Below are 115,343 nucleotides of genomic sequence, written 5' to 3' on the forward strand. Positions count from 1 at the left end.
TGCTTTAGAGATCCGGTCAGGATTATCGGTTTCTCCTGATTGAAAACGCCTCGGCGTTAAGCCGAAGTGGGCAGCAACCGTTCGCGAACTCCTGAACCGCGCTGGATCATCCACCGCAGCGACAAATGCGAGTGCGGTCATTGGGCCAACGCCGGGGATTTCCATTAGTCGCAAGCACACTGCATTGGTGCTTGCCGCGTGTTTAACGCGTTTGTCCAGCTCTTGATACGTGTGTAATAAAGCGAGCCGCGCGTCCAGAAGCGGAACCAGTGCCAGGCTCAAATCTGGGTGGACTTCGATAAACGGTTGCACTGTTGCATCAAAGCGTGTGTGTTTAATCCGTTCCGGCAGACGCAGGCCGTAAACCTTCAAGAGCCCGCGTACCTCGTTTGTCAAGTCTATGCATTTACGCAAGCATGCCTTGCGACTGCTCAGGAGCGTACGCATTGCATGCGAACGGCGGCTTTTCATATGCACTGGGCTATACCAGCCGGAGCGCAGGACTTGCGCTATGCCGCGTGCATCATTCTTATCGGTCTTGTTACGCATGGCCGACAGAGCCGCATTCACTTGCCTTGCCTCCATACAGACAACGTCAAAACCATGTTGTTCTTTCAAACCGTAAAACAGAGGCTGGCTCATTGTTCCAGCTTCAAAGCCAATGCGGGTAATGGGCAACGACGCCTTTGTTAAGGTACTGGCGATAACGTCTACCTCGCAGGCAACCGAGTGTTCAAACACAATCTTGCCTTCGCCGTTGATCACGCAAATTGGAACAGACCGTAAAGAAACATCCAAACCAGCATAGTATTCCATGGTGCTGTCCCATCCTCGCAGCAATATGCTGCGATATTAACAGGAGCTGACCTCTCATGAAGGACGAGCCCAATTACGCATGCTTGTGGCCCGTCGCAGCCAAGATAGATCTAATTTTGGGAGAGCTTTTCGCACATGCAGCAAAGTGTATGTGATCCGACATTACAAATTTTTTTATTCCATACGTGGTTAAGATTACAAACTCTACCGCATCATTACAAACTTTATTATGCCGTCATATCTAAACAAACTGCCCGGCCGCATGGCCGGAAGACCAGGCCCATTGGAAGTTGAAGCCGCCGAGGTGGCCGGTGACGTCGACGACTTCGCCGATGAAGAAGAGGCCGGGGACGGAGCTGGTTTCCATTGTTTTGGAGGAGAGGGTCTTTGTGCTTACGCCGCCTAAGGTGACCTCAGCAGTGCGGTAGCCTTCGGTGCCGACGGGCTTGAGGGTCCACTCGTTGATTGCCAGAGCGGCCTTGCGCAGCACCTTGTCGGAGGTGTCGGCCAACCGTCCGCTCAGCTTATGCTCCTCAGCAATGTGTGTGGCCAGCTTTTTAGGCAGCAAACTTGCCACCGCAGTCTTAATGTCCTGCTTTGGCTGGCTTTGCTTGGCGGACTTCAGGGCCTCAAGAACATCTGTGTCTGGAAGCAAGTTGACGCGAATGTCTTTACCTTCTTCCCAGTAAGAGGAGATCTGCAGAATGGATGGCCCGGAAAGACCACGATGGGTGAAGAGCAATCCTTCACGAAAACTGGTCTTTTTGAAAGACACAACAGCATCCACTGAAACGCCTGCCAGATGTTTGGTCCGTTCCCGCATCGCATCATCAAAGACGAACGGTACGAGAGCAGCGCGAGGGGAGACGAGCGGCAGATCAAACTGCTTGGCAATCTCATAGCCAAAGCCGGTAGCTCCCATCTTGGGAATGGAAGGTCCGCCACAGGCCACAACCACAGACTGCGCTCTCACTGTGTCTCTGGAAGTGCCAACGGTGAAGCGATCATCAGGCTTGGTAAGAGAAGTGACACTGGTGCCCAGCTGAATGCGAACGCCAGATTGCTGGCAGAGCTGGAGCAGCATGTCGATGATCTGCTGAGCACTGTCATCGCAAAACAGTTGGCCCAGTGTTTTTTCGTGCCAACTGATGCGGTGCTTGTCCACCAGCGCGATAAAATCATGCTGGGTGAAACGCTTCAAAGCAGAAACAGCAAAACGCGGGTTCTCAGAAAGATAGTTCGCGGGAGAGGCGTGCAGGTTTGTGAAGTTGCACCGCCCACCGCCGGAGATGCGGATTTTGTCCGCTGGGCGCTTGGCATGGTCAATCACCAGCACAGAGCGTCCGCGCTTTCCAGCCTCAATGGCACACATCAGGCCGGCGGCGCCTGCACCTATTATAAGAACGTCAATGTTTTGCATGGCGCTCTTATATGGGCTTTCCAGCCAAGGTCAACTCGGGATCAAACAAAAGAGGAGGGCCAGAGCCCTCCTCATGCATTTCAGCAATGTTTAACGCTTAAGCCGCAACAACATCTCTCAGGAAGTTGGAAATGGTCTGGCGCAGCTCCGTTGCCTGTTTGGAAACAGAAGAAGAAGCCTCAAGCACGTCATTGGCAGAGTGGTTGGTTTCCTGAACCGAGCTCGTGACAACGCTCATGCTGTCCGCCACATCCTGAGTGCCCTGTGCAGCCTGCTGAATGTTCTGGCTGATGGATGATGTCGCCGCATTCTGCTGAGCAATCGCAGTGGCAATGGAGCTGGTGTACTCATTCACCTGATGCATTGTACCAGCAATCTGCTCAATAGCGGTCACAGCTTCCTTCGTAGAACCCTGAATACCGGAGATCTGAGAGGAAATCTCTTCTGTCGCCTTGGAGGTCTGGGTTGCCAGCTCCTTCACCTCGGATGCAACAACCGCAAAGCCCTTACCCATTTCGCCAGCACGCGCTGCTTCAATGGTTGCGTTCAGAGCCAGCAGGTTGGTCTGCTCGGCGATGTCACGAATGAGATTGACCACTTCGCCAATCTTCTGAGCCGCAACATCCAGATCCGCCACATGATCGTTGGTGGCAGTTGCAACACTGGTTGCATCATCAACAGTCTGCTTGGTCTGGGAGATCTGGCGCCCGATCTCTTCGATGGATGCAGAGAGCTCTTCAGCAGCAGAAGCCACGGTCTGCACGTTTTGCGAAGCCTGCTCAGAGGAACCAGCAGCGCTGTTGGCACGGTCAGATGTGGTTGTCGCGATGTGAGTCAGAGAGTCAGCGGTTTGCTGCATCTTACCGGTGTTGTCATCAACCCGGTCAAGAACGCTGGAAACCTGGTCATTAAACACACTGATCAGCTGATCCACGTGCATCTGGCGGTCACGCTCCTGTTCATGCTCTTTCTCAGAAAGGCTCTGCAGTCGCTTTTGCTCAGCAACCGTATCGCGGAAAGACATAACAGCGTTCGCCACCTGGCCAACTTCATCAACGCCAGTCGCACCAGCGAACGTCACAGTGGTGTCGCCTTCAGCCAGTTTGCGAGCATCGCTAAGTAGGGCTGTTACCGGAATAGATACACTGCGAATGATCGTGTAAGCCGCGCCAATACCCAGCACCGTCACAATGCCGGAGATGATGAGGGCCAGCATAAACTCCCACTGTGCATTCGCAGTCAGTTTTTGCGCATGCATCACCAGTTCGTCCGCAAGGTAGTCTTCAAAATCCTTCAGCGAGTCGATACGTTCGGTCGCCAGGTCAAACCACTCAGTACCGGAGATGGAGGAGATATCGCCACCAAACGCAGCGGCATACCCCAGCTTACGGGCAGCATCAACCTGGCTCATGATAGGCCGGTTGAAGATCTTCTCCAGAAACTTCACCTGAGGCCCGGTCATCAATGATTGCGCAGTTTTGAAGTGCGTATCCTGACTGGCGCCAAGACGAACGAAGCGATGGTAGATAGTCGGGTTAAATTCCTGCGCACTAAAGCCGTTTGCGCCAATTGCGCGCTCAATGCCTGCGTTCTCTTTTCCAAGCAGCACTTCTTCATACATGCTCAGCTTGCGAACAAGGCTTGCATCGCGGCTTACGGCAATTGTGCTTGGCAAAAACTTGAAGGCCTCGTTGATGGTGCCACTGTAGTAAGCAACAGTTTCGCCAACGGTTGTGTTCAGGCTTTTGACGTTATTGCGGATCCGGGCAATGTTTGCCAGACGGCTGTTCACCATGTCCACCTGAGCCGCAAGGCCCTTATCAATGGAAGCAAGGTGGATGTTGTCCAGCGCAGTCTTATAGATGCGGATTTTGCTGTCGGTCAGCTTGTGCTGGTCAGCAAGGCCCTCAGCAAAGGCTTTGCCCTTTGCGCCAAGATATCCGGCGGAGCGGCCACGTTCTTTTTGCAGTTCGTGAACAACAGCACTCAATACAGGAACAAACTCTGCAACCTGACCAATAGAGGATGCTTCCACCTTTTTGTTATAGGCGGTGGTGGTTTGTGAGCCAGCAAAATAGAGCATGGGCACAAACGCAAGCATGAATATCGCGATGATACGATACTTTAAAAGAATACGACGCATGAGAGCACCTAAAAGGGGAACTCGAGTTCCAAATTTGAGCGGGGCACTGCTGCCCGTTACACTGTTTCGTTATTACACGCACAAATTGAGTCAGTAATTCTTTATAGAGCGTTTATTCTATAGCTTGGATTTGTACTAACTACCTACTTATTCTCACCTAAGTAATATAAGTAGGTGAAATACTTAGTTCCTAAGTATATGTGTAGATTGCAATTGATTACTATTTCGGAAATATACTTGAGTTTTCAGCGAGTACAAGAGCATCGACGATAATTAGTGAGCTTTTGATGATTCGTTTAAGCAGTCTATGGAAAGGGAAGCAAAACTCCCCATTCCAAAATCTCGGTCAAGTGATGCTTACGTAGACCACACCTGCGCACGGTCCTGATAAAGCTGTCCCTCCATGCGCGCACCGTACAGAGAACAAGCTTTCACGTAGCCCATGTAGGAACCGTGGATCTTCTCGCTCATTGCATCGCCAGCAGGATAAGCCGCAATCACTTCACGCGCAGCCGCGCCAATCGCTTCAATCACATCCGGTGGGAAGGAGGAGAGAATAGCACCGCGTTCCACCAGTGTGGAAAGAGCGATGGTGTTGTTGTAGCGGAATTCCGCCGTGCTCTCTTCAGCCTGTGCTGTCGCCGCCTGCGCCAGAACTTCCTTCAGCCAAGGCCTCAGGTTCTCATAGGTGTTCTGGTTTACGATCATTTCCAGACCCGGACCCGGCTCATGGAACGCTGGCAAGTGGTAGTACGGCGCAATCTTGTAAAGGCCGAGAGCAAGATCGTTCCACGGGCCAACAAACTCAGCCGCATCAACCACACCGGACTGCAGGGCAGGGTAGATTTCTGGCGGAGGTGTGACAACAGTCGTCGCACCCACTTTGCGCAGAATGTCGCCGCCAAGGCCAGCAATACGCATCTTCAGCCCGACAAGATCATCCAGAGACTTGATTGGCTTCTTGAACCAGCCACCTGCCTGAGCGCCCGAGCTGCCCGCATAAAATGGTTTCACACCATGCGGTGCATACGCTTCGTCCCAAAGAGCCTGTCCGCCACCATGACGCAACCAGCCGGAAAGTTCAGTCGCATCCAGGCCAAACGGGAGAGTGGTGAAGTACATGGTCGAGCGGATCTTGCCCACCTGATAATAAGGCGCGTTGTGACCGATATCAGCAGTGCCAGAGGAAACGGCAGAGAACGTTTCGAACGGAGGAACCAGCTCGCCACCGCCAAAATACTTGATGGAGATCTTGCCGTCAGAAAGCGCCTCAATGCGTTTGCCCAGCTGTTCAGCTGAGGTGCCCACGCCCGGGAAGCCCTTTGGGAAAGAGCCAACGAGTTTCAGGTTCAATGTGGCGTTTGCAAGTGCTGGCGCAGCAAGGACAGAAGCGCTGCCCGCAGCACCAGTTGCCATTGCTGTTTTCAGAAAGTCACGGCGTTTCATCTGCCCGTCTCCGCTAATTCATAAAATACGTAGGTATTAATGCTAGCAGAAGGCAGGTGGGTCTGGCGATATATTTCAGCGGTCAGGGCTGAGAAGAAATCAAGTCAGAGAGAGCTTTACTTGAGTATCTCGAACATGCGCTCGAGTTGCTCTTCCACATTCAGCTGGTCCTCATCAAGAACCTGAAACATCCCGTTGCTGTGAATGCCTTCAACAGCCAGATAGACAAGGGTTGCCAGTTCTGGGTCTTCTGACTCGTCCTGAATGCGCGCATACATGTCTTTATGGAAGACGCGGACAGGGTCAAGCAGGCTCGGGTCGTCTGCAATGGCGGCCAGCATACCGGAGGCTGCCTTGTTGTCTTCTTTGAACTTGCTGCAAAGCCCCTTCAGGAATGCCCGCATCAGTTTATGGCGATAGGGATCATCAGCAAGCTTCTGCTCTTCTGTGGCAATGTTATCGCGCGTGCCATCTACATGGTATTGAACCATGGAGCGGATGAGAGCTTGTTTGCTTGGGAAGTTATAGAGCAGCCCACCTTTGGAAACACCTGCATGCTTGGCGATTGCATCCAACGAAAACTGCCCACCGCCTTGTGCTTGCACATAGTCGATGGCCGCTTCAAGAATGCGATGCTGCGTTCTGCTGGCTTTGGTCGTGCCCTTCACAATGAGTCCCTTGCCCAATTCTGCGAGAGGTCGCAGAGAAAAAAGTTGTTCTTATAAGCGCAGATCTGCGACTTTTGTCAGTATAGGCCATCAGTGGCAACTTTGCGAGGCCAAGTCGTCATGTGAACCACGAAATTTATGAAGTGAAAACAACGATGTTCGTTGAACCAGATAAAATAGCCGTGATTGCGGCTCTTTTAAGAAGTTCTCAGCTGAAAGATGGGGGAGAGAGAGCATTAGGCAAGCTCTGATCAGAACAAGGAGACGGCTGGTCTGATGTAAAAAATAAAAGGCCTGACGGCGCCTGGCAATTGCCGGCGCGCATCAGGCCAATTATGTGGCGGTCACAAAGTTCATTCAGCTTGCGCTGAAACAAACTCTGGAGCCTCGCAAATCGTACAGATTAAGCAAGCTCAATCTGGGAAGCCTGCAAACCGCGGCCACGACGATCTTCTTCAGCAACAAAAGTGATCGCTGCACCTTCAGCAGGAACTGCGATGCCAGAGCGTTCGAAAGCTGTGATATGAACAAAGATGTCTTTGGAACCGTCAGCTGGAGTAACGAAGCCGTAGCCTTTGTCGTGGTTGAAGAATTTGAGGGTACCGTCTTGTCGCATGGAAACGTCCTTTAAGCCAAAAAAGTCAACTCGCCTGGTTAAGGCGGGTCAGTCGTGACGAGCAATGTAATCAAAGGCAGAAAAGGACATTGTTCCGATACATGCACCGCAACATTGCCAGCCGTGTCTCTAATAACAGCCCGCAGTCATAAGGTCTGAGCTCTCATTCTTTCTAAAAGAAATCAGTCCTAATGGTTCATATAGGGAGGCGGGTCATATGTCGCCCCTCTAATACTACGGGATAAGCAAATCTCTTAGCTTGCTCGTCCCTACCGATGTAGTTGCTCCTTAAGAAATCCACAAGGTGCAATTTAAAAAAAGAGCCCAATTGAGGCATTATGTTCCTCTTAAACGGCCTACGATGCCCATAGGGAACCAGTAAATACTGCAGATAAATAACATTCCCAACCAAAGCAGCCAGCGTTCCGGTGAAACCACCTCTGACACTATAGGCAGACTACCCAGCGATTCCTGAAGGAGGCCCAAGAGGTTCTGCAAATAAGACTGAGTGAGAAGGAACAGGACAGCCCCGATAACGGCGCCGTACATGCTCCCCATTCCGCCAATCACAACCATCAACAAAATGTCCACCATTATATCCATAGAGAGCGTCGTCGCTGGCCCGGTGTAGCGCAGCCAGAGGGCCATCAGCGAACCCGCAAGTGCAGCCATAACTGCAGACAGAATTGTCGCCACACTGCGATATCGCACCACCTTGTAGCCAATCGCTTCCGCACGGAATGCATTCTCTCGGATAGCTTGCAGAACACGGCCAAACGGAGAGTTCACCATGCGTAGCAAAACAAGGAACAGACACAAGCTGCTGAAGAAGACCACATAGTACGTGATCAGTTTGCCATTGAGGCGAACCCCGAGCACCTTCTCCTTCACCAACTTGAACGCAGGCGTCATCTCCCGCGGGATACGATAGCTCAGCCCGTCCTCACCGCCAGTGAAGCCGGAAAGTTGCGAGACCAGCACCAGAAACGCACTCGCCACAGCCAGCGTCATCATGGCAAAGAAGATTGCTTTGACCCGCAGCGAAAACAGCGCAATCACAAACGCAAAGGCCCCGGCCACCAACGCACCACACACAGTGCCAAGCGCAATCGCGCTGTAAGAGGCGCCCATGTTCACCAGTGCAATGGCCGTCCCATAAGCCCCGATACCAAAGAACATGGTGTGCGCGAACGACACCACGCCGGTGTACCCCAACAGTAAATCATAACTGGCCACCAGCACAATGAAGATGCAGATGCGAGCAGCGGTATCCAAGGAACGCGTGCCGGGAAACAGAAAGGGTGCAAACAGCAGCCCAACCAGAATGAACAGCAGGACAGCACTGAGCATTTTGCTGCGTGGACGATCACCAGAAAGGAGTTTCACAATCATCTGACAAACTCCTCAATGCGCTTTGACAACGGGGTAAAGCCCCTGAGGTCGCCACATCAGCACAGCCCCCATCAGCAAAATGGTCGAGACCAACGCCAGTTTGGGGATCAGGAAGCCAGTGTAGTTGGTCAGCAAACCCACCAGCATCGCGCCGATGAAACAGCCCTCAATGGAGCCAAGCCCGCCGATGATCACCACTATGAAGACGGAGATCATCACCTCAGCCCCCATATGAGCACTAATGGTTTCCTGATACATGCCCCACATCACACCGCCGAGTCCCGCCAAAGCACAGCCCACCATGAACACTGCCAGAAACAGCTTCTCTATCGGATACCCCAGAGCTTCCACCATTTCGCCATTTTGAACCCCAGCCCGCACCAGCAGCCCAATGCGTGTCCGGTTCAAAACCAGCCGCATGGCAACAAACAATGCCAGCCCGATTACAATGGCCAACACACGGTATTTCTCAATGGCAGCGCCCAGCACCACAAAAGAACCCTGAAACGCAGCAGGCCGCGCCAGCACAATCTCATCCGGGCCCCAGATCACATAGATCAGCTGCTGCGTCACAACCAGCCCGCCCATGGTCACGAGGATCTGCTTCAGGTGTTGCCCGTACACCGGCTTAACAATCAGCCGCTCAAAGCCATAGCCCGCAAGACCCGTCACCAGCATGGCAAACGCCACAGCAAGCAGAACAGCGCCCAGATTAAGCGCAATGCTGGGGCTCTCAATCCACCCACCCAGCAGGCCCAAAATGGTAAACCCTGCAAAGGCTCCAAGCGAAATAAACGCCCCATGCCCGAAGTTGATCACGTCCATCAGGCCGAAGATTACAGTAAGGCCAGACGCCATGATGAAAATCATCATCCCCATCGCCAGCCCCGCCGCCGTCAGCGTCAACCAGGTGGAGCCGGAACCAATCGCGAGCAAGCCGATCACCATCAGCACAGGCACAAGCAGCAGCGGTGCCTTTGCCTCGATAGTCTGAGAGAGAGAAGGGCGCTCGATGCGCGGTTTAATCAGGCTGTCACTCATTGGTGTGCCTCCAGTGAAAGTCCCATCAGCCTCTCCTGCAATTCGGCATCAGCTGCCAGCTCTGCCATGGCGCCGGAATAAACAATCCGCCCGTCATCCATCACGGCAACGGTGTCTCCCACTGCGCGCGCCATGGAAAAGTTCTGCTCCACCAGTAAAATCGTGGTCTGCATCTCTTTCAGTTCTTTCAGGGCTGCAATCATGGCGTTGATGATTGCAGGAGCCAGCCCCTTGGTCGGCTCATCAATCAGGATCAACTTTCTGGGCTCAATGATTGCGCGAGCCACCGCCAGCATCTGCTTTTGCCCGCCGGAAAGATTACCCGCAGCACTCTGCCAAAATGTTTTGAGGGGAGGGAACAGGCCAAAAATCCATCCCAGCCGTTCCTCATCAATCGCACTGTTCCGTGCGGCTAGAAGCATGTTTTCATGCACGGTCAAATCGGTGAAGATGCCCATATCCTCCGGCACAAAAGCAATCTCGCGCTGGGCAATGGCAGGTGTGGTCTCTTTCTGGATCTCTGTTCCATCAAACTGGATCGTCCCTTTTGAGGCCTGCCACAGCCCCATGATGGTCCGCAGCGTCGTGGTCTTGCCAGCGCCATTCCGCCCTAGCAGAACCGTGACACCACCGCGTGGAACTTCCAGATCAACCCCCTGCAAAATGTGGTAGGGGCCAATATGCGTGTGAACGCTGTTTAGACTGAGAAGAGCATCAGACATGCGCACCCTCTGTTTTCTCTTCAGGTGCAACACCTAGATAAGCCTGCTGAACCACCGGAGAGGCGATCACTTCAGTAGGATCCCCATCTGCCACCAGCTCTCCGTTGTGCAGCACAATAATCCGGTCAGCCAGTGAGCGGATCACATCCATCTTGTGTTCAACCAGCAAAATTGTGCGGTCCTTGTCCTGCTTCAACTCACGGATCAGGTCCAGCACAACCGGCACCTCATCAACGCTCATGCCTGCTGTCGGCTCATCAAACATCAGCACTTGCGGACCAATGGCAATCATCAGAGCTACCTCCAGCTTGCGCTGATCTCCATGTGACAGCTCGGATGTGATCTGCTCGGCCTTATCCAGCAAATGCACCTCTGCCAGAATGTGCTCTGCGCGTTGGATCAGCTCCACATGGCTGTCCGCCATAGAAAACAAATCCATGCCCATCCGCTGATGAGCCTGCACCGCCAGCCGTGCATTCTCCCGAACGCTCAGGCCGGGAAACAGATTGGTCATCTGAAACGCCCGCCCGATGCCCCGCAGGGTCCTGTCGGCAACTGAAAGGCGCGTGATGTCTTCGCCATTAAACCAGACATGACCAGCGCTGGCAGAGAGCTGACCGGAAATCAGGTTGAAGTAAGTGGTCTTGCCAGCACCATTCGGCCCCACAATGGCAGTCAGTGTCCCGCGATGAAAATCACAGGACACTGCATCCACAGCCACATGCCCACCAAAACGAATGGTCAGATCATGCGTACTCAGAACCGGCTTTTCGTCTTTCTGTAATTCCAAAGACCTGCCCTTTATGAGAGTTCATTTTGGGCGCGAAGGCTCGGGTTTGCCCGCGCTTTCCGCCGTGCCCAGAGGATGAAGAGGAAGGCACAGCCATACATGGTGATGCCGTAAATACCGGAGGCCAGACTGTATGGCGGCAATGCTTCGCCGTTCATTGCGATCAAAGCCCCAACGGTGATCCCAAGCGTGGCGTTTTGGACGCCCACCTCCATAGCAATCGCAACACTGTCAGGATGCGAGAGCTTCATAAGCTTGGCGCCGCCATACCCAACCAGCAGCATCACAACATTCAGCAAAATAAGGACTGGCCCTAGCTCCAGAATGTTGGCCGTCAGCACAGACCAATTAGTGGCAATGGCTCCAAGCACGATCACCACAAACAGCACGGAGGCCAACAGCGACACCACTTTGGAGATCGCCGCGGTAAACGATGGCGCCATATGATTTACGAGAACCCCAATCGCAACGGGAACAGCCGTAATCAGTGCCATGGAAATGCCAATAGACGTCACATCAATCTTGGGCATGGCCGCACCAAGAAAGTAGTTTGCGGATGCCGCTGCAAAAACCGGCACCGTCAACACGCACAGCACACTGGTCACGGCTGTGAGCGACACCGCCAGCGCGACAGAGCCGCCGCTGAACCGTGTCAGCATGTTGGAGGTGACACCACCCGGGGCGAAGGCAAGCAGCATCACGCCAAACGCCATGGCCGGCTCCAACTCCACCACTTGTAAAATGAGAAAGGCAACAACGGGCAACAAAAGCAACTGCCCCAGCATGCCAATGCTGAACGCACGCGGCATCTGCACCACGCGCTTAAAGTCTTGCAGTGTGAGGGAGATGCCGAGAGAAAACATGATGAACGCCAGCGAAAGCGGCAAAAACAGCTTTAAGAGAATGTCCATGGTCTTGTACTTCGCTCTTTGAGGCTCTGATATTCCGTAAGCGGGACAATCTGCAACTGAGGATGAGGTCAGTAAACCTGCAGAAACCTCTCATGGTTCCAGAGCGTTATCTTTTGTGATTAAGGAGAGCGAGCGAGTGGCCCGCTCCCTCTCTGAGCTATGTAAAGCGGGGACCTACTGGTTCTGAACTGGGATATCCATGTCCTCAATCTTGAGTTCGCGCACCAGTTCAGGAATGCCCCATTCAACCTCTGGATCCATACGGATCTTGAAGTGATACATGGACTGCAATGCCTGATGATCCTCAGCGCGGAATTTCATCAGTCCCTTCGGGCCTTCAAACTCCATGCCTTCCATTGCGGAGATCAGCTCTTCCGTATCCGTGGAGCCAGCTTTACGGATCGCCTCGACAGCAGCGATGCCTGCCGCCATACCACCCGCCGTAAAGAAATCAGGCGGCGAGCTGTAACGAGCCTCATGTTCTTTCACCAGCCAGTCATTCACTGGGTTCTGAGGGATCTCGTAGTAATAGTAGGTCGCGCCTTCCATGCCCGGCATGGCCTTATAGGCTTTCAGAGCCGCCAAAATGTTGCCACCTGTTGCGATCTCAATCCCATGGCGTTCAGGGTTCATCGCGTTGATCTTCGCCAGCGGGTTTCCGCCACCAGCCCAGATCACAAACAGGAACTTGCGTCCTTCCTGACCCTTCAGAGCCTCAAAGATGCGCTGGGCACTCGCGGTGAAATCCTTGGTGTCCGTCGGTGCGTACTCCTCAAACACCAGCTTGGCATTAGTCTTTTCAATCGCATTGCGGAAAGCAGCCACGCCATCACGCCCAAACGCATAATCCTGCGCCAGCGTGGCAATAGACGCACCGTCCTGCCCAAGGGCAACAGCATTCGCAATCGCATCCTGAGAGGAGTTCCGTGACGTGCGGAAGATGTAGCGGTTGAAGTTGGCGCCCGTGATGCTGTCAGCGACAGCAGGCTCCACGATCAGCAGCTTCTCGTATTCCTCAGCAATTGAGAGCATCGCCAACGCAACACCAGAGGAGACTGGCCCAATTGCCAGATCAACCTCATCATCGCCGTAAGCCTCGGCCAGCATGGCACGTCCTATATCGGGCTTGAGCTGACTGTCTTTTTCGATGACCTCAATTTTTCGGCCATCAATCTCCATGGTCCCGCCAGTGGCGTATTCCAGCCCCATCATCAAACCCACATGAGATTGCTTGGCATAGGCCTCAAAAGGACCGGTTTTACCATAGACGTGGGCAATCTTGATCGGCTCTGCCGCAGAGGAAATATTTGATGAAACAGAAAGCGCAAACGCGCTGGCCGCTAGGCTAACCGCCGCGGCCCTAAGTAATTTATGCATAATGAAACCCCTCCCACGTTGCCCAGGGGCCTCCGTAAACGCAAACACCGTCTCAAAAGACTTCGTAAGCCTGCCCTCAAACAACGTAAATAGAGTTGACGCATGTATTCAGGAAGGAGTCAATGATTCCAGATTGAGCCAAATTGTTAAAATTTGAACGGATCACTTGTATTTGCTTATCCGGAAAATAAATTTCAGCTGTCCAGAATTTTATATCAAAAAATCGATTTTCATGATCGAGGCATCAGTCCAATATTTGCAATTACTCTTTGCAGCTTCAGTTTAAAGAGATGCTTCTTGCGACTTACTGTAAGTCGTTGTGACTACTCCTGCTTTCACTGCGACAAGCTGACGGCCATACGCCATGGAAAAGCCGTATTTCGCCCTGTTTACACCTCAATTAGCCGTTAGGCCGCGTCTCTCTGCAGGTGTGTCAGATAAGTGTTTGTTCACCATCTCTGAAAACCTGATGATAACAAGACCCTGATACCTTCAATAGCAATAAGAACACTGGTTTAACAGGGCGTCATTAAGTACTGAGTGCGTAGCAGTCAGTATTACCAAAATAACAATAAGTCCTGAAAAGGGATTATCTGCATATCACTATGCGGACAACTGAAGGGTGACCCGTTTCCATTGCTTGGTGGGTCCTCCTTGTTTCAAGGCAGGTTGTCTTGCCCCGACGATTTTAAAGGCCGTACCTCCCCCTCCCAATCGGCCTTTTTATGCCTGCTTTGTTTGGCACCGAGGTATCCTCCCACCTCGGTGCCTTTTTTATGAGTGGGTGCTCGGCTTAAGCAACTTCTTCAGCTGGTGACGCAACCAGCTCAAAGCCTTCGTCAATCCAGCCAGTCATACCGCCCAGCATAATCTTCACCGGACGTCCCAAGCGGGAGAGGTTATAGGCGGCCTTGTCTGCCCCGTTGCAATGCGGCCCAGCGCAATAGACGACAAACACTGTGTCCATTGGCCACTTGGCAAGGTTCTGTTCGGTCAGATCGCGGTGATGCAAACAGATCGCACCATCCACGTGTCCTTTTGCAAAGCGGGTAGCACCGCGAACATCAAGCAAAACGAATTCTGCAGTACCATCGGCCAAATCTGCCTGCACATCAGAGCAATCTGTCTCGAACTGCAGGATTGAACGGAAATGTGAGAGCGCCAGCTTTGGGTCGGCTGGGGAATATTCGAGCGCGCGTGAGGACATGTACGTCTCCAAATCTATGAGGATGCTCCTGATTAGCGGGAGGAGCACCAAAAACACTTATTTTAAAGCAGTTTGCAGGAGAGATGCCTCCGCAAACAGCCTTGGGTGATGACAGGAATTTCGCCTGCTCCCATAATCTGGAGAATTTCCCGGTTGCGAAAAACTGGCTCAAATGACTATATTCGTAAAAAATACGCCAATCTTGTTTGAGTTGAATTTTCCGATGGTCCAGCCCACACCCCGCAGCCCCAAGGGCCCGCTTGTCGCAACGCTCATCTATGACGGTTTGTGTACCTTTGAGTTTGGACAGGCCTACGAGCTGTTCGGCCTGCCAAGACCAGAGCTCGGCGCGAACTGGTACAGGTATGAGACGGTCGCCATCGAGGACGGCCCTATCCGTGCCGCGGGTGGTCTGGAGATCAAAGCCGAAAAACAGCTGGATGCGCTGGATCACGCCGACATCATCCTCATCCCCGGCTGGCGTGGCATTGATACCCCGGTGCCGGAGGACCTGATTGAGGCGCTCTGTAAGGCCTACAATCGCGGAGCCCGTGTTGCCTCCATCTGCTCCGGTGCTTTCGTACTGGCACGCTCTGGCCTGCTCAATGGCCGCACAGCCACGACGCACTGGCGCTATGCCGAAGCGCTGCAAACCGGATTCCCGTCCATCAATGTAAAAGAAGACCGGCTCTATTCAGAGACCGACAGGGTATTCACCTCCGCAGGCAGCGCAGCAGGCATTGACCTTGCGCTTCACATCATCCGGCAGGATTACGGCTCACAGATCGCCAATAGCGTTGCCAAACGACTGGTTGCACCTCCGTTCAGAGAAGGAACGCAAACCCAGTTTGCAGAACAGCCTGTACCCGAAGAACGAGAAAGCAAACGCTTCGCAGCGCTTTTTGAGGAACTGGAGAAAAAACGTGCCTACACCATGTCCGTGCCGGAAATGGCGGATCTGATGGGTATGAGCCAACGCACCTTCATCCGCAAATTCTCAAAGGTAACCGGACTTGCACCCGCAGAGTGGCGGCGCACCAAGCAACTGGAAACAGCCAAGCACCTATTGGAAGCGGAAGAGGCGATGGACATGGAGAACCTTTCCCACCTTTGCGGGTTTGGCTCAGCAGCAACCTTGCGTCATCACTTCAGAAGCAAATATGGCACCACGCCAACAGCTTACAGGCGCCAGTTTCAAACCCGTCACGCCTGAAGGTACGCATTCATGCCATGCGCAGCAGAGCGACCTGTCGCAAACACCGCCTGCAGCAGATAGCCACCCGTTGGCGCTTCCCAGTCCAGCATCTCGCCCGCCACAAACACACCCGGCAGTTTGGTGAGCATGTAGTGCTCGTCGATTTCGTCAAACGAAATCCCGCCCGCGCTGGAGATCGCACGGTCAATGGGGCGCGGAGCAGTCAACTGCAACGGCAGAGCTTTGATACGCGCTGCTAGCTCATCAGCCTCAACCGGCAGCGGTCCTGCTTCCCGCATCAAAGCGATGGCGGCAGCAGGCAAACCGGTTGCTTTGCGCAGGAAGTTGCTCATGGATTGCTTACCACGTGGCCGCGCCAGCTTGGCCGTGAGCTTGTCAGCAGAGACATCCGGCTTCAGATCAATCTCAATCTGTGCCGTCCCTGTTGTAAGGATTGTATCCCGCAGATCAGCTGAGAGCGCATAGATCACGCCGCCTTCAATCCCACAGGCATCCAGCATGGCATCACCAACAACACGGCGATCTCCGTGGGAGATAGCTATCTTCTTCAGAGGAGTACCTTTGTGGCGGTCCTTGAAGTGATCCGAGAACGCAATCTCAAACCCGCAATTGGCAGGGAGCAGCGCGTTCACGTCAATCTGCTTGTCACGCAAAGTCGAAACCCACGCTCCATCAGAGCCAAGCTTCGCCCAGGAACCGCCACCAAGTGCCAGCAAAACAGCGTCAAACGCCTGCGCTTCAATGGGTTCATTGCCTTTTTGAAGCAGTAAACTTCCGGCTTCATCAAATCCGTGCCATCGGGTGTTCGCATGCAATGTTACGCCTTGCTGATCAAGCAATTTCAGCCAGTTACGCAGCAGCGGAGAGGCTTTGAAGCTTTTAGGAAACACCTTGCCGCTGGAACCTTCAAACGTCGGCTGCCCCAACTCTGCGCTCCATTCCCGCAGAGCAGAAGGAGGAAAATCCCGCACTGACTGCAACAGTTGCGCATGTGCAGGACGGTAGCGGCTCAGAAAAACCTCCAGATCCTCACTGTGAGTTAGATTGAGACCACCAAGCCCAGCCATCAAAAACTTGCGGGCAGGGGACGGGCGTTGATCAAAGAGGCTCACACGCACTCCGGCTTCTGCCAGATGTTGAGCAGCAAACAGCCCGGCAGGGCCTGCTCCGATGATTGCAACATGCTTTGTCAAAGATCCATCCAGTCCGCTTATGGTCATTGAGGCTCCAGCCAATGACATTTACAGCTCTAATGCCTTTGTTTTCCGCCAATTACAAGTCGGGAGAGCGCCTCACCCCACAGATGGAGCGCAGAGAACATCAGGGATTTTCACCTCCTTAAAGAAGCACCCCTGATATTAGAAGGAAGACTTCTAAGGAATGTACAGTCCCCGCACTTCAAGCTTTGCTGAATGCAAACAGTAAAGTGGGGGCCGCATTGAGAACTGCAATCGTAATGCCGCGTAATATGCATTTTTGCCAGTCTCGAGCCACATCAATAGATCTGTGCGCTCATGATCTTGCGCTTCATAGCCAGAACAAAGGCAACCTGCGTATTTTTGCAGGAGGCGAGGAGGATCTGTTTGAAGATGTTGATGTTTTTGCAGTGACAGAACCGGGTAAAAAGCCAACGCCCGCAAAGTTCTATGATCCGCTGTCAGAGTTTGGACCGCAACTGATCGTCGTGCATCAGCATTTGGAAACGGCGTTTCAGATCATCACGGACTTTCCCGGTACCCCTGTAATCTTGCACAGGCATGGCAGGTTCGAGCGCAACAGCGCGTTCAAACGCTGGAAGTACACCCGCAAAATGAACCGCCTTGCCGGCATCATCTGGGTTGGCGAAGATGCCCGCAATAACTTCTGCGAAAATTTCACGGGTGTAAAAGCCCGCAGTGTGGTGGTGCCCAACGGCATAGATTGCGAGCTCTGGTCCCCAGCCCCCAAAGAAAACTCTGTGATCTATGTGGGGCGGGCAAGGGAAGACAAAGGCGTGTTCGACCTGGCGCAGGCGTGGCTTGCCTGTGCAGATCGTTTGGATCGGACGGGGTGGAAGCTGAACCTGGTACTGGCCGTTACCGACGAGGGAGAGCAATCAACGGCAAACTCTCTCCGGCAGATGCTTTCAAGCCACGCAGACAGTGTCTCGATCGAGACCAACCTCAATGCCTCAGATGTCCAAAAACGCCTCGCAAGATCATCCATCGCGGTGGTGCCCTCCATCGTGGCAGAAGGGTTTGGCCGCACTGCGATTGAAGCTATGAGCTGCGGCGCTGCGGTGATCACCACGCACTCTGGCGGCTTATGGGAGGCGGTGGGAGAAACCGGTAAGGTGATCAACCCAAGATCCCCCAAAGAGATTGCATCAGCGCTGCTCGATCTGGCCGACAACCGCCCTTTGCGTGAGGAGATGGCAGAAGCAGGACGGGAGAGAGTGCTTCGTCTCTTTAACATCCACCAGATCGCAGAAAACTACGATGACATGCTCATGAGCCTGTGGGATGACTTTGTCAGCGGCTCCGATAAAACACAGGGCCTCATTGACCACATGCTCGTGTCAGAGTGAGGTGAATGAAGACCGGGACTGGTACAGCAGGGCGAAGATCAGATCGCCCGCAACCCAGGAGACCAGCAAAATGCACCCTGATCATGTGACGGTAGCTGTCCGCAATCTGGAGGAGGCGCGTGCTTTCTTCAACCTGCTTGACTTTGAAGAAGCAAAATCCCTCGTTATCTCCGGTCCAGTGTTTTCAAAGTACATGGGCATTTCGGACCTGGAAGCAGAGCACGTCACTTTGGTTCTGAAAGGTCATAGCCCCAGGTTCGAAATCCAACTGCTGCACTACAGCAATCCAGAGCCACGCAGCGAGCCTTACCCTGAAGACCTCTGCCGAACAGGCTACAATCACTTGTGTTTCGCGGTCGATGATCTGGAAGACAGACTATCAAAGCTTCAAGCCGCCGGGTTCAAGACCCGTTCCGAAGTCATGGAGTTCAACGACAGAAAACTGGTGTTTCTATTCGGGCCAGAAAAGATCACGATAGAATTAGCGCAGTGGACCAAGCCCACCTAAAGCGCAGCCCCGAAGAAGAGCCTTCTCGGTTCCAAACAGGCTATGCTGCAGGCACTAAACTGCGCAAGCACCGTGAGCGCAACGTCCCACCAGCAACGTCTTAACCGAACAAGAGATTTGATTAGTAAGGTGCAATCTTTGGTAGTTAAAGTCAGTGGTAAGGGAAGTTATGTTTCACAACAAATTACTATTCTTGCTTTCTCTGTTTTCTTTTATTGGCTGGAATACAGCAGTAAGTTCGCAAACTCTTGAAGAATGTCGACGTTATCCTGTGGGGGGGATAGAGAAAATCTATCATCCTGCATCAAACTGGCGAATGCAACTGTTGATGGTCGTCTTCAATTTCGTCTTGGAGTAATATTTGCCAATGGTGAAGGGGTGCAGCAGGATTATGTTAAAGCACTTGAATGGTATCGCCAACCAGCAGCACAGGGCTCTTCTGGTGCACAATACAATATAGGTGTCATGTATCACAACGGTCAAGGAGTGCAGCAGGACTACGCAAAAGCGCTTGAGTGGTTTCGCGCAGCAGCTACGCAGGGGCATTCGAAAGCGCAGTATCACATAGGTTTTATGCATTACTATGGCCAAGGGATGCCTCAGGATTACGCTAAAGCCTTTGAATGGTATCGCAAAGCATCAGTTGATGGCCTAAGTCGGGCACAGAATTATTTAGGTTTTATGTACTCTAACGGCCAAGGTGTCCCGCAAGATTATGCCAAAGCCCGTGAATGGTATCGCAAGGCTGCCACCAATGGTCATCCGAAAGCGCAAAATAGCTTAGGCTTAATGTACGTGAGGGGTGAAGGAGGCCAGCAAGATTACGCCGAAGCGTTTGATTGGTTTCGAAAAGCTGTACTAAATGGGTCTCATTTGGCGCAGAATAGCTTAGGTTTAATGTATGTAAACGGTGCCTGAGTGTATAAAGACTATGCAACAGCGTTTAGTTGGTTTCGCAAGGGCGCAGAGCTTGGTGATAGTGAAGCCCAGAGCAATTTAGGTGTCATGTATCAATTAGGTGATGGGATACCAAGAGATTATGTAATGGCTTATATGTGGCATAGTCTTGCTGCAAAGCAGGGTAATAAATTAGCGATAAGAAATCGCACTGAAATCGTGAAGCATCTTACCCCTGAACAAATCACTGAAGGACAGCGCATGGTTCGTGACTGGATTAATGCCCACAGTGATTAAAAACTAAACCGCCTAGAGTTCACATAAGCACAACTCGCCCAAATATCGTGAGCGCAGCCTCACACCAACAACGCCTTGGCCGCTTCCTTGTAATTCCGTGCCTTTGCGTTCTCAACAAACAACAATCCCTTCAGGTACTCCAACCGCGCCTTTGCTTTTTTGACACGCTGTACCATGTGCCGTGCCACCTTTGGCGAGATATGCAGGAAGCCGCGCTCCCGTAGTTCATCACGCAGTGCTTGGCCCACATCATTCGCCAGCGTGTCCTTGCTGAAACTCGGCTCCTCTTCATCGTACAACCGCGCAACAGCACAGAGCAAAGCCATATCCGCTACCATCCGGTAAGGACGACCGTTACGTGCTGTCACCTGACCGGGATGCAGCCGATACCGGACAAGCCGCTCGTTGAGGGCGCCAATTTTCCCATACTCCAGCAAGCGCAGATAAAGGTCGTAATCCTCCGCTCCATCAAAATGCGGTCGATAACCGTCAAGGGCCAACACAGCATCACGGCGAAACATAATGGTCGGGTGGTACAAACAGCACTTCTCAAAAAGGCGCTTGCGGATCTCAACCGAGCTTTTCGGGCATTCCATCTGGTCAATGATCTGCCCGGCCTCATCAATCACGGAAACTTCTGTTCCGCACAATTGCCAGTCAGGGTTCCGGTTCATTATCCGAACCTGCCGCTCCAGCCGAAGCGACTCTGACAAATCATCCGCATCAAGGCGGGCAACCAATGGGCTCTCAATCACCGCAAGCCCGGTATTAAGCGCATTTGAGATTCCCTGACCTAGCCCTTCAAGAATCTGAAACCTGCCCTTCGGAAAATGGCTTGCAAAATGCTCCGCAATTTCCCGGGTTTCATCGGTGGAGGCATCATCCACCAACACAACAGCAAAGTCTGTGAAGCTTTGTGCCAACAGGCTGCTCAGCGTCTCTCCAAGCGTGTTTGCGGCATTGCGTGCAGGGATCAACACGCTGACAAGAGGGGCGGGGTCCTGCTGTTGCTTTTCAGCCATTGAATAAGCCACCTATCTGCTTAAGCTTTTTGTCTTCCAGCTGAGGCTGCGAAGGTAGCTAAGCGTTTGTTGTGTTGCGTCGTTTCTTTGAAAAATCAGGGATATCGGGCGGAAGCTGGGTCAGGTCTTATCCTGCCGTGCAGCAGTCGCCCCCTTCTGAGATGAATGGGTCTGTTCCAGTAGATCTGCTTCAATGGATTTCGCGACCCGCAGATATCGCCCAACTGCATAGTTGGTGGAGGCAATCAAACCCCACCAGCCATATCGGCAGTATCCGCGCACCAGATAGCCCTTCAGAAAGGCTGCGGGAAACTCATAGAGCAGCCGTGACTTCGGCATCCTGCGGCCCCGTCCACGCATCTCATGCACTTGCATGGTGGAATAGCGGTTCATCTTCTCGAAGTGGAAGGCAACGCTGGGAATACTGCGGTGGTCCATATGCCCCTTCAGCATGCCTATCTTGGCATCGCTGGGCGGACGAACCGTGTCATGCACCGAGCTGGCAGAAAAACGGCCTACACTCCTTCGGTAAAGCCGGATTTGCTTATGAGAGTAGGCGTGTTTTGCAGCGGTCGTTTCGTGAGGCCACACATCGCAGATGTCCACCTCCCAAAAATCGTTCTGCGCAAGAACAGAGGTTTGGAACAAGCCCACTATCTCATCGCGCAGTGCAGGTGTGACCACCTCATCGGCATCAATGTTCAGGATCCAGTCATTCCGGCACTGGTCCTCACCAAACCGCTTTTGCAAGCCATAGCCATTCCAGTCATTGTGCAGCACACGGGCGCCCATGCGCTGGGCAACGGTGACGGTCTGGTCCGTCGACCCACTGTCAATCACAATGACCTCATCAGCCCAGTGAATGCAGCTGGCAATCGTCTGCCCGATCCGGTCTTCCTCATTCTTCGCGATGATGAAAACAGACATCGGAATGCGGGCCTCATCAGATCGCTCGTCAGCGGTTGGCTTTCCTTGCTGGGCCCGCTTTGCTGCAATGTCGATGATTTTGCTCTGGGTGGAGATATCGGGCCTCAAACTCTTGGATTATCCGCAATAATCTAGAGTTTACTCCCCCCTACACATTCCGAAATTCGTCCAATATGAAGGACTGTTTTCACCCAATAGAAACCCATCAATATCAAATAAGGGAGATGACTGAGAAAGTCGTCGCGCACCGCCAGTCAAACCCTGCTCATACGGAGAGAGCAAACCAGAAACCATCGCTTGGCTTGGGTGAAAAGGACTGTCAGATCGACAAAACCTAGCATAAAGTCCCTCGGATAGCCCCGTTCACTACAACTTCCGTATGATTGCATCTGGCGCGCAGGGGTGAAACGATTTGCGCGCATTTGAGAGCCGGGTTTGAGGCGAGACTTTCGGCACCCACTTTAATTTCTTTGGGAGAAGAAAATGGCCGCAATTATTGGTTGGGCACATACACCGTTTGGCAAACTGGCAGATGAAACCGTAGAGACACTCGTCACAAAGGTTGCCAAGCAAGCGATTGCCGATGCCGGTCTCGCCGCTGAAGACATTGATGAGATCGTTCTGGGTCACTTCAATGCAGGTTTTTCCAAGCAGGATTTTACAGCAAGCCTCGTGCTTCAGGCAGATGACAAGCTGCGCTTCAAGCCAACCACCCGCGTAGAAAACGCATGTGCGACGGGCTCAGCTGCCGTGCATCAGGGCGTCAAATCCATCAAGGCAGGCGACGCCAAGTTCGTGCTCGTCGTTGGTGTTGAGCAGATGACCACCACGCCGGGCCGTGAAATCGGAGCAAACCTGCTCAAAGCTTCTTACCTGCCAGAAGATGGCGATACCCCGGCTGGTTTCGCTGGTGTCTTCGGCAAAATCGCAGGCATGTATTTCCAAAAGCACGGCGACCAGAGCGAAGCGCTGGCCCACATCGCTGCGAAGAACCACAAGAACGGCGTGGAGAACCCATACGCACAGATGCGCAAGGATCTTGGCGTCGAGTTCTGCCTCAACGAGAGCGAGAAGAACCCGTTCGTAGCTGGCCCGCTGAAGCGGACAGACTGCTCACTTGTGTCTGACGGCGCAGCAGCCATCGTCCTCACCGACACCACCACAGCCCTCTCTGCCAAAAAGGCCGTCGCCTTCCGCGGCATGGGGCACGCGCAGGACTTCCTGCCAATGTCCAAGCGCGACATCCTCAAGTTTGAAGGCTGTACAGAAGCTTGGAAGCGTGCGCTCTCCATGGCCAACATCACCGTTGAAGACCTGTCCTTTGTTGAAACCCACGACTGCTTCACCATCGCTGAGCTGATCGAATATGAAGCCATGGGGCTGGTGCCAGAAGGTCAGGGCGCGAAAGCGATCCTGGAAGGCTGGACCCAGAAGGACGGCAAACTGCCGGTCAACCCATCTGGCGGTCTGAAGGCAAAAGGCCACCCGATTGGCGCAACCGGCGTTTCCATGCACGTCCTCACATCCATGCAGCTGGTAGGCGAAGCTGGCGGCATTCAGGTTGACGGCGCAGAGCTCGGCGGTATCTTCAACATGGGCGGCGCAGCCGTTGCCAACTATGTGTCTGTGATGCAGCGCCTCAAGTAAACCCGGCAAAACCAGACAAATGAGTATCAGAGCCCCGGTCCGCCGGGGCTTTTCTTTTGCATTGTGGCCTTGCAGCTCACCAATCGCTAACTAAGCCCTCAAACCAGCATCATTACACCAATGTGATCGTGGTAAACCTTTTGTCTGACGCAAGGTTAGGAGAGGTGTGTCGATGCCAGGACAAGAGTCAGCCCCCAAGTACGATGATTGGCTGAAAAAAGTCTATTCAGAGATGAACTGGAAGTTCCATGATCTCGTTGGCGGTGGCCGAAAGAAACGCTCCGCAAGCGTCACCAGCAAAACCTCTGAGGCAAGCGCGGCGATTGGCTCGCAAGTGGACGAAGACACACCAGAGTGGACCACAGAACCTGATATCGCAGATTACATCGTTGAAGGCACACCGGCTGCGGAGCGTAAGAAACGCCCTCTCTCAGCAGCTTTGAAAGACGCCGGCATCAAATCCACCGAAGGCTTCACCCAGCGCCTCAACTCCTACCAGTCCCAAAAATCCCATTATGATGAAGACCCGTTGGGTGCAGCCTATGCGGACCCGGAGGCCGTCAAATGGGATCGACTGGTCAAAGGCACTCTGGGGGAGAGCGATAATAAAGCCCGGCAAATGGTGCTGATGCAGCACGAAATCGAGCTGAAAAAACAATCCCGTCAATTGACCCGCGAAGTGTTTCAGGATCAGTCAACCGCGCCCGAGTTCAGAGCCTATCTCCGTCAGGCCAGCGATACTCCCTCCAACCAGATGGACACAGCACAGCGTGAAACCATCATGTTCTTCAGCCAGAACATGAAGGTGTTGGGCAATGAGCTGGTGGCCTCAACCAAAGAGCTGATGCACGAAAAAGCCTTTGGCGACACCATGATGAAGACCCTGCATGAAGCCAAAGCTAATGCGGTGTCAGAGCGTGAAAAGAAACGACTGGCCGAGCTGGAAGAAGAAGCCATCGCTTATGGCACCGCCACCTCCAAGCAAATGGCCTTCGCGCTCAATTGCACCAACTGTGTGGAAGCTGCAATCAATCGGGGAGCTGAAGTCGAAGCAGCCGTCCTGCAATTGTCAGATGAGCGGCCCAAAGCCGTTTTCGCCACCTCTGGTTTACAGCGCACGGCAGAAGAAATGGTGCTGACTCATCTGGACAAAAGCAACAACATGAAGAAGAGCCTGGCCTGGGCGGAAACGCAGCCATGGGCCCAGATGGTGAAGGTCAATATTAAAAAAGAAGGCCGCAACTTTTCCATCACATCAGAAACACGAAAAGCACCGGAAACACCGGCAAGTACCGGTGACCCGATGGTCGATAACCATGTGGACATGCCCCACAAAGCTGTAACCAAAACCGAGCTCGCAACCACGCCGGAGCTGGTCTTCAACGGCCTGCGCTCAGGACAGATGATGGCCTCCATGTCTCACCGCGAGACTGGAGAAACAGGACCGGACGGCAAACCATTTGTGGGCATTCCCAGTGAGGCCTCCATGGCATGGGCCAAAACTTTGCTGACAGCTCAAAAAGAAGGACAGGACATATCGGATCAACTGCCAGACTATATGGAAGTGAAGGAAGTCTGGTACCGCGAAAACCGCTCTGGCCTCAAAGGAAAACTCAAACGCGGCAAGCCTGAAAAGAAAGTCCATGTGGTGGCGTGTAAGGAGACCTCGGAGTCTGTTCAGGCGGCCCAAAAGCTTCGCGCAGCACCCAAAAACATGGCTGGAGATCTGGCAGAGCTTGCAGATAACATTGCTGACCTGAAGGCAGATCAGGCCCGCAAAGCTGAAAAGCTGAAAGCACATAAAGAGGAGCTGGAAAAATTCCTCAGCTCCAAAGGTGAGGGCATGCTGGAAAGCTTCGGCGAAGCCCATGAAGCCTTCAACGCCCTGCAGGAAAACATTCTCCAGCAGGTGATCGCAAAAATGAGCAAGGGCACCAGTCTCAAGAACATCAAGAAATGGGCCAGCAAACAGCCTTGGGCAATGATGTTCGAGATCGAGTTCAAGCCTGACGAAAGTGGCAAGAAGAACCATTACAACGTCGTCGTTAAAGAAAAAGAGGAGGAAGTAGAAGAGACTGATGGAGCACCGGAAGGGGGCCGGACAGAAGCAGACGGTAGAACAAAAGACCAGGAAGCCTCACTGACAGGTGCGTTAGCAGCCCTCTCAAAGCCTGCAGTTCAAAAAGAACTGATCCTCAAATACACTGGCGAAAAGCACAACGGCGTACCTATCGTCGAAAAACCAAGCGACCTGGCAAAAAAATGGGCAGATATGATTATGAAGGTCTATGGTTCCAACGCCAAACTACCAGCCTATCTGGTGCTCAAGGATGTCGTCTACAAATCAGCTTCCCGAAATCTGATCCGGCGCGGTAAATACATCCCTTGCAAGGCCGTGGAGTTTATTCCTTCCGCCTTCAAGTAAAAGAAGCAAGCCAGTCTCACGACAACATCATTTGGATTTTCACCGCCCTCTGCTAGGTTCTGCGGGCGGTTTTATAGTTTGCATGTCTTCGGTTCGTTCGAAGCTCCCGAAGGCACGTGCAAGAAAGGTATTTCATGGTCAAGCGTTTAGTGCTCCCGCACGAGTTTCAATCCGTTTCAGAACAGCTCAACATGTCACCAGCTATCTTCTCGGGAAACCACATCTTCCTGAGTGGCATGACAGGCGCGGATATGAGCGGCCAGATGCCGGAAGACCCCGAAGCCCAGTTCCGCAACACCTTCAAAAAGATCGAATGCATCCTGCGTGAAGCCAACGTCGATATGGATGCCGTTGTTGAGATGACCAGCTACCACATCGGCCTGCGCGATCACTTCGAGCTGTTCGACACCATCCGCCTCGAGTTCTTCTCCAAACCCTACCCAGCCTGGACCGCCATTGAGGCCGCCGGCCTCCGCCGTGAAGGCGCCCTGGTAGAAGTCCGCGTCATCGTCAGCGCACACTATGGTGGGTGAGGTGGACTCCTTTACCAATTCTAGAATGGAACGTTGAGACGTAAGTCACCTCCATAATTGTAGAAGTTAGCGATACCAAAGCCGTCATAGTAGCCTTTGACGCCAAGGCTCACCCCACGACGGAACACACCAGTTAAGCCACCATCAACACGTGCTCTTATATCTCCAGACTCCAAAACAGGGCTGGCTATGGAACTTGGATTTTCAACGCCGAAGTTCCACCGTCCGGTAATCCCGATACTGGGCAGGAGGAAAGTGTCTTCATCCAAACGATAGGTGTATCTGACATAAGGGCCAAACAGGACTTCGCCTTGTGCTGCTGTTTGGCCAGCGATATGAGTGCCCGCACTATCAAAGAATCCATCTGCTTCTTCACGAAAGTAGCTGACACCTACTTCTGGAGTGAAACGCCAATTCTGATAATCTATAGGCCCGGATAGCTTGCCTGCGATCAGCCAACGATAACTATCAAAGTTGCTTTCTTCATTCGTTCCAATCGCACCAACATCATTACTTCCCCGCCCCCATGAGGCGTTGAAGTCCAGATAGAGGCGCTGGTCAAAGAAACGGGCAGCAGCATACGGGCCGATCATCCACCCGCCGCCACGTCCTTGTTGACCAATTGAACTATCGCTGGTGCTCACCCAATCCAGTTGTAGAAGGCCACCTACAATAAAGTCTGGATTTAAAAATACATGGCCACCTACATGCCCAATCCAGAAGTTGGATGAGGCATCTCCGTTCTTTCCTCGGTTTCCTGAAAGGCGGATCCAGACATCATAATCAGCACCATAAGGCACTGCAGTGAATGGTTCAGGTTCAGGCTGTATCTGTCCTGAAGGGCTGGGACTATCCGATTCGCCTATCGCATTCTCAATAGCGGCTTGTTTGGTATCTTGTGCTCTGGGAGCCATTGTCAGAAGTGGGGCAAATGCACCTGTGCTGAGTGATTTCTGAGAAAGAGGAGCAAAAGCAAGTGATGGATTAGCTTGGTTGGACCTCTGGTGATCAGCTGGTTTTCGCTCTCCTGCCGCCATGCCAATGCGTATCCGATTCAAACTGGTCATGAAGAAAACATTTTGCCCAGTCTCCGATCCATTAAGCGCAAGATACCCCATCGGGTTGGCTGACCTTGAGGGAGGCTGCTGCATTAGGCTGGAAAAACTGGGTTGATTACCAAGAATGAGCGTCGTGCGAGCAACAGAAAGATTGGCCGCAGCAGTTGCGGAAGGAGAAGCATTTCCTTGAACACTCGCACGGGTGATTATGACACTCGAGTTTACAGCAATGAATGATCCAACGGGTAGGCTCGCAGAGAAAGTGTATCGATCTCCATTCTCTGTTTCATCCGAAAATGAAAAATTACAATCACTGGTGGAGTTGTTACATGTCTTGGAGTGTCCACTGCCATAGTTAGTCCAATTCCCAGAGCTAATAGTAAAAGCGGAATCTGCTGCTAAAGCACCGTTTTTCCGTAGTTGAATTATGAATGTTCCCGGGCCTGAGTACTCCAATACAAACCCATTTTGAGAATTGGAATACGTGGAGTAGACATCGTTGCATACCTCGGTTTCCAAACTAAAAGTAATACGGCCATCATCTGGGCAGGTAACCGTTTGAGCATGGCTCACAGTTAAAAAGCCTCCAGTGAGTTGAAGGCCCGTAATTATGAGTAGATTAAAGAAAAGTGCCTTGATGACTTTGAACATGCCAATGTGGTTTGGAAGGGCAACTTGCATGCAATCACCTGCTCTATGAAATCTGATAAGAAGGCTAAGTGCTAAATGAGCGAATGGTCCGTAAAGTCGTCTGTTAGTCAATCATAAGCTCAACTGACTTTAACCTGACGAAAGCCCGGGAAATAATTCCCAAATATCAGAGTTCCCACCACTAACTATTGGAAACTAAAGGATAATATGCGGGGCGTATACATTTTCAGATGATTGAGCAAAGCTCTTGGCCACAGAAGTTGGGGACCTCTCTCACGTGACCCGGAGATGTAGTGAGATTGGCCTTTTCTCAGTTGAGAACATCCCGGCCGCTACTGAAGCAAAACGTACTAAACTTGGTCAGTATCTGTGATGTAAGTGAAGATAGAATCGAATTACCGAGAGTTTTTGTAGAATAATTTTCTCATGGGGAATGGCATGTTTCCCGCATTTATGCGCTCGCACTTTTCTGCATTTTCTGTTTGAGAAAAAATCTTTTCTACGCAGTCATCCAGCTTTGGAATGCCATACCGAGCTTAGAGGAACTCTACTCTGTAAACTCGCTCCCAATGATCCCAAAACGCTTGGAGAGCGCAATGGCTTTGGTAGAGAGCTTCAACACACAGCAGGACGAGAGCAATAAACTCGCTGTCTTTCCAACCTTTCACAAGGTTGAAGGCAAAATGGTTGTTGTTGTTGGCTGTGGTGATGAAGCTGCTGCAAAGGTAAGACTTCTGGCGCAAACCAAAGCGCACATCCGCGTTGTCAGCCATGAGCGCCCTAGTGCAGCTTTGGCCGAAGCGGTGGCAGACGCGGACGGCGTCTTCATGCTTAGCGTGTTCAACCCGGCTTATCTGGATGGCGCAGCCCTGGTGTTTGCTGCCACTGATGAAGAAGAGCTGGACCGTGAGATCGTAGAAGCTGCTCGTGAGAAAGGCATCCCGGTCAACGCAGTGGACCGTCCTGAGCTTTGTGATTTTTACACCGGTGCGATGGTCAATCGTGCACCTGTTGCCGTGGCGATCACCTCAACAGGCGTTGGCCCTGTTTATGCCCGCCACATCCGCGCACAGGTTGAAGCTCTGTTACCACGTGAAGCCGGTCAACTCGCAAGGTTGGCAGACAGCTTCCGTGCTACAGTTGGTAAGCTGATGCCTTCGGGAAGTGCGCGTCGTCGCTTTTGGGCTGAATTTTTTTCAGGGACTATAGCTGCGAACATTTTTGCTGGTGAGACACAAAAGGCTCTGACCGAAGCGCATCGCTTGCTGAACAGTGAGCAGGATCAGCGGGGATATGTCTGGCTTGTGGGTGCTGGCCCAGGAGCAGAAGACCTGCTGACCCTGCGCGCACAGCGTGTCCTGCAGGAAGCAGATGTTATTTTCTATGATGCATTGGTACCGGATGCCGTGGTTTCCATGGGCCGCCGCGACGCAACACGCATCAGCGTAGGAAAACGCAAAGGAACGCACAGTTCAACGCAAACGCAAATCAACCAGTTATTGGTCTCCGCTGCCAAGTCCGGCAAACGGGTTGTCCGCCTGAAAGCAGGGGACCCAATGGTGTTTGGCCGCGCTGGAGAAGAGATCGCCGCGCTGCGTGAGCATGATGTGGACTTTGAGATTGTACCCGGTGTCACCGCAGCGTTTGCTGCCGCCGCCAGTGCGCAAATTCCTTTGACATTACGGGGTGTTGCCTCCTCACTGGTGTTTGCTACAGGGCATAACCAGCATGGTGATGTCCTCCCGGACTGGGCGGACCTTGCTCTGAATGGAGCGACAACCGCTGTCTACATGGGGCGCACCGTTGCAGGAAAAGTTGCCAACTTGCTGGCAAAATCCGGGTTGGACTTATCCACGCCCGTCATGGCGATTGAGAACGCAGCCCAGACAAAAGAACGCAATTTTGCAGGCACCCTGCAAGACCTTTGTAATTTTGAGCAGCACGACAGTGTCACCGGACCCACACTTATCATCATTGGTAAGGCAGTGGCCCACGCAGATCAGTCGCGCTCGCTCCCTCTAAGTCCAATTAAATTCGAGAAGTTACCGGCTGTTGTCGCAGCCTAGGGAGAGACCCGATGAAAACTATTACCGCCAACAGACTGGTCGATGGTGATGTCGTCTGGCTCGGCCACAACGGAGAGTGGGTCGAGTTTGTTGAGGCCGCCTGGATCCTTAACACCGACGAAGACATGGCCTCAGCTCTGGATTTCGCGAAAGCCGGTGAAGATAAACAGTACGTTCTCGGCACCTACGCGATTGATCTGGAACTGAAAGACGGCCATTTGCAGCCAAAGAGCCTGAAAGAGCGCATTCGCGCACAAGGGCCAACCACTCGTCTCGACCTCGGCAAACAAGCCGAACGCCATCTGCGTTCGGCCTAAGTCCTTTTAGATTCAGGAGTTTCCATGTACCGCTACGATGAATTTGATCGCGACTTTGTTAATCAGCGCGTGAGCCAGTTCGAAGATCAGGTCCGCCGCCGTATGTCTGGCGAGCTGACCGAAGACGAGTTTAAGCCGCTCCGCCTGATGAATGGTCTTTACCTGCAGCTGCACGCTTACATGCTGCGTGTCGCAATTCCATACGGCACGCTCAATGCAAACCAGATGCGTAAACTTGCCCATATCGCAAGGACTTACGACAGAGGTTACGGCCACTTCACAACGCGCCAGAACATCCAGTTTAACTGGCCAAAGCTCTCTGATACACCGCAGATTCTACATGAACTTGCCGACGTCGAGATGCACGCCATCCAGACCTCCGGCAACTGTATCCGCAATGTCACCTCAGACCAGTTCGCAGGCGCAGCCGCGGACGAGTTCGCAGACCCACGCGTTTACGCCGAAATCCTGCGTCAATGGTCCTCTCTGCATCCGGAATTCCTGTTCCTGCCACGCAAGTTCAAGATTGCGATCACAGGTGCTGAACATGACCGTGCAGCCGTACAGGTCCATGACATCGGCCTGCAGCTGACCCGTAACGAAAACGGGGAAATCGGCTTTGTGGTCTTCGTGGGTGGTGGCTTGGGTCGTACGCCGATGGTTGGCCGTAAGGTACGGGATTTCCTACCAGAAAATGACTTGCTGGCATACAGCGAGGCGATCCTGCGTGTCTACAATCGCTATGGTCGCCGCGATAATAAGTACAAGGCTCGCATCAAGATCCTGGTTCACGAAACCGGTCTGGAAGAGCTGAAGCAGGACATTGAGACTGAGTTCGAGGCAACCAAAAACGGTATCCTCGATCTGCCAAATGAAGAAGTCGTTCGCATCAACGAATACTTCGCCCCACCATCTTTTGAAGCCCTGCCGAAGATCAGCACAGAGCTGGAAGCAGCCAAGCGCGAAGACCGCGATCTGGCCTTGTTCTCCAGCCGCAACCTGCATGCGCACAAAGCTGAGGGTTACACATCTGTCACCATCTCACTCAAGCCAATTGGTGGTGCGCCGGGGGATGCAACAGCCGATCAGATGGACGTAATTGCTGATGTAGCACAACGGTTTGGGCATGATGAATTGCGCGTTACACATGAACAGAACCTCGTTCTGCCACACGTAAAGCTGCAAGATGTCCCCACTGTCTACAAGATCCTGAAGGCAAACGAGCTCGCAGATTCAAACGCTGGCCTGATCACCGACATGATCGCTTGCCCAGGCCTGGACTATTGTGCTCTGGCAAATGCTCGCTCTATCCCAATCGCTCAGGAAATTTCCAAGCGGTTTGAAGAGGTTAAGCGTCAGAACGAAATTGGTGACTTGAAACTGAAAATCTCCGGCTGCATCAACGCCTGTGGTCACCACCACGTCGGCCACATCGGCATTTTGGGCGTAGACCGCAAAGGCGAAGAGCTCTATCAGATTACACTGGGTGGTTCTGCGGATCAGAACACATCTATCGGCAAAATCATCGGTCGCGGCTTCCCGGAAGCAGAGATCACCGATGCCGTTGAGACTGTTGTCGATACCTATTTGGCGAACCGCCTGGATGAGGAAGAAAGCTTCATCGACGCCTATCGCCGCCTGGGTGATCAACCCTTCAAAGAGGCACTTTATGGTTCGTGATCAAACATATAAGTCTTTACTTGAAGCGCAGGCGAAACTGCTGAATCGGATGTATGCCGAGCATTATGCCCGGGGGGTTCTGGAGCACTCGCTCAAAGGCCAATTTGCCGGTAAGATTGCTATAGTGTCGTCTTTCGGCGCGGACAGCTCCGTGCTGCTGCACATGGTCTCTCAGATCGACGTGCGTACGCCAGTCCTGTTTGTCGACACCGGCAAACTGTTTGGCGAAACAAAGCGCTATCGTGACGAACTGGTTGAGCAACTTGGACTTTTGGACGTACGTGTCATCACGCCTGAACCAGAAGATCTTGCTGAGAAAGATCCAAAAGGTGCTCTCTGGGCGTCTGATACTGATGCGTGCTGTCACATCCGCAAAGTGGTTCCACTCGCAAAAGCGCTTGGTGGCTTCGAAGCTTGGATCTCTGGTCGCAAACGCCATCAGGCTGACACTCGAGCCAGTCTGGAGCATTTTGAGGTCGAAGAAGGACGCATCAAAGTGAACCCGCTGGCCAACTGGACCGCTGCCGAAGTCCTTCAATACGCAAAGGATAATGGCCTGCCACCACATCCGCTGGTCGCAGAAGGGTATCCTTCCATCGGGTGTATGCCTTGCACAGACAAGGTTGCTCCGGGTGAAGACCCACGCTCAGGCCGTTGGCGCGGTCAGGACAAAACTGAATGTGGAATTCATTTCTCAAGTGCGTCCAAGGGCGGCGCAGCCCAAAGCATCTGAGGTTCAAATGACAACAGAACTCAAAAAGACCACTGAGATCTTCAAGAACGACGAGATCGTTGCTGATGACTGGGCCTATATTGCAGAGGATGAAGCCCTGCCAGCCGAGGGGAAGTTTATCTTCTCTCTGGAGCGTTTTCTGGCAGAAGAACAACAGCTTAAGCAGACAAATCTGACTTTGGGTGTTGTACTTCGTGCAGGTGAAAAAGCGGAAAAGCTGGCTGATCACCTTGAGGCGCTGGAACTCATCGCAGTGGACTTCCCAAGCTTTGCAGATGGCCGAGGTTTCTCTGCTGCCCGCATTCTGAGGGATGGACTGCGCTACGGTGGCGAGATCCGTGCGGTTGGTCCGTTCATTCTCGATCAGATCGGCTTCATGCTCCGCGTCGGCATCAACAGTTTCGCGCTGGACAACCCACGTCTACGAGCTGATCTGGAGTCCGGCAACCTCAATGAAGTTACTGCCTACACGCAGCCAGTCTTTGCGCGAAAAGAAGCGCCCGCTGGTACGAGACCATGGGCACGACGTCCGATTTGATTTTAGAGCAAGATACTCAAATTTAATGAGAAAAGGCGGGTCAAACGCCCGCCTTTTTCTTATTCTGCTGGTTGAGCCTGTAGCTGGTTGGACGCTGAAAGCATCTTTCCGTTGAGCTTCAGGAACAGCCAGACTGTTGCGATCTGGATTACAATCAGTGGGGCGTACAGCGCGAAGTAGGCGATGGACATGGAGCCAAGAACACCGAGTTTCACAAGACCCGCATTGATCACGAAATTACCGAAGACGAACAGTGCAACACCAGGGCAGACCAGCGCGTAAGAACCTGGAGATTTGTCCGGACCCGCGATCCAGCGGTCATAGTAGCCAACCCGCTTCATGACTGCCCAGCCGATCAGGCCAAACAGGATCTGGATTGCGAACAGGCTGATCAGGAAAACATAGATACCACCAGCAGTTACCGGTGCATCGAAGTTATGCGCAAGGCTCATTTTGATGCGGTAGATTGCAATGCCAACAACGGTCAGGAATGGGATGATGATCCAGAGTGTTGGTGTGGTTTCACCAGCTGCCTTGTGCTCCATCATGGAACGGAAGCCAAGGATCAGTTTGATTGTCCCCATCACAATCGCTGCGCCGATGAACAGAGCGCTACCAGCAATGCCGATTGCCGCAATCACCTTGGTTTGACTCATAGCTGCCGGAGCAGAGAAGCCAACGCCAATCATGGCAAATGCGAACACGGAGATCATCTGACCGAGGCTGTTGTTCTTTGCGCACTCATATCCACCCTCTGTCAGGACACGGGAGATGAAGTCCAGATAGATGCGGAAGCCCAACACTCCGATAGCTGCAAATGCCAGCAGGGAGAAGGGGAACAGGATTTCGCGGATGCTCCAAAGGCCTGGCACAAACACCGCACCCGCGATGAAGCTGACATTGACTGTCATGGCAAAAGCCAGCGGAATAGTCATCAGCTGACTTTCCGCATTGGAGTTTTTAAAGCCTTCAAAAACTTTGGTTTGTTTCCACTTTCCGTATTCGGAGAAATTCCAGAACAGCAAGCGAAAGTGCAAAACTGAGAAGAAGATAATACCAACCGCGGCCACAACAATCAGCGCCTGCATAGCGATGGAACCGTTGTTGAAGGCCTCAGTCAAAGAGGCAAAGTTGGCGATAGGAGATCCCTTATGTGGTGTCATCCACATCAGGTACATAAAGAAGCTAATTGCCAAGCCACCTGCACCAACGGCGGACAAAAAGTACAGAGGAGAATACCGCTCACCTAAATTAGAAAGATAACGCATTGGGCTAATCCTTTTTTGAAGTTGAAATTAATATATTAGAAAATACTAAAATAACAATACATAAAATTAGAAAAATCTAATATAGAGATAATGCATTGAATTTAATAAGGTAAAATAAGCACTGTGTTCGAACTTGCGCAAAATGACACAGTCTCGAGTTCAAATTTGAGTAGATGAATTCTTCTGGGTTTTCACAAGCCGAGTCGCGCGATAGTCTAAGTGTTCTCTTTTTGTCTCCCGGAGCAGATCGTGCTGAATGCGCTTTATCAGTGGGCAACCAATCATGTTGACCCATTTGCCAAAAATCATATGGAATGGGAGAGCAAAACGCATTTGCAACAACTGCGTTCTCTCGTGTTTATCTTTCCAAAGCACACTCTGGTTCTATTGCTGGTAGTGCTGGTCGAAACCATTCTGACTGTCTTCCTGCTGTCATTTGTTGGCTTCCTGATTGATCAGATGGAAGCGAGTGGACCAGAGCTGTTCTGGCAGCAGAACATGTGGCTGATTGTGACTGCTGCGGTCGCATTTCTTATTGCAAAGCCAGTATTTTCAATTGCTTATGAAGTTCTGATTTCACTGACACTTCACGTTAATATTCTCACTTCATCGCGTGTCACGTTCTTTGATCGACTGCTCAATCAGGACATGACGTTCTTTCAAAAGGAGTTTGCGGGAAACCTCGCCAGCAAAACCTTTGGAGGTGGGCGAGAAGTTGCAGAACTGTTCTGGGCGGGGATTGGGATTGTCATCCCAAACTTTTTCTTTGCAGGGTCGCTCCTGATCGCATTGTCATGGCTGCATTGGTATCTTGGGGCAGTCATGCTCGTCTGGATTGGATTGTTTGCTGTCCTCGCGTATATCCGCGTGCCAATCATTCGTGATGCTTCAAAAGAAGGAGCAGATATCGCGCATGCAGTGAATGGTTCTGTTGTTGACGTTTACTCCAACATTCAGACTGTGAAGCTCTTTCAGGGTAATGATCGTGCGCTTGGCCATTTCACAAATCAGCTCAGAGGTTTCAAAGAGGCAATAGTTAGGTTCCGCTCCACAGTGGTTACATCGCGGATGCTTGTTGCACTCGTCGGAGCATGTGGTCTTGCTGCATTTACAGGCCTAAGTCTTGCGTTGTGGCATCAACAGGCAATCACAACAGGTGAAGTTGCAATTGTCCTTGGTTTTGCCATTCGCCTGGAAGGCAAACTGCTGGAAATATTTGCTCAGTTAACCGGTCTTTTCCGCTCTTATGGCTCGTTTAAATCCACGGCCAGAACCATGGAACACTCGCTTGGCCTTGTTGAGGATTCTGAGGCCAAGAACTTTCACTATGAGAAGGGCCTCATTGAGTTCAACAATGTCGACTTTGCCTACGGCCAGCAAACCGCGATTGTGAAAGATCTGAATTTCATCATCCAACCCGGTGAGAAGGTAGGTATCGTTGGTCACTCAGGTGCTGGCAAATCAACCGTCGTGAATCTGCTGCTGCGCATGTACGACGTTGAAGGTGGAGCGATCACCATTGATCATCAGGATCTGCGAAGCGTCACGCAGGAATCTCTGCGTGTAGAAATTGGGTTGGTGACACAGGACACCTCGTTGTTTCATAGGTCTATTTTCGACAACATCTCGCTTGGAAAAGATGATGTCGAGATGAAAGATGTTCGCGAAGCTGCCCGCCGAGCGCATGCGTTGGAGTTCATCGAGGCACTGGAAGACAACAAAGGCCGAAAAGGCTTTGAGGCATTCGTAGGTGAGCGTGGCATCAAACTTTCCGGTGGGCAGCGTCAACGGATTGCATTGGCCCGTGTGTTCCTGAAAAATCCGCCAATCCTGATCCTGGATGAAGCAACCTCGGCGCTAGACACCAAGCTGGATGCGGACATTCAGGAGATCCTGAACGATGTGATGAAGGACAAAACCACCCTCGCTATTGCCCATCGCCTGACGACTGTTGCCAGAATGGACCGTCTGATTGTGATGGACAAAGGGCAGATTGTTGAAGCAGGAACGCATGCGGAATTACTGGCGAAAGACGGGATATATGCAGAGCTGTGGCACAATCAGTTTTATGGAGTAAAGAGCTCGGCAACAGATTTGACACCAATAGAAACCCAGTAAAACTCCCCCAAGAAGAGAATTGCGCCGCCCTCTTACATGAACTAGCGTTTGGATGACCAGCACAAAGCTTATCATCCGAGGGGGGCGGTATGACAGAGTTTAGCGCGACACTTAATTCTCAGAATTTGAAAAAATACAGATCAATTATCAATGGCTTACAGTGTGATGCATCCTCTGGAGAAACCATTGATATGATCTGTCCAAGTACGGGCTTGCCATATGCAACGATTCCTCGGTGTACTGCATCTGATGTCGGGAAAGCGGTTTCTTCTGCAAGAACAGCGCTCATCTCAAAGGAATGGGCCTCACTATCTGCTGGGCAACGCGGAGAGCGTTTATTAAGGCTCGCGGAGTTGATTTCGCAAAACCGGGATCATCTGGCAGAGCTTGAGGCACGTGACACCGGTAAACCCTTAAGCCAGGGCTACGGGGACATCGATGCTGCCGCCCAGTACTTCCAATTTTATGGTGGGGCGGCTGACAAAATTACGGGTGAGACGCTACCGATTGCGGTTGATTACCTCGCAATGACAGTTCGCGAGCCGCATGGCGTCGTTGCCTCCATCGTGCCATGGAATTACCCCATGCAAATTTTCGCGCGCGTTGCAGGAGCAGCGTTAGCCATGGGCAATACACTGGTCGTCAAACCCTCTGAAGATGCCTGCTTATCCATTATTGAAACAGCCAATCTTGCAGTTGAAGCTGGTTTCCCAGCTGGAACACTCAACGTTTTGACGGGTTTAGGAGAAGAGGCTGGAGCTGCGCTCTCCTACAATCCTGAAGTGGATTTCATCACCTTTACAGGATCGCCGGATGTGGGGACTCTGATCCAATCCGCAGCCGCGCGCAATCATATCGGGTGTACATTGGAACTTGGCGGTAAATCTCCGCAAATTATCTTCGAAGATGCTGATCTGAACAAAGCGCTACCTGTCATTCAGGACTGCATTTTGAAGAATGGTGGTCAAACCTGTTCTGCTGGATCGCGTGTTCTGGTGCATCAAAGTCGTTGGGAAGAGACAGTTGATACACTCAGAACCGCCTTTAGAAACACTGTCTCAGGCCAATACAAAGATAATCTAGATCTCGGACCATTGATTAACGCCAGCCAACTCCGCCGTGTAAACGCTTTCTGTGAGCAGGCGGAAACAGACGGCATTCCGCTGATTGGGGAGGGTACAATCGCTCCGGATGCGCCGACAGAAGGCTATTACACCACAGCAAAAGTCTATGGTCCGGTTCCAACAGATCACTCACTTGCTCTGGATGAAGTTTTTGGCCCGGTTCTTTCACTCATTCCGTTTCGGACGGAAGAAGAAGCAATTCGCATTGCCAATGGAACTCCCTACGGGCTCGTAGCTGGCATTTGGACCAAGGACATCGCAAGAGCAACGCGTGTTGCCAAAGCCATCCGGTCCGGCCAGGTCTTCGTAAACACCTACGGCGCAGGTGGAGGGGTTGAACTGCCATTTGGTGGGGTCAAGAAATCTGGTCACGGTAGGGAAAAAGGCTTTGAAGCACTTAAAGAGTTCTCTGTTCTGAAGACCATTGTTGTCAGTCACGCTTAAGGCGGACTTTCACACGCGGGGAGGAAAAGCGTGTCAGGACGATTGGAAGGAAAAACCGCGATAATCACGGGTGGTGCTGCTGGTTTTGGGGAAGGCATCGCTCAAAAATATGCGCAAGAAGGGGCAGCGGTCATCATCGCTGATCTCGATGGAGTTGCAGCAAGAAATCTTGCAGACGTAATCGGTGACACAGCGTATGCCATCGAGACAGACGTGACCGTGCGCTCCGATGTGAAAGCGATGGTTGCTTATGCAATTGAGAAAACTGGGCGGCTGGATGTCGTCGTTAACAACGCTGGCTACACCCACCGTAACTGCCCTTTAGCACAGGTAGATGAAAACAACTTTGACCGTATTCTCGAGGTGAATGCCAAAGCCATCTATCTGACAACGCTTGAAGCTTTGCCTGAGCTGGAAAGACAGGGCGGTGGTGTCATCATCAACACCGCGTCCACGGCGGGCATCCGTCCCCGTCCCGGGCTCACCTGGTACAACGCCTCCAAGGGCTGGGTCATCACAGCGACCAAATCCATGGCGGTAGAGCTTGCTCCTCAAAACATTCGCGTCAATGCCTTATGTCCAGTGGCCGGAGAAACCGGCATGCTGGAACTCTTCATGGGAGAAGACACCCCAGAAAAGCGCCAGCAGTTTCGTGACAGCATCCCTCTGGGGCGCTTCTCCAAACCAGAAGACATTGCAAACGCAGCACTCTGGCTTGCTTCAGATGAAGCTCAGTTTATCACCGGTGTAGCTTTGGAAGTCGACGGAGGTAGGACAATCTGACGGCAGGGTGCCGTCAGACTACATGGCATCAAGAGTGGTTGCAGAAGACGTTACAATGCGGTTACGGCCGGATTTCTTGGCTCTGTACAGGCAACGGTCAGCAACCCTGAGAGCGCTCGCCAGTGAGTTCTCAGTGCCCGCTGAAAGGCCGACGCTGATCGTCGGCGCAAATGTATGTTCGTCATTACCGGGATCTGTGACTGGCATGGAACTTCTGAGCTCAGAGAGAAACTGCTTGGATGTCGGTTCATCGATATCAGGCAGTGCAACGCAAAACTCGTCTCCGCCAATTCGAATGGCGACGCTTCGTGGCGGCAGGAGATCCGAAATGCGATGCGCGACAGAGATAATCAGGTTGTCTCCGGTTTCATGGCCAAACTTGTCATTGATCTGCTTAAAGCGATCAATGTCGATCATGGCATATCGCATCTCCTTGCCAGCAAGCATCTGGTCTTTATGAAGCTTATCGACGACGTTGTAGAGGTGGCGACGGTTAAACAGGCCTGTCATCGGATCACGATGAGCCATCTCGGTCAGTTCACTTATGCGGTCCAACTGATTGAGGTTCTGCGAAACGCGTAGCATCAGCTCCTCAGGTGTGCACGCCTTGTTCAGGAAGTCGTTAGCACCGGATTTCAGAAACTTCGCAGTAAGGGCTGGGTCATCTGTTGCTGAGATTCCGATGACTGCCAAAGTACTGAAGCTATGCCTCCGCCGGATCTGCGTCATGACTTCAAAACCAGTCGCTCCCGGCAGTAAATGATCAATGATCAGCAGCTTGATATCAGGGTTTTGCTTGAGTGTTTCCAACGCTTCTTCGCCGGAAGTAGCCGTGATCACCTGAAGGCAATAGAGCTGAAGCCGCTTCTTTAACAACGCCAGTGCATGCGAGGAATCGTCCACGATCAATACTTTGGTGCTGAGGTTCCTATCGACGCGATTGACCAACTCACCAAGGTAACCAAGGCTCGCAGGAGAATCCTTGAGGACGTAATCTACAATCCCCTTCTTCAGAATTGATCGTCGGGTACCCTGATCAAAACGCCCCGAGAACACGATTGTCGGTAGTCCGGCGTCGATAGTGAGATCTACAACCTCACCATCCGGCGCATCTGGAAGCGTCAGATCAACAAGAGCAAGGAATGGCTTTACCTTACCTTCTTCTAAAATAGTTTTTGCCTGAGCATACGTTTTCGCTGTCGTGACATGATAATGCCCCGCACGCTCAATCTCGCTTTCAGTTACGCGAGCAAAGAAATTGGCATCTTCAACGAGAAGAATGCTCTTTTTCTGATCTGGCATGTGATGTCCTCAAAAACCAGCAAATGCGATTTAAATTGCGTTTGCAACCTATTAACCGCCATCAATAGCCTCGAATATGGTTTGTAATAAACAACATTTGAAATGTATTTAAAATTAGACATAAAGTTGTGATAAAATTAAATAAAATCAAAAATTGCATGATAGATTAGGAATTCTGAAATTAAATACCCAGTGAATTCAAAAATATGTAAGTATAATTTCGTATAATCTCACATTTTTGTGATGTTTTGACGAAAATTCGATCCGCATATGTATTTGTAATTAGTTAAATTCGAAATATAAATCGGTTTAAATTAAGTTTCCTGGAAGTATCTCTTAAGAACTATGCTGTGACTGGCTCTAGTGAATATTATGAAAGTTAAAATTGCTGGACATAATACACTCAACTAAGGGGTGTGGTATCCACAATTTCGCGTGAAAGTCACACCCCATCCAGTGGGAATCAGACGTTCATCAGCAGGTATTCTCGTTCCCAGGCGCTGATAACGGACATAAAGGTCTCGTACTCTTCAAGTTTGATGGCCCGATATGTGGCAACAAACTGTTCGCCGAAAATCTCCAGCAAATCATCGTCTGCTTCAAACTCATCAACGGCATGAAGTAATGTACGCGGAAGTTTGCTCATAACCTCACTGTTGTCGGTATCTCTCGGCTTATCAGGCTCAATCCTTTTCTTGATACCCAGGTATCCGGCGGCTAGGCTGGAAGCGATAACGAGATACGGATTGGCATCAGACCCCGGCACCCGATTTTCTAACCGTCGCGCATCCGGAGATGAACTAGGAACACGAAGCCCCACAGTGCGGTTGTCATAGCCCCAGAATAGGTTGGTTGGAGACCCGCTATCACGCGCGAAACGGCGGTAGGAGTTCACATAAGGCGCCATAATCGGCATCAAAGCGGGCATGTAACGCTGATGCCCACCAATAAAATGATAGAAGGCAGGCGTTGCCTCGTTCTCTGCACTGTTGAAGATGTTCTGTCCTGTCTCCCGGTCAAGGATAGACTGATGAATATGCATAGATGACCCTGGCTGAGAGGACATCGCCTTGGCCATGAAGGTGGCGTAAATGTTATGGCGTAGTGCTGCCTCGCGAATGGTGCGTTTGAACATAAACGCCTGATCCGCTAGCTCCAGAGGGTGGCCGTGTCTTAAGTTGATTTCCATCTGAGCAGCACCCTCTTCATGAATAAGGGTGTCGATCTCCAGACCCTGAGCCTCAGAAAGATCATAGATGTCGTCAATCAACTCGTCGAACTCATTGAGAGCGGAGATTGAATAAGATTGCCTGCCAACTTCAGGACGACCAGAGCGGCCAACTGGAGGCTCCAGTGGATAATCGGGATCGGTATTGGGCTTAACCAGATAGAATTCCACCTCAGGGGCGATAATTGGTTGCCAGCCCTCAGCATCATAAAGCTCAAGAACGCGCTTTAGGACATTGCGCGGAGCAATCGGGAAGGGCTTCCCATCCTTGGTGAATGCATCATGCAGGAGCTGAGCTGTTGGGTCAGTCTCCCAAGGGACAATGGTCAGCGTTGAATAATCGGGCTTGAAATAAAGATCGCCATCCGTCGGATTATATTGAAACCGATCATCATCCTCAGGGTAATCGCCAGAAATAGTCTGGGCGAAAATAGAAGAGGGCATTGTCAGCGTGTTGCTGCTGAAAAACTTGTTTGTCGGCATCATCTTGCCGCGTGGTACCCCGGCAACATCAGGTACAACACACTCAATATCTCCAATGTTCCGGGCTTGCAGCCAGGTGCGGGCTTCTTCAAGGTCGCTCACACCGCGCATATTAAGCGCCGCTTCATCATCCGGATTAATTTCAGAACTCATAGGACTTCCAATTGGGTTTGCTACCAAATGTTCGTGGCAGCGTTTCACTCATGAAAAGTAATTCAGCTCTTTGCGGCTGCTATAAGATCCAGCTTGCTTCTGGTTGGGGTAGTAGTCTAGCAGAGGTCAGCTCAAGTCGGAAACTATGTTGTTTTGTGGAAGTTTAATTGTACCTTCTCTTTAATCATTCCGAGTGTGTAATTACGCCTCATTCTAACAAAATTACAATACTTACTTAAGGTGATAGTGTGGTCATCTAAGTCAGTCTACAGCATTGAGAACTGGTTGTTTTCTTGAATTTTGGATGATGAACAAGAGCCAACAATGTCTGATGACACTCTGTGGCTTCTTTCAGGTTCCCAGGACAGTTGAAGACACTTCAGATAACGGACCGTTGACCAGACGGCAGTGATGAAGAAGTTTCTAGTGCTTCTGAGATTAAAGTCGGAATCATTGTTCTCAATAAAACCTTTGACTCTAGCCAACAGCTTCTGGACACGGGTTAAGGCTGCACACTAGAAACCCTGATAGTGTTGAGAGAACCTGAGAGCTGGGTGCCTGAGACACCCAACGAACCTACGGCATTCCTGTAAAATATTGGGTTGGAATGTAGGCCGAAATTAATCTGCCATCAGAAGGATATACCATGGCGGCTATATGCAGAGGCTCGCTTCGCCAAGGTGCTTTGAGCCCCTGTGTTTGAGATTGGAGTATTTGAGAATGAAAACCGTAATTTTGCTATCGGGAGCAGCAGCGCTGGCTCTCTCTTTGTCTGCCGCCAATGCTAAGGATCGTATTGTAAATGTCTACAATTGGTCCGACTACGTTGATGCGCAGGTTCTCAAAGACTTCGAGAACGAGACCGGTATCACTGTGAACTACGATACCTTTGATTCCAATGAGGTTTTGGAAACGAAGCTGCTGACTGGCAAGACTGGCTATGACGTGGTTGTCCCAAGTGCAACCTTCCTTCAGCGTCAGATTCAGGCAGGCGTCTATCAGAAGCTCGACAAGGACAAACTTCCAAATCTCAAGCACATGGATCCACTTCTGCAAGAGCGTACTGAAGTGTTCGATCCAGGCAATGAGTTCTCCGTCAACTACATGTGGGGCACCTCTGGCTATGGGGTAAATAAGGAAAAGGTGCGTGCACTCAATCCTGACGCTCCGATCGGCAGTTGGGATTTGTTGTTTGACGTTGAAGAGCTCTCAAAAATCGCAGGGTGTGGTGTATATGTGATGGATGAGCCGGATGAAATGTTCCCTGCTGCGCTGCATTACCTGGGTCTAAACCCAGATTCCAACAATCCGAAAGACATTCGAGCGGCTGGCGAACTTCTGGAAACGATCCGTCCTTACATTCGCAAATTCCACAATTCTGAATTCGTAAACGGCCTTGCCAACGGCGACATCTGCTTGGCTTATGGCTGGTCTGGTGATGTATTGCAGGCTGCAGATCGCGCTGCAGAGGCTGACAAGGGTGTTGAGGTTACCTACATCCTGCCGAACGAAGGCGCTCAGATGTGGTTTGACCAGATCGCAGTTCCCGCTGATGCAGAGCACGTTGAAGAAGCGCATGAGTTCATCAACTACCTGATGCGCCCGGAAGTGATCGCCAAAATGTCGGACTATGTCTACTACGCCAACGGCAACAAAGATGCGACAGTTCTGGTGGATGAAGAAGTGACGTCAAATCCGAACATCTACCCGACAGATGAGGTGAAGCAACGCCTCTACACCATCGGTGCCAAGCCGCTCAAAGCACAGCGCTTGATGAACCGCACCTTCACAACTGTCAAAACCGGTCACTAAAAACTATAGGCCTGCAAGCGTAGGGTTGCACCGTGAGATGCAATCCTACCTTGAACCACTGACCAGGCAGGCCATTGAAAAGGATTGGAGTATTGGCGAAGAAACCGCTTGGCCCCGTACGTCGTGCATTTTCACCTTGGGACGACCCGAGCGAGCAGCCTTTTATTGAATTTCGGAATATCACCAAGCGTTTTGGCAATTTTGTTGCCGTTGATAATCTTTCTCTCAAAATCTACAAGCGTGAGTTCCATGCCCTGCTGGGCGGGTCTGGGTGCGGTAAAACCACTTTGATGAGAATGCTTGCAGGGTTTGAAGCTCCATCTGAAGGTCAGATCTTTCTGGAAGGGCGAGACCTCGCCGGTGTGCCGCCGTATAAGCGCCCGGTCAATATGATGTTCCAGTCCTACGCACTCTTCCCGCACATGAACGTCGAAAAGAACATCGCCTTTGGCTTGGAAATGGACGGATTGCCTTCCAGGGAGATCAAAAGCAGGGTCATGGGGATGCTTAGTCTGGTCAAGCTGGAAGGATTTGCCAAACGCAAGCCGCATCAGTTGTCCGGTGGTCAGCGCCAACGTGTTGCACTCGCGAGATCTCTCGCCAAACGCCCGAAAGTGCTCCTCCTCGATGAACCTCTTGCTGCACTCGATAAGAAGCTTCGTGAAGAAACCCAACTGGAACTGATCAACCTGCAAGAGCAACTGCGGATGACGTTCCTGATCGTGACACATGATCAGGAAGAAGCGATGACCGTGGCAGATCGCATCTCGGTTATGGATAAGGGCAAGATCCTTCAGAATGCGACACCGGGAGAAATCTACGAGCAACCCAATTCCCGATTTGTGGCGGAGTTCATTGGTGACATCAATGTTCTGGACGGGCAAGTCACCAATAAGGAACTTGAGGACGTCAAGATGTTCTCATCCGTTCTGGGTAGCCATTTGGATGTTTGCTATCCAACCTCTGCAAACGTGGGCGATCATGCTGCGCTAGCCATCCGTCCGGAAAAGATGCGTATCTCCTTCGATAAACCAGAACGCTTGGGTACCAATGCCATACAAGGAGAAGTCTGGGATATCGCCTACATGGGCGACGTGTCCATCTATCATATCAAAGTGGCTGAGACAGAGACGCTGCGGGCGATTGTCGCCAACACAGCACGGCTGGTTGAAAGACCGATCACTTGGGAAGATCAGGTCTGGCTGTCATGGGACAGCGACGCCGGCGTGATCTTGACACGATGAGAGGTGCCAAATGACTGACCCCAACCTCTCATCAACCGACCTCATGAGATCAGAAACGATCCCACCGCCACGTCATGAACTTCAGGCACCGGAAAACTCACCGACCAATCCAACCGGAAAATGGGGCCGCTTCGCACTCATCTGTGTGCCATACGTCTGGCTACTGCTCTTCTTTCTTGTTCCGTTTGTGATTGTTGCAAAGATCTCGTTGTCTGAAGCCGCCGTTTCAATTCCGCCTTACTTGCCGGTAATCGATTGGGGAAGGGGGCTGCTTGGACTTTGGGAAGCTGCGCAGCGCTGGTCGCTAGATAATTACATCTGGCTAACAGAGGATGACCTCTACTGGCGCGCGTATGTCTCCAGCTTGCAAATAGCTTTCATATCCACATTACTGACCTTGCTTGTTGGCTTCCCGCTTGCTTACGGCATGGCACGGGCACCAAGAAATTGGCAACCAACGTTGGTTATGATGGTCATCCTGCCGTTTTGGACCAGTTTTTTGATACGGGTCTATGCGTGGATCGGCATCTTGAAAACCGATGGCCTGCTCAATCAGGCACTGATCACAATCGGTGTCATTAATGAGCCTCTGGTTATCCTCAACACCGGCATCGCCGTCTACATTGGCATTATCTATTCTTACCTGCCTTTCATGGTCCTCCCGCTCTATTCTTCCTTAGAGAAACTGGACACGACCCTGATAGAAGCTGCAGAGGATCTGGGTTGTCCACCCTGGAAGACCTTCTGGCGGGTAACAGTCCCTCTTGCCATGCCCGGCGTGATTGCAGGGTGTTTCCTCGTCTTCATTCCAGCCGTAGGAGAGTTCGTTATTCCTGACTTGTTGGGGGGCTCATCAACACTGATGATCGGGAAAACTCTATGGGTTGAGTTCTTCTCCAACAGAGACTGGCCAGTTGCCTCTGCGGTGGCAATTGTTCTTCTGGTATTGCTCGTGATCCCAATCTTGCTGTTTCAGCGGCACGAGACCCGACGCAATGAAGGGGACATGTAATGCCGTCAAAACCGAGCTGGTTTAATCTTACATCACTGGTTTTGGGGTTCAGCTTCCTCTACTTGCCCATCGTCATTCTGATTGTTTTTTCTTTCAATGAATCTCGATTAGTCACGGTTTGGGCCGGTTTCTCCACCAAGTGGTATGCAGCTCTGCTACAGAACGAACAGCTGTTGGAAGCTGCATGGGTTACATTCCGCATTGGTCTCACATCTGCAACGCTAGCGACGGTTCTTGGTACGTTAGCTGCGCTGGTCTTAGCCCGGCAAGGGCGCTTTTTCGGGCGTACTCTGTTCTCGGGGATGATCTACGCACCACTCGTGATGCCAGAAGTCATCCTCGGGTTGTCATTGCTGCTTTTGTTCGTGGCTATTGATCAAAATCGCGGTTTCTGGACAATCATGATTGCCCACACTACATTCTCCATGTGTTACGTCGCGATCGTTGTGCAATCCCGCCTTTCTGGATTTGACCGCTCCTTAGAGGAGGCTGCAATGGATCTGGGTTGTCCTCCTGTCAGAACATTCTTCCGCATCACCCTCCCTCAGATCCTGCCAGGTGTGCTCGCAGGTTGGATGCTGGCATTCACATTGTCACTGGATGACTTGGTGATCGCGAGCTTTAATTCCGGACCCGGATCAACCACTTTGCCTATGAAGATTTATTCTCAGGTGAGGTTAGGTGTGACGCCAGAAATCAATGCTATTTGCACGATACTGGTCGTAATCGTGACGATTGGCGTCATCTTGGCATCTCTCCTCACCAAAAGGCAGAGGTTCAAACGCATGGAAGAAGAGCGACTCGCAGCAGCTCATCTTTAAGAATTTTCATGGGTCTGAGTGTTACATTCTAAAAAATTGTGCACCGCAAACACCCATTCCTCCCAGCTTTGTGGTTTTCACCTCAATAAATAGTCGCTCTCTGTACAAAGAGCACTTGGCGAGGACATAAAACACAGCTATCAACATTGCTGTCGCTATACCTATTTTCCCTAGGAGGGAACGGCAGGATGCTGATCCGGATGGAGGGTCAGGTCCCATTGCCAGCATGAAAAGGCGGTATTGCTTGCGTTCTGGAGAATGAGAAGCGTGAGTTCTACCAACTCATGTATTGGGAGTTTATAATGAATAAAGTTTATCCAAGTGCTGCCGCTGCTCTGGAAGGACTTACCTTTGATGGCATGACCGTCATGGCAGGTGGGTTTGGTCTCTGTGGCATTCCTGAAAACCTGATTATTGCGCTGCGAGATTCTGGTGCGAAAGACCTGACCGCCATCTCTAACAACGCAGGCGTTGATGACTTCGGTCTGGGCCTGCTGTTGCAGACGCGCCAGATCAAGAAGATGGTGTCGTCTTACGTTGGCGAAAACGCAACTTTCGAGCGTCAGTATCTGGATGGTGATCTTGAGCTGGAATTCAACCCTCAAGGTACCCTTGCTGAACGCATCCGTGCTGGTGGTGCAGGCATCCCAGGCTTCTACACCAAAACCGGTGTTGGCACCCTGATTGCTGAAGGCAAAGAGCACAAAGACTTTAACGGTGAAACCTACATCATGGAAACAGGTCTGATTTCAGACGTGTCTCTCGTGAAAGCATGGAAAGCCGATAAAGAAGGCAACCTGATCTTCCGCAAGACAGCACGTAACTTCAACCCAATGATGGCAACCGCTGGTAAAACCACTGTTGTTGAAGTTGAAGAGCTCGTGGAGATCGGTGAGTTGGATGCAGATCATATCCATACTCCAGGTATCTTTGTTGACCGCATCGTTGTTGGCACATTCGAAAAGCGCATCGAGCAGCGCACCACACGCGAAGCTTAAGGGAGGGCAGTAATCATGGCTTGGAATCGTGACGAAATGGCCGCCCGTGCGGCAAAAGAACTGCAAGATGGTTTCTACGTTAACCTCGGCATCGGCATCCCGACACTGGTTGCAAACTACATTCCAGACGGAATGAATGTAGCGCTGCAGTCAGAAAATGGCATGCTTGGCATGGGCCCGTTCCCGACTGAAGGCGAAGTAGATGCAGACCTGATCAATGCAGGTAAGCAGACCATCACTGAACTGGATCGTACCAGTTACTTCTCTTCATCCGACAGCTTTGCGATGATCCGTGGCGGTCACATTGACCTCTCCATCCTCGGTGCGATGGAAGTCTCCGAAGATGGAGATCTCGCAAACTGGATGATCCCTGGCAAAATGGTCAAGGGCATGGGCGGTGCAATGGATCTGGTGGCAGGCGTTAAACGCGTTGTGGTCATTATGGATCACACCAACAAACGCGGCGACAAAAAACTCCTCCATAAGTGCGCCCTACCGCTCACCGGTGTAAAATGCGTCGACCGCATCATCACCAACCTCGGCGTCTTCGACGTAGTAGACGGCGGCCTGAAAGTCGCAGAAATGGCTGAGGGTGTAACGTTGGAAGAGATCAAAGAGAAAACTGAAGCGAATTTGGTAGAGTAACCAAACTTCACTTTGACAAGACAAGAGAGGGCAATTTGTCCTCTCTTTTTATTTGTATGTAATAAGAGTAGTTATCAAATACTTTTCTTCTCGACGATAGTCTCTGCGACCAATACCATCTTAAACTAGTTCGCCCATAACGTCGGTCCTGCTGATAGCAAAAGCCCGTTACCAAAATGCGAGCCGACCTTTTAACTAGGCACCTCAATCCTCTTGCTGCACAAACTCGCAGCGGGCTTCAGAGAACATATGTTTAGCAATAGCGCATAGCCAGTTAACCTGACAGTTGCGTGTTTTAAAGTTCTCTTCAACCTGGCCGACACCGGTGTCACTCATAAAAAAACCTTGCTCTGTAAAAGCACCCTGAAGATCTTCGAGAGAGTACTTTACCCGGAGCAAGCTTGAAGAAATGTCTGCCAGAGAGTTGGCGTTTTGCTCAGTATTCAAGCCACCAAAGCCAGCCTTGTCAAATGGTTCTTGCAGATCTTTATAGAGTTGTTGCTGAAAAGCTTTCAGCTCAACGCCTTGGTCCCATAAACAGACGTCTTTCAGACCTCGGAAGTCTGCGTCGAGCCGCTGCCAAGTGCCATCAAGAAAACTCTCCAAAATAACAGCGCAGTTTTTGTCTTCTGAAGCAACATCATCGTCAGTACAGACAAAGGGACCGATATGATCCGGATCTTCTGGATAAAACAGCACCAGTTGATCCCTGAAGTCCCGTTGCAACGTCACATAATCCTCTATCTGGCTCTGCATTTCCAACATGCAGCTATCTGTCCCCCTTTCATCATTTCGACAGGTCTTAAGAACCACCTCTTCATCAGGCTCCCTCATTCGAAAAGCGGTTGTGAAGTTGCCTTCTTCCAAAAACGTAGCTTGCTCAAGCACAAGGGATTGATTTTTACCATCCAGCCCAATCAGCCAGTCATACAGATTGGAGTCTTGAGCAAGAGTGTTACCGGCAATCAGACTCAGAAGCATGAGGCTTCCAAACATGAGTTTCTTCATGATGCTTTCCATAGCAGTTAAGAACTACCAAGCCTGACGTGCAATCAGGGGAAAGGTGATGCTGCTTGTTTCCTTTGCCTTAATGAACTATGAAAATAGAGGTTTTTGGTAAAGTATTGGAGCACCGCGTGATCCCAATAGATGTACTGGCTGGTTTTTTCACTGTCACTGTTTTGCTGGCATTGGCACCAGGCCCTGATAATATTTTCGTGCTGACACAATCTGCAGTGTGTGGTCGTATGGCGGGTATTGCGGTGACGCTTGGTCTTTGCACTGGTCTGATTTTTCACACGACGGCTGTGGCGCTCGGTGTATCTGCGATTTTTCAGGCGTCCGAGTTGGCGTTTACCTTCGTCAAGGTGCTAGGTGTAGGGTATCTGCTTTATCTCGCATGGGGAGCCTTCAAAGCGAAGCCTGAGCCGGTACAACAGAATAAAGTCGATCATTCTGCTTTGATCCCTCTGTATCGTCGCGGTGTGATCATGAACATCACCAATCCAAAAGTCGCGATCTTCTTCCTTTCGTTCTTTCCGCAGTTTGTTGATCCTGCCTACGGTCCTGTTATGCCGCAGTTCTTGCAATTGGGGGCGGTATTTATGCTCTCTGCAATTCTGGTCTTTGGTTCAGTCGCCTTCGCAGCAGGTGCCATCGGCGATCGTTTGAGCAAGTCTATAACAGCTCAGAAAGTTATGAACCGGATTGCTTCTGTCGTCTTTGTCGGAATGGCGCTGAAACTGGCAGCTGCGACCAGATAACATCGGATACAGATGCATTAGATACCAAAAAAGCCGCTGAACATTTTCAGCGGCTTTTTTATTGCAAATTCTTTCTGTTCTTATTCGGCAGGCACCATTGAGGTGTCTCTGGAAAAGCGCTTATTGCCGCGTTTCTCGCGGAATGTATCGGCACTTGTCTTTGCCAGCATAATCACCGGAATGATGCCCACCAGCACGATGCAGAGGGCTGGCAGAGCAGCATCTTCAAACGCTTCACGAGAAGCTGCGTTGTAAACCGTTGTTGCGAGTGTCTCGAAATTAAACGGACGCAGAAGCAACGTTGCAGGCAGCTCTTTCATGCACTCCACAAAGGAAAGCAGTGTCGCGGAGAGAATGACTGGCTTCATCAACGGCATGTGAACGCGGCCAAGGGTGCCCCACGCAGTCTGTCCCAGGCTACGAGACGCCATATCATAGTGCGGGGTAATCTTGCCAAATCCGCCATCTATCTGTCCGTATGACATAGCCAGAAAACGGACGACATAAGCGTAGATGAGCGCTGTACCTGATCCAATCAGAAGCAACCCAGTGCCAAACCCAAACAGGGCTTCAAAACCCTCTGAGATCATGTTGTCCAATGCTGCAACTGGGAACAGAATGCCTACGGCTAGAATGGTGCCAGGTACGGCATAACCAATCGAGGCTACCCGGCCCAGTGTCGTGGTAACTCTGCTTGGAAACAGGCGGCGGCGATAGGCAAGGGTCAGGCTGATGCCGATAGAAACAGCAGCGGCCAAAGCAGCCAGCCAAAGAGTGTTGCCGGCAGCAGCCCAAAGGGCTGGTTCAAACAGATCTTCCACACGGCGACTTGCACGGCTCAGGAGCAACAATGACGGAAAGACAAAGCCCAGAATGATAGGCAGCGCACAGACAGCCACAGCAACCCAGCCACGCCAGCCCTTCAGCTCGTAGCTCGGCAAAGCACGATAAGTACCCGTTGTCTGATGAAAACGCTGTTTACGGCGGCCATAATATTCAATGAACATCAGCGCCAGCACAAACACCAGCATGATTGTTGCGATCTGAGCTGCACCCGTCAGATTAGAGCGATTGAGCCATGTGTCATAAACAGAGAATGTAAGCGTCTGCACGCCGAAAAAGGACACTGCACCAATGTCGTTCAGGCACTCCATCAGAGCAAGGGTTACACCAACCACAATAGCAGGACGTGCAAGCGGCAACGCGACCTTCCAGAACAAGCGAAATGGACCTGCGCCTAGGGTACGGGACACATCCAGCGCGCAAGCTGACTGAATAAGGAACGAGGCGCGTGCACTCAGATAAACATAAGGGTAGAGCACAAACCCCATAACAAACATAGCACCACCAAGAGAGCGGATCTCAGGGAACCAGTAGTCACGAGAGGTCTTGAAACCAAAGATATCGCGTATCAGTCCTTGCACCGGACCAGTGTAATCCAGCAGTTCAACATACGAAAACGCGATAATGTAGGTCGGGACTGCAAAGGGCAACAGCAGCGCCAGATCAAACCAGCGCCGCCCGGGAAAACGGCACATGGTGACTAACCATGCTGTGCTGACCCCGACAACAAACACGATCACACCAACACCGACCATCAGCTGGAATGTGGTGGCAATCGAACGCGGTAGAATTGTTGAGACAAGGTGCGGCCATAGATTGCCCGAAGAGCCCATAGCCATAATAACAATTGCAAGAACCGGCATCACAACGAGGCCGGTTAGAAAGTAGGTCCCAAACGCAAGAAGCCGCTCCCCTCGAGAAGAGGGGGCGGCGGTTCTGTATTGTGGCGATCCACTATGTCCGTGTCTGGATGTCATGGAATGGCTTCAACTCAATTTACCTGTTGGAACTTAGCTGGATGGACCGTTATCAAAGCCAACGATATCAACTAGCTCACTCGCTTTTGCGCGTTGAGCAGCAATCTCGTTGAGAGAAACTTCATCAGCTTTGAAGGAACCCCAGGAGGCAACCAGTTCAGATGGTGCGATGCCTGGCTCTACTGGATACTCGAAGTTCTGTGCAGCATAGATAGCCTGCGCTTCATCGGAAGCAAGGAATTCCATCAGCTTTACAGCGTTGTCTTTGTTCGGAGCATTTTTCGCCAGAACCATGCCGGAGATGTTCACGTGAGTGCCACGACCTTCGGTGTTCGGGAAGAGAATGCGAACTGACGCTGCCCAATCCTTCTGCTCAGGATCTTTCTCGTTGGTTTGCATTTTGCCCATGTAATAGGTGTTGCCCAATGAGATGTCGCATTCACCTGCGAAGATGGACTTAACCTGCGCACGGTCATTGCCGGTTGGCTTACGTGCCAGGTTGTCACGAACAGCTTCCAGCCACTTCTGTGTCTCAGCTTCGCCCTTGTGAGCAATCATGGAAGCAATCAGACCGATGGAATAAACGTGTTGACCAGAACGGGTGCAAAGGCGGCCTTTCCATTTTGGATCAGCAAGCTCTTCATAGGTGATGCTGTCTTGGGCAACACGGTCTTTGGAAGCATAGATGACACGAGCGCGCGTTGTCAGACCAAACCAGTGGCCTTCAGAGTCACGCAAGTTGGCTGGGATGTTGCCGTTGATTGCATTGCTAACAACTGGCTGAGTAACACCGAGGTCTTTTGCACCCTGTAGGCGGCCAATGTCTACGGAAAGAAGAACGTCAGCTGGAGAGTTCTTACCCTCAGCCTTCATACGTTCGCCAAGACCTTTCTTAGCGAAAACAACGTTTGCTTTGACGCCGGTCTCAGCAGTGAATGCATCGAGAAGCGGTTTGATCAATTCTGGCTGGCGGTAAGAATAGATATTCACTTCGCCTTCTGCCTGAGCTGATGCGACCATACCGGTTGTACCAAGTGCAAAACCAGCTGCTGTCAGCCCAATTCCCTTAAACAACGACTTCATCGGAACATCTCCTGAGTGATCTTGTACGCGTCTGCAAACGCTTATCATTTGCCGTTATATCGGAAACTTGACTTTCTCTGTCAACTAATAAACTTCGTGAAAACAATGAGATAGAACTATTCTAAACTGTGAAATTCAGCTTTTAAGGTGCTATCCATCTGCAATTGCGAATGATTTTCAATTGCGGCTCATGTCAGCCTCAAGGAAAAGTTTACTGAAAAACTCAGAGTTGTTGAAAACAAACGGGTCTGGGGAGAGTGCAGTACCGGTGTTCATACGCAGAAACGATTCCAATTTTAAGGAGTCGGAGTGTCTCCTTGCAGCACTCGTGCCATCCAGATGCGGTTCATGTTTTGCCCGCAAAGGATGAAAGAAGCCTTTTTGTCTTGCAGGTTGGCACGCTCTTTTGAAAGACCTGCCAGACCAGCAGCAGCAGCACCTTCGCACGCATTGTGTGTTGTGCGATAAAGCAGACGGATTGCTTCTGCAATCTCATCCTCGCTGACACGGATAATGCGCTCAGCACCTGATCTGATTAAGGCAAAAGCTTCCCGGGCAGGCCCTCGCACACAAATCCCTTCAGCAAAGGTATTGGCTGAAGACGTGAGTGTATATTCACCAACTTCAATGGAGCGCGCGCACCCATCCGCCTTTTCTGCGACCACGCCGATGATCTTTGTCTTCAGGCCAAAGAGGTCGCGCACAGAAATTAGTCCGCATATGCCAGTGCCCAAACCAACAGGCACATAGATGGCATCCAGGTCCTTAATCGCGCGGAAGATCTCAAGCGCGTAAGTCGCGGCTCCAAGAACAAGATCATAATCAAAGCCGGGGGAGAGCACCTGCTTAGAATCCTCGGCCATTTGGCAGGCGAATGTATGGGCTTCCTCAAAGTCTTTGCCGTGCTCAATCAAAAATGCGCCGTAGCTTTGGATAGCCGCTGTCGTTTCTTTGGAAGTGCCTTGAGGAACAACAATTGCTGCACGCTGGTGCAGCATTTTGGCTGCCCACGCCATGCCCAGTCCAAAGTTACCGCGTGTGGCGGCAACAAAGCTTGTAGAGCTGACATGCCGTTGTGATTGGCGTAGGAGATAAAGCAAAGCGCACCGGGCCTTAAACGATCCGGTGGGCGCATGGTTCTCGTGCTTGATGAAGACCTCGCAGCCCAAGGCGTCATTGAGCAAGGGCCAGCTGTAAAGCACTGTCGGGGCCATATGGCGCCGCAGTTCCTGCGAAGCATCTTCCAAAGCAGCCAGTGTGAGCATGCGAATCTCCTGCGATGGTCAGGCCACCACAGGAGCGCGTTATTCGGCGAGAACTCGCTGAGGTGGGAAAGTGACTTCAGCCAGCGTACCTTCATCCTCTTCAGAATTTATTGAAAACGAAGCACGGTTCGCTTCCACAAGGGCTTTGGTTAATGGAAGACCAAGACCAGACCCTTCTGTTGAAGAAGAGGCATTAAGGCGACGGAACGGTTGAAGCGCAGCTTCCAGATCAGCCTTCGACATGCCGTGGCCAGTATCCCGAACGCGCAAGTGCACTTCACCACTCGGATCAAGTACAAGCGAGATGATCACCTGACCGCCGGACCGATTGAACTTGATGGCGTTAGACAGCAGGTTCAATGTGATCTGGCGCAGTGTTTTTGGATCCGCCACAATCTTAGGAACAGACAGAGGTGTACTGGCGCGAATAATAACGCGTTGATCATTCGCCTGAGGCTGCAGCAGTGCAACGCACTCATTGATTACATCGGCTGCAGAAACAGCTTCAAACGCCAGATCCATCTTGCCAGCCTCAATCCTGGCCAGATCAAGCAGGTCGTTGATCAACGTCAGCATATGGGAGCAGGAGCGATGGATATCGCGGGCATACTCTTTGTAACGCACATTCCCAAGCTCACCAAAGCGCTCTTCCTGCATCACTTCTGAGAACCCGATCACCGCATTGAGCGGCGTGCGGATTTCATGGCTGATTTTAGTCAGATACTCAGACTTGTGAGTGTTGGCTTTCTCCGCCTTGTACCGGGCACTCACCAACTCTTCTTCGGCTCGCTTGAACTGGGTAATATCGCGCAACACAGCACAGAAAAGCTGCTCGTTTGCGTGGCTGACACGTCCCATGCTTAGGAACGTTGGGAAGATGTCACCATCCAGTGTTTGGCAAATGACCTCACGTCCGTCATTGAGCACACTGGAAACGCCATTAGCGACCAATCCATCCAGATAATCCAGCGCTGCAATGTGGCTCTCATCCGCAAGGAATGTCGTAAATGGAGCACCTAGAAGGTCATCTTCGCCGGCATTAAACAGGGCTTCTGCAGAGTGATTTGCAATGCGGATGATGCCGCGCTGATCCATCACCAGCACGCCGTCTGTCGCAGTTGCGAGAACGGATTCCAGCTCTTCAATGCGCGTGTGCAGATGTTTGATTTGAGTTTCGGAGCCAGTTGCAGCCTGAACGTGAGCCGAAGCTGCAGGGGCATCTGCTTCACCCTGTATCTTCTCCACCACAGAGATCATGAGCGCTTGCGCACCATTCCAAGGCACAGCATGCATACGCGCATCAACGGAAAGCACACCACCTTCTGCGAGCCGTACGTGTACGATACGGTCTACAGTTTGAGAGCTTGGAGTAGGGCACTCTTCAGGTTCTGCGAAGATTGCCTCAAGGCCTCCTGCTTCATTCAATCCTTCAAAGCGCTCGTAACCAAGCAGCTCAAGCAGAGTGTCGTTTGCATAAACAACATCGCGGTCGCGAACAACGGCGACCCCAATCGGAAGGCGATCCAGTAAGCGGGGATCGATTGGCGCTACAATCGGCTTGTCTGGAATACGTCCAGTCTTTTCGCGAGCGCGTTCTGCAGCTTCTTCAATATCCGGTGGAACGCGTGGCAGAACTACATGGGTTACATTATCCTGCTTTGGCTCAGCCGCAACGGTTTCATCACGTGCCGCTGGTTCTGCAGGCAACGGAATAATGTTGTCAGTTTTCGTCGCTGTTGCAGGCTTTGGTTCTTCGTGGAACTCAGTCTCCACCACATCAGTTTCAGCTACGGCGAGAGCTGCTGTCTCTTCGGGTGTAGCAGGAACTGTTTTTGCGGTTTCAGCTTGTGCCGGAACAGCAGCTTGCTCATCTTTCTTCTCAGCACCCAATGCCCGCGCAATCTTGTCGAAGGCATCTCGCTCCGGTTTGGAAAGTCCAACATTCTCTCTTGGAACAGGATGTTTATCTACCAGCCGAACAATGCTGTTGGTCAATTCCGCAAGGCTGCGTGGACCAGTTCTGACTTTCTTTTGCGGCGCGTCCGGCAAGTTTGCGATAGCACGCTCAAAGTCGTCTTTACTGGTTGGCTCGGGAACTGACGGAGCAGCGCTCACCTGTTCTGCAGTCTCTGGAGGAGCTTCCTCAGCCTCAGTAAGATCCTCTTCAAAAGCCTGCAAATCAGTTTCAGCCGTCACTTGCTCAGGAGCTTCCGAAGCAGAAACAGTCTGATCAGCTATTTCAGGCTCAGAAACTTCCTCAGGTTGCGCTTCGACCTCAACGGGAGCTGCAATTTCAAGAGGGTCTGTCGGATCGCGAAGGACGTCAGCATCCGTCAGCTGAAGGAACCCCTCATTCTCCTCAACAGCAATTGCTTCTTCGTCATGAAGAAAGTGCAATCCATTTTCATCTGGCTGTGTGTCTGATGCAGGTAGATCAGGTTCTGGTGGGAGGTTGATTTCAGCATCAGCAGCGTCGTCTGCTTCAGGCTCAAGAGCCACCGCGACTGTCACCTCTTCAACCGGAGCAGCCTCAGGAGAGGTTTCCGGCTCAGGATGTTCGGCACTCTCAACTACTTCCTGCTCTTCTTCCTCTGCATCCTCGCTGAAATCAACGATCAACTCTGGAATCTCAGGTTCACTCTGTAAGAAACCTGGCGCCGTAATGCCATCAACCAGTGGTGTCTCAACAATTTCCGTTACCTGATGTGTCTCAGTCTCGGAAAGTGCTTCGATTGGTGCGACGTCTCCCTGCACAAATCGTTCTGGCTGATCGTGCTCAAGTGTCAGTCCAACATCAGGCTCACTGACAGGAGTTTCTGTCTTTGCCGGCTCAAAGGTAGCTTCAGTGTCTTCGCTTTCCTCTTTTAGCGCGGCACGCAACTTGGTCAGAACTGTAAGCGGATCAACAGGTTCATCGGATTTCTTTGCATCGACGCTGCGGATAACCCCAAATCCGCGCAAGCCGTCATACTCGCCTGATTTTGTTTCTACCGGTTGAGCAGATAAATCGAGAGGAACAACCTTGTTGGAATTGCAGGCAGGCCAAAGCAGTGTCGCACCGCTGACGGCACGCTGTTTTTTGATCGCCTTTGAAATCGCCGGGACCTTACCAATCCTCAGCTTTTTGCGGACAGCATCGAAGGGGAGGCCGATCAAAGCGGCATCCTGTGGGCCTAATAGCTCGGCGAACTCCTTCGAGAAGCTACGAAAGCAGCCGTTTCGGTCCAGCTCCCAAGTGAAGCGGATCGGCCGTTGTCGGCGTTTGAAGACAAAGTCAGCCACGAGCTCGGTCCCTACTCTGAAGGTTTCCCAAGAAGGGGTTGGTTGAGAAACGCAATCTACTCTCTTTCACAGGCACCAAGACGCAAAATTTGCGGTGCTATCAAATGATATCCGGTTTGAAACGGGCATGTAAGCGACTTCAGCGGTTTTGCTGTAAGCTTACTAAAGAAACCTGCCTCAATTTATCAGGGGTACATTTTTCCAATTATAGCCCCACCCTACTTTATCTGTAAGCTTTGAAAAACCAGAGCCTGCCATTTATGGCAACCCACCCACCGGCAATTTCAAAAGCTAAATCCTGATAAAGGCTTAGAGTTTAACAAATGAGCGCCGAACTTCGCATCTGTCAATTCCAATAGATACAAGCCGCCCAATTATTCACCCCACAATTCCTGTATACTTAAAGTACCGTAAACTGCAGTGCTCGTCTAAGCTCCTATTTTCTTTCCCTATGGTTAAGTATAGCATTGCCACATCAGAGTAAACGAGTTGCAAATAGGGGAGGGAATAGGCCCTTTCCACAATGCGAATGAAACCTTAATCAACAATGGTGGAGGCTTGAGCATGGCAGATACAAAAGTTCCTTTTGAAGTTTCGGATCAAATGCGTGAATTTGCTGATCGAAGCATTGATCAGGCACGCAAGGCTTTTGATAATTTCATGGATGCAACCGAAAATGCGGTGAGCAGCATGGAAGATGCATCAAGCACAATGCATGTCGATTCCTCAGACATGCACCGTCAGGCCCTTTCATTTGCCGAGCAAAATGTGAATTCCGCTTTTGAATTAGCGCAGCGCATGTTTCAGGCGCGCGACATGGAAGAGCTTGTGGGCTTGCAGCAAGAGTACTTGCACAAGCAGATGGAGCAAAGTGGAGCGCAAATGCGAGAGATGGGTGAGAAAGCCTCCCGCGCTGTAAAGGACGCAGCAAAAAAAGCAGGAGACTTCTGAGGAGCCTTGGTTTTAAGGGGGCTGATTCCTGCCCAAACAATGGCGGAATGAGGCGTATCAGCGCCTCGTTCGAGGTATGCCATTAAAACCCACCGCTGCAAACTCGCGATTTGCACCACTAGAATAAAAAAGTTTTCTTCTTCGTTTCAGCAGCTTAAGCGCAATCGATATTGTTGCGCTGCAAAATAATGTTGCAATGCACAAAATAGCTCCTATATTAATCTCAAGTTGACCTAAGGGGAGACGGTTCTCTCCCCCTTGATCCTTTATGTTTCTCCCAAGACGATAAGGAGCAATCCAAATGACTACTGCGAAAATTGATACTGCTAAATCCGAGAAGAAAACTGAACAGGCTGCTCCAAAAGCTGCCAAATCTGTAGAGAATGAGGTGTTTGCAATGAACAAGATGGAAGTGCCTGCATTTATCCAGGAAATGACCGAAAAGAGCGTTGATCAGGCGCGTGAAGGTTATGCCAAAGTGAAGTCTGCTTCTGAAGAAGCATCTGCAATGCTTGAAGAGACCATGGAAGTGACACGTGACAGCTTCATGGAAATCAATCTGAAAGCTGTCGATGCAGCGAAAGACAATTCCGAAGCTGCGTTCTCTCACATTCGCGACATGTTCGGTGTGAAGAGCTTGTCTGAAGCAATCGAGCTTCAGTCTTCTTACAGCCGCAAACAGTATGATGCGATGAGCCAACAGGTGAGAGAGATGCAGGAAACTGCAACGAAACTTGCGACCACGATGTCTCAGCCTGCAAAAGAAGCTTTCGACAAATCTATGAAAGATATGAAGCTGGCATAATTCCGGCTAAATTTTTTCAAGAACGTACATATCCTCCCGATTGGATTGCATAGCAATTTGCAACTCATGCGGGAGGATTTTGCGTTTAAGCCTCTGAAAAACAGAGTGAAACCACCTAGTTGCAGTGTGTAACTGGCGATTTTTTATCAGTGTTGTGGACTTTTTTCATTTTGATGTTTCAAGGGACTTGCCAACCTTAAAAATTCTACCTATGTTCCGCGCCACTGGCAAGCAGACGTAGCTCAGTTGGTTAGAGCGTCGGATTGTGGCTCCGAAGGTCGGTGGTTCGAATCCACTCGTCTGTACCATCTCTTCTTAAGGCTCCTTAGTGAGATAGTTGAGATCATCTGCTTCGCCAGTTCTTTTCCTTATTTCCTTGAAAAGACGGGATTATTCCTCAGGTATCTGCTTGGGAATAAGAATGGCGTTTGCATTCCTTTCAATAACTTCCCCAAGCCAGAATGCGCAATCGGATTGCTCAAAGAGATCCTCATAGGTTGCCTCGATGTTCGCACCCTGCAGGACATTGAAGTTTGATGGGTTGCCGATTTTCGGCCAGCTCCACAATTTCCAGTCTTTGGATGGTCCCTCTGTGGGTGTCTTTGCAAATTGCGCCCAAAGCGCGTTCATCTTCACAGCAAGGTCTTTGTCTTCTTGTGTCGCATCCGGCGGCATAGTGTTGAACACGAATGGCAATTCCGAAGCGTGACAGGCGTTGTCCCACTGGTTGTGTGGGCCGCAAGCATTATTCACCTTCGGGTTTGTAGGTGGCTTTTCCATGTTCTCGACAGATGTCTGCGCAAAGAAATAAAGCCACGTGTTATCGCTCGGCTTTTCCCGCTCGATGTTGGCGGACATAGTAGGGCAGGTGAGCACTGAATTCCCAATCAGGTTGGAAAGAGCCGTGGCCGGTGTCTTCGGGCGCAAGCCATATGCAGCAGGAGTTTGTGCGCCATACCCAGCGCGGCCCACAATCAGCATCGGGTTTTCGTAATCCCGACCCAAAATCCCGTTGAAAGTTACAGCGTTTAGCTTCCCGGTCGCGTCAATAAAGTTCGCGAACAGAACGCCTTCGTTCTTGTTAAACCCCAACATCAGAGGCTTTTCATTACCCTTTTCCATCTGCACATTGGGCTGCTCTTTTAGGAAACTGCCATCAATGATGGGAGAAAAGGCTATGCTGCCAGGCAGGGCACTCAGGAACACGCCTTTTTTGAAGAGCGTATCCTGCAGCAAAGCCTGAGCCAGAAGAATTTGTCGCGTATTCGCTTTTTCCAGATCATCAAGCTGTGCTGTTAACGCACATTCATCCGAGTCTGGATTGCGAATGACAGCTCTCAGGCATTTTAGATAGAAGTAGAAGAGGTCACGCCCTTCCTCTTTATTGCGATACTTATAGGCAGATGCGCTGCTTTGCATGATGCCAGCGCGGAACAGATCCTTAGAGCTATCAGCGCTGAACATATGCAGGCCAACAGCCATCGCTCCGGAACTCACACCAAAGATCGTGACCTGCTCAGGATCTCCGCCAAATGATGAAATATGCTTCTGTACCCATTTCAGTGCAGTCTGCTGATCCTGCAAGCCGTAATTGCCACCGTTGGAAGGCTCTTGTCCGGTGATCCCGTCAGTCGCCAGCGTACCGAGAATGCCAAGGCGGAAGTTAACTGTCACGAGCACAATGTTCTGATCAGCAGCAAACGACTTGCCGGAATAAAGCTCAATGATCTCTTTATTGGCAGCGTGATAGGCCTTGTCTGCTCCTCCAGCCATAAAACCACCACCATGGAAAAACACCATGACAGGCAGTTTGCTGAGGTTCTTGATAGCATCAGCTGGTGCCCAGATATTCATATAGAGGCAGTCTTCTTCACCGCGTAGCTGATCTTTTGGATTCCAGATCGGCTGCGGGCAACGCGCGCTGTATTGCAATGCCTCGTAGCCGTTGGGCTCATACTTATCAAACACACTGGAGGGTTGCCACCGCGTCGCTTGCCCATACTGCACGCCCTTGAACACGCTGAGAAGCTGGCTTCCAGCATCATCAGCCTTCCCGCAAAGAATCTTCTTGTTGCTGAGAGTGATGCAGGGCTGCTCAGGCGGTGCTGGCTGGTCAGGGGCAAAAAGCAGCTGGTCATCTGCATTTGGGCTTTGAGCAAATGACCACGTCATGCTGAGAATGCTGAATGCAAGGACAAGCACCGTTTTCATGGAACCCCACCTTCTTGTTTGTTTTTGGACTTCCCTTAGTCTTCATCTTTTAGGAAAAAACGGCGTTAAACAGCATGCTTTAAATTGCCTTGCGGAAATTGTGGCAAATTTTTGTGTGTCAAAAGGCTTTGTTTAATTCAGTGATGATTTGTGTGACTGCTATCACAAACCGATAAAAATGGCTGTTTTCAGCGACAAATCCGGTGGAATTCAAGGACACTGTCTCATTGGGCACTTGTATTAGGCGCCCAGTGGCTTTTGATAGGGTTAATGTTCGATAGGGGGCAGATTCATTGTGATTCATCTGACCCTCAAAAATTACGATGTGAGAATTTTAAATGAAAAAACTGATGCACGCCGCGTTTGCTATTGTTCTCGGCCTTTCCGTTGCAGCATGTACAACAACCAATCCATACACGGGTGAGTCCCGCGTTTCCAAAACTGCAGGCGGTGCAGGCCTTGGTGCAGCCACTGGCGCAATCATCGGCGCAATCGCTGGCGGTAAAAGCGCTCGCGTTGAAGGCGCGCTCGTTGGTGCTGCTGCTGGTGGCCTGATCGGTGGTGGTATCGGTAACTACATGGACCGTCAGGAAGCACAGCTTCGTCAGCAGCTCCAGTCCTCTGGCGTTTCCGTAACTCGTAACGGCAACCAGATCGTACTGAACATGCCAAACGATGTGACCTTCGCTGTTGGTCAGGCAACTCTGTCCTCCCGCGCAATGCAGGTCCTCAACAGTGTTTCTCTTGTTGCGAAAGAATTCCCGCAGACACGTCTGAACGTTTACGGCCACACCGACAACACTGGGTCCGCTCAGTTCAACCTGCAGCTTTCTCAGCGCCGCGCAGACTCCGTCAGCAACTACCTGTATAATCAGGGTGTAAACGGTGCACGCATCTCCGCAGCAGGTTACGGCCTGACCAGCCCGATCGCGTCCAACGCAACCGAAGCTGGCCGCGCGCAGAACCGCCGTGTAGAGATCATCCTGTCTCCTCTGAACTAATCTTTCAGACAGGCAAAAGTTTTAGAACGCGGTCCCTTACTGGGGCCGCGTTTTTTGTTAGTCTCCCTCCGGCAATAGGGGGGGGCTTGCACATGACACAGGAAAATCTGGCTGCATCACATTTCCAGACTGCTGGAGAGAGCTACGCAAAGTATCGTCCAACCTATCCTACCGAGCTTGTTGAGTTTCTGGCCTCACAATGCCAGCAGCACAATCTGGCTTTGGATGTTGGCTGCGGGAATGGTCAACTCAGTGGCATGATCGCCAAACATTTCAGGAAGGTGCTTGCCACAGATGTCAGCGCCTCTCAAATCGAAAACGCAGCACCCGTTCCAAACATTCGCTTTGCAGTAGAGTCAGCTGAACACTGCTCAGCTGAAGAGGCGACCCTTAATCTGATTGTCGCTGCACAGGCTGCACATTGGTTTGATCTGACAAGTTTTTATGAGGAAGTCAGGCGTGTTGCAGCACCGGAGTGTGTGCTCGCACTCGTCAGTTATGGCGTTCTCTCCATCAATCATAATGAATGCAACGCCCGTTTTCGCCAGTTCTATTACGATGAAATCGGCTCTTATTGGCCACCAGAGCGCCAGCACGTCGATAGCGGATACGCCAGTTTTGATTTTCCGTTTCAGGAGCTGGAGTATCCGGAGATGTCTATTGAGCGGGAATGGGCGCTGGAGCAGTTCCTCGGTTACGTGCGCACGTGGTCCTCTGTCAAAGCAGCGGCAAAGGCTGGCAAGCAAAGCCTGATGGAAAGCTTCGCAAAAGAGCTCACCAGCCTTTGGGGAGATCCTCAGCAACCCCGCAAGATCAGTTGGCCCATCGTAATGCGACTGGGCCGTCTTTGTGCAACAGCTGCTTTATAGGCTGCTAGGCCATCGTGTGTGTAGGTCGTCAATCTTGAACTCGTGCACGTGGCTCTTGCCTACTTTGTCGACGCCCTTTGACCAATGTGGATCATTGTCTGGCAGGTCCTCGTGGGAATGTCGCAACTTCTTTGCATCCTTGCTCGGCCACAGCAGCATTGCTGCGAAAACACTGATCCACGCCAATACTGCCATGAAGAGAAAACTGACCGGAATGCCCAAACGAGCACCAACCCAGCCAGCCATTGGATAACCAATCAGCCAGCATACATGGCTGAGCGCAAACTGGCTTGCAAACACTGACGGAAGATCTCCACCGCTTGCAGAGCGTCGTAAAACCCGGCCTGAGGGTGTTTGTGCAGCAGAATAGCCAAGGCCCATCAGGAACCAGAGAGGTAATAACTGGGTAAAGCTGCTCAACATAAACCCGAAGCTGAGGCAAACGGCCATGATACTGGCGCCAAGGATCATCACGCTTCTGTCTTTAAAACGCTCCAGAACTTTAGGAAGGCTGAGCGCTGTAATCATGGAGCCTGCGCCAAAACAAGCTAGAGCAATGGCAACATCATCAGCTTGCAGGCCAAACGTGCCTTGTACAATCACCACCGTATTCACGATCACCATGGACCCGCCAGCTGCGACAGCCAGATAAACAGCAAGCATTCCGCGCAGGCGAGGGGTGCTGAGATAAATACGAGTGCCTTGCGTCATGCGTTTGACTGTGCGCTGGTTCTCAACAGGTTTGAGCTTTGGCAAAGTCACAGAGACGACAAGTGCTGCAGAGGCGAGGAAACCGATCACCGTGCCACCAAATAACCCATGGAAATTGATCACCAGCAGCAAGCCAGCCGCAATCGTCGGGCTGAGCAGGTTTTCAAGGTCATAAGCAAGGCGGCTCAATGACAAAGCGTTGGTGTAGTCTTTCTCTTCTGGCAACACGTCAGGAATAACCGCTTGAAATGCGGGCGTGAAAGCTGCGGAAGCGGACTGCAGCACAAAGATAAGCAGATAGATTTGCCAGATCTCAGTCACAAACGGCAGTGCAAGTGCAACCGCTGCACGGATGAGATCCAGCCCCACCAGCACAGCACGTCGCGGCAACCGTTCAACAAACGCTGCTGCAATCGGGGCCAGCCCAACATAGGCAATCATCTTGATCGCAAAGGCAGTTCCAAGCACTGAACCAGCGTCTTCTCCGGCGATGTTAAACGCCAGAAGACTCAGGGCGACAGTGGCAAGACCAGTACCAAACAAGGCAATGACTTGAGCAAGAAACAGGTGGCGATAGGTTCGGTTCGCGAGTACGGACAGCACGCGGAAACTCCTCTGGCTTCTTGTTTTCTTGAGTTGACTATATCCCCCTAGAGGTAACGGGAGATTGCTTTGAACTCTTCAATCGTTTGCTCGGAATTTGCATCCGGATTGTTGACAGTGTCATCAAGGCAATGATCGAGATGATCGTAGATCAGGGTCTTCTTTGCCTGCATGACAGCTTTCTCAACCGCATGAAGTTGCTGAGCTATTTCTACACATGGGCGACCATCTTCAATCATCCCAATTATGGATTTGAGGTGCCCGTCAGCGCGTTTTAGGCGATTAACAATTCCCGGATGGGACTGGTGTGTGTGCTTTTCAGTCATGTCTCACTATTATCCCCCCTAGGGGGATATTGCAAGCCGACTGAGTTTAACAAATGTGCAGTTAAATCATTTGAATAACCCTTCGTGGTATCGTCCGCGACAAACGGATGACAGCAGGGTGGCCTGAAGACCTGAGGAAACGAGGGCTTGCTCACCAACGCAGAATGCTGAAACTGAGCTTGATTGATGGATATGCACTGCCAACAAGGCGTGCCAGGAGAATGACGTGCCGGATAATTTTGTTTTTGCAGTGGACACGGATGGCGGTGTTGACGACGCCATCGCACTCATGATGCTCATCGGCTCGGGCAAGAAGATAGACTTCATCACGACTACATTCGGCAATGTCGATCTGGAGCAGGCAACAAAGAACATTCTGGACACGCTCGCCATCTGCAATGCAGACATTCCCGTCCATAAAGGCGCTTCTGATCCAATTTCCGGCGAGCGTATTGATGCTGTTTATGTTCATGGACCAGACGGGTTAGGCGGTGTGGAACGCCCTCAGCACCTCCTGAGGCATTCAGGTGAGACAGCACACAATGCTCTCCGGGATGTTCTGCGCAAAGCTGCGCTGGGTGGGCCAAAGCTTCAGATCTTGACCATTGGACCACTCACAAATCTGGCAGAAGTCTTGCGCGAGGAGCCGGATCTGGTCGAAGGAGTTGATCGCATCTGGTCTATGGGTGGAACCTGCCACGGACGCGGCAACGTTACGCCCGCAGCTGAGTTCAACATCCTTTGCGATCCGGAAGCGGCAAAGGCAGTGTTTTCACAGGCGATCAACACAACGCTCATTCCATGGGAACCAAGCCTCCATGATGCCCTTCCGGGGGATGTGGTTGATGGTATATTTGAACGTTTGGGGGACACGATACCAGCCAAGTTTGCAGAGCATATGTGTACGTTTATGCGAGAGCGTGGCAAGACGTGGTACCACGAAGACCTTCTCATCCTGCCTGATCCATTGGCCGCTGCTGCCCTGTTGGACTCTGAGGTCATAGCCCGAACCATTGTTTGCGGCGTACTCGTTGAAACAGGTGGAGAGTTTGCCCGCGGTGCGACTATTCTGGATCACGAGGGTAAAACGCAGGCACCTATTATCGGCATCATGGAGCGGGCAGACCGCCCTAAAGTGGAACGTATATTGGAAGGAACACTGGCAGCGCTTGCCTCGCGCCACCAGTGAAAACAATTAGAGAAGCAAGGACCATGCAGTTGCTGCAAGCATCGCGATAGCCATAGCTATTGTAATGCCGCGCATCAAAACGCCTTCGCCAATCACCTTAAGAATTGAAACCCCAACCATTGCCCACACACTGTGAGAGATCATTCCGCCGATCAAGAAACCAGCTGTCAGGATGGCAGCATTCTCATAAAGCCCCATACCATTGGCCGCGAAGAAGCTGGTAAATGCCACCAGGCTCATTGCCCAAGTTTTGGGGCTAAGTGGGTGAATGAGCAAACCTTCCCAAAATGTCGGCAAGCTAACTTCGCCTTTTGGCTTGATGTTCAACTGCACAATGCGCCAGGCCAGATAGGTCATGTAGGCCATGGAGGCAAACTTGAATGCGTTGACCATCAGTCCCCCACGAGCCATCAACTGTCCCAGTCCGAAAGCCACACAGAGGTTGAGCAGAAGGCTGCCCAGCTCTGCCGCAATGATAACCGGAAAAGCAGTGCGATAACCCGCGCTGGCACCAATCGCCATGAAGGTGAGGTTTCCCGGCCCCGGAGTGCCGGTCATAATGGCTACAAAAATCGCGAATGCGCTGAGTGTTGCCCAATCCATATTGTTATTCCAGTCAATTGATACAATCTACACGATGTGCTAAATTATTGTATCGATCGTATCTATCAACCTCTTTATTGTTATGAATACAATGTGGAAGCCTGACCCAAACAAACTCACAAGTCCAAAATACCTAAGTATTGCAATGGCTTTGGAGCAAGACATTCAAACTGGCCGCCTTGTGGAAGGTGACAAGCTTCCGCCTCAACGCGAGCTTGCCTATCAGCTCGGCGTAACGCTTGGTACAATCACGCGGGCTTATGCCGAGGCTGAGCGCAGAAAGCTGGTGCGGGGAGAAACGGGCAGGGGTACATTCGTTGCCAAGACCGCCAATGTGCATTCACCGCTGATGCTGATGCCCAACACCGAAGGCATTCAGAGCTATGATTTAGCTCGCAATTTAGGCCTCGCTCACCTGAACCCAGATCTGGGGCAAATGCTCAGGGAATTGAGCGATGATCCTCTGGTCAACTCCCTGAACGAATATGGCCCGTCTGAGGGAACGTTCTATCATAGGGAGATAGGCGCTCAGTTTCTCTCAGAGTTTTATGGCGCTCCGGCAAATGCCAGCCAGACACTGGTTACATGCGGGGCGCAACACGGCATTCAGATCGCCATGTTGGCTATGTTCAACCGAGGCGATGCCATTGCAGTAGACGAGATGATCTATCCGCCCATTCTGTCTGTTCTCCCGGCTCTGGGCCTGCAAATTGTACCTATCGAAGCTGAACGGGATGAGAACGGGCATATGGGGTCTATGTCTGGTGAGGCGCTGGAGGATGCTTGCACCAAACATGATATCCGCGGCGTCTTTCTGATACCGAACGCACAAAATCCGACAACTCATACATTGAGTAACGGCGAGCGCCAGCGACTGGCAACTGTGATTGAAAAGCACAACCTCACTGTCATTGAGGACGATCCCTATACGCCCTTCATTTCCAGCAAGCAGAAGAGCTTTCTGGAGCTGGTGCCCGAGAACACTGTCCTGGTTGGCTCCCCGTCCAAAGTCATGTCAGCCGGGTTGCGCACCGGCTATATTCATGTTCCGGGCAATGTCAAAACGGCTTTTGCCAACGCCATCGGCGAAAGCACATGGATGGCGGCTCCGCTCAATGTAGAGATCGTGTCCAGATGGATTGCAGGTGGGGAACTGCAAGAAACTCTGCAAAGAAAACGAGAAGTTCTCAGACAACGCTATCAGTACATAAAAGAGGTGTTTCCGGAGAACGCACTGCAAGGCGGCGAGGAGAAACTCTTCACATGGCTGCAACTCCCCCAGCAGCAAAGTGCGGAGCTGGTGGCGCAAGCGGCTCTTTTGAGAGGCGTGGAAGTGCTGTCACATCGCAATTTTCAGGCTATGCCGCGCACGGACATCAACGCATTGCGGGTCAGCCTGTCAACGATTGCGCATCATAAGCACTTTGAAGAAGCGATATCTCTTCTGAAAGCATCAATCGAACATCTGGAAGAGATACAAGCCCCAAGACCAATGGTGGGATAGAGCATAAAAAAGCCCCTGCCTGTGTTCAGGCAGGGGCTAATATCTGACCTAAGCCAGCATACTAAGCAAATCTTAGTATGGGCAAGCCATGTCGCTCATGTAGTCATGAACGGTGATTTTGCCGGAAATGATGTCTGCGCGAGCTGCTTCAACAGCTGCTTTCATTTCTTCGCTAACCAGTGGAGCGTTGTTTTCGTCCATTGCATAGCCAACACCGTCTTCAGCAAGGCCAAGAGACTGGATGCCGGTTGTGAAGTTGCCTTCTTTTGCATCCATGAATGCATTTGCAACAGCTACGTCAACGCGCTTAACCATGGAGGTCAGCACTTTGCCTGGAGCCAAGTGGTTCTGGTTGGAGTCAACGCCGATGAACTTCTTGTCTTCATCAACAGCTGCCTGAAGAACACCAAGGCCGGTACCGCCAGCAGCAGCAAAGATTACGTCTGCGCCACGTGCGAAGTGAGACTTAGCAAGCTCACCGCCTTTAACCGGATCGTTCCATGCAGCTGGAGTAGTACCAGTCATGTTTGCGAAGACTTCCCCGTCTTTGTTGGTGGTCAGTGCGCCCTGCTTGTAACCACAGGAGAACTTGGAGATCAGCGGAATGTCCATGCCGCCCACAAAGCCAACCTTGCCGGTCTCGGATGCGAGCATTGCCATCATACCAACAAGGTAAGAACCTTCCTGCTCTTTAAAGACAACAGAACGTACGTTTGGCAGATCTACAACAGAGTCGATGATAGCAAAGCTGACATCTGGGAATTCTTTAGCAACTTTTTCAACTGGAGCAGCCTGCGCAAAGCCCATCGCTACGATTGGGTTCATGCCACGACGAGCGAAGTTGCGAAGAGCCTGCTCACGCTGGGAAGCGTTGGAGATCTCAAATTCGCGATACTCGATACCGGTCTCAGCCTTGAAAGCCTCAGCACCATTATAGGCAGCTTCGTTGAATGACTTGTCGAACTTGCCGCCCATGTCAAAGATAACTGCAGGCTTAAAGTCCGCTGCCATAGCAGTTGTGCTCATTGCTGCTGCCAATACTGCAGTTGCAGCGATGGTTTTGATGGATTTCATACCCATTCCTCCGTTATATCCCAATGGGAAACCTTTACGTTGCCCTGTCCCCAAGTCCGTCTTCACCACTAAATCCCAACCTGGAGACTCACCTCATTGAGGTGAACGTCTAAATGCATAACTTCCCCTGCGTAAGTCCAGCTAAGTGTTAGCTTGTCCTTAATTATGCGCCTATAGGTTGTCCAAAACGATCAGGCATGTTGAAAACAGTTATGTGTACGGCCTTTAGTTGGGCACATGCCGGTGTTAGGATCAAGGTTAAAATGCGAATAAATATATTAGGACTGCAAAAATTTTCAGTTATCCGCCAATTTGGCTACTTTTATTCGTTAGAACGATCAAAATTGCTTAGTGAACATGCAGGAGTTTGGGGTGTTCGAATCATTTATTGACAAGGTTAAGTTCAAAACCAGAAAAGCCGGGCTATTACTTGGCGCTGGTCTGGTGTTGCTAGGCGTGTCTTCTGCTCAAGCTGCAACCTGTGGCGATACAGGGGCAGGCTTTGACCGCTGGTTGGCGTCCTATAAAAAGACCCTCCAGTCTCAGGGCATTTCAAAGGCAACTTTGAACAGATCCTTGAATGGCATAACCTATAACCGCAAGGTGATTGGGTATGACCGGAACCAGAAATCTTTCAAACTCAGCTTCGACGAGTTTTACAAGCTCCGCGTCAACAATGCGCTCATTAATAAGGGCCGCAAGTTGATGAAAAAGCACGACCGGCTTTTCAATCGCATCGAGAACGAATTTGGCGTTCCGCGTGAGATCATCACCGCCATCTGGGGGCTTGAGACCGGTTATGGTCGCGGCATAGGCAACATGAGCACCATACGCTCTTTGGCAACGTTGGCTTATGATTGCCGCCGTGCTGATTTCTTCCGCAACGAGCTCTATCATGCGCTGCTCATCGTCCAGAAGGGCGACTTGAAGCCGAGCGAAATGAAGGGCGCTTGGGCAGGCGAGTTGGGCCAGACCCAGTTCCTTGCTTCCTCCTACATCAAGTTCGCGATTGATTACAGCGGCGATGGCAAACGGGATCTGCTGTACAACACCTCAGATACTTTGGCTTCCACCGCGCACTTCCTCATGTCTTACGGCTGGCGGCCGGGTCAACCTTGGGGACCGGGCACACCTAACTATGAGGTGATCCGCTCCTGGAACCGCGCTGGCGTATATGTCAAAACAATCCAGATCATGGCTGAAAAACTAAGCAAGTAATCCAGCCAGAGAAATAGAAAAAAGGCCGCTGAGTTCTCCTCTCAGCGGCCTTTTTTGCTTAATCGTTTTTCGGTATACGTAAATAGTAATCGTCAGGCAGCTCGCATTCAACCAACGCAGCAAAGAATTTGTTTCCAACCTCAATGAGACCAATTTGCTCCATAGGGGCTAAGCTATCATCTTTTACGACATTAGGGCCAAATACGATGGAAAGGTTTGAGGGTTGCATTTTGTTAACATCTGCTTTGTTCGCGATCATCGCAGAAAACTTTACTGTGTCTTGCACCATTTCTGGTAACTCATTCAGCGCAGGCAGATTTTCGAGGACTGGATCATAACTTTTCACGAAGTCCAACACCTTCGCTAACTCAGTGTCACTCATGTTATCTCTGAGGTTCTGCTTAAACGCACCCGCCAGCTCGTACTCTACTTTGCCATGCACGTTGTTATCAAAGTCCTGGGACGTCCTGTTCGCAATCAGCTTGTTGATCTCGTTTTTGCTGCCATTTACGCGGGTTAGACCAACGGTCAACAACTGCTCTGGGTTCTGTTCAAAATATTCAATAATACTCTTGTTCTGTGCTTCGGCTTCATGCTTATGCCTTACAGCGAAATCAATGCCAGTTGTAATCTGCTCGGCCGTTAGGCTGTGGGCTTTGCCATCGGTGTAACCGCAAGCTGTGCAGGCGTGTTTGTAAGCCTGCTCACCAAGCTCCTTGCCAAACTTATCTTGCAAAGCAGTGCGGAATGCGCCCTGATCCTGAGCTTTGGCAGTGCCTTCAGAAGAGCTCAGCTTGTGCCAGGAAACCAGCTTCCCAGCAAGTGTGGAGCTGGCCCCACGGGTTTGCAGATCGCCGCCGTCTGTAACAGTCAGCTTCTGGTTCAGGTTACCGCTAATAGCAGCGCTTTCGGCTGCGCTTTGAAAATGTGAAAGGCTAATATTGGTCATACTCTCATACCCAAAGTTTCAAAAGAAGACTCGGCTGCAACACTGGCAGAATGTTGCCAGTCCATTTGAAGAGGGGCAGTGCTGTTCAATCGCTCATGCCAGGCAGCAGAGGTGCTAATGAACAGATCCAGCTTTTCTTGCAGCGTGAAGGAAGATTTGTCGGTAATGCTAACCACCTGAGACAGGTTGATATGGTCTGTAGCCGGATCAAGGTTGAAGCTCATGCCGTGTCCGTGTGTGAGAACACAGTTCGTCTGCATAAGGGCCTTCATCTTCTCCTGATCATCGCAAGGCTGCGTACACAACACTGCATTGAACAAGAGTGTCTGCGTCTCATTGCGCCACTGCGCAGTCATGAAGAGTTCTTGCTCCAGTCCAAGCAAGAGCGTGTTGTCTTCATCCAAACACAGTCCATCAAGGCCAATCCTTCGCCCGATCTCGTTGAAGAGTTCATCCAGTAGTTGACGCATTGCTATCTCGACTTTTCTGAAGCAGACGAATCTTTCTGCTTAAATATTTCCTGCTGTTAAGATCAGACTAGTATTCCTCTTGCAGCTACTCTGTTCTTTTCAGCACTCAAATGTGTTGCTACGCGTTTATACGAAGTCATTCTGAAGTAAGGTGTTTGTGCCCTCAGCAAGCCAGAAGGCAGCCGTTGAAACGGCATCGATCAGACGCTCAGGAACTGTGTCCTCCTGCACGTCAGAGAGGCACCAGCGCTCGCAGTAAAGTGCCTGCATCTTCTCTTCATCAATGGCCAGACGTCCGGCTGCAGTCGATGTGCCAAGACAGTTCGCTGCAAGCATTGCTTTCAGGATGTGGGGCTGGTTGATGTCGAGATCCGGCAGATAGAAACTGAATTCCAGATTGTTGCCGTCAATACGGCTCAAAACACCAGAAAAGCTGTCCTCAAAAAGCAGTGCTACATGCCCGGCTTCGTCAAACTTCAACTCCGGCAGACCAAGCGTCTCGCGAATAACTGGGACGATACGGTCCACATGATGCATCGTGCATCCCCTCAATTACGTTGCTTGAGAGGAAGCTAGCGAGTCGTCAACATCTGAGATGTGCTGAAAGGAACATTAGGGTAGGGGAATGCAAATAAAACAAACTGCAGACGTGATCTGAACTTGAACACCATTACAAATAACAAAGGCCCCGAAGGTGCTTCGGAGCCTTATCTATAGATCTATTTCAACTGAGCAGGCGAACTTGAAAACAAGGAATGTTTGCCTGTCTGGCGGAATGGCTTAGCTGTTCAGGGCTTCAAAGAGCGGCGGTTCTTCGTCCAGCCCCATCAAACGGCGTGCAGCAGTCAGGGTATTGCTCATCAACATTGCAATGGTCATAGGCCCGACACCACGTGGAACCGGGGTGATAGCAGCTGTGTGACCGAGTGCTTCATCAAACGCCACATCGCCCACTAAACGGGTTTTGCCTTCGCCTTTTTCAGGCGCTGGAATGCGGTTGATGCCCACGTCAATGACAGTCGCGCCCGGCTTCAACCAGTCGCCCTTGATCATCTGCGGACGTCCCACGGCAGCAATAACAATATCTGCAGAACGAACCACATCAGGAAGATCTTTGGTGCGGGAGTGAGCAATTGTCACCGTGCAGTGCTCTTGCAACAGCAGCTGAGCAATCGGCTTGCCAACAATGTTGGAGCGCCCAACGATCACAGCGGTTTTGCCGGAAAGATTATCGCCAAGTGCTTTCTTTGCCAGCAACACGCTGCCAGCAGGGGTGCATGGCACAAGCGCACGGTCTGTATTGCCGCTGCCCAGCAGGCCAACATTGATCGGGTGGAAACCGTCGACGTCTTTCTCAGGCTTAATGAGATCGAGGACCTTATTTTCACTGATGTGCTTTGGCAAAGGCAACTGAACCAGAATACCGTGAATGGTGTCATCTTCGTTCAGTGATGTCACAAGAGTCAGAAGCTCTTCCTCATTCACATCAGCTGATAGCGTGTGTGTGACGGAGTTGAAACCACATGCTTTTGCAGTTCGGCCCTTGTTGCGTACATAAACCTGACTGGCAGGGTCTTCACCCACAATCACAACAGCCAAACCCGGCTTAATACCTGTCTCAGATTCAAGGCGTGCAGCACGTGCAGCAATCTCGTCGGTGACAGATGCAGCAATGGCTTTGCCGTCGATAATAAGAGCCTCACTCATGGCAAGTCCTATTTAAAGATCACGGTACGGTCACCGTTAAGGAGAATTCGGTGCTCCAGATGATAGCGGACAGCGCGAGCAAGAACCTGACTTTCCGTATCACGCCCCTGGGCGATGAGTTCGTTCACCGAATGGAAGTGTTCAACCCGGCTCACGTCTTGCTCGATGATTGGTCCTTCGTCAAGGTCTGCGGTCACATAGTGCGCGGTGGCACCAACCATCTTGACGCCGCGTGCATGGGCCCGGTGATACGGTTTTGCACCTATAAAGCTTGGCAGGAAAGAGTGGTGGATATTGATCACTTTGCCTGCAAGCTTTTCACAGAGCTCATTGGAAAGAATCTGCATGTAACGCGCCAGCACCACCAGATCGATGTTTTCGCGCTCCACCAGATCAACAATCTGGGCTTCCTGTTCCGCTTTGGTCTCTTTGGTCACAGGCAGATAATGAAATGCAATCTGCTCATGCTCAACGCGGGACTGGTACTTGGTGTGATTGGATGCAACCGCCACAAGATCCATCGGCAGCTGGCCAGTGGAATTACGGTAGAGCAGGTCGTTCAGACAGTGGCCCATCTGAGAGACCAGCACCAGAACACGAGGCTTCTTGGAAAGGTCATGGACCTTCCAGTCAAAACCATAGCCCGTTGCAACAGGGCCAAAACCCTCTTCAAACTGTTCTTTAGTCATCCCGTCCGGAGCATTGAAAGAGATGCGCATAAAGAAGCGGTCGGTCTCTGCATCGCCGTACTGAGCGCTTTCACAGATGTTACAGTTTTGAGAAGCGATTGAATTTGCAACCGCTGCCACGATCCCTTTTCTGTCTCCGCAGGAAAGGGTGAGCACATAGTTGGCCTTGGTGTTCATAGGAGGCTTAATCTACACGTTTGAACTGAATTTGCTGCCGCGCACAATAGGCGGGAGCTCCTAATTTTTAAAGGGTAAATCAACACTGGGATGCAGAAAAAAGCATTGTGCTGCAGCAATGTGATTCTTTTTCATACTCACGGTAGAAACCACTAAAACCACTAAGCTTGTGCAGACAGATCCAGATACGCAGGAGATAGGGTGCCAAGTAAGGAATTACCCTGATAAATGCATTGGGAGATAATCGGGTATCAAATCAACCAGATTGAGAACAACACCGTAGATTTCTAGATTGAGCTTCGGTGCGTGCTCTTAAAACCAGATTTTCGAGTGTCTGGAGGCGCATCTGTTCGACCGGTGGGCCGGGGGCGCGTCATGAAGCTCTTTATAGTACAGGAAAGCTTCCTTGATGAAGACATTACTGAGATCACCGAGGTGGTCTCCAACGGCCTTGCTGCGCGTCAACACAACATCATTCTGATCACCCTGACGGGCAAACCAAGAGACCTTTCCCACTACTCACCACGAATTACACCGGTCTTTCTGGAAAAGGCCAGAGCCGCCGCAGCTGCAGCAGGCGTTGCCAGACTGGTCGAAAAGGAAAAGCCGGATATCATTCTCTCTCACGGCACAGGCAGCAACATAGCCTGCTTGTCCGCCGTCAAAACACGCTCGCGTTTGAAGGTGCCTGTGGCGATCACGCTCCATTCATCGGTTACCATTTCAGATCGTCTTGCACTGAAAACCCAAAAGAGCGCAGCCACCATAGCAGTACCGCTGATTTACCGCGAAGCAGAGCGGGTGATTTGTACACTCAAGTCTATCGAGCATGTCGTTGATCTTTGCGAGCAGGTGCCCAAAGAAAAGATCAGCGTCATCTACAATCCTCTTGTTGAAATGAATGTGTTTGAAACGGCAGCAGAGCCGATTGAAGAGGAGTGGTTCGAAACCCACGGCACCAGCAAGGTAATAAGCGTCGGGGCCCCGTCCAGTCGCCATGCCCATCACCAACTCCTCCGCGCCATGGCGCTCAGCCGTTACAAGGATAATCTGCGGGCGTATCTGTTGGGCAAGGGAGAGGAGCAGGAAGAGCTCCAGCTGCTGGCTTCCAATCTGGCGCTCGATGATATCGTCACCATGCCGGGTGAAGTCACCAAACCGGAGAGGTTCCTGAGAGCGGCCAACGTGTACGTCTCAACATCTCAGCAAGACAGCGTGTCCGGAGAACTGGTGCGGGCAATGGCCTTGGGAACACCCATCATTGCGCTCGACAGCGGCGCAGGTGCCCGTGAAGTGTTGAGCGATGTCCGCAATGGCTGGCTTGTTCCATCAGGTGACGCAGACAAACTATCAGAAGCGATCCTCGCCGCAGTGAAGTGCGACAGATCTGACGACACTTTGGCGACCAGAGCACGTGATTTCTCTCAGGAACGTGCAATTGATGCCTATGAGAAACTGCTCCTCTCCATGATTTCTGAGCGTGTCACGGACCTGCACTAAGAGTGATCTCCATGGAATATGAAGCCTAACTAGTTAATATAATTAGGTAAAATAGGATGCTTCACGCCATTAGCGTGGGATAACCCGGCACACACCACAAGCGTGTTTGACCTGCAAAATCAGCATCAAGTACCCTGAGGTCAGCCGTGTTCTTGGCCAGTGTTTGAGTGTGCGTACAGCTTCGTTCTCCGCCAATAAAAGATACAGGTCATTGGAGCATCACTGTTGAGTGTCTGGTTCGGGTTTTGCAGCAAGATGAGGAGTTCTCCTGCGCCTACGGTGTGTCGGCGTTCCTCTCTTATGCTGTTTTTCCTGCTGTCAGCCTGCATGGTAGGCCCGGATTTCAAAAGGCCAGAGCTCTCACCAGAAGCCAAGTTTACCCGCAATGATCCCGGTGCGACTGTGTCCGCTGACATTCAGGGTGGAGCCTCACAGAACTTCTCTACTCAAAGAGACCTGCCGGGAGAGTGGTGGGAGCTGTTCGAGTCGAAAGCTCTTAACACGTATGTCAGCCTTGCAGTCGCCAACAGCCCCACAATTGCTCAAGCTGAAGCCAATCTCAGACAGGCACAGGAAAATGCCTACGTGGCTGGCGCTGGGCTCTACCCAACCGTCACCGGCAATGCAAGCCGTAACAGGCAGAAGTTCCCTATTGGTGGCGGCGGGGCGAGTGAAATTGTTGCGAACCTGAACCCCTTCTTCACGACCTACAGCTTGTCATTGGCCATCTCCTATACGCTTGATGTCTGGGGCGGCACACGCCGGAACATCGAGTCACAAGTCGCCAACATTCAGTACTCGCAGTTTCAGGTTGAGGCAGCGCATCTGACGCTCACATCCAATCTGTTGAATGCAGTAATTCTGGAAGCCTCCCTCAGAGGGCAGATTCGTGCGACTGAAGAAATCATCAAGGTACAACAGCGGCAACTCTCCATCCTGCAAGCGCAGTTCAGGTTAGGTGGTGTGGATGAAAGTCAGGTCCTGCAACAGCTGGCAACGCTGGAGCAAACCAAAGCAACTTTGCCACCACTCCAACAACAATTGGTGGTGCAGAAAAATCAGATCAAAACGCTGGGTGGCTTCTACCCCACTCAGGATATCGTAAAGGAGTTTGATCTTTCTGATCTGAAATTGCCAAGAAAACTACCGTTAAGCCTGCCTTCAGAGCTGGTCGCGCGAAGGCCAGACATCCGCTCTGCTGAGGCGCAACTCTGGCAAGCCAGTGCCAACATCGGTGTTGCATTAGCCAACCAGCTCCCAAGCTTCCAGATTACCGGCAACGTGGGCAACGACTCCGACGTGTTCAACCGTCTGTTCTTCTCCGGAACGGGTGCCTGGCAAATAACAACATCCGTAGCTCAAACCGTGTTTGATGCTGGAGCGCTCAACAGTCAGCGTAAAGCTGCGGTTGCAGCGTTCGAGTCCTCTGCCGCTAATTATCGCGAGGTTGTGCTGACCGCATTTGGCGACACCTCCAATGCGGTCAGCGCTTTGAAGAATGATGCCCGCGCCCTGAAGGCCAGTCTTGCAGCCGAACGCTCTGCCAGAAAGAGCCTGCGCCTGACCCAGCAACAGTACAATTTAGGCGCTATCGATCTCACAACACTGCTGCTTGCAGTCCAAACCTATCAGCAAGCGAAGATAAATCTGGTGCAGGCACAAGCCGCACGTTTCACAGACACTGTCGCACTGTTCTTTGCGCTCGGCGGAGGGTGGTGGAACCGTCCCAATGCCGCACCAATAAGGGATGGAAGACCTCTGACCATCATCTCGGCTGTCCCGCCGTTCAATCGCAAACAGATTCAGCCGGTGAACCAGCCATGAATGAACGCAAAAAGCCCAACACCAAAAAACACATGATCATTATGCTGATTTGCGTCGGTATAGCGTTTGGTGGGCTCTACGGATTTCAGCTCTACAAATCCAGAATACTTGGGAAGGTCGTGTCAGGTCTGCAAAACAAGATCGAGACCGTCTCCTCCTACAAATCCACCAAACAACTCTGGACCGAAAAAGTCTCGGCAGTTGGCACGCTTGTAGCAATCATGGGTACTGATTTGTCGCCTGAACTTCCCGGTACGGTGACCCATATCAACTTCGCATCTGGTGAGGACGTCCAGAAAGGCGCGCTGCTGATTGAGTTGGATACCACACAGGAGATTGCGCAACTAAAGTCCTTACAGGCTCAGGAAACTCTGGCGCGTCAAACGCTGGACAGAGACCTGAAGCAATACAAAGTCAACGCCGTCAGCAAACAGCAGATCGATTCCGACTGGTCGAGCCTGAGAGACTTTCAGGGACAAGTGCAAGACCAGCTTGCGATCATTGCCAAGAAAAACATCCGTGCTCCATTCTCAGGCCGTTTGGGCATCCGCCAGGTTAGCGTTGGCCAGTATCTCAATGTGGCCCAGCCCTACGTCAACCTTCAGCAGCTTGATGATCTCTTCGTTGATTTTTACATCCCCCAGCGCTTTCTGGGCACCATCAAGCGCGCTCAGGAAATTGAGGTCTCGGCTGATACCTATCCGGGAAAGTCCATCAAAGGCAAAGTGGTTGCCATAGATGCGCAGGTTGACATCAACAACGGTAACGCCAGAGTACGTGGTCGCTTTGCAAATCCGAATAAAGAACTGATCCCGGGCATGTTCGTCGATGTGCAAACAGTGATATCTGCGCCAAAAGAGCAGGTCACAGTGCCGCAAACGGCAATCACCTACAACTCCTATGGGGTCAACGTTTATGTGCTGACTAAGACCGACGAAAAGCACATGGATAAACCTGTCTACACTGCCAAGCAGCGCTTCATCGAGGTCGGTGCAAAACGAGGCGATCAGATCGTGATTTCAAAAGGCCTTAAGGTGGATGAACTGGTGGTGAGTGCAGGGCAGCTCAAGCTCCGCAATGGCTCCAAGGTCGTCATCGACAACTCAGTGCTGCCACTCAATGACCCTGACCCGAAACCCGTAGAGCAATAGGTGGGCCATGAACAGTTTCACAGAAATTTATGTTCGTCGCCCCGTTCTGGCTTCCACCATCAGCCTGATGATTTTGGCGCTGGGCTTGCGCGCAATCTTCTTACTACCGGTGTTGGAGTATCCAAAGACGGAAAACGCTGTCATCACCATTTCAACCACCTTGTTCGGCGCCAGCGCTGAGACTGTCGCGGGCTTCATCACCACCCCGCTGGAAGAAGCAATCGCGCAGGCCAACGGCATCGACTACATGACCTCGACCAGTGCCAGCACGGTCAGTACCATCACAGTCAATCTGGTGCTCAATTACGACGCGGACAAAGCCCTTACGGAGATCAACACTCACATCAGTTCGGTGCTGGACCAGCTGCCGCAGGAAACGCAGAACCCGGTACTCACAATTCAAATCGGTGAGACCATCGATGCTATGTACATCGGTTTCACATCCGACGTGATCGACCGTAACCAGCTCACGGACTACATCGTCCGTGTTGTTCAGCCTCAAATACAGGCGATCAACGGAGTTCAAACCGCCGAACTTATTGGCGAAAAACGCTTTGCAATCCGCGCCTGGCTGTATCCGGATAAACTGGCTGCCTATGGCCTCACTGGCACAGACATCGCAAATGCTCTGGCCCGCAATGACTTTATCTCCGGCGTAGGCAACACCAAGGGCCAGATGGTGCAGGTGGAACTCACTGCCAACACCAATCTGACAGATGTTGAAGATTTCCGTCAGCTTGCTGTGGCAGAAAGTGATGGTGCGATCATTCGCCTGCGTGATGTGGGCAGAGTGGAGCTGGGGTCAGAAGATTATAATCTGGCTGTGCTCTATTCCGGCAAGGTGGCCGTGTATATTGGGGTGCAGGCCGCGCCAGCCGCAAACGTGCTTGCCATGTTGGACCAAGTACGTCAGGTCGTGCCCAAAATCCAAAATGGAATGCCCCCGGGACTGGAAGCACGGATTGTCTACGACTCCGGTCTCTTTATCAACGCCGCAATTGATGAGGTAATCAGCGCCCTTCTTGAAGCATTAGTGATCGTAACCTTCGTGGTCTTCCTCTTCATCGGCTCCCTGCGCACGGTGGCCATTCCCATCATCGCGATCCCGCTATCGCTCATAGGCACCTTCTTCATCATGCTGGTTTTGGGCTACTCCATCAATCTGCTCACACTCTTGGCCCTGGTGCTCGCCATCGGCCTCGTGGTGGATGATGCAATTATCGTGGTGGAGGACGTGGAACGACACATCTCGGAAGGCAGTACCCCGTTTCAGGCTGCTATTCAGGCCGGACAAGATCTCGGCAGACCCATTCTCGCGATGACGGTCGTGCTTGTAGCAGTGTATGCCCCCATTGGCTTTCAGGGCGGTTTGACGGGAGCCCTGTTTACAGAATTCGCCTTCACAGTGGTTGGTTCGGTGACCATTTCAGCCATTGTAGCGCTCACTTTGACACCCATGATGAGCTCCAAGATCCTGAAAGCGAGATCACAGGAGACCTCAGGCTGGGATGATGCCATGACCCGCACGGTTGATGATATCTACGACCGGTTCCGCAAACGCTACTTGCGCGCCTTGGAAGCCTCACTGGACAACAGACTGGTCGTTCTCACCTTTGCCTTTCTGATCCTCGCCAGTATTCCCACACTCTATTCCACCTCCCAGCAAGAGCTTGCACCTCAGGAAGATCAGGGCCTTGTTCTGGCGCAGTCAACGCCAGCACCTTCGGCCACCCTGCAACAAAAAATGCTCTACACAGAAGAAATCTATCGCATCGCCCGAAAGTATTCTGAGGTTGAAGGCGTGTTCCAGCTGGTACTGTCCTCTAGCGTGCTGTCTGGCGTTCTGCTGACACCGTGGGATGAGCGCGACAAAACGGCCACCGAACTGCAATACGCCATGCAGCCCCCGATGGAAGGCGTGGCAGGTTTCAAAACCGTGATGTTCCAAAACCCGCCCTTACCGGGCAGCAGCGGCTTGCCCGTGCAATTCGTCATCAAAACCACCCAACCCGTCGATAAACTCAACGCTGTTGGGTCACAAGTGCTGGAAAAAGCGCAGGCCACGGGTAAGTTCATCTTTATTGATAAGGACTTGAAGATCGATAAGCCGCAGGGCAAAATCAACATCGATCGGGATCGAGTCGCCGAGCTCGGGCTCACTCTGCAGGATGTGGGGCAATCCCTCACAGCGCTCATGAGTGGCGGTTACATCAACTACTTCGATTTTGATGGCCGCTCTTACCGGGTCATCCCGCAAATCATTCAGTATGACCGCCTAAATCCGGAACAGCTGTTGGACACCTATATCCGGGTGCCGAACAGCTCGGCAACTCCAAGCAGTGCGGCGCAAAGCGGAAGCTCGTCACCCAGCTCCGCTGCCAGTTCATCGGCAGCAGGTGCGTCAGGAACGAACACAAGCAGCAATGCTCCGCGCAGTACAATCGTGCCGCTCTCCAGCGTTGCAACGTTGGATATGCAGGTCACGCCAGAATTCATTCCGCACTTCCAGCAACAAAACTCCATGACGCTCTCCGGCGTACCCAGCTTTGGGGTACCTCTGGCGGAGGCCTTGCAAGTCCTGCAGCAAATAGCGGCAGAAGAACTGCCAGAAGGTTATGATGTTGATTACGCCCAACAGTCGCGCCAGTTCGAGCAAGAAAGCAGCGGCTTTGTCGTCACATTCGTGTTTGCGCTGCTTATTATCTTTTTGGCACTTGCAGCCCAGTTCGAAAGCTTCCGTGACCCGATCATAATTCTCGTCTCGGTTCCAATGTCCATCGCAGGGGCGCTGTTCTTCATCAATATCGGATTGGGCGGAGCGAGCATTAACATTTATACGCAGGTTGGGATCATCACGCTCATGGGCCTGATCTCGAAGCACGGCATTCTGATCGTGGAAGTTGCCCGCGAACTCCAGGAAAATCAGGGCGCAACCAAACGTGAAGCCGTGATTGGCGCCTTGCAAATCCGCCTGCGCGCTATCCTGATGACAACCGCCGCCATGGTGCTTGGCGTGATCCCGCTAGTGCTGGCAAGCGGAGCAGGCGCAGCTTCTCGTTTCAACATGGGACTGGTGATTGCGACTGGCTTGTCCATCGGAACACTCTTCACTTTGTTCGTCGTCCCAAATGTCTACATGCTCATTGCACAAGATCGCTCCAAACTGGCACAACCCGATGATAAAGCGGAGGAATTGCCAAAGGGAAACGGTGAGCCAGACCCAACCTCATAGAGCAGTGGAACAGGACGAACTCTCAAAACGGCAGAATTCCTTGAGGTTTCAAACCTTCTGGGAAATGAGAGAAGCGGTTTTCAGATAAAAAATTACAAAGGCAAAAGCCCAGAGCAACAAGCCAGTTCCAGCACTCCCGCAATCCGCTTTTATGCTCACCTGTGGAACACTTGTAAGTTTCTCACAGCAAAAAGAAATTGAGTGGTTGCCTATTCCAAATCATAAAGCTATAACCCGCCCCACACACAGCGATGGGGTGTAGCCAAGTGGTAAGGCAACGGTTTTTGGTATCGTGTACCGTAGGTTCGAATCCTACCACCCCAGCCATTTTCTCCTGAAAATTTAATCCGATAATTTGCAACGTGACTTACATTTGCAATATGGACGGAGCTGTGCTGACTAATCTCTCAATAGCCTAATCAACTGCCTGATAGCCCTGTGTTGTCAGGATTTAGACGCTTGCGTTGTGGTTTGGAAGTTTCTGAGAACTTGAGACAGCTGCCGTTTGATGTGGGCAGCACTGCCCATGCGCCAGCTTTGTAAAGCTGGGAGGCTAGTTCTGGTTCTTCACTTGCAAACACGGCAATCTTATCGTCGTAACTCAGGATTCTGACTGAATCCGGAAGCAGTTCTATCTGTAAGTTATTTGGAAAAGGCACCGCCACCTCATCAACTTGGCCGAGGAGTGGCACGGCGAGTCCGATGGCCCCCCACGCCAAGCCGATGAGAACGAGAATAACAGCTACATGCTTTGGCTTGCCCAAATCAAAGCTCCGCTAATAATCGTAAATATGTTCAATAACAACGCCTTGCTGCTGCAATTCCTGAAGCGTTCGCGATAGTGCGGGAACTTTCGTCTCTATCAGTAATCGTTGCTGATTGCCTGTGTTCCTCTCGGTCTCAGATATAGTTGAAGCGGCGGACAAGGCAGGTTTAACTGCGGTATGCGACGTCAATGCAGAGATTAAGATATCATCGTTGCCAGCAATCTCGTGGAACATGATGCCATCTTTCGAAAGGCGAAGCACCAAGTCGGTGAACTTGCGATACCGAGGTGTCTGGATGATGAGTTTATCGTCAAGCTCTTGAACCACCTCGAGATCATACTCTGAAAGAACATTTGAGCCAGCTGGGGTACTGATGACGGATTGCATAGTCAGCTCATCATGACCAATCGTATCCACTGCTGTTGCAATGGCTTTTGCATACTGTGCTTTTGCCCACCACTCTAGATTCAGTGCCATCCATCGTTCCCAACTTCGCAGGCCATCATTGAGTGTTGCCGCGTTGAGCTCTTGGCGCACACCGTCAAAGTCGAACTTGTACCACGGTGTCTGGTGGAGGAATTTAGCGTACTCCACTGAAACGCTGTACTCAAGTTGATCCTGTGAAGAGGTATTATTCGTGCTGGTCACTGCTGCCAGTCGGCCCAAAGTCTCTTCGTAAGTTGCCTTCATGAGCATTTCAAAGGAGAAGCTGATCCCAATGGTGTAGATGGTTGCTTTGGTATCAAATTCTGCGACACCACGCGTATCAGCCTCGCTCTTTAGGGCGCACAGGCTAGACCAGAAGCTGTTAATTGCGTTCAGATAGTTAAACTCATGCGGCATTCCGTTTTCAAGCGTACTGGCATAATCCTCATAGGCATAAACGATATGCCATTCAGGATAAGTCAGAAACGTGCGTGCTTCCTCTCGTGCCTGAGCTTGGTCCAATTGGCTTTGAAAGTTATCGACCACCTGCGCGGAAGTGCAGACCTGTTCTACGTAAAGAATAGGCGTGGCGGCACCAATGCCAACCACCAGCAGCAAGGACAAAAGGCCGATGAATAAGCGCTTAAGAAGCTTCATGTTGGCTCTCCCCAACAAACGCATCACGCCCCCAAAAGCTTGCCGCCAGGGCAAAGCTGCCAAGTGCGAAATGCGGAAGGTTCGCAAGAATTTTTAGGCCGAGTGGGAAGGACTGGAAGCCAATCGTAAAGATCGCAAAATCCAGATACCCAGATCCGGTCAGTAGTCCCAGCACCGCATCACCCAGATACAGCGCCCCGAAATAGCGCAGGAAAATCCGCGATGCATTCTGTGAGACTAGAGCTGCAACCAGAGCCCACAAAGCACTAGCGGCATGAAGACTATCGTCAAACAAATCCAGCGCAAAAATCCCAAAGACATACCCGTTCTCATCAGGAATGCCGGGGATGTAGTTGAGTGAGGTGACAGCAAAAAGGATCACAGCATAAGCAAAGGCGATTTTTCTAAACATTCAAAGGCTCCTTTGCTGACATGTAAGTCTCCCAAAGCTGATTGGAGAACCGCATCTGCGGATCATATTTATGCTTCAACTGAATAAACGTCTGGTGGTTTGGATAAGCCCGCTCAAACTGGTCCTGTGTCGCGTGCAGGCGGTAAGGCAGGTAGTAGGTCCCACCAATGGTGAGCGTGCGCTCAATCAGGTCACGAGTCATTCGCGCCATATCTGCTTCGCCGCGCTTGGACTTCTCCTGAGAAAACAGCATCACAGCTGCAATTCGATCTGTGGGCGCAAATGGCAACACACTCTGCGTGTCTTTGTGAACGTAGCGCAGTGTGATGTTGAGTAACTCCTGATAAGAGGAGGGGATGACATCCTGACAAGCCTGCACAAACTCAGCAAACCGCGCAGGTTCTACAAAGTACTCGTGCAAAATATCAGTTCTGTCAGGGTCCTTGTCATCCAGCGTAACAACGGGCTCGTTGAGCAAGCTGTTGCGGGTGACTGGGCCGCTGTTCAAAGAAGCACCAACCCCGGTCTCAATGTTCCAGCGTGTTTTCTTGATGCCCTCAGAGTTCAGCTGACCGCGGAAAATATGCCGGGATGCTTTGCTGATGAAACCTGAACCACTGGCTGCTGGCAAGTCTGTCTGGTCTTCATCCGGACGATAGACAATCAGCAATGAATCTTCAAAGAACCGATCAATATCAACGTTCATCCGGCCATAAGCCATCTGTATCGACGGATCTTCAGCAAGCACTTCTTGCATGCGCAAACCATAGTTTGCGGAGGGCAGCTCAATATACTCCGGCAGCAACCGACTGTTGGGAACCATATCCAGTTCCAGTTCGGTGATGATGCCAAAGAGCCCGTAGCCACCCATGGCCGCGTTGAAAAGCTCACTGTTCTGGGATGGACTGCAACGCTGAACCTGACCATCAGCCAGCATCATCTCCAAAGACCGAATGGTTGACCCACATCCGGAAAACGGCACCGGCCAGCCATGAGCATTGACGGAAAATGTGCTGGCGACGCCAAAGTCATTGTTGGATTGCATCACAGCGGGTGAAAAGCCGTTTTCATCCAGTTTGGAGATGACCTCATGCCACCGCACTCCGCCTGAAACGGTGTAACTCTTGCGTTCCGGGTGAAGCTCGATAGTTCCACCATGCAACGAAAGCGCAGCACCATTGGTTGGCAGAGATTGCCCACCCATCGAATGTCGCGCAACACTGGCCATAACGGGATGGTTTTCATCAGCTGCCTGCTTCAACTGCGCTGAAAGTTCTTTACGAAGAGCATCGCTGGAAAAGCCGGAAAAGGTCTCGTGCTTTTTGACAGCGACCTGAGTGAGCTCACCGGCGTCGCTCAAAATAGTTCCAGTTGCTTCGTTTTGCGGTTCTGCAGGGAAAATACCGCCATAGGACCGTGGGGAGGGGGAAAGGAAATGATACCCGGCAGCACCTGCAAACGCTGCGCTGCCAAGAAGAAATGCTCTTCTACTTATTTTTCCCATAAATGCCTCTGCAATAATCAAATGAATATTCATCACAGGTAAGTGTTACCCGTTACAAATGCAACTAAGAGCTATTCGCAGATCATTGCTTCAGGCTGTTGGAGATCAGCTTTCTAACCAGAGGTTTCACCGTGTCTGAGCAGGTAGATACCTGCCCAGATGAACCAGAGAATGAAGCCAAGGCCGAAGATGATACCGCCCGGATCGCTCATGCCTGGAATGACTGTGGCGATCCCTGCCAGACCGATGATAATGCCAAGCAGGCTCAGGCCTTTGGAAAGACTGGAACCACGCAAGCCGGCCCAGCACAGCAGCAGCACCCACAGGCCACCGGTGATCTCGTTGCCCCCGCCAATGCCTTCCTGCACATTGTTTAGGGTTGCCCACATCACCAGTGCTTCGTCATGGTCAAGTGCGTAAAGGGCTGAAACTTCTGCCAGAGAAATGTTGGCCAGCATGCCACTGGCCAAAATCAGACCCGCCCAGATCAACCCGAAAGCAGCGGCAACCTGAGAGAGACCCGGCGTTGCAGCTTTCAGCCGGTCATGCAGCGCAATCACCAACACCACCAGAAACACTGCATTGACGATGTAGATGATGAAATTCCAGAGATACATAAGGCTCTGATTGGACACGACGAATGCCAGCAGGTTCGCATCACTGCCGTCTTCGCCAAAGCCGGCATCCGCGAGCAAAGTGGTTAAAAGAGCAAAGCCAATAATGTATGTGGCCGCTTCAATAAGAGAGGCTATTCCTCCAGTTTTTTGAAGGTTCATGGCAGGGGTCCCTCTTAATATTCATAATTGAACTCAGGCAGAACATGGGATGCTCTGAGCAACAAAGAAATGTAAAGTGCAGAAAGCCGCAGCGTAAACTTGCAAATTGCGTTAAACAAGAGGCGTATACCCAGACTTGCAAAAAACTATAGTATTCGCAGCTTGAAAGTTTGTGTTGAAGCAGTCGACCATAATTCGTCACCACGACGCTCTCAGACCAATAATAAGAGACGAGTGAACAGTGCGTGATCGCCAGAAGAAAAACGGACGATGAGACGGCAGCGGCCAGATTGCTTTTGAGGGAAAGCAATCTGATTTGAGGGGGAGACCGAATGAACCTGGCAGAATGGCTGGCCCGTACAGCAAGAATAACACCCGACGCACCTGCGCTCTTTCACGGAACGCAGCTTGTGGCAACCTACGGTCAGTTTGGCGCGCGCTCCGCTGCCATCGCAGGGGCATTGCAAAACAACTACGGTGTAGCCAAGGGCGACCGTGTTGCCATCTTCATGAAAAACCGCACGGAGTATCTGGAAGCCAGCTATGGCATCTGGTGGTCCGGCGCCGCTGCAATTCCGATCAATGCCAAGCTGCACCCGAAAGAAGCCGCATGGATTATTGAGAACGCTGAGGCCACCGCCGTCTTCATCTCTGATGATGTGGGTGAGGATCTGATCAGGGAGATTGACCAGTCCAAAACCAAGGTTATCTCGGTAGATCAGGACAGCTACAAACAGATGCTCACCGCAGAGCCTCTGGGGCAGCCTGTGCCCATTGACGCGCAGGACATGGTCTGGTTGTTTTACACCTCGGGCACCACAGGCCGCCCTAAAGGGGTGATGATGTCCTCGCAAAATATCCAGAGCATGATGCTCGGCTATTATGCAGGCATCGGCACACCAACGCACGAAGACGCCACGCTTTACGCCGCTCCCATGTCCCACGGTGCGGGAATCTACAGTTTCATGCACGTTGTGGCCGGTGGTCGCCACGTTTGTCCGGTCTCTGGCGGGTTTGACGCTGCAGAGATTCTGGAGATCGCCCCGCAGATTGGCAGGATCGCCATGTTTGCAGCACCCACAATGGTGCACAGACTGGTGGAAGTTGCCAAAGCCACAGGCGCAACAGGTGAGGGGCTGGACACCATCATCTACGCCGGTGGGCCTATGTATTTCGCTGATATCGTTGAGGCCGTTGACGTTCTCGGCCCACGCTTTGCGCAGATCTATGGTCAGGGTGAGTGCCCAATGGGGATCACGGTTCTCAGTCGTGAGCAGGTCTGCGACAGAAAACATGCCCGTTGGGAAGAAAGATTGAAATCAGTTGGGGTAGCTCAAGTCGTCTCGAACGTCCGTGTGGTAGGAGAAGACATGAAAGACCTGCCCGTCGGTGAGATTGGCGAGATTGTCGTGTCAGGTTCGGCGGTCATGCTGGGTTACTGGCACAATGAGGAAGCAACCGCTTCCACGATTGTCGATGGTTGGTTGAAAACAGGCGACATGGGTGCGCTGGATGAGGAGGGGTTCCTCACCTTGCACGACCGCTCGAAAGATATGATCATCTCGGGCGGATCCAATATCTATCCTCGCGAAGTGGAAGAAATTCTGCTGATGCATCCGGATGTATCTGAAGTCGCTGTAGTCGGTCGGTTCCATGAGGAGTGGGGCGAAGAGGTGGTAGCAATCATCTCGCCAGAGAAGGGAAAGACCGTCGATTTTGCAGAGCTGGATCAGCTGTGCATTGATAACATCGCGCGTTTCAAGCGTCCAAAGCAGTACGTTGCCATGGATCAGTTGCCCAAGAACAACTACGGCAAGATCCTTAAGCGAGACTTGCGAGAGATGTTGAAAGGCCCGCAGAGAGGTGGATCAGTCTGATGAAGACCTTTGAAATTCGTAGTGCTCGCTCAAAAGATATCCCGCAGATCGGAGAGGTCGGTCTCGCCTCATGGAAACGGGGCATCGGCCCCCACGTGCCACAGATTGCTCACGATACCATGAGCAAGGCCTCCTTCACTGATTTTGCAAGCGCCTGTCTGGATCAGATTGTGGTGGCGGTCAAAGAAGATCGCGTGCTCGGCTTTGCTGCAACAGAACATGCCGACAACTTCATCACCGATCTCTGGATTGACCCGGACTACGAGAGCAGCGGACTGGGCACCGCATTGGCAGAAGAAGCGGAACGCCGCATCGCCGCCCGTGGCTACCACACCGCAGAAATCTCGGTCCTCATCCAGAACGAACGCGCTCTGGGCCTCTATCACCACATGAGATACGAGGATGTGCGCGAGGCCACCAAGTTCGACGAAGACCTCAAATGCGAAATCACCTACATCCGCCTCCGCAAACATCTCCCATTCTACGCAGAAGAAATCGCCTGAGGTCTTCCCTCAGGCATGCCTTCTTTAGCTTGGGAAACTATGAAACACGCCCATCAGATAGGTAACTCAAGCGTGGCCTTCTCTGTTGAGACGACAATGGATGTTCTGAATTTGCGGACATTTTTATCTGCAAAGAAGAACCTGTGGGTGAAGGCCTCGTAGTCTTCAATGTCTTTGGCCATAACAATCATCATGAAATCCGCATCACCAGCAATACAATAGAAGTGCGTAACTTGCCGATCCTCACGGGCTTTGCGCTTAAAGGCGTCGATCTGATCTAGTCGATCTCGTTCCAGCTCAACAGCAACCACTGCGGTTATTCCCAAACCAACTTTCTTGGGATCAAGAACGGCAACCTCTTTCTGGATTACTCCGGTATCACGTAGAGCTTTCAGCCGACGCTGCACAGATGCTGTTGACGTTCCAGAATGTTCGGACAACTCCTGAATCGAAGTCTTGGCGTTTTCCTGCAAAGCACGAAGTAGAGTTACATCGATAGCGTCCATGATAGAATTGTCCGATAAATGCTGATAATTTGATTTGTTCATATCATATTATCACCAATAAATCACTTAATTACATCACTGGCTGCATCTATGCTCAACCTCATGAAACATGGTGCTATATCAATCCTTCCCCTTGCTGCCGGGGCGGCCCTATACGGCTTCGCATTTGGTCTTCTGGCAGCGCAGACCGGCTTCCCGTGGTGGAGTGTCGGCCTTATGAGCGCAGCTGTTCATGCGGGTTCATCTCAAATCGTTGCTGTCGAGCAATTTGCCAATGCCTCAACAGTTCTTGGGGCCGCATTTGCAGGCGCTGCCCTCAATTTAAGATACATCGGGATCGTCGCCTCCCTGTCTGATGTTCTTGCAGGCTTATCTTTGCGGGCAAAGCTGGTCGCAATTCATATAACCGGAGATGAGAACTGGGCGCTCACGATGTCGGAACGGGCGAAATCCAAAGACATCGGAGCCTCATTCCTGATCGGATCAGGCCTGGTCATGATCTGCGTATGGACGGTCTCTACTGCATCCGGTGCTTTGGTTGGGACGGTCCTGCCTGACCTTGAAAGGTTCGGACTCGGCTTTGCCTTCACAGCAGCCTTTATCGCAATGGCAAGGGGATTATGGCAGGGACGATCAAGTATCCTGCCATGGGCGGTCGCGTTTGGATTAGCAATCGCGATGGTTTACCTGGGGCTTCCCAAAGCCTATGCAATTGTCGCCAGTGCCCTCTGTGGGCTAATTGCGTCGCATATGATCCGCCAAATCAGGAGCGCTTCACAATGACCAGCTCTCATTGGCTTATCATTCTCACACTGGCCGTGGCTGCCCTTTCCATCCGGATAATCGGACTTTTTGCTGGGAGCAAAGTTAGAGCGTCAAAGCACTCCTGGGTGCTGGAGGAGTTGCCGGGCCTGATTGTCGTCAGCCTCATTGCGACGTCCCTTTCCGGGCAATCTGCGCAAATGTGGGTGGCAGCTGCAGTCGCTTTGGCCGTAGCAATCACAACAAACCACGTCATTGCAACGATGTGTCTTGGTGTCGCTGCATTTGGAGGTTTATCGCTGATTACGGGTTAGCGGTGGCGTCCCCACTCCAGCTGTAAAAGCAACCACCTGGACAGTTACCGCAGTCGCTCGCCATCGGGCTTGAACAGCAAGGCCCGTGAAGTGGGCAGCATTAGTCGTAGCGTCTCTGATCCCTGCTCAAGGCGGTTGCCGCGGCTTTCTGCGATAACCTGAACACCGTCCGGCAACGTGCAATAGGCATAGCTGGTTTCGCCGAGGTTCTCGACAAGCGACACGCTCACATCTGCGCCGACACCACCTTCACCCGAGCCAACCACAAAGTGTTCAGGGCGAATGCCAACGCTCATCATAGCGCCCTCCACCACGGAGGAGGTGACCCCCGGCACTACCAACGTCTGCCCGTCAAAACCGGATACGGAAATCTCCAGTCCTGCATCAGTTGAGCGTAATGCCTTACCACTCAGGAAGTTCATCTTGGGAGAGCCGATAAAGCCCGCCACGAACTGGTTTGCCGGATTATCGTAAAGCTCCAGCGGCTTGCCCACCTGCCGGATGTAACCACCTTCCAGCACCACAATCTTGTCAGCCAGTGTCATAGCTTCCACCTGATCGTGGGTCACGTAGATCATCGTGGCCGCCACGTCCTTGTGCAGCTTGGCAAGCTCAATGCGCATTTGCACGCGCAGCTCTGCATCAAGGTTGGAAAGCGGTTCGTCAAACAGGAACACCTTCGGGTTGCGCACAATCGCCCGCCCAATTGCCACGCGCTGCCGCTGACCACCGGAAAGCGCTTTGGGGTGACGGTCCAGATACTCTTCCAGCTTCAGAATGCGCGCAGCTTCATCCACTTGTCGCTTGATCTCGGCTTTGGGGTGTCCGGTCATCTTCAGGCCAAAGCCCATGTTCTCCGCAACCGTCATGTGCGGGTAGAGCGCGTAGCTCTGGAACACCATGGCAATGCCGCGCTGGGATGGGTCGATGTCCGTCACATCCTCATCCGCAATATGGATGGTTCCACTGTTGCTGGTCTCCAATCCGGCGATGGTCCGCAACAAGGTGGATTTTCCGCAGCCAGAGGGTCCAACGAAAACAACAAACTCGCCCTCCTCAATGTCCAGGTCCACACCGTGGATCACCTGCGTGTCGCCATAACTCTTCTTTAGATCGCGCAACACAACTGCGGTCATTTGTTCCCCTCCCGAAAAATATCTTCAATATCTGAGCAAGGGCCTCCCAAAGCCCCGCAAATCAAACACCCAGTGCAATCTGAGCGTTCTCTGAAATCTCATTGGTCGCCGCCTTCATGGCTGGCAAATAGGTTTTGACCATGGTGTCGAGTGAGGTCACATAGGTCGTGCTGGTCACTGAAAGCGCGCCAATCGGCTCCCCGCGCTTGTTCAGGATCGGCAAGGCCACACAAATGATGGTGCCTTCATGCTCCTCATCGTCATAGGCATGTCCGCGCGTGCGAATACGAGCCAGCTCATCACGCAGCATTGTCTCGTTCACCAGCGTCTTATCGGTATGGCGCTGGAATGATTGCGCCTTGATCGCCTCAGCAAGCCGTGCCTCAGGAAGAGCAGAGAGCATCGCTTTGCCAACACCCGTGCAGTAGGCCGGACCAATCTTGCCAGGGCTGGAGAACATGGAAACGCTGCGCGGCGGCAGGCGCTTGTCCACGTAAAGCACCTGATTGTTGTCCAGCACAGCCAGATGAATGGTCTCAGGAATCTGCGTGCTCAGCATGTCCAGCGTATCCCGCGCCACACTGGCAAGGCTGGCACGGCTCCAGGCAGAATGGGCCAGCCGCAGCACCCGCATGCCAATGCTGTAGGTCTGATGCACCTCGTCATGCACCAGCATGCCTTCCTTCACCAATTGCCGTAGCTGACGATGCAACGTCGCCCGGCTCAGCGGCAAAGCATTCAAAAGCTCTACGAACCGAGGGGGTGATTCTGCCATTGCAACCGCGTCCAGCACCACCAGTGCCTTGGAAATGGGGCTTGTGAGGTCTTGCTCGGTTTCCTCAGAGATACTCAGGGTTTGTGCGCCCATTTCCTGTTGTTTCCTTACCCGTTCCGGAAATCTGCAATTTTCATACAGATCCCTTCCTAGTTCCTTCGGTTGACAATTATGCATTACCACGCGACAATTTCAATGGTCAAAACATAGTTTCATTGAATGGAACTATTTTGATTGCTTTAACTGGGAGGTTTAGGGTGTTTAATTTTAGCAAAACAGCTGCGGGCGGGTTCGCAGCGGCATTTATGATTACAAGTTCAGCGTATGCAGCAGGTGATTTGGTTATCAATCTCGACCAGACGGACCCGGCTCCAAAAAAAGCATTTGAAGACATCGTGGCTGGCTTCTCCAAAGAGAACCCGGATGTGAACGTCATCGTCAACACGATGCATAAGGAGGGCTATAAAACCTCCATCCGCAACTTCCTCACAGCAGACGCACCAGATCTGGCAACATGGTACGCGGGCAACCGCATGGCACCCTTCGTCAATGCTGGCCTGTTTGAAGACGTCTCGGATGTCTGGGAAGAAAATGGCCTTAACGAGCAGCTGAAATCAGCAGCGGCATCCATGACCATTGATGGCAAAAAATGGGGTGTGCCCTACACCTACTACCAGTGGGGCATCTACTACCGCAAAGATATCTTCGAAGAGAAGGGCATTGCTGTTCCAACCAGCTGGGACGAGCTGGTTGCAGCGTCCGCAAAGCTTAAAGCAGCTGGCATTGACCCGTTCACAATCGGCACAAAAGCACTTTGGCCAACAGGCGGCTGGTTTGATTACATGAACCTGCGCGTCAACGGCTACGAGTTCCACATGGACCTCACCGTAGGCAAGGTGCCTTACACCGACCCGCGTGTGAAAGCGACCTTCGACAAGTGGGCCGAGTTGGTCAAGCCAGGCTACTACAACGCAAACCATGCAGCTTTGGACTGGCAGGAAGCTGTGCCAGCACTCGTGCAGGGCAAAGCGGCAATGTACCTGATGGGCAACTTCGCGGTTGACGTGTTCAAGAACGGTGGCCTGAAGGAAGAGCAGATCGGCTTCATGCAGTTCCCGGAAATCACACCGGGCATTCCAATGGCTGAAGATGCTCCGACCGACACCATTCACATTCCGGCAAACGCCAAAAACAAGGAAGATGCGAAGAAGTTCCTTGCTTACATGGCGCGTGCAGATGTGCAGACAGCAACAAACGTCACACTCGGTCAGTTGCCAGTAAACTCCGGTGCAGAGCGCCCTGAAGAGCGCATCCTGCAGCAGGGCTTCGACATGCTCTCCAATGCGTACGCGCTGGCGCAGTTCTACGACCGTGATGCTCCGGCAGCAATGGCAAAGGCTGGCATGGAAGGCTTCCAGGAATTCATGGTGAAGCCAGAGCGGGCTGACGCCATTTTGGACCGTCTCGAGAAGATCCGGACCCGTGTCTACAAGTAGTAGATAGGCGGAATTCTTAAGTAGGGTGGCGGAAGATTTCGCCGCCCTATGCTCTAGGAATAAACAGCGCAGAAGCATGATCTTCTGCAGGAGGACATAGATGAGCGAGCAGGCCTTGGCTCCTGTATCTTCCGGAAACTCACCAAAGTTTTCTGGAGGACCTGCCACATCAGGCGCCAGCAAAACCAGATCGGCAAAGTGGATTGCCAACCAGCGCAAACTTGCACCCTGGCTGTTTTTAGCGCCGGGTGTTGTGATGTTTCTGGTCTATGTGATCGCGCCAATCGGCCAGTCACTCTGGATCAGCTTGTATGAGTGGGATGGCATCGGCGTCAAAACCTTCATCGGCATTGCAAACTATATTGAGCTTATAGATGACGAGGCGTTTTACACCGCGCTGTACAACAACGTGTTGTGGCTCGTGCTGTACATGCTGGCGGTGCCTGCCGGACTGCTGATTGCGATTTTCCTCAATCAGACTGTGACGGGCATCCGTATCTATAAGTCTCTGTTTTTCTTCCCGTTTGTCATCAGTCAGATTGTTGTCGGCCTCATCTTCTCGTGGTTTTATGCCCCCAACTTCGGTTTGTTCACCAAGCTGCTGGAGTTTATGGGCGTGGAAGGCATTGCCATCCTTGCTGATGAGCGCTTTGTCACCTATGGCATCATTGTTGCTGGCCTTTGGCCGCAGATCGCATATTGCATGATACTGTACCTGACGGGCCTCAACAACGTCTCGCCAGACCAGATTGAAGCGGCGCGGCTGGATGGGGCAAAAGGCTGGAAGATGCTTTGGTACGTCATCATCCCGCAGCTGCGTCCAGCCACCTTCATCGCGGTTGTCGTCACAATCATCGGCGCGCTGCGCTCGTTTGATTTGGTCTCCATCATGACCAGCGGTGGCCCCTACGGGTCCAGTCGTGTGCTCTCCTATTACATGTACGAGCAAGCGCTGTCCGAATATGGCTTCCGCATGGGCTACGGCGCCTCCATCGCGGTTGTGCTCTTCGCCATCATGATGGTGTTCATCACGCTCTTCATTGTGCGCATGCTCAAAGATGAGAGGGAGGGCTACTAAGATGTTTCCAACTCCCGTTGCAAATGCATCCGCACCAACCCGTGTCGCCTACAAGGTGGCCCTGCCAATCTCCTTAGTGGTCTGGCTCTTACCGCTGATCGGCGTCATGGTCACCTCCATCCGCCCAGGCTCAGACCTTGCCATGGGCAACTACTTCGGTGTGCCATCCTCGTTTGAGCTAGGCAACTACCTGACCGTTTTCCAAAACACGCCCATGGGCCTGTTCATCATGAACTCGTTCAAGGTCACTATTCCAACCGTGATTGGTGCCATAGCTTTGTCGTGCCTGACCGGATACGCGCTGGCGACCTACAAGTTCAAAACCAATCTCTGGCTGTTCTTCATGTTCGTGGCTGGCAACTTCGTACCCTTCCAGATCCTCATGGTGCCGGTTCGTGACCTCACGCTCAAGATGGGCCTTTACGACACGGTGACAGGTCTGGTGCTCTTCCATGTGGCCTTCCAGACGGGCTTCTGCACGCTCTTCATGCGCAACTTCATCAAGGCACTGCCAAGCGAACTGATCGAAGCCGCCCGCGTGGAAGGCGTCTCGGAACTGCGTATCTTCTGGTTCGTTGTGCTACCACTCATGCGGCCTGCCATTGCAGCTTTGTCGGTGCTCATCTTCACCTTCATCTGGAATGACTTCTTCTGGGCCACCGTTCTGGTGCAGGGCACGCACGCCATGCCGGTCACAGGTGGCATCATCTCGCTCAACGGTCAGTGGGTTGCTCAATGGCATCTGGTATCAGCCGGGTCCGTCGTTGCAGCCATGCCGCCGGTCATCATGTTCTTCCTCATGCAAAAGCACTTCATTGCAGGGCTAACGCTGGGGGCGACCAAGGGCTGACAGAATACCGGAAGCAGGAATGCCCCAAGCAATCCTGCTTCTCAAAATCCATCAATGCCAAAGGCGCCTGAAAATGTGCCTGAAGCTAATAATAAACATAAAAGGGAACAGGGGGCATAAGTGAACCATATGGCATCGCCAGATAACGACCTCCGTCAGATCACAACTGCAAGCAGCTGGGTCGCCGTGGACTGGGGGACCTCCAGTCTTCGTGCATGGCTGATTGACGAAAACGGTGTAACGCAAAACAACGCAAAATCAACGCAAGGTGCGGGGACATTGCAACCTTCTGAATTTGAAGGAGTTTTGCTGGGTCTGATCGGAGACTGGTTACATAGCAACGCAAAACCAACGCAAGTGTTCATTTGCGGCATGGCTGGCAGCCGTCAGGGCTGGCAAGAGGCGGAATATGTGCCTGTGCCAACCAAACTGACAGAACTGCACCAGCATCTGGTTGCACCCAAAACAAGTAATGCCCGCATCCAACCGTTCATAGTGCCCGGTCTCTGCCAAAAATCAGAGCAGCAGCCGGATGTTATGCGCGGTGAAGAGACACTCCTACTCGGTATTCTGGATGAGTTATCCAACAAATCCGGCGTCTTCTGCCTGCCTGGCACCCACAGCAAATGGGTGGAGATGGAAGAGGGGACAGTGACGCGCACCTCTACCTTTCTGAGTGGTGAGTTATTCGCGCTGATCGCCAAACAATCTATCCTGCGCCATTCACTGGACACAGAGGCAGAGCTGGACAAGGATGTTTTCCTCACCACGCTGGATCAGCTGAAAAATCAGGAAGCTACACTGCTTGGCAACCTGTTTGGCCTGCGTGCCGGACAGCTGCTCAACAACACCAGCACACAGGCTGGCGCTTCCAAACTCTCTGCACTTGTTATCGGAACAGAGCTTCTCGACATGCTTGCAAAGTGCGGGGACAACCCACCCAAGCAAGTCCACCTCGTCGGTGGCAGCAAACTCGCTCAAAATTACGCGCTCGCCCTGCAACATCTCGGCTTAACGTCGATCGTGCATGATGCAGACAAAGCCGCACTCACTGGACTATCCGCCGTCAGACAAGGGGCACTCAATGACAACAGTTAAACAAACACCAGAGCGCAACCTCATGGCTATCCTCCGTGGAGTAAAGCCAACCGAAATTCTAGATATTGTGGAAGTGCTTATAGAAGCAGGCTTTTCACAGATCGAGGTGCCACTCAATTCGCCAGAGGCCCTCAAGTCTATCACCATGGCACAAAACAAGTTCGGCAAGTTATCCGCCATCGGCGCGGGGACAGTTCTCACCGCAGAGCAAGTCAAACAGGTCCGCGCAGCAGGCGGAACCTTCATCGTTTCTCCCAACTACGATGAAGACGTTATCCGCACCACCAAAGCAGAAGGCATGGCATCTTATCCAGGCGTTCTCACCCCGACGGAATGCTTTGCAGCGCTGAAGGCAGGGGCTGATGCACTCAAGATCTTCCCGGCCTTTCAGGTGGGAGTAAAAGGCATTCAGGCAGTACGTGCAGTCCTGCCAAAAGAAACTCTGGTCTACGCCGTTGGCGGTGTCGGCCCTGCGGAATTTGCGCAGTATGTGGAAGCTGGCTGTCAGGGCTTCGGCATGGCAAGCAACCTGTACAAGCCGGGCTTTACGGCGACGCAGGTTTCTGAAAACGCAAAAGAAATGGTTGCAGCATACGATGCGCTCAAACTCGGAGAGAGCGCATGAGCGAGCCCTATGTTTTCGCCAAAACAGAATGCAGCTTAGGGGAGGGCCCTCTTTGGAGCGCCCGCCATGACGCGCTGTTTTGGGTGGACATCAACAACCATCTGGTGCTGAAAAAGGGCATAACCGGTGACCTCGAAACATGGAAGTTCGATGAGCCGGTCTCCGCCTTTGCGCAGATCCCAAGCAGCGACGACTTCATGCTATCCTCTGCAACAGGTCTGTATCGCTGGTCCCCGGGAACGCACACCCGCAACCTTATCCTCCCTGTCGAGGACCAAAACCCCGTCACCCGCTCCAACGACGCCCGCACCGACCGTACCGGCGGGTTCTGGATTTCCTCCATGGGCCACAAAGCAGAAAAAGGCGCAGGCAGCCTTTATCGCTTTTTCAAGGGGGAATTAGCGAAGGTTGCCAGCGACATCACAATCCCGAATTCCCTTTGTTTCTCGCCAGATGGGGACACTGCGTACTTTTCAGACACGGTGACATCTCAGATCATCAAATGGTCACTAAATGCGCAAACTGGCCTGCCAGAAGGGCCCGCGGAGATATTTGCTGATATCTCCGGGACAGGATTTGGCCCCGACGGTTCCGTGGTTGATGCTGAGGGATATCTCTGGAACGCTCAATGGGGCGGATACAGAGTCGTTCGCTATAAACCTGATGGAATGGTGGATCGCATTATTGAGATTGACGCAAGTCAGGCATCTTGTCCTGCGTTTGGTGGGGCCGACTACAAAACGCTGTTCATTACCACGGCTCGCGAAAACCTGAGTGAGGAGCAATTGGCGAAAGAGCCTCTCGCTGGATCGGTTTTTGCAGTCCCTATTGATACTCCAGGTCTGCCGGACCCTGAACTACAAATGTGATCTCATGAGCGATAAGAAACACTTAGGTATCTGTTACTACCCAGAACATTGGTCAGAGGACTTATGGCAGCAAGACGCCAAAGAAATGGCCGAGCTGGGCATTACCTATGTGCGCATCGCTGAGTTCGCCTGGTCGCGCATTGAGCCTGAACCTGGGCGTTTCTCATGGGATTGGCTGGACAGCGCAATTGAGACTCTCGCAAGTGCGGGGCTCCAGATCGTGATGTGCACCCCAACCGCCACCCCGCCGCGCTGGATGGTGGATAAACACCCGGACATGCTCGCAGTTGACGAGAACGGCCACCCCCGAAAATTCGGTAGCCGCCGCCACTACTGCTTCTCCCACGAAGGTTACCGCTGGGAATCCCGCCGGATCACAGAAATCCTCGCTGAACGATACGGTAATCACCCCTCCGTCGCAGCTTGGCAAACCGATAATGAGTACGGCTGTCATGAGACTGTCCGCTCTTGGTCTGGCTCCTCCCACAAGGCCTTCCAACTCTGGCTGGCGCAAAAGTACGGCAATATCAAAGCCTTAAACGAGGCTTGGGGCAATGTGTTCTGGTCAATGGAATACAACAGCTTTGAGCAGGTCGATCTGCCAAACCTGACGGTGACAGAGAGTAACCCGTCTCATAGGCTTGATTTCAAACGGTTTTCATCAGATCAAGTTGCTGAATTCAATGGTGAGCAAGTCGATATCCTGCGCAAGCTCTCTCCGGGTCGCGCAATCCTCCATAACTTCATGGGTAACACGTTTTCCTTCGACCACTACAAGGTCGGAGACCAGCTCGATATCTCCAGCTGGGATTGCTATCCCCTTGGGTTCCATAGCCAATATCAGATGGAGAACTCGCTGGGCACACCGGATGGCTACTGGGAAGACTATTTCCAGCAAGGCGATCCCGATTATCAGGCCTTCCACCACGACCTTTACAGACAAGCGGGTCATGGCCGCCTCTGGATCATGGAGCTGCAACCCGGCCCCGTGAATTGGGCGCCGTATAACCCGATCCCACTGAAAGGAATGGTGCGTCTGTGGAGCTGGGAAGCTTTCGCCCATGGTGCTGAAACCACAAGCTATTTCCGCTGGCGACAGGCTCCGTTTGCACAGGAGCAAATGCATGCAGGGCTCAAGCAGACAGATAATAAGCCTGCGCAGGCGTATGTCGAAGCCGCTCAGGTTGCCCGCGAAATTGAGGAGCTGGGCGCCTTCACCCCGTCAGAAGCTCCTGTTGCACTCATTGTTGACTACGAAAGTCACTGGGCACACGAAACTCAGCAGCAGGGTCAAGACTTTAGCTACTTCCGTCTTGTCCTCTCCTACTACCGTGCGCTGAGACAAAAGGGCGTCGATGTAGAAGTCATCAGACCAGCCTCCCAGGACTTATCCCCCTACAAGCTGGTCATTGTCCCCGCCCTTTATGCAATGAACGAGGAACTCTCAGAAAACCTCAAAGCCTACATCGAGTTCGGTGGTGTCGTCCTCGGTGGTCCTCGTCTTGCGCAAAAAGACAAGAACTACCAGATCTCTCAAAAGACCTTACATCTTCCTGAACCCTTTGAAGGCGTTGAGGTTCTGCGCGTCAGTACCAGCCCGATAAAGTTTGCGACACCAGTCTCCGACCTTGCGGATCAGGAACGCGGCAAAGCCTACGTCTGGCAAGAAGAGGTCGCCACCAGCCTGCCAATCCTGTTCGAAGACGAGAGCGGCCAACCGATCTTCATGGGCGAAAACAACATCTACTACGTCTCCGCCTGGGCCGACCCAACACTCATGGGCGCCATTTTGGACGAGGTCTTCAAGCCTGCAAAAATTGATAAGGTGGAATTGCCGAGCGGATTGAGAAGAAGCAAAACATCTGTCGGCACTTTCTACTATAACTATTCGAAAAATAAGATGAATTTGAAAGCGCTGCGTCTTGCTGATGCAGCGGAATTGGATGGATTGGAGCTGCCTCCAGCAGGGGTTGCTCTGGTTCGGGAAGGAACTGAAGAGCTATGACTGAAGCTCCAAAAACAAAACTCCGCTCACAAGAGTGGTTTGACTCGCCAGACGATCCGGGCATGACCGCACTATACCTGGAGCGCTACCTGAATTACGGCATTACGCGTGAAGAGCTTCAGTCAGGCCGACCGATTATCGGTATTGCCCAGACGGGGTCCGACCTATCCCCGTGCAACCGTCACCATCTGGTGCTGGCAGAGCGCGTGCGAGAAGGCATCCGCGAAATGGGTGGCATCTGCTTCGAGTTTCCTGTTCATCCTATTCAGGAAACCGGCAAACGCCCGACTGCAGCGCTTGATCGCAACCTTGCTTATCTTGGGCTTGTCGAAACGCTCTACGGTTATCCGCTCGATGGTGTTGTTCTGACCATCGGCTGTGACAAGACCACGCCAGCGCTGCTCATGGCCGCCGCAACTGTCAACATTCCCGCCATCTGCCTGACTGTTGGGCCTATGCTCAATGGCTATCACAAGGGGGAGCGTGTTGGCTCCGGCACGGTTATCTGGAAAGCCCGCAAGATGTTGGCCACCGGAGAGATCGACTACAAAGAGTTCATGGAAATGGCCGCAGATTCTGCGCCATCCGTTGGTTACTGCAACACCATGGGTACGGCGTCTACCATGAATTCGCTGGCGGAAGCTCTGGGCATGAGTCTGCCCGGTTGCGCATCTATCCCCGCACCATATCGCGAACGCGGTCAGATCTCCTATGAGACCGGTAAGCGGATCGTGCAGATGGTGCATGACGATCAAAAGCCGTCAGATGTCCTCACACGCAAGGCGTTTGAAAACGCAATTGCAGTGAACTCGGCCATCGGCGGTTCAACCAATGCGCCAATACATATCAACGCTATTGCACGACATATCGGCGTTGAGCTGCACAACGATGATTGGCAGAACCTAGGCCATAAAATCCCACTGCTTGCCAACGTTCAACCGGCTGGAGCTTACCTTTCAGAAGAGTTCCATCGTGCAGGCGGTATACCGGGCATCTTCTCAGAGCTGATGAAACACGACCACATCCATAAAGATGCTGTCACTGTTTCAGGAAAGACCACAGGTGAAATCTATAGAGAGAGCACAGTCGCCGACTACGACGTGATCTATCCCTATGATAAGCCGATGATGAAAGACGCCGGGTTCCTCAACCTCAAAGGCAACCTCTTCAAATCCGCAATCATGAAAACCTCTGTGATTTCAAAGGATTTCAGAGAGCGTTATCTGTCTAATCCAGATGACTTGGACGCTTTTGAAGGCAAAGTTGTGGTGTTTGATGGTCCTGAAGAGTACCACCACAACATCAACAACGAGGCTCTTGGCATTGACGCCAACACAATCCTCGTCATTCGCGGAACTGGCCCGATCGGCTATCCGGGCGGTGCTGAGGTTGTTAACATGCAGCCGCCGGATGAGCTCTTGAAGCAAGGTATTGATGCACTGCCATGTATCGGTGATGGGCGCCAGTCAGGCACCTCCGGCTCTCCCTCTATCCTCAACGCATCCCCGGAAGCCGCCGTCATGGGTGGCTTAGCTCTGTTGCGTAACGGAGATATCGTTCGCCTTGATCTGAACAAGGGGGAAGCGAATGTGCTGATCTCTGAGGAGGAGCTGGCGAAGCGAAAGCAGGAGTTGGCGGAAAGCGGTGGCTATGAATTCCCTGAGCATCAAACGCCGTGGCAGGAAATCCAGCGCGGTATCGTAGATCAGTTTGATGAAGGCATGGTGCTGAAGCCAGCCGTCAAATACCAGCGTATCGCGCAAAAAGGTCTACCGCGTCATAGTCATTGATTGTGGTTCAAAACGAAAAAAGCCGCCTCAGTTTGAGGCGGCTTTTTTGTTGTTTAAGAACAGCTTAGTCTTCTGTCGCAGCCAGCAGGCTCGCGTTGCCACCAGACGCTGTTGTGTCAATGCAGAGGTGACGTTCCAGCTGATAACGCTCAGGCTGGTTACGCTCCATAATCAGCTGCATCAAAGCACCTTCGCGTTCGGCAAGTTCAGCCTTCATTTCCTTCAGCTCTTGCTCAGCGTGGTTCGCTGCAATGGCATCAACACCTTGAAGCTCTTTCAGCGCACCAACGGCCAGATTGCCTTCCAATGCGACGATTGGAGCGGAAAGGGCACGCAACTTCACAGCAAGCTTCTCAGCGGCTTGCCCAACTGCAATGACGCCGTTGCCAGCTGCCAAAGCCAGAACCACCTGATGCTTCAGGCTTTCTGTATCCGGGCCAAGGCAAAGCACGGTGCCACGTGGCGCAGCATAAAGGCGGTTGGATTCACCGGTTGGTCCAGGCATGTTGTGTGCGTGATCAGCCGCAACACGGTTCAGCAGACCTGTTTCCTTCTCAAACAGGGTTGCAAGTTCGGTGAAGCGACCGAAATTACCTTCCCAAGTGCTGGTGCGTAATGCCCCTCGCGCTTTGAAGATATCCTCGGCGGAGACGGTTTTGCTCAGCTCCACACTGGTCGCCGCTGACGTGTCTGCAAGACGGAAACGGGCCACATAGTGAGGACCACCTGCTTTCGGGCCAGTACCAGACAGGCCTTCGCCACCAAATGGCTGGGATCCAACTATCGCGCCAATCTGGTTTCGGTTCACATAAAGGTTGCCCACCTTCACGCGCTCTACAATGTGCTGAACACGGCTATCTACACGGGTATGCAGACCAAATGTCAGACCGAACTCTTTTGTATTGATCGCGTCAATCGTCTGGTCGATCTCTTCTGCCTTGAAGGTTGCAATGTGCAGAACAGGACCAAAAATTTCTTCGTCCAGCTCTTCGATACCGTCCAGTTTGATCAGTGTCGGAGCAATGAAGTGACCTTTGGTTGGTGCCTTCATCTGTTTGATAACGCGACCTTTTTCAGCCCACTTCTCACAATGTGCAGCAATCTTCTTCTGCGCAGATGCATCAATCACCGGACCAACATCCGTTGACAGGGCTGATGGATCACCCAGTTCCAACTCACTCATGGCACCTAGAAGCATCGCTTTGAAATCTTCAAAGATATCTTCCTGAACATAAAGCATGCGCAGTGCAGAACAACGCTGACCCGCACTTTGGAAACTGGAAGCAATCACATCACGAACAGCCTGCTCAGGCAGAGCCGTGGAATCCACGATCATAGCGTTAAGCCCACCTGTTTCCGCGATCAGCGGTGCAGATGGAGCAAGCGCTTTTGCCATAGCACGGTTGATGTGCTGCGCAGTTCCGGTAGATCCGGTAAAGCAAACACCAGCCACACGGCTGTCAGATGTCAACGCAGCACCAACTTCACCAGCACCTGGCAGCAACTGCAGAGTCTCAACAGGAATGCCAGCCTTGTGCATCAGGCCAACAGCAAACGTTGCGATCAGTGGTGTCTGTGGCGCAGGCTTGGCAAGCACTGGGTTGCCAGCTGCCAGAGCTGCAAATATCTGTCCTGAGAAAATCGCAAGCGGGAAGTTCCAGGGAGAGATACAGGTAATTGGACCACGAAGGCCGCCTTTACCATCACGCTCATCAAGACGGATCGCTTCGTTCGCGTAGTAGCGTGCAAAGTCAACCGCTTCACGCAGTTCGTTGATGGCATCCATGTAGGTCTTGCCAGCTTCACGGGTGAGCAGAGCAAAGATTTCAGGAGCATTCTCTTCAAACAGGTCTGCCGCTTTGCGCAGGATGACAGCACGGTCTTCAGCACTTTTGTCTGCCCACTCAGCGCAGCCGTTATGTGCGGTAGTCAAAGCCGCTTCAATCTGCTCAGGCGTCGCGGTCGCTACGCTGCCAACAACATCCCGCAGATCCGCAGGGTTTTTCACGCTCACCGCTTCAGCGTTCTTGACGGAAGCTGCAATGACAGGATGGCCGTTCCACTTGGTTGCTGAGAAGGATTTCAGGTTCTCAACATACTCAGCTTCCTGGCGTGTATCACTCAGATCCCAGCCCTTTGCGTTTTTACGTCCCGCACCGTAAAGCGCTGGTGGGAGAGGGATCTTGGAGTTGGCAATATGCTCGCCATACTTCTCGATATGCGCCAGCGGATCCTGTGCAATCGCCTCTGGAGTCACGTTTTCATCGCGGATCTGGTGAACGAAGGAACTGTTCGCGCCATTTTCCAACAGGCGGCGAACCAAATAAGCCAGCAGATCTTTATGTGCACCAACCGGAGCGTAGATGCGGCAGTTGGAGCCGTGTTTCTTCATGGTGCGCTCGTGAAGCGCTTCGCCCATGCCATGCAGACGTTGGAACTCGTAGGAGCTCAGCGGGAGATTTTTTCCCAGTTCCAGAATGGTTGCAACACTGTGCGCATTGTGAGTTGCGAACTGCGGATAGATGCGATCCGTCATATCCAGCAGTTTTTCAGCACAAGCAGTGTAGGAGATGTCAGTGGACACCTTACGGGTGAAGACCGGATATCCATCAATACCGAGGGTCTGTGCACGCTTGATTTCGCTGTCCCAGTAAGCACCTTTCACCAGACGCACCATGATCTTGCGATCATACTTCTCAGCAACTGCATAAAGCCAGTCGATCACGTGAGTTGCACGTGGTCCAAACGCCTGTACAACAATACCGAAACCGTCCCAGCCCTCAGTTGCAGGATCCGCCAGCAACGCTTCAATCACATCAAGGGAAATGTCGAGGCGATCCGCTTCTTCCGCGTCGATGTTGAAGCCCATATTGGAGGACTTCGCCAGCATGATAAGGGAGAGGGTGCGAGGCACCAGCTCTTTCATGACACGTTCGCGCTTGGCAAACTCATAGCGTGGGTGCAGAGCAGAAAGCTTGACTGAAATACCTGGATTTTCGCGAATGCTTGCTTTCGTGCAATTGCTGGAAAGCGCGGTAATCGCTTTGGAGTAGGACAGATGATAGTGCTTCGCATCAGCCTCGGTCCGGGCAGCTTCGCCAAGCATGTCGTAGGAGTAGGTGAAGCCGTTACCTTCTTCCGCACGTGCATTGCGCATTGCTTCGCGGATGGTACGGCCAAGAACGAACTGGCGACCCAATTCTTTCATCGCCTGCGCAACAGCGGTACGAACCACAGGCTCACCAAGGCGCTTCACAACACCGCGAATGGTGCCGACGAGGCCCTGATCATCCTGCGCCAGAACCTTACCAGTCAGCAGCAGTGCCCATGTGGACGCGTTGATCAGTGTGGAAGAAGACTGACCCAGGTGCTCTCCCCAGGCACTTGGAGTAATCTTATCCGCAATCAACGCATCAATTGTCTGGGCATCAGGCACGCGAAGCAAAGCTTCCGCAAGGCACATCAACGCAATGCCTTCCTGAGTTGAGAGGCCGTATTCGCCGAGAAAACTCTCCATGATTGTTGGAGAGGTGTTTGCCCGCAAATCTGAGATCAAATCTGCCGCTTTATCAGATGCCCGCTTACGCGAAGGCTCATCCATTTGCAGGGATGAAATGAGCTCCTGAACCACCTGATTTTCGTCAGGAAGGTAGTTATCTCTGATTTTGTTGCGAATGATCTCCGGCGTAGCCTCTGATCCCATGCCGTGCTCCCTACTGTTAAATACCTATTGTTGAGCTGACATTAGCAAAATACCCATAGGGATGTTTCCTGTATTTTTTGATGGTAAAGACTATTCGACTTTGATATTCAGTCGAAATGGTCGTTATGAATAATAAAATGGCATATCATGGAGAAATTGGACGATTTTGATCGTAAGATAGTGGAAGAACTGCAAAAATGCGGGCGTATCACCGTCACTGACCTTGCTAAAAAGGTAGGTCTTTCCAAAACGCCCTGCCAAATTCGCATGAAGAAGTTGGAGGATGCGGGATACATTCTTGGTTATCGGGCAGAAGTAGATCACACCAAGTTAGGGGCAGGTCACATCGCGTTTGTGCAGGTCAAACTCAATGACACGCGCTCACGGTCCTTGGAAGCTTTCAACGCAGCTGCGCGGGAGATTCCAGAGATCGAAGAATGCCACATGATTGCAAGCGGATTTGACTATTTGCTGAAAGTGCGAACTAGAGACATCGGGAGTTATCGTCGCGTACTCGGGGAGAAGCTCTCTGAGATGCCTTACGTTGCCCAGACATCCACATTCGTTTGCATGGAGCAGGTCAAAGACAGGCCGTTCTAGTCGACACCACGCTGCATGTAGTGTGCGTTCGCCCCATACGTCCGGAGTTTATCCTTGAGTAGTTGTTCGTGCACTGCTCGAAAGCCACGTGCCCGCCAGAACTCATTGGCGGTGTCCAGAGCAACCAGCGCAAACTTGTTGATGTACAGACTGCGCGCAACTTGACTCAGTTGTTCAAGAACAGCGCGGGCTGCGCCAATGCCTTGTACCTCCGGCAGCAGGGCTATGTCGTGAATGTAATAGACTTCGGCCTTAAAGGGCAGGGAGCCCAGTAAGCTTGAAAGCGGCGGGATACTGCGATTTTCCCATGGATGAGAGATGATGTAGCCGAGGATGGCGTCTCTATCGTTTTGTCGCAGCACCTGACAACCATGAGGAAACAGTCGCACACGTTCCCGAATACAGTCGATATCCTCCGGCAAATGCGGATAGGTCTGCTGCATGATCTGGTCGATCTCTTGCAGGTCGTCTTCTTGCATCTGGTGCCAGCTAAAATTCTCCATGGCGGTGCTGCATTTCTCACTAATCAGGCTTCTTGCTCATCATCCGGCAGCACAATACGCTCAGGCTTGTGATCTGTCATCGTCAACATTCGCCATCCCATCACAGCAAACAGAATTGTCAGGAGGGGGCTGACGATGTTGAAGAAGGCAAATCCAGCAAATGCCAGTGTTGGAACACCAAGTGTAGCCGCCATATAAGCGCCACAGCTGTTCCATGGAATGAGAGCGGAGGTCACTGTTGCGCTATCCCCAACCGCACGGGACAGAACCTCAGGCCGCAATCGGCGTTGACGGAAAGACTTGCGGTACATCCGGCCCGGAATAACAATCGCAATGTACTGGTCGGCCGCTAGAATGTTAGTCGCGATTGCGGTTGAAACCAGCGACAACACCAGCGCACCAGTGGTCTTGGCTGCGTGTAGGATCGGGCCGATAATCCGGTCCAGAATACCGGCTTTCTCAACCACACCACCAAACGCCAAAGCTGTCATGATCAACCAGATGGTCGTCAGCATATTGCCCATGCCACCACGGCTCAGCAGTGCATCAATAGAAGGGTCTCCTGTCACGCTCACATAACCGTTAGACATGGCGATCCAGACGCCTTTGATCACCTCCAGTGAGTAGGGCAGCGCCGGAGAGGCAGCAAGGCCAACCACTTTGTCTGGATCCATGATGACTGCATAAAGACCGCCCGCCAACGCACCAATAAAGATGGTCGTAAACGGCGGGTAGCGGACAATTGCCAGTCCCAAAACCAGCAAGAGCGGAAGGAAATTGAGCAATGTAATGTCGTAGTGCTGCTCAATGCTGGTCAACGTGCCTTGTGCGACAAAGTCTCCGGGTTCTCCAAGCCACCAGAAGAGGGCTAGCGAAATGATGAGAGCAGGTATGGACGTCCAGAGATTTTCTTTGATGTGCGTGTAAAGATTAGATCCCGCCGCCGCAGTTGCCAGATTAGTTGCATCAGAAAGTGGGGAGGACTTATCTCCGAAATAGGCGCCCGACAGGATTGCGCCAGCAGTGATAGCGGGATCGAGACCCATCTTTGTTGAGATCCCCATCAATCCGATGCCAATGGTCCCTGCAACAGTCCACGAACTACCAATACTGACCGAAACTAAAGCGCAAATGATGACGGTCGTGAAGTAGAAGTAATTTGGGCTAAGGAGTTGTAATCCATAATAAACCATCGCCATGATGGTGCCGGACATAGCCCATGTGCCGATCAGCGAGCCCACTGCAAACAGAATGAAGATCGCATGAAGTCCGGTGCTCACGCTATCAACGACAGCATCCTTCAGTTCATCAAAGTGAAAACCATGGAACAGAGCCACAAAGCTGGCGATCAGAGCACAAAACAAGAGCGCAATCTGGTTTGGTCCTGAGGAGGCTTCGTCTCCAAACAGATAGTAGGAAAGCGCAAGCAGAATGACAAGCGAGGCAACGGGAATGATCGCTCCGGCAAGCGACATTTTTTGAGAATATGGGGCTGGCACTTTGGCCATATGCAATTCGTCCTTTGTGTTCCTGTTGTTTTTGATGGGCAAAATGAAGCCCAAGGACAATCAAATGCATTTGAAACAGGAACGCCCCAAAGCTCACTCAGCTTCGGGGCGTCCATCTCAGTAAAACGTGGTGGCACCAGCCGCTGTGGTAATCGAAGTCCCTTTCTCTCCTAAAATTGCTTGAGGAACTTCAGAGAGCGTGCATATGACGGATTTCTTGCCGGTTTGCCGTGCAAAAGTTTGTGCTGCTTCTACCTTTGGTCCCATAGAGCCTGCAGCAAAACCGTATGCATCCAGTGCATCTGGAGAGGCCGATTTGATCGCGCGTTGGCTCGGTGTACCCCAATCCAGATAAACGGCATCCGCATCTGTCGCCATAATATAGACGTCAGCATCAATCTCTTTGGCAAGAAGGCCTGAACACCGGTCTTTATCGATCACACATTCCACACCAACGAGCTTCTTTTCTTCGTTGTACATAGTTGGAATGCCGCCTCCACCTGCTGCGATGACAAGTACATCATGGTCCAGAAGCCACTTGATAGGCCGGATCTCAAAGATGTGTTTGGGTAATGGGCTTGGCACAACACGCCGCCACTTATCTCCATCTTCTCGAATGGACCAGCCTTTCTCATCGGCAAGTCTCTCCGCTTCTTCTTTGGAGTAAAGCGGACCGATGGGCTTTGTTGGATCTTTGAAAGCCGGATCGTTCGGATCGACTTCAACCTGCGTGAGGATCGTGGCAAATGGCTTTTCAAAGGGCAGGAGGTTCCCAAGTTCCTGCTCGATCATGTAGCCAATCATGCCAACTGTTTCAGCACCCAACACATCCAGAGGGTAGGCCTCAACCTGCTCGTAAGCAGCACCTTGCAGAGCCAGCAAGCCGACCTGAGGGCCATTCCCGTGCGTGATGACCACCTCATGACCATCATCATAAAGTGGCGCCAGCGCTTCTGCGGCGATCCGCGCATTCTTTCGTTGGTTTTCGGCAGTCATTGCCTCCCCACGCCGGAGAAGGGCATTTCCGCCAAGAGCGACGACAACACGCATTATCGGCCTCCAATCGTCGCAACCATGATAGCTTTAATTGTGTGGAGCCGGTTTTCAGCTTGCTCAAATGCCAGATTACGATCTGACTCAAAGACATCTTCAGTCACTTCCATCTCGGAGATCCCGAACTTCTGGAAGATCTCTTCGCCCACCTTAGTTTCCCGGTTATGGAAGGCTGGCAGACAATGCATGAAGAATGTGTTCGGGTTGCCGGTGCCTTCAATCAAGGCCTTGTTGACCTGATAGTCACGTAGCAACTTGATCCGGCTGTCCCAGACATCCGGCGGCTCACCCATGGAGACCCAGACATCTGTATGGATGAAGTCAACACCCTCAGTACCTTCTTTGGCATCATCTGTAATTGTGATGCGCGCACCATACCGCTTTGCATTGAGTTCGGCTGCTTTCAACACATGCGGTTCAGGGTGCAGCTCTTGCGGGCCGATAATGCGAACATCACAGCCACATAGAGCGCCCAGCATCAGCAAAGAGTTGCCCATGTTGTTGCGAGCATCGCCCAGATAGGCAAACGAAATCTCATGCAACGGCTTGGGGCTGTGTTCGGTCATTGTCAACATGTCAGCGAGCATCTGGGTTGGATGCCAGTCATCAGTCAAACCGTTATAGACCGGGACGCCAGAGTACTCGGCGAGGGTTTCAACGGCCTTTTGCCCGGAACCGCGAAACTCAATGGCATCGAACATCCGACCCAGCACACGTGCGGTATCCTTCATGGATTCCTTGTGGCCGATCTGAGAGCCGGATGGATCCAAGTAGGTGACATGTGCTCCCTGATCGTGAGCGGCAACCTCGAAGGCACAACGGGTACGGGTAGAGGTTTTTTCGAAGATCAGGCAGATGTTCTTATCGACAAGTGTCTGCCGTTCTGTTCCAGAGTATTTGGCTCGCTTGAGATCACGGGCCAGATCCAGCATGTAAAGCACTTCGCGTTGGCTGAAGTCTTTGAGCTTGAGGTAACTGCGACCTTTCAGATTGAAAGCCATTTTTCCTTACTCTCCATCTCTTGGATGTTTTTATTGTTCAACGGAGTTTGAAAACACTAGAACTCCACAGCGTCACGCACTGTTGGACAGGTCATGCAGTGTCCACCACCGCGACCACGACCCAGTTCAGACCCGTCAATGGCGATGACTTCCACACCGGCTCGTTGGAGTTTTGAGTTTGTGTAGGTGTTTCGGCGATACCCAACCACGACACCAGGTTCGAGGCAGACAACGTTGTTGCCATCATCCCATTGCTCGCGTTCCTGATCATAAGCATTGCCGCCTGTGGTCACCACATGCAACTTCTGCATACCAAGTGCATTGGCGATGACATCGAACAGATGTCCCTCATCCTGCCTGTAATCGACGCTTTCCGGTTTGTCTCCAGGACGGATCGAGAAGCAAATAATCTCATCGCAAACGCCTGAGAACGCCGTTGCTTTGTCGCGATCAAGAAGGGTGAAAACAGTGTCCAAGTGCATCGCTGCACGGCTCTTTGGCATCTGGCAGGCAATGACCCGAGTTGCCGCCTTATTGCGGAAGAGGGCACGCGCCACCTGGCCGACAGCTTGAGGTGTGGTGCGTTCCCCCATCCCAATTAAAACAACCCCATTGCCGATTGGCATGACGTCGCCGCCTTCGACAGTAGATTCATGGAAGTCTTCATCCGGATCACCCCACCAGAAATTGACCTTGCCCTTGAAGTGAGGGTGGAATTTGTAGATTGCAGTGGTGAGGAGCGTCTCGTTCTGGCGCGCCTGCCAGAACATCGGATTAAGCGTAACGCCGTTATAGATCCAGCAGGTCGTATCGCGGGTGAACAAGGTATTCGGTAAGGGCGGAATGACAAAGTCGTTCGGGTCCAAATAACTGCCAAACACACCTGTTGGTTTGAACCCCAACTCACACCGCGCAATGCCGCCAATCAGATGATCCGCGAGGAACTTCTCGGGCTGCTCGTAAAGCCAGGCCCGCAGGTCCTCGGCCATGCCATAGCCAACGCGATTGTGTGTAATACGCCGTTCCAGTACCCACTTACGAGCTTCCTGATCCTCCAGCGTCTCTTTCAGCAGATTATGCATCTCCAGCACATTCACACCGCGCTCTTCCATTCTGAGGCAGAAATCATAGTGGTGTTTTTGTGCTTCTCGAACCCAGATCACATCATCAAACAGCAACTCCTGACAGTTGCCGGGCGTAAGGCGCATATGCGCAAGCCCGGGACGGCAAACCATCACTTCTTTCAGTTTGCCAACTTCCGAATGAACACCAAATTCAGTCATGTTGCAGACTCCATTCCAGAATTCTTGTTTGTGAGAGATCAGCGTCTCTATGTTTGGTTCAGAGGTTTGATTTGTGCGGCGCAGAGGCATGCTTGCCTCTGCGAAGATTGGAGAAACCGCCTCTAAACGCTGAGCGACAGCGCGAGTGAGATCAAAACGAACAGAATGATCACGAGCGGGATGGCAAACCGAAGCCACTTGTCATAAGGCACCCGCCCAATCGCAAGCCCGCCCATCACAACGGCAAAGGTAGGGTTGAACAGGTTCAACAGCCCACTGGCGGACTGGAAGGCTGTGACCACATATTCTGCCCCTACATTGGAGAACCCTGCCAGCGGGGCCATAATCGGCATGGACAACACAGCAAGGCCTGAGGAAGAGGGCACGAAGAATGACAGCACCAGTTCCAGCCAGAACATCACATTGATAAAGGCAACTTTGCTCAGCCCACTGACGGCCTGCTCGGACCAGTAAAGGATCGTATCGGTAATTGAACCAGCATCCATCACCACAACGATACCGCGTGCAACCCCGATGATCAGCGCGACACCAAGCAGATCACGTGCACCATCCAGGAAGTTGTCGACGAACTCGTGTTCACCTTGTCGGGCAACGATCCCCACGAGAATAGAGGCAGCAAGGAAGAGGGCAGCCATTTCGCCCATCCACCAGCCAAGAACAGCAACGCCGTAGATCAACAGGCCGAATGTGACGACGAAGATCGTCATGATCCAACCGTGCTTCGCCGTGAAATCGGGAATGTCGTCCGTTGAGACACCTTGCAGGAAGTGTTTTTCGTTTTCATCCTTCATTTCGGAAACAAGGGAAGAAGTGTGATCAGCCTTCACCTTTGCAGCGTAACGCATGACCCAAGCCACACAGACTAGCCAACCAACAATCAAGATAAGGAAGCGAAGACCGATGCCGTCTGTAAAAGGCACACCAGCTGCATTAGAGGCGATGACGGTTGCAAACGGGTTGATCGTTGAGCCAAGCGTTCCGATGCCTGCACCCAAAAGAATAACGGCAACACCCGTCATAGAGTCATAACCAGCGCGGATCATCACGGGAATGATGAGCGCGTAAAACGCAAGGCTTTCCTCCGCCATCCCATAGATCGTGCCCCCGGCTGCAAAGAAGGCCATCAGTATGGGGATCATCAAGTTCTCTCGCCCCTTCAATCCCGTCATAATCTTGGCGATCCCTGCATCAATTGCACCTGTTCGGGTCACAACCATCAGGAAGCCACCAATCACAAGAACAAAGACCGCAACATCGATTGCATTTGCCGTGTAGGAGATCGGGTCATAAAGACCTGCAATTGGAGCCATAAAGACTTCAACAGGGCCTTGAGGATTAGCCTCTACCAGATGATAGGTGCCGGGGACCGGCACTTCCTTGTCGAGGATTGGGTTGATCACCCGATCATATTTACCAGCAGGAACGAACCAGGTTGCAATCGCAACGAGAATGATGAGGGCAAATAGAATTGTAAACGCGGTAGGAAACTTGAACTTCGACATTTGCTTTTCCGCTTGGTTATGTGTCGAATGTAAACATGCTCCTGCTACCTAATATCTATGCGTATACTTGCGTCAACATGTCTTGTGTTTCTTGATTAAGCGTCATTGCAAATAAAATATTGTGAAGTGTTGGGGAGTTTTTAAGTAAAGTTGAAGATGATGTTCGAGGTGATCTAACTAAGTTGCAACAAACAACCTACGATAGCGTAAGGCAAACTATTGCAAATCATCTGCTTCTGTCAGATGTTGCATGCGAAAGACATAAATCACGAAATTACAGTGAGTTAACTGAACGAAAAGGACTTCAGAGAAAACTCAATAACATGCAAACTAGTTTTTCCGGGTCGTAATAAGGAACCGAATGCGTGCTTGTCAAGTCAGCACCAATCAGGGAAATGCCCTGTGCTTCCAGCTCAGCCCAATCAAATTCAGCAGCATGTTTTTCATCTGTGACGACAAAATTGAGTAGCTTGTCTGTTGGCGTATCTTCCCCCGCATCAGCGCGCAGATGTTTCAGGAGTGCATCCACCGTCTCATTCGGGCCCATCCCGAATTGCTCAGGATCATTGCCGAGGTTGGGGACATACACTTTCGGGTTTGGGCTACGTGCAATAGACTTGCCCACGCCCTTTGGCAGAAGGTTTGCAATCAGGCTGCTGTGAAAGCTTCCTGGAGGATAGCAGACCATGTCCGCAGTCTCGATAAGATGCTGCTTTTTAGGAGAGACCTCAATCTCCACCGGATCACCTCCAGCCAAAGAACGGGTCAGATAGGTCCGTTGAATCCGGCTTGCAATGGGCGAGGTTTCTTTGCCAGTCATATTATGCTGGCCCACAATGATTTCACCAGAATCCAATTCAACAGCCAGATGCAAACGTGCATCAACAGTCGCCAGAACCGT

The 115,343-nt window shown here is 51.8% G+C and carries 96 protein-coding genes, 2 tRNA genes and 1 pseudogene (1 of these 99 running past the window's edge); 48 read left to right on the forward strand and 51 right to left on the reverse strand.

The genetic code is table 11. The features are described 5' to 3' along the window. From PsW64_RS15695 to PsW64_RS15755, 13 genes are all read right to left on the reverse strand, one after another. Positions 1-816 (reverse strand): IS110 family transposase (locus PsW64_RS15695; RefSeq protein WP_193757813.1); only part of this gene is annotated, 816 nt, incomplete at its 3' end. Between the two features lie 241 nt (positions 817-1,057). Next, entirely contained in the window at positions 1,058-2,236 is a 1,179-nt protein-coding gene (locus tag PsW64_RS15700) for an NAD(P)/FAD-dependent oxidoreductase (RefSeq protein WP_063304184.1), read from the reverse strand. 97 nt (positions 2,237-2,333) lie between these two features. Next, entirely contained in the window at positions 2,334-4,379 is a 2,046-nt protein-coding gene (locus PsW64_RS15705; RefSeq protein WP_063291410.1) for a methyl-accepting chemotaxis protein, read from the reverse strand. A 357-nt stretch (positions 4,380-4,736) separates the two neighbouring features. Further along, positions 4,737-5,825, reverse strand: coding sequence for a TRAP transporter substrate-binding protein (locus PsW64_RS15710; RefSeq protein WP_063304185.1), 1,089 nt, complete (start codon positions 5,823-5,825; stop codon positions 4,737-4,739). A 116-nt stretch (positions 5,826-5,941) separates the two neighbouring features. Next, positions 5,942-6,493, reverse strand: a complete 552-nt coding sequence (locus PsW64_RS15715) for a TetR/AcrR family transcriptional regulator (protein ID WP_063286955.1) — start codon at positions 6,491-6,493, stop codon at positions 5,942-5,944. Between the two features lie 403 nt (positions 6,494-6,896). After that, positions 6,897-7,109, reverse strand: a complete 213-nt coding sequence (locus tag PsW64_RS15720; protein WP_057461006.1) for a cold-shock protein — start codon at positions 7,107-7,109, stop codon at positions 6,897-6,899. A gap of 336 nt (positions 7,110-7,445) precedes the next feature. Next, on the reverse strand, positions 7,446-8,501 hold the full coding sequence (locus PsW64_RS15725) for a branched-chain amino acid ABC transporter permease (RefSeq protein WP_063304186.1): 1,056 nt from the start codon (positions 8,499-8,501) through the stop codon (positions 7,446-7,448). 12 nt (positions 8,502-8,513) lie between these two features. Further along, on the reverse strand, positions 8,514-9,542 hold the full coding sequence (locus PsW64_RS15730) for a branched-chain amino acid ABC transporter permease (RefSeq protein WP_063304187.1): 1,029 nt from the start codon (positions 9,540-9,542) through the stop codon (positions 8,514-8,516). Then, positions 9,539-10,264, reverse strand: coding sequence for an ABC transporter ATP-binding protein (locus tag PsW64_RS15735; protein ID WP_063301402.1), 726 nt, complete (start codon positions 10,262-10,264; stop codon positions 9,539-9,541). The genes PsW64_RS15730 and PsW64_RS15735 overlap by 4 nt, the downstream gene beginning before the upstream one ends. Then, positions 10,257-11,054 carry an ABC transporter ATP-binding protein gene (locus PsW64_RS15740; RefSeq protein ID WP_063304188.1) on the reverse strand — a complete coding sequence of 266 codons (798 nt, stop codon included), beginning with the start codon at positions 11,052-11,054 and terminating at the stop codon, positions 10,257-10,259. The genes PsW64_RS15735 and PsW64_RS15740 overlap by 8 nt, the downstream gene beginning before the upstream one ends. Before the next feature lie 11 nt (positions 11,055-11,065). Then, the gene (locus tag PsW64_RS15745; protein WP_063286862.1) at positions 11,066-11,965 is read right to left on the reverse strand and encodes a bile acid:sodium symporter family protein; all 900 of its coding nucleotides are present in this window, start codon (positions 11,963-11,965) and stop codon (positions 11,066-11,068) included. Between the two features lie 174 nt (positions 11,966-12,139). Continuing rightward, positions 12,140-13,342 carry a substrate-binding domain-containing protein gene (locus PsW64_RS15750; RefSeq protein ID WP_063304189.1) on the reverse strand — a complete coding sequence of 401 codons (1,203 nt, stop codon included), beginning with the start codon at positions 13,340-13,342 and terminating at the stop codon, positions 12,140-12,142. Between the two features lie 793 nt (positions 13,343-14,135). Continuing rightward, positions 14,136-14,549: a rhodanese-like domain-containing protein gene (locus tag PsW64_RS15755; RefSeq protein WP_057460999.1), complete on the reverse strand. Its 414-nt coding sequence runs from the start codon at positions 14,547-14,549 to the stop codon at positions 14,136-14,138. Positions 14,550-14,772: 223 nt separating this feature from the next. On the opposite strand from PsW64_RS15755, the gene ftrA reads away from it, so the two are divergent. Next, complete coding sequence (gene ftrA, locus PsW64_RS15760; RefSeq protein WP_063304260.1) at positions 14,773-15,762, forward strand: transcriptional regulator FtrA; 990 nt, start codon at positions 14,773-14,775, stop codon at positions 15,760-15,762. Here the strand turns inward: ftrA and PsW64_RS15765 are convergent. Continuing rightward, positions 15,753-16,985: a TIGR03862 family flavoprotein gene (locus tag PsW64_RS15765; protein WP_063304261.1), complete on the reverse strand. Its 1,233-nt coding sequence runs from the start codon at positions 16,983-16,985 to the stop codon at positions 15,753-15,755. The genes ftrA and PsW64_RS15765 overlap by 10 nt on opposite strands. Before the next feature lie 218 nt (positions 16,986-17,203). Here PsW64_RS15765 and PsW64_RS15770 point away from each other — a divergent pair, with 218 nt between their 5' ends. From PsW64_RS15770 to PsW64_RS15780, 3 genes and pseudogenes are all read left to right on the forward strand, one after another. Next, positions 17,204-18,331, forward strand: coding sequence for a glycosyltransferase family 4 protein (locus PsW64_RS15770; protein WP_208980822.1), 1,128 nt, complete (start codon positions 17,204-17,206; stop codon positions 18,329-18,331). A 70-nt stretch (positions 18,332-18,401) separates the two neighbouring features. Continuing rightward, positions 18,402-18,839: a VOC family protein gene (locus PsW64_RS15775; protein ID WP_063304262.1), complete on the forward strand. Its 438-nt coding sequence runs from the start codon at positions 18,402-18,404 to the stop codon at positions 18,837-18,839. Between the two features lie 255 nt (positions 18,840-19,094). Beyond that, positions 19,095-20,033: pseudogene (locus tag PsW64_RS15780) on the forward strand (tetratricopeptide repeat protein). Positions 20,034-20,092: 59 nt separating this feature from the next. Here the strand turns inward: PsW64_RS15780 and PsW64_RS15790 are convergent. Continuing rightward, positions 20,093-21,055 carry a glycosyltransferase family 2 protein gene (locus PsW64_RS15790; RefSeq protein WP_063304192.1) on the reverse strand — a complete coding sequence of 321 codons (963 nt, stop codon included), beginning with the start codon at positions 21,053-21,055 and terminating at the stop codon, positions 20,093-20,095. Positions 21,056-21,175: 120 nt separating this feature from the next. Continuing rightward, a complete protein-coding gene (locus tag PsW64_RS15795; protein WP_063304193.1) occupies positions 21,176-22,090 on the reverse strand; it encodes a glycosyltransferase family 2 protein in 915 nt (304 codons plus the stop codon). Between the two features lie 375 nt (positions 22,091-22,465). Here PsW64_RS15795 and PsW64_RS15800 point away from each other — a divergent pair, with 375 nt between their 5' ends. The 3 genes from PsW64_RS15800 to PsW64_RS15810 all read left to right on the forward strand — a co-directional run bounded on the left by PsW64_RS15800 (position 22,466) and on the right by PsW64_RS15810 (position 26,587). Next, the gene (locus PsW64_RS15800; RefSeq protein WP_063286869.1) at positions 22,466-23,629 is read left to right on the forward strand and encodes an acetyl-CoA acetyltransferase; all 1,164 of its coding nucleotides are present in this window, start codon (positions 22,466-22,468) and stop codon (positions 23,627-23,629) included. A gap of 172 nt (positions 23,630-23,801) precedes the next feature. Continuing rightward, entirely contained in the window at positions 23,802-26,054 is a 2,253-nt protein-coding gene (locus PsW64_RS15805; RefSeq protein WP_063304194.1) for a hypothetical protein, read from the forward strand. Positions 26,055-26,203: 149 nt separating this feature from the next. Then, positions 26,204-26,587 carry a RidA family protein gene (locus PsW64_RS15810; RefSeq protein WP_208980823.1) on the forward strand — a complete coding sequence of 128 codons (384 nt, stop codon included), beginning with the start codon at positions 26,204-26,206 and terminating at the stop codon, positions 26,585-26,587. A gap of 20 nt (positions 26,588-26,607) precedes the next feature. Here the strand turns inward: PsW64_RS15810 and PsW64_RS27390 are convergent, their stop codons facing one another. Beyond that, on the reverse strand, positions 26,608-28,326 hold the full coding sequence (locus PsW64_RS27390) for an autotransporter outer membrane beta-barrel domain-containing protein (protein WP_153040699.1): 1,719 nt from the start codon (positions 28,324-28,326) through the stop codon (positions 26,608-26,610). Between the two features lie 566 nt (positions 28,327-28,892). Here PsW64_RS27390 and cysG point away from each other — a divergent pair. The 5 genes from cysG to PsW64_RS15840 are packed head-to-tail and all read left to right on the forward strand — an operon-like array spanning position 28,893 to position 33,630. Next, complete coding sequence (cysG, locus tag PsW64_RS15820) at positions 28,893-30,362, forward strand: siroheme synthase CysG (RefSeq protein ID WP_208980824.1); 1,470 nt, start codon at positions 28,893-28,895, stop codon at positions 30,360-30,362. Positions 30,363-30,373: 11 nt separating this feature from the next. Further along, on the forward strand, positions 30,374-30,679 hold the full coding sequence (locus PsW64_RS15825) for a DUF2849 domain-containing protein (protein WP_057460990.1): 306 nt from the start codon (positions 30,374-30,376) through the stop codon (positions 30,677-30,679). Positions 30,680-30,703: 24 nt separating this feature from the next. Continuing rightward, positions 30,704-32,359, forward strand: coding sequence for a nitrite/sulfite reductase (locus PsW64_RS15830; protein WP_063304197.1), 1,656 nt, complete (start codon positions 30,704-30,706; stop codon positions 32,357-32,359). After that, complete coding sequence (locus PsW64_RS15835; protein ID WP_063304198.1) at positions 32,349-33,092, forward strand: phosphoadenylyl-sulfate reductase; 744 nt, start codon at positions 32,349-32,351, stop codon at positions 33,090-33,092. Before PsW64_RS15830 ends, PsW64_RS15835 begins: the two co-directional genes overlap by 11 nt. Positions 33,093-33,099: 7 nt before the next feature. Continuing rightward, positions 33,100-33,630: a DUF934 domain-containing protein gene (locus PsW64_RS15840; RefSeq protein ID WP_057460987.1), complete on the forward strand. Its 531-nt coding sequence runs from the start codon at positions 33,100-33,102 to the stop codon at positions 33,628-33,630. 59 nt (positions 33,631-33,689) lie between these two features. Here the strand turns inward: PsW64_RS15840 and PsW64_RS15845 are convergent, their stop codons facing one another. Then, positions 33,690-34,898 (reverse strand): TsoY family (seleno)protein, encoded by a 1,209-nt coding sequence (locus PsW64_RS15845; protein WP_063304199.1) that lies wholly within the window; start codon positions 34,896-34,898, stop codon positions 33,690-33,692. A 249-nt stretch (positions 34,899-35,147) separates the two neighbouring features. On the opposite strand from PsW64_RS15845, the gene PsW64_RS15850 reads away from it, so the two are divergent. From PsW64_RS15850 to PsW64_RS15860, 3 genes are all read left to right on the forward strand, one after another. Beyond that, positions 35,148-37,016 (forward strand): ABC transporter ATP-binding protein, encoded by a 1,869-nt coding sequence (locus PsW64_RS15850; RefSeq protein WP_208980825.1) that lies wholly within the window; start codon positions 35,148-35,150, stop codon positions 37,014-37,016. An 89-nt stretch (positions 37,017-37,105) separates the two neighbouring features. Beyond that, complete coding sequence (locus PsW64_RS15855) at positions 37,106-38,584, forward strand: aldehyde dehydrogenase family protein (RefSeq protein ID WP_063304200.1); 1,479 nt, start codon at positions 37,106-37,108, stop codon at positions 38,582-38,584. A gap of 30 nt (positions 38,585-38,614) precedes the next feature. Next, positions 38,615-39,367 (forward strand): SDR family oxidoreductase, encoded by a 753-nt coding sequence (locus PsW64_RS15860; RefSeq protein ID WP_063304201.1) that lies wholly within the window; start codon positions 38,615-38,617, stop codon positions 39,365-39,367. Positions 39,368-39,385: 18 nt separating this feature from the next. Here PsW64_RS15860 and PsW64_RS15865 read toward each other — a convergent pair whose 3' ends face one another. Continuing rightward, positions 39,386-40,669 (reverse strand): diguanylate cyclase, encoded by a 1,284-nt coding sequence (locus PsW64_RS15865; protein WP_063286882.1) that lies wholly within the window; start codon positions 40,667-40,669, stop codon positions 39,386-39,388. A 463-nt stretch (positions 40,670-41,132) separates the two neighbouring features. After that, positions 41,133-42,533 carry a glutamine synthetase family protein gene (locus PsW64_RS15870; protein ID WP_063290786.1) on the reverse strand — a complete coding sequence of 467 codons (1,401 nt, stop codon included), beginning with the start codon at positions 42,531-42,533 and terminating at the stop codon, positions 41,133-41,135. Between the two features lie 720 nt (positions 42,534-43,253). Here PsW64_RS15870 and PsW64_RS15875 point away from each other — a divergent pair. From PsW64_RS15875 to PsW64_RS15900, 6 genes are all read left to right on the forward strand, one after another. After that, positions 43,254-44,345: a polyamine ABC transporter substrate-binding protein gene (locus PsW64_RS15875; RefSeq protein ID WP_057460981.1), complete on the forward strand. Its 1,092-nt coding sequence runs from the start codon at positions 43,254-43,256 to the stop codon at positions 44,343-44,345. 92 nt (positions 44,346-44,437) lie between these two features. Next, positions 44,438-45,589, forward strand: coding sequence for an ABC transporter ATP-binding protein (locus PsW64_RS15880; protein ID WP_208980826.1), 1,152 nt, complete (start codon positions 44,438-44,440; stop codon positions 45,587-45,589). Between the two features lie 10 nt (positions 45,590-45,599). After that, positions 45,600-46,601: an ABC transporter permease gene (locus PsW64_RS15885; protein ID WP_063304203.1), complete on the forward strand. Its 1,002-nt coding sequence runs from the start codon at positions 45,600-45,602 to the stop codon at positions 46,599-46,601. Beyond that, positions 46,601-47,422 (forward strand): ABC transporter permease, encoded by an 822-nt coding sequence (locus tag PsW64_RS15890; protein ID WP_063295259.1) that lies wholly within the window; start codon positions 46,601-46,603, stop codon positions 47,420-47,422. Before PsW64_RS15885 ends, PsW64_RS15890 begins: the two co-directional genes overlap by 1 nt. A 302-nt stretch (positions 47,423-47,724) precedes the next feature. Then, on the forward strand, positions 47,725-48,420 hold the full coding sequence (locus tag PsW64_RS15895; RefSeq protein ID WP_063304204.1) for a CoA transferase subunit A: 696 nt from the start codon (positions 47,725-47,727) through the stop codon (positions 48,418-48,420). A gap of 15 nt (positions 48,421-48,435) precedes the next feature. Further along, positions 48,436-49,065 carry a CoA transferase subunit B gene (locus PsW64_RS15900; protein ID WP_063304205.1) on the forward strand — a complete coding sequence of 210 codons (630 nt, stop codon included), beginning with the start codon at positions 48,436-48,438 and terminating at the stop codon, positions 49,063-49,065. 204 nt (positions 49,066-49,269) lie between these two features. Here PsW64_RS15900 and PsW64_RS15905 read toward each other — a convergent pair whose 3' ends face one another. Continuing rightward, the gene (locus PsW64_RS15905) at positions 49,270-50,073 is read right to left on the reverse strand and encodes a hypothetical protein (protein ID WP_153042381.1); all 804 of its coding nucleotides are present in this window, start codon (positions 50,071-50,073) and stop codon (positions 49,270-49,272) included. A gap of 128 nt (positions 50,074-50,201) precedes the next feature. Here PsW64_RS15905 and PsW64_RS15910 point away from each other — a divergent pair, with 128 nt between their 5' ends. Continuing rightward, entirely contained in the window at positions 50,202-50,828 is a 627-nt protein-coding gene (locus PsW64_RS15910; protein WP_063304264.1) for a LysE family translocator, read from the forward strand. 80 nt (positions 50,829-50,908) lie between these two features. Here the strand turns inward: PsW64_RS15910 and PsW64_RS15915 are convergent, their stop codons facing one another. The 4 genes from PsW64_RS15915 to PsW64_RS15930 all read right to left on the reverse strand — a co-directional run bounded on the left by PsW64_RS15915 (position 50,909) and on the right by PsW64_RS15930 (position 58,278). Beyond that, positions 50,909-52,534, reverse strand: coding sequence for an ABC transporter permease (locus PsW64_RS15915; protein ID WP_063304207.1), 1,626 nt, complete (start codon positions 52,532-52,534; stop codon positions 50,909-50,911). A gap of 147 nt (positions 52,535-52,681) precedes the next feature. After that, the gene (locus tag PsW64_RS15920) at positions 52,682-53,731 is read right to left on the reverse strand and encodes a Fe(3+) ABC transporter substrate-binding protein (protein WP_063301377.1); all 1,050 of its coding nucleotides are present in this window, start codon (positions 53,729-53,731) and stop codon (positions 52,682-52,684) included. Between the two features lie 296 nt (positions 53,732-54,027). Beyond that, positions 54,028-54,996, reverse strand: coding sequence for a threonine dehydratase (locus PsW64_RS15925; RefSeq protein ID WP_063304208.1), 969 nt, complete (start codon positions 54,994-54,996; stop codon positions 54,028-54,030). 39 nt (positions 54,997-55,035) lie between these two features. After that, positions 55,036-58,278: an ATP-binding protein gene (locus PsW64_RS15930; RefSeq protein ID WP_063304209.1), complete on the reverse strand. Its 3,243-nt coding sequence runs from the start codon at positions 58,276-58,278 to the stop codon at positions 55,036-55,038. 564 nt (positions 58,279-58,842) lie between these two features. Between PsW64_RS15930 and PsW64_RS15935 the strand changes: the two genes are divergently transcribed. From PsW64_RS15935 to PsW64_RS15945, 3 genes are all read left to right on the forward strand, one after another. Continuing rightward, positions 58,843-59,229: a phasin family protein gene (locus tag PsW64_RS15935; protein WP_063286892.1), complete on the forward strand. Its 387-nt coding sequence runs from the start codon at positions 58,843-58,845 to the stop codon at positions 59,227-59,229. A 301-nt stretch (positions 59,230-59,530) separates the two neighbouring features. Continuing rightward, positions 59,531-60,034 (forward strand): phasin, encoded by a 504-nt coding sequence (locus tag PsW64_RS15940; RefSeq protein WP_057464801.1) that lies wholly within the window; start codon positions 59,531-59,533, stop codon positions 60,032-60,034. A 231-nt stretch (positions 60,035-60,265) separates the two neighbouring features. After that, a tRNA-His gene (locus PsW64_RS15945) sits at positions 60,266-60,342 on the forward strand. A gap of 82 nt (positions 60,343-60,424) precedes the next feature. Here the strand turns inward: PsW64_RS15945 and PsW64_RS15950 are convergent. Then, positions 60,425-62,245, reverse strand: coding sequence for a carboxylesterase family protein (locus PsW64_RS15950; RefSeq protein ID WP_063304210.1), 1,821 nt, complete (start codon positions 62,243-62,245; stop codon positions 60,425-60,427). Positions 62,246-62,583: 338 nt separating this feature from the next. On the opposite strand from PsW64_RS15950, the gene PsW64_RS15955 reads away from it, so the two are divergent. Next, a complete protein-coding gene (locus PsW64_RS15955) occupies positions 62,584-63,246 on the forward strand; it encodes an OmpA family protein (RefSeq protein ID WP_063290774.1) in 663 nt (220 codons plus the stop codon). Positions 63,247-63,338: 92 nt separating this feature from the next. Further along, the gene (locus PsW64_RS15960; protein WP_063304211.1) at positions 63,339-64,115 is read left to right on the forward strand and encodes a class I SAM-dependent methyltransferase; all 777 of its coding nucleotides are present in this window, start codon (positions 63,339-63,341) and stop codon (positions 64,113-64,115) included. On the opposite strand, the gene PsW64_RS15965 is transcribed toward PsW64_RS15960, so the two are convergent. Further along, positions 64,110-65,429 (reverse strand): MFS transporter, encoded by a 1,320-nt coding sequence (locus PsW64_RS15965; RefSeq protein ID WP_063304212.1) that lies wholly within the window; start codon positions 65,427-65,429, stop codon positions 64,110-64,112. The genes PsW64_RS15960 and PsW64_RS15965 overlap by 6 nt on opposite strands. Positions 65,430-65,476: 47 nt before the next feature. Then, positions 65,477-65,755, reverse strand: a complete 279-nt coding sequence (locus tag PsW64_RS15970; RefSeq protein ID WP_063286897.1) for a metal-sensing transcriptional repressor — start codon at positions 65,753-65,755, stop codon at positions 65,477-65,479. Between the two features lie 226 nt (positions 65,756-65,981). Between PsW64_RS15970 and PsW64_RS15975 the strand changes: the two genes are divergently transcribed. Further along, positions 65,982-66,944, forward strand: a complete 963-nt coding sequence (locus tag PsW64_RS15975; protein WP_063286898.1) for a nucleoside hydrolase — start codon at positions 65,982-65,984, stop codon at positions 66,942-66,944. A 6-nt stretch (positions 66,945-66,950) separates the two neighbouring features. Here the strand turns inward: PsW64_RS15975 and PsW64_RS15980 are convergent, their stop codons facing one another. Beyond that, positions 66,951-67,547, reverse strand: a complete 597-nt coding sequence (locus PsW64_RS15980; RefSeq protein WP_063286899.1) for a LysE family translocator — start codon at positions 67,545-67,547, stop codon at positions 66,951-66,953. A gap of 91 nt (positions 67,548-67,638) precedes the next feature. Between PsW64_RS15980 and PsW64_RS15985 the strand changes: the two genes are divergently transcribed. Continuing rightward, positions 67,639-69,051: an aminotransferase-like domain-containing protein gene (locus PsW64_RS15985; protein WP_063304213.1), complete on the forward strand. Its 1,413-nt coding sequence runs from the start codon at positions 67,639-67,641 to the stop codon at positions 69,049-69,051. 72 nt (positions 69,052-69,123) lie between these two features. On the opposite strand, the gene PsW64_RS15990 is transcribed toward PsW64_RS15985, so the two are convergent. Then, positions 69,124-70,125, reverse strand: a complete 1,002-nt coding sequence (locus PsW64_RS15990; protein WP_057464795.1) for a BMP family lipoprotein — start codon at positions 70,123-70,125, stop codon at positions 69,124-69,126. Between the two features lie 372 nt (positions 70,126-70,497). On the opposite strand from PsW64_RS15990, the gene PsW64_RS15995 reads away from it, so the two are divergent. Then, positions 70,498-71,343 carry a lytic murein transglycosylase gene (locus PsW64_RS15995; protein ID WP_244271721.1) on the forward strand — a complete coding sequence of 282 codons (846 nt, stop codon included), beginning with the start codon at positions 70,498-70,500 and terminating at the stop codon, positions 71,341-71,343. A gap of 58 nt (positions 71,344-71,401) precedes the next feature. Here the strand turns inward: PsW64_RS15995 and PsW64_RS16000 are convergent, their stop codons facing one another. From PsW64_RS16000 to purU, 5 genes are all read right to left on the reverse strand, one after another. Then, positions 71,402-72,292, reverse strand: coding sequence for a Rho GTPase-activating protein (locus PsW64_RS16000; RefSeq protein ID WP_063304214.1), 891 nt, complete (start codon positions 72,290-72,292; stop codon positions 71,402-71,404). Continuing rightward, a complete protein-coding gene (locus PsW64_RS16005; protein WP_063304215.1) occupies positions 72,289-72,762 on the reverse strand; it encodes a type III secretion system chaperone in 474 nt (157 codons plus the stop codon). Before PsW64_RS16005 ends, PsW64_RS16000 begins: the two co-directional genes overlap by 4 nt. A 126-nt stretch (positions 72,763-72,888) precedes the next feature. Next, positions 72,889-73,299, reverse strand: coding sequence for a type III secretion system chaperone (locus tag PsW64_RS16010; protein WP_063304216.1), 411 nt, complete (start codon positions 73,297-73,299; stop codon positions 72,889-72,891). Positions 73,300-73,542: 243 nt separating this feature from the next. Further along, positions 73,543-74,469 carry a bifunctional methylenetetrahydrofolate dehydrogenase/methenyltetrahydrofolate cyclohydrolase gene (locus PsW64_RS16015; RefSeq protein WP_063286904.1) on the reverse strand — a complete coding sequence of 309 codons (927 nt, stop codon included), beginning with the start codon at positions 74,467-74,469 and terminating at the stop codon, positions 73,543-73,545. 8 nt (positions 74,470-74,477) lie between these two features. After that, positions 74,478-75,335, reverse strand: coding sequence for a formyltetrahydrofolate deformylase (gene purU / locus PsW64_RS16020; RefSeq protein ID WP_057464790.1), 858 nt, complete (start codon positions 75,333-75,335; stop codon positions 74,478-74,480). A gap of 375 nt (positions 75,336-75,710) precedes the next feature. Between purU and PsW64_RS16025 the strand changes: the two genes are divergently transcribed. The 5 genes from PsW64_RS16025 to PsW64_RS16045 all read left to right on the forward strand — a co-directional run bounded on the left by PsW64_RS16025 (position 75,711) and on the right by PsW64_RS16045 (position 83,369). Further along, positions 75,711-76,835: a glycosyltransferase gene (locus PsW64_RS16025; RefSeq protein WP_063304217.1), complete on the forward strand. Its 1,125-nt coding sequence runs from the start codon at positions 75,711-75,713 to the stop codon at positions 76,833-76,835. 300 nt (positions 76,836-77,135) lie between these two features. Further along, positions 77,136-78,659: an efflux transporter outer membrane subunit gene (locus tag PsW64_RS16030; RefSeq protein ID WP_082831137.1), complete on the forward strand. Its 1,524-nt coding sequence runs from the start codon at positions 77,136-77,138 to the stop codon at positions 78,657-78,659. After that, positions 78,656-79,810, forward strand: a complete 1,155-nt coding sequence (locus PsW64_RS16035; protein ID WP_063295311.1) for an efflux RND transporter periplasmic adaptor subunit — start codon at positions 78,656-78,658, stop codon at positions 79,808-79,810. Before PsW64_RS16030 ends, PsW64_RS16035 begins: the two co-directional genes overlap by 4 nt. 7 nt (positions 79,811-79,817) lie before the next feature. Beyond that, positions 79,818-83,042: an efflux RND transporter permease subunit gene (locus PsW64_RS16040; protein ID WP_063295312.1), complete on the forward strand. Its 3,225-nt coding sequence runs from the start codon at positions 79,818-79,820 to the stop codon at positions 83,040-83,042. 252 nt (positions 83,043-83,294) lie between these two features. Next, a tRNA-Gln gene (locus PsW64_RS16045) sits at positions 83,295-83,369 on the forward strand. 92 nt (positions 83,370-83,461) lie between these two features. Here the strand turns inward: PsW64_RS16045 and PsW64_RS16050 are convergent. From PsW64_RS16050 to PsW64_RS16070, 5 genes are all read right to left on the reverse strand, one after another. Beyond that, on the reverse strand, positions 83,462-83,806 hold the full coding sequence (locus PsW64_RS16050; protein ID WP_063304218.1) for a hypothetical protein: 345 nt from the start codon (positions 83,804-83,806) through the stop codon (positions 83,462-83,464). A 12-nt stretch (positions 83,807-83,818) separates the two neighbouring features. After that, positions 83,819-84,892, reverse strand: a complete 1,074-nt coding sequence (locus tag PsW64_RS16055) for a hypothetical protein (RefSeq protein WP_063304219.1) — start codon at positions 84,890-84,892, stop codon at positions 83,819-83,821. Next, positions 84,879-85,304, reverse strand: coding sequence for a DUF4383 domain-containing protein (locus PsW64_RS16060; RefSeq protein ID WP_063304220.1), 426 nt, complete (start codon positions 85,302-85,304; stop codon positions 84,879-84,881). The genes PsW64_RS16055 and PsW64_RS16060 overlap by 14 nt, the downstream gene beginning before the upstream one ends. Beyond that, positions 85,297-86,808, reverse strand: a complete 1,512-nt coding sequence (locus PsW64_RS16065) for an FAD-binding oxidoreductase (RefSeq protein WP_063304221.1) — start codon at positions 86,806-86,808, stop codon at positions 85,297-85,299. Before PsW64_RS16065 ends, PsW64_RS16060 begins: the two co-directional genes overlap by 8 nt. Positions 86,809-86,921: 113 nt before the next feature. Then, positions 86,922-87,584: a DUF4386 family protein gene (locus PsW64_RS16070; protein ID WP_063304222.1), complete on the reverse strand. Its 663-nt coding sequence runs from the start codon at positions 87,582-87,584 to the stop codon at positions 86,922-86,924. A gap of 332 nt (positions 87,585-87,916) precedes the next feature. Between PsW64_RS16070 and PsW64_RS16075 the strand changes: the two genes are divergently transcribed. Further along, the gene (locus tag PsW64_RS16075; RefSeq protein WP_063304223.1) at positions 87,917-89,461 is read left to right on the forward strand and encodes a class I adenylate-forming enzyme family protein; all 1,545 of its coding nucleotides are present in this window, start codon (positions 87,917-87,919) and stop codon (positions 89,459-89,461) included. Then, complete coding sequence (locus PsW64_RS16080) at positions 89,461-89,964, forward strand: GNAT family N-acetyltransferase (RefSeq protein WP_063286910.1); 504 nt, start codon at positions 89,461-89,463, stop codon at positions 89,962-89,964. Before PsW64_RS16075 ends, PsW64_RS16080 begins: the two co-directional genes overlap by 1 nt. 53 nt (positions 89,965-90,017) lie before the next feature. Here the strand turns inward: PsW64_RS16080 and PsW64_RS16085 are convergent, their stop codons facing one another. Then, a complete protein-coding gene (locus PsW64_RS16085; RefSeq protein WP_063286911.1) occupies positions 90,018-90,470 on the reverse strand; it encodes an Lrp/AsnC family transcriptional regulator in 453 nt (150 codons plus the stop codon). Positions 90,471-90,560: 90 nt separating this feature from the next. Here PsW64_RS16085 and PsW64_RS16090 point away from each other — a divergent pair, with 90 nt between their 5' ends. Together PsW64_RS16090 and PsW64_RS16095 are read left to right on the forward strand one after the other, a co-directional pair. Further along, positions 90,561-91,253 carry an AzlC family ABC transporter permease gene (locus PsW64_RS16090; protein ID WP_208980830.1) on the forward strand — a complete coding sequence of 231 codons (693 nt, stop codon included), beginning with the start codon at positions 90,561-90,563 and terminating at the stop codon, positions 91,251-91,253. Further along, positions 91,250-91,546: an AzlD domain-containing protein gene (locus PsW64_RS16095; protein ID WP_063286913.1), complete on the forward strand. Its 297-nt coding sequence runs from the start codon at positions 91,250-91,252 to the stop codon at positions 91,544-91,546. Before PsW64_RS16090 ends, PsW64_RS16095 begins: the two co-directional genes overlap by 4 nt. 44 nt (positions 91,547-91,590) lie before the next feature. Here PsW64_RS16095 and PsW64_RS16100 read toward each other — a convergent pair whose 3' ends face one another. Then, positions 91,591-92,682: an ABC transporter ATP-binding protein gene (locus PsW64_RS16100; RefSeq protein WP_063304224.1), complete on the reverse strand. Its 1,092-nt coding sequence runs from the start codon at positions 92,680-92,682 to the stop codon at positions 91,591-91,593. Between the two features lie 61 nt (positions 92,683-92,743). Further along, on the reverse strand, positions 92,744-93,550 hold the full coding sequence (locus tag PsW64_RS16105) for an IclR family transcriptional regulator (protein ID WP_057464781.1): 807 nt from the start codon (positions 93,548-93,550) through the stop codon (positions 92,744-92,746). Between the two features lie 212 nt (positions 93,551-93,762). Here PsW64_RS16105 and PsW64_RS16110 point away from each other — a divergent pair, with 212 nt between their 5' ends. From PsW64_RS16110 to PsW64_RS16145, 8 genes are all read left to right on the forward strand, one after another. Further along, the gene (locus tag PsW64_RS16110) at positions 93,763-94,953 is read left to right on the forward strand and encodes an ABC transporter substrate-binding protein (RefSeq protein ID WP_063304266.1); all 1,191 of its coding nucleotides are present in this window, start codon (positions 93,763-93,765) and stop codon (positions 94,951-94,953) included. A gap of 256 nt (positions 94,954-95,209) precedes the next feature. Continuing rightward, positions 95,210-96,031 carry a carbohydrate ABC transporter permease gene (locus PsW64_RS16115; RefSeq protein ID WP_063286965.1) on the forward strand — a complete coding sequence of 274 codons (822 nt, stop codon included), beginning with the start codon at positions 95,210-95,212 and terminating at the stop codon, positions 96,029-96,031. A 1-nt stretch (position 96,032) separates the two neighbouring features. Next, positions 96,033-96,881, forward strand: coding sequence for a carbohydrate ABC transporter permease (locus tag PsW64_RS16120; protein ID WP_063286916.1), 849 nt, complete (start codon positions 96,033-96,035; stop codon positions 96,879-96,881). Positions 96,882-97,010: 129 nt separating this feature from the next. Beyond that, entirely contained in the window at positions 97,011-97,979 is a 969-nt protein-coding gene (locus tag PsW64_RS16125; protein ID WP_063304225.1) for a 2-dehydro-3-deoxygalactonokinase, read from the forward strand. Continuing rightward, positions 97,966-98,604 carry a 2-dehydro-3-deoxy-6-phosphogalactonate aldolase gene (locus tag PsW64_RS16130; RefSeq protein WP_063304226.1) on the forward strand — a complete coding sequence of 213 codons (639 nt, stop codon included), beginning with the start codon at positions 97,966-97,968 and terminating at the stop codon, positions 98,602-98,604. The genes PsW64_RS16125 and PsW64_RS16130 overlap by 14 nt, the downstream gene beginning before the upstream one ends. Next, positions 98,601-99,473 (forward strand): SMP-30/gluconolactonase/LRE family protein, encoded by an 873-nt coding sequence (locus PsW64_RS16135; protein WP_063304227.1) that lies wholly within the window; start codon positions 98,601-98,603, stop codon positions 99,471-99,473. Before PsW64_RS16130 ends, PsW64_RS16135 begins: the two co-directional genes overlap by 4 nt. Before the next feature lie 4 nt (positions 99,474-99,477). Beyond that, positions 99,478-101,478, forward strand: coding sequence for a beta-galactosidase (locus tag PsW64_RS16140; protein ID WP_063304228.1), 2,001 nt, complete (start codon positions 99,478-99,480; stop codon positions 101,476-101,478). Next, positions 101,475-103,268, forward strand: a complete 1,794-nt coding sequence (locus PsW64_RS16145; protein ID WP_063304229.1) for an IlvD/Edd family dehydratase — start codon at positions 101,475-101,477, stop codon at positions 103,266-103,268. Before PsW64_RS16140 ends, PsW64_RS16145 begins: the two co-directional genes overlap by 4 nt. A gap of 64 nt (positions 103,269-103,332) precedes the next feature. Here the strand turns inward: PsW64_RS16145 and putA are convergent, their stop codons facing one another. Next, complete coding sequence (putA, locus tag PsW64_RS16150; protein ID WP_063304230.1) at positions 103,333-106,971, reverse strand: bifunctional proline dehydrogenase/L-glutamate gamma-semialdehyde dehydrogenase PutA; 3,639 nt, start codon at positions 106,969-106,971, stop codon at positions 103,333-103,335. A gap of 147 nt (positions 106,972-107,118) precedes the next feature. Here putA and PsW64_RS16155 point away from each other — a divergent pair, with 147 nt between their 5' ends. Next, positions 107,119-107,571, forward strand: coding sequence for an Lrp/AsnC family transcriptional regulator (locus tag PsW64_RS16155; RefSeq protein WP_057464775.1), 453 nt, complete (start codon positions 107,119-107,121; stop codon positions 107,569-107,571). Here PsW64_RS16155 and PsW64_RS16160 read toward each other — a convergent pair. The 7 genes from PsW64_RS16160 to PsW64_RS16190 form a co-directional block, all read right to left on the reverse strand. Beyond that, positions 107,568-108,074 (reverse strand): GNAT family N-acetyltransferase, encoded by a 507-nt coding sequence (locus PsW64_RS16160; protein ID WP_063304231.1) that lies wholly within the window; start codon positions 108,072-108,074, stop codon positions 107,568-107,570. The genes PsW64_RS16155 and PsW64_RS16160 overlap by 4 nt on opposite strands. Positions 108,075-108,097: 23 nt before the next feature. After that, on the reverse strand, positions 108,098-109,582 hold the full coding sequence (nhaC, locus tag PsW64_RS16165) for a Na+/H+ antiporter NhaC (RefSeq protein ID WP_063304267.1): 1,485 nt from the start codon (positions 109,580-109,582) through the stop codon (positions 108,098-108,100). A 117-nt stretch (positions 109,583-109,699) separates the two neighbouring features. Then, a complete protein-coding gene (gene arcC / locus PsW64_RS16170) occupies positions 109,700-110,632 on the reverse strand; it encodes a carbamate kinase (RefSeq protein ID WP_063304232.1) in 933 nt (310 codons plus the stop codon). Next, complete coding sequence (gene argF / locus PsW64_RS16175; protein WP_063304233.1) at positions 110,632-111,636, reverse strand: ornithine carbamoyltransferase; 1,005 nt, start codon at positions 111,634-111,636, stop codon at positions 110,632-110,634. The genes arcC and argF overlap by 1 nt, the downstream gene beginning before the upstream one ends. Before the next feature lie 56 nt (positions 111,637-111,692). Further along, positions 111,693-112,919 carry an arginine deiminase gene (gene arcA, locus PsW64_RS16180; RefSeq protein ID WP_063290799.1) on the reverse strand — a complete coding sequence of 409 codons (1,227 nt, stop codon included), beginning with the start codon at positions 112,917-112,919 and terminating at the stop codon, positions 111,693-111,695. Positions 112,920-113,041: 122 nt separating this feature from the next. Further along, the gene (locus PsW64_RS16185) at positions 113,042-114,442 is read right to left on the reverse strand and encodes a YfcC family protein (protein ID WP_057464770.1); all 1,401 of its coding nucleotides are present in this window, start codon (positions 114,440-114,442) and stop codon (positions 113,042-113,044) included. 304 nt (positions 114,443-114,746) lie between these two features. Beyond that, on the reverse strand, positions 114,747-115,343 hold the 3' portion of the coding sequence (locus tag PsW64_RS16190) for a GAK system CofD-like protein (protein WP_063304234.1). Its footprint extends 588 nt past the window's final position; 597 of the gene's 1,185 nt are visible here — the last part of the coding sequence; the start codon falls outside the window, past its right edge; the stop codon is at positions 114,747-114,749.

This window comes from Pseudovibrio sp. W64, from assembly GCF_001623145.1.
Classification (GTDB): domain Bacteria; phylum Pseudomonadota; class Alphaproteobacteria; order Rhizobiales; family Stappiaceae; genus Pseudovibrio.

What these genes read in the sequence shown, in the direction of transcription:
- PsW64_RS15700 (WP_063304184.1), bottom strand. Translation starts at nt 2,236, where the DNA reads ATGCAAAACATTGACGTTCTTATAATAGGTGCAGGCGCCGCCGGCCTG.
- PsW64_RS15705 (WP_063291410.1), bottom strand. Translation starts at nt 4,379, where the DNA reads ATGCGTCGTATTCTTTTAAAGTATCGTATCATCGCGATATTCATGCTT.
- PsW64_RS15710 (WP_063304185.1), bottom strand. Translation starts at nt 5,825, where the DNA reads ATGAAACGCCGTGACTTTCTGAAAACAGCAATGGCAACTGGTGCTGCG.
- PsW64_RS15720 (WP_057461006.1), bottom strand. Translation starts at nt 7,109, where the DNA reads ATGCGACAAGACGGTACCCTCAAATTCTTCAACCACGACAAAGGCTAC.
- PsW64_RS15725 (WP_063304186.1), bottom strand. Translation starts at nt 8,501, where the DNA reads ATGATTGTGAAACTCCTTTCTGGTGATCGTCCACGCAGCAAAATGCTC.
- PsW64_RS15730 (WP_063304187.1), bottom strand. Translation starts at nt 9,542, where the DNA reads ATGAGTGACAGCCTGATTAAACCGCGCATCGAGCGCCCTTCTCTCTCT.
- PsW64_RS15735 (WP_063301402.1), bottom strand. Translation starts at nt 10,264, where the DNA reads ATGTCTGATGCTCTTCTCAGTCTAAACAGCGTTCACACGCATATTGGC.
- PsW64_RS15745 (WP_063286862.1), bottom strand. Translation starts at nt 11,965, where the DNA reads ATGGACATTCTCTTAAAGCTGTTTTTGCCGCTTTCGCTGGCGTTCATC.
- PsW64_RS15750 (WP_063304189.1), bottom strand. Translation starts at nt 13,342, where the DNA reads ATGCATAAATTACTTAGGGCCGCGGCGGTTAGCCTAGCGGCCAGCGCG.
- PsW64_RS15755 (WP_057460999.1), bottom strand. Translation starts at nt 14,549, where the DNA reads ATGTCCTCACGCGCGCTCGAATATTCCCCAGCCGACCCAAAGCTGGCG.
- ftrA (WP_063304260.1), top strand. Translation starts at nt 14,773, where the DNA reads ATGGTCCAGCCCACACCCCGCAGCCCCAAGGGCCCGCTTGTCGCAACG.
- PsW64_RS15765 (WP_063304261.1), bottom strand. Translation starts at nt 16,985, where the DNA reads ATGACCATAAGCGGACTGGATGGATCTTTGACAAAGCATGTTGCAATC.
- PsW64_RS15775 (WP_063304262.1), top strand. Translation starts at nt 18,402, where the DNA reads ATGCACCCTGATCATGTGACGGTAGCTGTCCGCAATCTGGAGGAGGCG.
- PsW64_RS15790 (WP_063304192.1), bottom strand. Translation starts at nt 21,055, where the DNA reads ATGGCTGAAAAGCAACAGCAGGACCCCGCCCCTCTTGTCAGCGTGTTG.
- PsW64_RS15800 (WP_063286869.1), top strand. Translation starts at nt 22,466, where the DNA reads ATGGCCGCAATTATTGGTTGGGCACATACACCGTTTGGCAAACTGGCA.
- PsW64_RS15805 (WP_063304194.1), top strand. Translation starts at nt 23,802, where the DNA reads ATGCCAGGACAAGAGTCAGCCCCCAAGTACGATGATTGGCTGAAAAAA.
- PsW64_RS27390 (WP_153040699.1), bottom strand. Translation starts at nt 28,326, where the DNA reads ATGCAAGTTGCCCTTCCAAACCACATTGGCATGTTCAAAGTCATCAAG.
- cysG (WP_208980824.1), top strand. Translation starts at nt 28,893, where the DNA reads ATGGCTTTGGTAGAGAGCTTCAACACACAGCAGGACGAGAGCAATAAA.
- PsW64_RS15825 (WP_057460990.1), top strand. Translation starts at nt 30,374, where the DNA reads ATGAAAACTATTACCGCCAACAGACTGGTCGATGGTGATGTCGTCTGG.
- PsW64_RS15830 (WP_063304197.1), top strand. Translation starts at nt 30,704, where the DNA reads ATGTACCGCTACGATGAATTTGATCGCGACTTTGTTAATCAGCGCGTG.
- PsW64_RS15835 (WP_063304198.1), top strand. Translation starts at nt 32,349, where the DNA reads ATGGTTCGTGATCAAACATATAAGTCTTTACTTGAAGCGCAGGCGAAA.
- PsW64_RS15840 (WP_057460987.1), top strand. Translation starts at nt 33,100, where the DNA reads ATGACAACAGAACTCAAAAAGACCACTGAGATCTTCAAGAACGACGAG.
- PsW64_RS15845 (WP_063304199.1), bottom strand. Translation starts at nt 34,898, where the DNA reads ATGCGTTATCTTTCTAATTTAGGTGAGCGGTATTCTCCTCTGTACTTT.
- PsW64_RS15855 (WP_063304200.1), top strand. Translation starts at nt 37,106, where the DNA reads ATGACAGAGTTTAGCGCGACACTTAATTCTCAGAATTTGAAAAAATAC.
- PsW64_RS15865 (WP_063286882.1), bottom strand. Translation starts at nt 40,669, where the DNA reads ATGCCAGATCAGAAAAAGAGCATTCTTCTCGTTGAAGATGCCAATTTC.
- PsW64_RS15870 (WP_063290786.1), bottom strand. Translation starts at nt 42,533, where the DNA reads ATGAGTTCTGAAATTAATCCGGATGATGAAGCGGCGCTTAATATGCGC.
- PsW64_RS15875 (WP_057460981.1), top strand. Translation starts at nt 43,254, where the DNA reads ATGAAAACCGTAATTTTGCTATCGGGAGCAGCAGCGCTGGCTCTCTCT.
- PsW64_RS15885 (WP_063304203.1), top strand. Translation starts at nt 45,600, where the DNA reads ATGACTGACCCCAACCTCTCATCAACCGACCTCATGAGATCAGAAACG.
- PsW64_RS15890 (WP_063295259.1), top strand. Translation starts at nt 46,601, where the DNA reads ATGCCGTCAAAACCGAGCTGGTTTAATCTTACATCACTGGTTTTGGGG.
- PsW64_RS15895 (WP_063304204.1), top strand. Translation starts at nt 47,725, where the DNA reads ATGAATAAAGTTTATCCAAGTGCTGCCGCTGCTCTGGAAGGACTTACC.
- PsW64_RS15900 (WP_063304205.1), top strand. Translation starts at nt 48,436, where the DNA reads ATGGCTTGGAATCGTGACGAAATGGCCGCCCGTGCGGCAAAAGAACTG.
- PsW64_RS15905 (WP_153042381.1), bottom strand. Translation starts at nt 50,073, where the DNA reads ATGAAGAAACTCATGTTTGGAAGCCTCATGCTTCTGAGTCTGATTGCC.
- PsW64_RS15915 (WP_063304207.1), bottom strand. Translation starts at nt 52,534, where the DNA reads ATGCCGGTTCTTGCAATTGTTATTATGGCTATGGGCTCTTCGGGCAAT.
- PsW64_RS15920 (WP_063301377.1), bottom strand. Translation starts at nt 53,731, where the DNA reads ATGAAGTCGTTGTTTAAGGGAATTGGGCTGACAGCAGCTGGTTTTGCA.
- PsW64_RS15925 (WP_063304208.1), bottom strand. Translation starts at nt 54,996, where the DNA reads ATGCTCACACTGGCTGCTTTGGAAGATGCTTCGCAGGAACTGCGGCGC.
- PsW64_RS15935 (WP_063286892.1), top strand. Translation starts at nt 58,843, where the DNA reads ATGGCAGATACAAAAGTTCCTTTTGAAGTTTCGGATCAAATGCGTGAA.
- PsW64_RS15940 (WP_057464801.1), top strand. Translation starts at nt 59,531, where the DNA reads ATGACTACTGCGAAAATTGATACTGCTAAATCCGAGAAGAAAACTGAA.
- PsW64_RS15950 (WP_063304210.1), bottom strand. Translation starts at nt 62,245, where the DNA reads ATGAAAACGGTGCTTGTCCTTGCATTCAGCATTCTCAGCATGACGTGG.
- PsW64_RS15955 (WP_063290774.1), top strand. Translation starts at nt 62,584, where the DNA reads ATGAAAAAACTGATGCACGCCGCGTTTGCTATTGTTCTCGGCCTTTCC.
- PsW64_RS15960 (WP_063304211.1), top strand. Translation starts at nt 63,339, where the DNA reads ATGACACAGGAAAATCTGGCTGCATCACATTTCCAGACTGCTGGAGAG.
- PsW64_RS15970 (WP_063286897.1), bottom strand. Translation starts at nt 65,755, where the DNA reads ATGACTGAAAAGCACACACACCAGTCCCATCCGGGAATTGTTAATCGC.
- PsW64_RS15980 (WP_063286899.1), bottom strand. Translation starts at nt 67,547, where the DNA reads ATGGATTGGGCAACACTCAGCGCATTCGCGATTTTTGTAGCCATTATG.
- PsW64_RS15985 (WP_063304213.1), top strand. Translation starts at nt 67,639, where the DNA reads ATGTGGAAGCCTGACCCAAACAAACTCACAAGTCCAAAATACCTAAGT.
- PsW64_RS15990 (WP_057464795.1), bottom strand. Translation starts at nt 70,125, where the DNA reads ATGAAATCCATCAAAACCATCGCTGCAACTGCAGTATTGGCAGCAGCA.
- PsW64_RS16000 (WP_063304214.1), bottom strand. Translation starts at nt 72,292, where the DNA reads ATGACCAATATTAGCCTTTCACATTTTCAAAGCGCAGCCGAAAGCGCT.
- PsW64_RS16005 (WP_063304215.1), bottom strand. Translation starts at nt 72,762, where the DNA reads ATGCGTCAACTACTGGATGAACTCTTCAACGAGATCGGGCGAAGGATT.
- PsW64_RS16010 (WP_063304216.1), bottom strand. Translation starts at nt 73,299, where the DNA reads ATGCATCATGTGGACCGTATCGTCCCAGTTATTCGCGAGACGCTTGGT.
- PsW64_RS16015 (WP_063286904.1), bottom strand. Translation starts at nt 74,469, where the DNA reads ATGAGTGAGGCTCTTATTATCGACGGCAAAGCCATTGCTGCATCTGTC.
- purU (WP_057464790.1), bottom strand. Translation starts at nt 75,335, where the DNA reads ATGAACACCAAGGCCAACTATGTGCTCACCCTTTCCTGCGGAGACAGA.
- PsW64_RS16025 (WP_063304217.1), top strand. Translation starts at nt 75,711, where the DNA reads ATGAAGCTCTTTATAGTACAGGAAAGCTTCCTTGATGAAGACATTACT.
- PsW64_RS16030 (WP_082831137.1), top strand. Translation starts at nt 77,136, where the DNA reads ATGCTGTTTTTCCTGCTGTCAGCCTGCATGGTAGGCCCGGATTTCAAA.
- PsW64_RS16035 (WP_063295311.1), top strand. Translation starts at nt 78,656, where the DNA reads ATGAATGAACGCAAAAAGCCCAACACCAAAAAACACATGATCATTATG.
- PsW64_RS16040 (WP_063295312.1), top strand. Translation starts at nt 79,818, where the DNA reads ATGAACAGTTTCACAGAAATTTATGTTCGTCGCCCCGTTCTGGCTTCC.
- PsW64_RS16055 (WP_063304219.1), bottom strand. Translation starts at nt 84,892, where the DNA reads ATGAAGCTTCTTAAGCGCTTATTCATCGGCCTTTTGTCCTTGCTGCTG.
- PsW64_RS16060 (WP_063304220.1), bottom strand. Translation starts at nt 85,304, where the DNA reads ATGTTTAGAAAAATCGCCTTTGCTTATGCTGTGATCCTTTTTGCTGTC.
- PsW64_RS16065 (WP_063304221.1), bottom strand. Translation starts at nt 86,808, where the DNA reads ATGGGAAAAATAAGTAGAAGAGCATTTCTTCTTGGCAGCGCAGCGTTT.
- PsW64_RS16070 (WP_063304222.1), bottom strand. Translation starts at nt 87,584, where the DNA reads ATGAACCTTCAAAAAACTGGAGGAATAGCCTCTCTTATTGAAGCGGCC.
- PsW64_RS16075 (WP_063304223.1), top strand. Translation starts at nt 87,917, where the DNA reads ATGAACCTGGCAGAATGGCTGGCCCGTACAGCAAGAATAACACCCGAC.
- PsW64_RS16080 (WP_063286910.1), top strand. Translation starts at nt 89,461, where the DNA reads ATGAAGACCTTTGAAATTCGTAGTGCTCGCTCAAAAGATATCCCGCAG.
- PsW64_RS16085 (WP_063286911.1), bottom strand. Translation starts at nt 90,470, where the DNA reads ATGGACGCTATCGATGTAACTCTACTTCGTGCTTTGCAGGAAAACGCC.
- PsW64_RS16090 (WP_208980830.1), top strand. Translation starts at nt 90,561, where the DNA reads ATGCTCAACCTCATGAAACATGGTGCTATATCAATCCTTCCCCTTGCT.
- PsW64_RS16095 (WP_063286913.1), top strand. Translation starts at nt 91,250, where the DNA reads ATGACCAGCTCTCATTGGCTTATCATTCTCACACTGGCCGTGGCTGCC.
- PsW64_RS16100 (WP_063304224.1), bottom strand. Translation starts at nt 92,682, where the DNA reads ATGACCGCAGTTGTGTTGCGCGATCTAAAGAAGAGTTATGGCGACACG.
- PsW64_RS16105 (WP_057464781.1), bottom strand. Translation starts at nt 93,550, where the DNA reads ATGGGCGCACAAACCCTGAGTATCTCTGAGGAAACCGAGCAAGACCTC.
- PsW64_RS16110 (WP_063304266.1), top strand. Translation starts at nt 93,763, where the DNA reads ATGATTACAAGTTCAGCGTATGCAGCAGGTGATTTGGTTATCAATCTC.
- PsW64_RS16115 (WP_063286965.1), top strand. Translation starts at nt 95,210, where the DNA reads ATGTTTCTGGTCTATGTGATCGCGCCAATCGGCCAGTCACTCTGGATC.
- PsW64_RS16120 (WP_063286916.1), top strand. Translation starts at nt 96,033, where the DNA reads ATGTTTCCAACTCCCGTTGCAAATGCATCCGCACCAACCCGTGTCGCC.
- PsW64_RS16125 (WP_063304225.1), top strand. Translation starts at nt 97,011, where the DNA reads ATGGCATCGCCAGATAACGACCTCCGTCAGATCACAACTGCAAGCAGC.
- PsW64_RS16130 (WP_063304226.1), top strand. Translation starts at nt 97,966, where the DNA reads ATGACAACAGTTAAACAAACACCAGAGCGCAACCTCATGGCTATCCTC.
- PsW64_RS16135 (WP_063304227.1), top strand. Translation starts at nt 98,601, where the DNA reads ATGAGCGAGCCCTATGTTTTCGCCAAAACAGAATGCAGCTTAGGGGAG.
- PsW64_RS16140 (WP_063304228.1), top strand. Translation starts at nt 99,478, where the DNA reads ATGAGCGATAAGAAACACTTAGGTATCTGTTACTACCCAGAACATTGG.
- PsW64_RS16145 (WP_063304229.1), top strand. Translation starts at nt 101,475, where the DNA reads ATGACTGAAGCTCCAAAAACAAAACTCCGCTCACAAGAGTGGTTTGAC.
- putA (WP_063304230.1), bottom strand. Translation starts at nt 106,971, where the DNA reads ATGGGATCAGAGGCTACGCCGGAGATCATTCGCAACAAAATCAGAGAT.
- PsW64_RS16155 (WP_057464775.1), top strand. Translation starts at nt 107,119, where the DNA reads ATGGAGAAATTGGACGATTTTGATCGTAAGATAGTGGAAGAACTGCAA.
- PsW64_RS16160 (WP_063304231.1), bottom strand. Translation starts at nt 108,074, where the DNA reads ATGGAGAATTTTAGCTGGCACCAGATGCAAGAAGACGACCTGCAAGAG.
- nhaC (WP_063304267.1), bottom strand. Translation starts at nt 109,582, where the DNA reads ATGGCCAAAGTGCCAGCCCCATATTCTCAAAAAATGTCGCTTGCCGGA.
- arcC (WP_063304232.1), bottom strand. Translation starts at nt 110,632, where the DNA reads ATGCGTGTTGTCGTCGCTCTTGGCGGAAATGCCCTTCTCCGGCGTGGG.
- argF (WP_063304233.1), bottom strand. Translation starts at nt 111,636, where the DNA reads ATGGCTTTCAATCTGAAAGGTCGCAGTTACCTCAAGCTCAAAGACTTC.
- arcA (WP_063290799.1), bottom strand. Translation starts at nt 112,919, where the DNA reads ATGACTGAATTTGGTGTTCATTCGGAAGTTGGCAAACTGAAAGAAGTG.
- PsW64_RS16185 (WP_057464770.1), bottom strand. Translation starts at nt 114,442, where the DNA reads ATGTCGAAGTTCAAGTTTCCTACCGCGTTTACAATTCTATTTGCCCTC.